111 protein-coding genes and 1 tRNA gene (1 of these 112 only partly in view) are annotated in these 115,343 nt (G+C 60.9%); 45 read left to right on the top strand and 67 right to left on the bottom strand.

The genetic code is table 11. The features are described from left to right. Positions 1-292: 292 nt before the first annotated feature. Complete coding sequence (gene rluB, locus THIVI_RS20765; protein WP_014780489.1) at positions 293-1,192, bottom strand: 23S rRNA pseudouridine(2605) synthase RluB; 900 nt, start codon at positions 1,190-1,192, stop codon at positions 293-295. Between the two features lie 196 nt (positions 1,193-1,388). Between rluB and THIVI_RS26120 the strand changes: the two genes are divergently transcribed. Beyond that, complete coding sequence (locus tag THIVI_RS26120) at positions 1,389-1,514, top strand: hypothetical protein (protein ID WP_281054902.1); 126 nt, start codon at positions 1,389-1,391, stop codon at positions 1,512-1,514. Positions 1,515-1,579: 65 nt separating this feature from the next. Here THIVI_RS26120 and clpX read toward each other — a convergent pair whose 3' ends face one another. The 11 genes from clpX to THIVI_RS20710 all read right to left on the bottom strand — a co-directional run bounded on the left by clpX (position 1,580) and on the right by THIVI_RS20710 (position 10,255). Further along, entirely contained in the window at positions 1,580-2,866 is a 1,287-nt protein-coding gene (gene clpX / locus THIVI_RS20760; protein ID WP_014780488.1) for an ATP-dependent Clp protease ATP-binding subunit ClpX, read from the bottom strand. A gap of 263 nt (positions 2,867-3,129) precedes the next feature. Then, positions 3,130-3,996 carry a nitrogen fixation protein NifM gene (gene nifM / locus THIVI_RS20755; RefSeq protein ID WP_014780487.1) on the bottom strand — a complete coding sequence of 289 codons (867 nt, stop codon included), beginning with the start codon at positions 3,994-3,996 and terminating at the stop codon, positions 3,130-3,132. Further along, complete coding sequence (locus THIVI_RS20750; RefSeq protein WP_014780486.1) at positions 3,993-4,490, bottom strand: nitrogen fixation protein NifZ; 498 nt, start codon at positions 4,488-4,490, stop codon at positions 3,993-3,995. Before THIVI_RS20750 ends, nifM begins: the two co-directional genes overlap by 4 nt. After that, complete coding sequence (gene nifW, locus THIVI_RS20745) at positions 4,474-4,818, bottom strand: nitrogenase-stabilizing/protective protein NifW (protein ID WP_014780485.1); 345 nt, start codon at positions 4,816-4,818, stop codon at positions 4,474-4,476. Before nifW ends, THIVI_RS20750 begins: the two co-directional genes overlap by 17 nt. Positions 4,819-5,042: 224 nt before the next feature. Then, positions 5,043-5,255, bottom strand: coding sequence for a hypothetical protein (locus THIVI_RS20740; protein WP_014780484.1), 213 nt, complete (start codon positions 5,253-5,255; stop codon positions 5,043-5,045). A 12-nt stretch (positions 5,256-5,267) separates the two neighbouring features. Next, positions 5,268-5,618, bottom strand: coding sequence for a lysozyme inhibitor LprI family protein (locus THIVI_RS20735; RefSeq protein WP_014780483.1), 351 nt, complete (start codon positions 5,616-5,618; stop codon positions 5,268-5,270). A gap of 121 nt (positions 5,619-5,739) precedes the next feature. Beyond that, positions 5,740-6,111, bottom strand: coding sequence for an SH3 domain-containing protein (locus THIVI_RS20730; RefSeq protein ID WP_014780482.1), 372 nt, complete (start codon positions 6,109-6,111; stop codon positions 5,740-5,742). Positions 6,112-6,363: 252 nt separating this feature from the next. Further along, positions 6,364-6,906 (bottom strand): hypothetical protein, encoded by a 543-nt coding sequence (locus tag THIVI_RS20725; protein ID WP_014780481.1) that lies wholly within the window; start codon positions 6,904-6,906, stop codon positions 6,364-6,366. An 11-nt stretch (positions 6,907-6,917) separates the two neighbouring features. Next, positions 6,918-8,072, bottom strand: coding sequence for a homocitrate synthase (nifV, locus tag THIVI_RS20720; protein WP_014780480.1), 1,155 nt, complete (start codon positions 8,070-8,072; stop codon positions 6,918-6,920). 196 nt (positions 8,073-8,268) lie between these two features. Further along, complete coding sequence (locus THIVI_RS20715) at positions 8,269-8,853, bottom strand: DUF3501 family protein (protein ID WP_014780479.1); 585 nt, start codon at positions 8,851-8,853, stop codon at positions 8,269-8,271. Between the two features lie 61 nt (positions 8,854-8,914). Further along, positions 8,915-10,255, bottom strand: a complete 1,341-nt coding sequence (locus tag THIVI_RS20710; RefSeq protein WP_014780478.1) for a heterodisulfide reductase-related iron-sulfur binding cluster — start codon at positions 10,253-10,255, stop codon at positions 8,915-8,917. A gap of 415 nt (positions 10,256-10,670) precedes the next feature. Here THIVI_RS20710 and wecB point away from each other — a divergent pair, with 415 nt between their 5' ends. From wecB to THIVI_RS20680, 7 genes are all read left to right on the top strand, one after another. After that, positions 10,671-11,876, top strand: coding sequence for a non-hydrolyzing UDP-N-acetylglucosamine 2-epimerase (gene wecB, locus THIVI_RS20705; protein ID WP_052315141.1), 1,206 nt, complete (start codon positions 10,671-10,673; stop codon positions 11,874-11,876). A gap of 122 nt (positions 11,877-11,998) precedes the next feature. After that, positions 11,999-13,267 (top strand): UDP-N-acetyl-D-mannosamine dehydrogenase, encoded by a 1,269-nt coding sequence (gene wecC, locus THIVI_RS20700; protein WP_014780476.1) that lies wholly within the window; start codon positions 11,999-12,001, stop codon positions 13,265-13,267. A gap of 881 nt (positions 13,268-14,148) precedes the next feature. Next, on the top strand, positions 14,149-14,460 hold the full coding sequence (locus THIVI_RS26375) for an HPr-rel-A system PqqD family peptide chaperone (protein ID WP_083845797.1): 312 nt from the start codon (positions 14,149-14,151) through the stop codon (positions 14,458-14,460). Next, positions 14,457-15,377, top strand: coding sequence for an HprK-related kinase A (locus THIVI_RS20695; protein ID WP_014780475.1), 921 nt, complete (start codon positions 14,457-14,459; stop codon positions 15,375-15,377). The genes THIVI_RS26375 and THIVI_RS20695 overlap by 4 nt, the downstream gene beginning before the upstream one ends. Next, entirely contained in the window at positions 15,370-16,506 is a 1,137-nt protein-coding gene (locus tag THIVI_RS20690) for a nucleotidyltransferase domain-containing protein (protein ID WP_014780474.1), read from the top strand. Before THIVI_RS20695 ends, THIVI_RS20690 begins: the two co-directional genes overlap by 8 nt. A gap of 190 nt (positions 16,507-16,696) precedes the next feature. Next, positions 16,697-16,888 (top strand): hypothetical protein, encoded by a 192-nt coding sequence (locus THIVI_RS20685; RefSeq protein ID WP_014780473.1) that lies wholly within the window; start codon positions 16,697-16,699, stop codon positions 16,886-16,888. Between the two features lie 250 nt (positions 16,889-17,138). Then, complete coding sequence (locus THIVI_RS20680) at positions 17,139-18,527, top strand: TIGR03013 family XrtA/PEP-CTERM system glycosyltransferase (RefSeq protein WP_014780472.1); 1,389 nt, start codon at positions 17,139-17,141, stop codon at positions 18,525-18,527. Positions 18,528-18,892: 365 nt separating this feature from the next. Here the strand turns inward: THIVI_RS20680 and THIVI_RS20675 are convergent, their stop codons facing one another. The 3 genes from THIVI_RS20675 to THIVI_RS20665 all read right to left on the bottom strand — a co-directional run bounded on the left by THIVI_RS20675 (position 18,893) and on the right by THIVI_RS20665 (position 22,290). Beyond that, positions 18,893-19,831 (bottom strand): HDOD domain-containing protein, encoded by a 939-nt coding sequence (locus tag THIVI_RS20675; RefSeq protein ID WP_014780471.1) that lies wholly within the window; start codon positions 19,829-19,831, stop codon positions 18,893-18,895. Next, positions 19,815-21,149: a sigma-54 interaction domain-containing protein gene (locus THIVI_RS20670; RefSeq protein WP_041447124.1), complete on the bottom strand. Its 1,335-nt coding sequence runs from the start codon at positions 21,147-21,149 to the stop codon at positions 19,815-19,817. The genes THIVI_RS20675 and THIVI_RS20670 overlap by 17 nt, the downstream gene beginning before the upstream one ends. A 244-nt stretch (positions 21,150-21,393) precedes the next feature. After that, positions 21,394-22,290, bottom strand: coding sequence for a S1 family peptidase (locus THIVI_RS20665; RefSeq protein ID WP_014780469.1), 897 nt, complete (start codon positions 22,288-22,290; stop codon positions 21,394-21,396). 671 nt (positions 22,291-22,961) lie between these two features. Here THIVI_RS20665 and THIVI_RS24935 point away from each other — a divergent pair. The 4 genes from THIVI_RS24935 (at position 22,962) to THIVI_RS20645 (ending at position 26,196) form a co-directional block, all read left to right on the top strand. Continuing rightward, positions 22,962-23,663 (top strand): N-acyl amino acid synthase FeeM domain-containing protein, encoded by a 702-nt coding sequence (locus tag THIVI_RS24935; protein WP_014780468.1) that lies wholly within the window; start codon positions 22,962-22,964, stop codon positions 23,661-23,663. Positions 23,664-23,782: 119 nt separating this feature from the next. Further along, on the top strand, positions 23,783-24,526 hold the full coding sequence (locus tag THIVI_RS20655; RefSeq protein ID WP_014780467.1) for a PEP-CTERM/exosortase system-associated acyltransferase: 744 nt from the start codon (positions 23,783-23,785) through the stop codon (positions 24,524-24,526). Positions 24,527-24,731: 205 nt separating this feature from the next. Beyond that, complete coding sequence (locus tag THIVI_RS20650; protein ID WP_014780466.1) at positions 24,732-25,625, top strand: ThiF family adenylyltransferase; 894 nt, start codon at positions 24,732-24,734, stop codon at positions 25,623-25,625. Positions 25,626-25,863: 238 nt separating this feature from the next. Next, on the top strand, positions 25,864-26,196 hold the full coding sequence (locus THIVI_RS20645) for a hypothetical protein (protein WP_014780465.1): 333 nt from the start codon (positions 25,864-25,866) through the stop codon (positions 26,194-26,196). Here the strand turns inward: THIVI_RS20645 and THIVI_RS20640 are convergent. Then, positions 26,183-27,367: an ISAs1 family transposase gene (locus tag THIVI_RS20640; RefSeq protein WP_014776993.1), complete on the bottom strand. Its 1,185-nt coding sequence runs from the start codon at positions 27,365-27,367 to the stop codon at positions 26,183-26,185. The two genes, THIVI_RS20645 and THIVI_RS20640, sit on opposite strands and share 14 nt — an antisense overlap. A gap of 98 nt (positions 27,368-27,465) precedes the next feature. On the opposite strand from THIVI_RS20640, the gene THIVI_RS24115 reads away from it, so the two are divergent. The 4 genes from THIVI_RS24115 (at position 27,466) to THIVI_RS20620 (ending at position 32,853) form a co-directional block, all read left to right on the top strand. Then, positions 27,466-28,194, top strand: a complete 729-nt coding sequence (locus THIVI_RS24115; RefSeq protein ID WP_157174521.1) for a PEP-CTERM sorting domain-containing protein — start codon at positions 27,466-27,468, stop codon at positions 28,192-28,194. A gap of 91 nt (positions 28,195-28,285) precedes the next feature. Continuing rightward, the gene (locus tag THIVI_RS20630; protein ID WP_014780463.1) at positions 28,286-29,104 is read left to right on the top strand and encodes an outer membrane lipoprotein-sorting protein; all 819 of its coding nucleotides are present in this window, start codon (positions 28,286-28,288) and stop codon (positions 29,102-29,104) included. After that, positions 29,101-30,534 carry a DUF1302 family protein gene (locus THIVI_RS20625; protein ID WP_014780462.1) on the top strand — a complete coding sequence of 478 codons (1,434 nt, stop codon included), beginning with the start codon at positions 29,101-29,103 and terminating at the stop codon, positions 30,532-30,534. The genes THIVI_RS20630 and THIVI_RS20625 overlap by 4 nt, the downstream gene beginning before the upstream one ends. 21 nt (positions 30,535-30,555) lie before the next feature. Beyond that, positions 30,556-32,853 (top strand): efflux RND transporter permease subunit, encoded by a 2,298-nt coding sequence (locus THIVI_RS20620; protein WP_014780461.1) that lies wholly within the window; start codon positions 30,556-30,558, stop codon positions 32,851-32,853. Between the two features lie 72 nt (positions 32,854-32,925). On the opposite strand, the gene THIVI_RS20615 is transcribed toward THIVI_RS20620, so the two are convergent. Next, positions 32,926-34,035, bottom strand: a complete 1,110-nt coding sequence (locus THIVI_RS20615) for an IS5 family transposase (RefSeq protein WP_041447215.1) — start codon at positions 34,033-34,035, stop codon at positions 32,926-32,928. 84 nt (positions 34,036-34,119) lie between these two features. On the opposite strand from THIVI_RS20615, the gene THIVI_RS20610 reads away from it, so the two are divergent. Both THIVI_RS20610 and prsT read left to right on the top strand, forming a co-directional pair. Then, complete coding sequence (locus THIVI_RS20610; protein WP_014780460.1) at positions 34,120-34,866, top strand: GAF domain-containing protein; 747 nt, start codon at positions 34,120-34,122, stop codon at positions 34,864-34,866. 273 nt (positions 34,867-35,139) lie between these two features. Further along, on the top strand, positions 35,140-38,838 hold the full coding sequence (prsT, locus tag THIVI_RS20605) for an XrtA/PEP-CTERM system TPR-repeat protein PrsT (protein WP_041447120.1): 3,699 nt from the start codon (positions 35,140-35,142) through the stop codon (positions 38,836-38,838). Positions 38,839-39,151: 313 nt separating this feature from the next. Here prsT and THIVI_RS20600 read toward each other — a convergent pair whose 3' ends face one another. Beyond that, positions 39,152-39,343 carry a hypothetical protein gene (locus tag THIVI_RS20600; protein ID WP_014780458.1) on the bottom strand — a complete coding sequence of 64 codons (192 nt, stop codon included), beginning with the start codon at positions 39,341-39,343 and terminating at the stop codon, positions 39,152-39,154. A gap of 588 nt (positions 39,344-39,931) precedes the next feature. Here THIVI_RS20600 and THIVI_RS23080 point away from each other — a divergent pair. From THIVI_RS23080 to THIVI_RS20540, 12 genes are all read left to right on the top strand, one after another. Beyond that, positions 39,932-42,268, top strand: a complete 2,337-nt coding sequence (locus THIVI_RS23080; RefSeq protein WP_014780456.1) for an AAA family ATPase — start codon at positions 39,932-39,934, stop codon at positions 42,266-42,268. Between the two features lie 99 nt (positions 42,269-42,367). Continuing rightward, positions 42,368-44,443: an XrtA/PEP-CTERM system histidine kinase PrsK gene (gene prsK / locus THIVI_RS20590; protein WP_014780455.1), complete on the top strand. Its 2,076-nt coding sequence runs from the start codon at positions 42,368-42,370 to the stop codon at positions 44,441-44,443. A 14-nt stretch (positions 44,444-44,457) separates the two neighbouring features. Then, complete coding sequence (gene prsR, locus THIVI_RS20585) at positions 44,458-45,819, top strand: PEP-CTERM-box response regulator transcription factor (protein WP_014780454.1); 1,362 nt, start codon at positions 44,458-44,460, stop codon at positions 45,817-45,819. Between the two features lie 233 nt (positions 45,820-46,052). Further along, the gene (locus tag THIVI_RS20580) at positions 46,053-46,691 is read left to right on the top strand and encodes an XrtA/PEP-CTERM system exopolysaccharide export protein (RefSeq protein ID WP_014780453.1); all 639 of its coding nucleotides are present in this window, start codon (positions 46,053-46,055) and stop codon (positions 46,689-46,691) included. Positions 46,692-46,747: 56 nt separating this feature from the next. Beyond that, positions 46,748-48,289, top strand: a complete 1,542-nt coding sequence (locus THIVI_RS20575; protein WP_014780452.1) for an XrtA system polysaccharide chain length determinant — start codon at positions 46,748-46,750, stop codon at positions 48,287-48,289. A gap of 35 nt (positions 48,290-48,324) precedes the next feature. Beyond that, the gene (locus THIVI_RS20570) at positions 48,325-49,314 is read left to right on the top strand and encodes an XrtA-associated tyrosine autokinase (RefSeq protein WP_014780451.1); all 990 of its coding nucleotides are present in this window, start codon (positions 48,325-48,327) and stop codon (positions 49,312-49,314) included. A gap of 19 nt (positions 49,315-49,333) precedes the next feature. Then, positions 49,334-50,788 (top strand): TIGR03016 family PEP-CTERM system-associated outer membrane protein, encoded by a 1,455-nt coding sequence (locus THIVI_RS20565; RefSeq protein WP_014780450.1) that lies wholly within the window; start codon positions 49,334-49,336, stop codon positions 50,786-50,788. Positions 50,789-50,845: 57 nt separating this feature from the next. Further along, positions 50,846-51,814: an XrtA system polysaccharide deacetylase gene (locus tag THIVI_RS20560; RefSeq protein WP_014780449.1), complete on the top strand. Its 969-nt coding sequence runs from the start codon at positions 50,846-50,848 to the stop codon at positions 51,812-51,814. Then, a complete protein-coding gene (locus tag THIVI_RS20555; RefSeq protein WP_014780448.1) occupies positions 51,811-52,854 on the top strand; it encodes a FemAB family XrtA/PEP-CTERM system-associated protein in 1,044 nt (347 codons plus the stop codon). The genes THIVI_RS20560 and THIVI_RS20555 overlap by 4 nt, the downstream gene beginning before the upstream one ends. Before the next feature lie 14 nt (positions 52,855-52,868). Beyond that, positions 52,869-54,071 carry a TIGR03087 family PEP-CTERM/XrtA system glycosyltransferase gene (locus THIVI_RS20550; protein ID WP_014780447.1) on the top strand — a complete coding sequence of 401 codons (1,203 nt, stop codon included), beginning with the start codon at positions 52,869-52,871 and terminating at the stop codon, positions 54,069-54,071. 26 nt (positions 54,072-54,097) lie between these two features. Then, entirely contained in the window at positions 54,098-55,597 is a 1,500-nt protein-coding gene (gene xrtA, locus THIVI_RS20545; RefSeq protein WP_245537457.1) for an exosortase A, read from the top strand. Between the two features lie 32 nt (positions 55,598-55,629). Further along, positions 55,630-57,573 carry an XrtA/PEP-CTERM system amidotransferase gene (locus THIVI_RS20540; RefSeq protein WP_014780445.1) on the top strand — a complete coding sequence of 648 codons (1,944 nt, stop codon included), beginning with the start codon at positions 55,630-55,632 and terminating at the stop codon, positions 57,571-57,573. Here THIVI_RS20540 and narL read toward each other — a convergent pair. Both narL and THIVI_RS20530 read right to left on the bottom strand, forming a co-directional pair. Next, positions 57,564-58,217 carry a two-component system response regulator NarL gene (gene narL / locus THIVI_RS20535; RefSeq protein WP_014780444.1) on the bottom strand — a complete coding sequence of 218 codons (654 nt, stop codon included), beginning with the start codon at positions 58,215-58,217 and terminating at the stop codon, positions 57,564-57,566. The two genes, THIVI_RS20540 and narL, sit on opposite strands and share 10 nt — an antisense overlap. Beyond that, positions 58,201-60,180 (bottom strand): type IV pili methyl-accepting chemotaxis transducer N-terminal domain-containing protein, encoded by a 1,980-nt coding sequence (locus tag THIVI_RS20530; RefSeq protein WP_014780443.1) that lies wholly within the window; start codon positions 60,178-60,180, stop codon positions 58,201-58,203. The genes narL and THIVI_RS20530 overlap by 17 nt, the downstream gene beginning before the upstream one ends. 265 nt (positions 60,181-60,445) lie before the next feature. On the opposite strand from THIVI_RS20530, the gene THIVI_RS20525 reads away from it, so the two are divergent. The 8 genes from THIVI_RS20525 to rpiA all read left to right on the top strand — a co-directional run bounded on the left by THIVI_RS20525 (position 60,446) and on the right by rpiA (position 68,271). Then, positions 60,446-61,216: a Crp/Fnr family transcriptional regulator gene (locus THIVI_RS20525; RefSeq protein ID WP_014780442.1), complete on the top strand. Its 771-nt coding sequence runs from the start codon at positions 60,446-60,448 to the stop codon at positions 61,214-61,216. Then, positions 61,206-61,511: a chaperone NapD gene (locus THIVI_RS20520; protein WP_014780441.1), complete on the top strand. Its 306-nt coding sequence runs from the start codon at positions 61,206-61,208 to the stop codon at positions 61,509-61,511. Before THIVI_RS20525 ends, THIVI_RS20520 begins: the two co-directional genes overlap by 11 nt. A gap of 49 nt (positions 61,512-61,560) precedes the next feature. Continuing rightward, entirely contained in the window at positions 61,561-64,131 is a 2,571-nt protein-coding gene (gene napA / locus THIVI_RS20515; protein ID WP_169315603.1) for a nitrate reductase catalytic subunit NapA, read from the top strand. A 248-nt stretch (positions 64,132-64,379) separates the two neighbouring features. Further along, the gene (napG, locus tag THIVI_RS20510) at positions 64,380-65,264 is read left to right on the top strand and encodes a ferredoxin-type protein NapG (protein ID WP_014780439.1); all 885 of its coding nucleotides are present in this window, start codon (positions 64,380-64,382) and stop codon (positions 65,262-65,264) included. A 1-nt stretch (position 65,265) separates the two neighbouring features. After that, positions 65,266-66,240: a quinol dehydrogenase ferredoxin subunit NapH gene (gene napH / locus THIVI_RS20505; protein ID WP_014780438.1), complete on the top strand. Its 975-nt coding sequence runs from the start codon at positions 65,266-65,268 to the stop codon at positions 66,238-66,240. Next, positions 66,237-66,662 carry a nitrate reductase cytochrome c-type subunit gene (locus THIVI_RS20500; RefSeq protein ID WP_014780437.1) on the top strand — a complete coding sequence of 142 codons (426 nt, stop codon included), beginning with the start codon at positions 66,237-66,239 and terminating at the stop codon, positions 66,660-66,662. The genes napH and THIVI_RS20500 overlap by 4 nt, the downstream gene beginning before the upstream one ends. A 51-nt stretch (positions 66,663-66,713) precedes the next feature. Next, positions 66,714-67,382: a NapC/NirT family cytochrome c gene (locus THIVI_RS20495; protein ID WP_014780436.1), complete on the top strand. Its 669-nt coding sequence runs from the start codon at positions 66,714-66,716 to the stop codon at positions 67,380-67,382. 217 nt (positions 67,383-67,599) lie between these two features. Further along, entirely contained in the window at positions 67,600-68,271 is a 672-nt protein-coding gene (gene rpiA, locus THIVI_RS20490; RefSeq protein WP_014780435.1) for a ribose-5-phosphate isomerase RpiA, read from the top strand. Positions 68,272-68,353: 82 nt separating this feature from the next. Here the strand turns inward: rpiA and THIVI_RS20485 are convergent, their stop codons facing one another. Beyond that, positions 68,354-69,721, bottom strand: coding sequence for a porin (locus tag THIVI_RS20485; RefSeq protein ID WP_014780434.1), 1,368 nt, complete (start codon positions 69,719-69,721; stop codon positions 68,354-68,356). 625 nt (positions 69,722-70,346) lie between these two features. Between THIVI_RS20485 and THIVI_RS20480 the strand changes: the two genes are divergently transcribed. The 6 genes from THIVI_RS20480 to THIVI_RS20455 all read left to right on the top strand — a co-directional run bounded on the left by THIVI_RS20480 (position 70,347) and on the right by THIVI_RS20455 (position 79,746). Continuing rightward, entirely contained in the window at positions 70,347-71,741 is a 1,395-nt protein-coding gene (locus THIVI_RS20480) for a ribulose-bisphosphate carboxylase (RefSeq protein ID WP_014780433.1), read from the top strand. Between the two features lie 212 nt (positions 71,742-71,953). Further along, positions 71,954-72,766 (top strand): CbbQ/NirQ/NorQ/GpvN family protein, encoded by an 813-nt coding sequence (locus THIVI_RS20475; protein WP_014780432.1) that lies wholly within the window; start codon positions 71,954-71,956, stop codon positions 72,764-72,766. Between the two features lie 15 nt (positions 72,767-72,781). Then, positions 72,782-73,066, top strand: a complete 285-nt coding sequence (locus THIVI_RS24110; RefSeq protein ID WP_014780431.1) for a DUF2442 domain-containing protein — start codon at positions 72,782-72,784, stop codon at positions 73,064-73,066. A 117-nt stretch (positions 73,067-73,183) separates the two neighbouring features. After that, positions 73,184-75,445 (top strand): nitric oxide reductase activation protein NorD, encoded by a 2,262-nt coding sequence (locus tag THIVI_RS20465; RefSeq protein WP_014780430.1) that lies wholly within the window; start codon positions 73,184-73,186, stop codon positions 75,443-75,445. A 30-nt stretch (positions 75,446-75,475) separates the two neighbouring features. After that, positions 75,476-76,078, top strand: a complete 603-nt coding sequence (locus THIVI_RS20460; RefSeq protein WP_014780429.1) for a TetR/AcrR family transcriptional regulator — start codon at positions 75,476-75,478, stop codon at positions 76,076-76,078. Positions 76,079-76,377: 299 nt separating this feature from the next. Continuing rightward, positions 76,378-79,746 (top strand): EAL domain-containing protein, encoded by a 3,369-nt coding sequence (locus THIVI_RS20455; RefSeq protein ID WP_014780428.1) that lies wholly within the window; start codon positions 76,378-76,380, stop codon positions 79,744-79,746. Positions 79,747-79,781: 35 nt separating this feature from the next. Here THIVI_RS20455 and THIVI_RS20450 read toward each other — a convergent pair whose 3' ends face one another. Further along, a complete protein-coding gene (locus THIVI_RS20450) occupies positions 79,782-81,050 on the bottom strand; it encodes a multifunctional CCA addition/repair protein (protein ID WP_014780427.1) in 1,269 nt (422 codons plus the stop codon). A 197-nt stretch (positions 81,051-81,247) separates the two neighbouring features. On the opposite strand from THIVI_RS20450, the gene THIVI_RS20445 reads away from it, so the two are divergent. Beyond that, a complete protein-coding gene (locus tag THIVI_RS20445; RefSeq protein WP_014780426.1) occupies positions 81,248-81,730 on the top strand; it encodes a DUF2939 domain-containing protein in 483 nt (160 codons plus the stop codon). 15 nt (positions 81,731-81,745) lie between these two features. Here THIVI_RS20445 and THIVI_RS20440 read toward each other — a convergent pair whose 3' ends face one another. The 45 genes from THIVI_RS20440 to tuf (THIVI_RS20225) form a co-directional block, all read right to left on the bottom strand. After that, entirely contained in the window at positions 81,746-82,429 is a 684-nt protein-coding gene (locus THIVI_RS20440; RefSeq protein ID WP_014780425.1) for an ERCC4 domain-containing protein, read from the bottom strand. Between the two features lie 106 nt (positions 82,430-82,535). Beyond that, positions 82,536-83,306 (bottom strand): tellurite resistance TerB family protein, encoded by a 771-nt coding sequence (locus tag THIVI_RS20435; protein ID WP_014780424.1) that lies wholly within the window; start codon positions 83,304-83,306, stop codon positions 82,536-82,538. A gap of 149 nt (positions 83,307-83,455) precedes the next feature. Beyond that, positions 83,456-84,223, bottom strand: coding sequence for an SAM hydrolase/SAM-dependent halogenase family protein (locus THIVI_RS20430; RefSeq protein WP_014780423.1), 768 nt, complete (start codon positions 84,221-84,223; stop codon positions 83,456-83,458). Between the two features lie 146 nt (positions 84,224-84,369). Further along, entirely contained in the window at positions 84,370-84,762 is a 393-nt protein-coding gene (rplQ, locus tag THIVI_RS20425; protein ID WP_014780422.1) for a 50S ribosomal protein L17, read from the bottom strand. Positions 84,763-84,838: 76 nt separating this feature from the next. Then, positions 84,839-85,849, bottom strand: coding sequence for a DNA-directed RNA polymerase subunit alpha (locus THIVI_RS20420; RefSeq protein ID WP_014780421.1), 1,011 nt, complete (start codon positions 85,847-85,849; stop codon positions 84,839-84,841). A gap of 22 nt (positions 85,850-85,871) precedes the next feature. Next, the gene (gene rpsD, locus THIVI_RS20415) at positions 85,872-86,492 is read right to left on the bottom strand and encodes a 30S ribosomal protein S4 (protein ID WP_014780420.1); all 621 of its coding nucleotides are present in this window, start codon (positions 86,490-86,492) and stop codon (positions 85,872-85,874) included. Positions 86,493-86,518: 26 nt separating this feature from the next. Beyond that, positions 86,519-86,908, bottom strand: a complete 390-nt coding sequence (gene rpsK, locus THIVI_RS20410) for a 30S ribosomal protein S11 (RefSeq protein ID WP_014780419.1) — start codon at positions 86,906-86,908, stop codon at positions 86,519-86,521. Positions 86,909-86,946: 38 nt separating this feature from the next. After that, positions 86,947-87,303, bottom strand: a complete 357-nt coding sequence (gene rpsM, locus THIVI_RS20405; protein WP_014780418.1) for a 30S ribosomal protein S13 — start codon at positions 87,301-87,303, stop codon at positions 86,947-86,949. 84 nt (positions 87,304-87,387) lie between these two features. After that, positions 87,388-87,501, bottom strand: a complete 114-nt coding sequence (rpmJ, locus tag THIVI_RS24105) for a 50S ribosomal protein L36 (RefSeq protein WP_014780417.1) — start codon at positions 87,499-87,501, stop codon at positions 87,388-87,390. A 27-nt stretch (positions 87,502-87,528) separates the two neighbouring features. Then, a complete protein-coding gene (gene secY / locus THIVI_RS20400) occupies positions 87,529-88,881 on the bottom strand; it encodes a preprotein translocase subunit SecY (protein ID WP_014780416.1) in 1,353 nt (450 codons plus the stop codon). 19 nt (positions 88,882-88,900) lie between these two features. Then, the gene (rplO, locus tag THIVI_RS20395; RefSeq protein ID WP_014780415.1) at positions 88,901-89,335 is read right to left on the bottom strand and encodes a 50S ribosomal protein L15; all 435 of its coding nucleotides are present in this window, start codon (positions 89,333-89,335) and stop codon (positions 88,901-88,903) included. Continuing rightward, positions 89,322-89,528, bottom strand: coding sequence for a 50S ribosomal protein L30 (rpmD, locus tag THIVI_RS20390; protein ID WP_014780414.1), 207 nt, complete (start codon positions 89,526-89,528; stop codon positions 89,322-89,324). The genes rplO and rpmD overlap by 14 nt, the downstream gene beginning before the upstream one ends. Positions 89,529-89,531: 3 nt before the next feature. Beyond that, on the bottom strand, positions 89,532-90,038 hold the full coding sequence (gene rpsE / locus THIVI_RS20385; protein ID WP_014780413.1) for a 30S ribosomal protein S5: 507 nt from the start codon (positions 90,036-90,038) through the stop codon (positions 89,532-89,534). 10 nt (positions 90,039-90,048) lie between these two features. Next, a complete protein-coding gene (gene rplR / locus THIVI_RS20380; RefSeq protein WP_014780412.1) occupies positions 90,049-90,405 on the bottom strand; it encodes a 50S ribosomal protein L18 in 357 nt (118 codons plus the stop codon). Positions 90,406-90,418: 13 nt separating this feature from the next. Next, complete coding sequence (gene rplF / locus THIVI_RS20375; protein ID WP_014780411.1) at positions 90,419-90,952, bottom strand: 50S ribosomal protein L6; 534 nt, start codon at positions 90,950-90,952, stop codon at positions 90,419-90,421. A 12-nt stretch (positions 90,953-90,964) separates the two neighbouring features. Then, complete coding sequence (rpsH, locus tag THIVI_RS20370; protein ID WP_014780410.1) at positions 90,965-91,360, bottom strand: 30S ribosomal protein S8; 396 nt, start codon at positions 91,358-91,360, stop codon at positions 90,965-90,967. A gap of 99 nt (positions 91,361-91,459) precedes the next feature. Then, positions 91,460-91,765: a 30S ribosomal protein S14 gene (gene rpsN, locus THIVI_RS20365; protein ID WP_014780409.1), complete on the bottom strand. Its 306-nt coding sequence runs from the start codon at positions 91,763-91,765 to the stop codon at positions 91,460-91,462. Positions 91,766-91,774: 9 nt separating this feature from the next. After that, positions 91,775-92,314 carry a 50S ribosomal protein L5 gene (gene rplE, locus THIVI_RS20360; RefSeq protein WP_014780408.1) on the bottom strand — a complete coding sequence of 180 codons (540 nt, stop codon included), beginning with the start codon at positions 92,312-92,314 and terminating at the stop codon, positions 91,775-91,777. Positions 92,315-92,328: 14 nt separating this feature from the next. Beyond that, positions 92,329-92,646: a 50S ribosomal protein L24 gene (gene rplX, locus THIVI_RS20355; protein WP_014780407.1), complete on the bottom strand. Its 318-nt coding sequence runs from the start codon at positions 92,644-92,646 to the stop codon at positions 92,329-92,331. A 12-nt stretch (positions 92,647-92,658) separates the two neighbouring features. Then, the gene (gene rplN, locus THIVI_RS20350) at positions 92,659-93,027 is read right to left on the bottom strand and encodes a 50S ribosomal protein L14 (protein WP_014780406.1); all 369 of its coding nucleotides are present in this window, start codon (positions 93,025-93,027) and stop codon (positions 92,659-92,661) included. Positions 93,028-93,141: 114 nt separating this feature from the next. Further along, positions 93,142-93,408 (bottom strand): 30S ribosomal protein S17, encoded by a 267-nt coding sequence (gene rpsQ / locus THIVI_RS20345; protein WP_014780405.1) that lies wholly within the window; start codon positions 93,406-93,408, stop codon positions 93,142-93,144. Beyond that, positions 93,405-93,605 carry a 50S ribosomal protein L29 gene (gene rpmC / locus THIVI_RS20340; protein WP_014780404.1) on the bottom strand — a complete coding sequence of 67 codons (201 nt, stop codon included), beginning with the start codon at positions 93,603-93,605 and terminating at the stop codon, positions 93,405-93,407. Before rpmC ends, rpsQ begins: the two co-directional genes overlap by 4 nt. Beyond that, positions 93,605-94,018: a 50S ribosomal protein L16 gene (gene rplP / locus THIVI_RS20335; RefSeq protein ID WP_014780403.1), complete on the bottom strand. Its 414-nt coding sequence runs from the start codon at positions 94,016-94,018 to the stop codon at positions 93,605-93,607. The genes rpmC and rplP overlap by 1 nt, the downstream gene beginning before the upstream one ends. A gap of 3 nt (positions 94,019-94,021) precedes the next feature. Beyond that, a complete protein-coding gene (rpsC, locus tag THIVI_RS20330) occupies positions 94,022-94,699 on the bottom strand; it encodes a 30S ribosomal protein S3 (protein ID WP_014780402.1) in 678 nt (225 codons plus the stop codon). A gap of 18 nt (positions 94,700-94,717) precedes the next feature. Next, positions 94,718-95,050: a 50S ribosomal protein L22 gene (gene rplV / locus THIVI_RS20325; protein WP_014780401.1), complete on the bottom strand. Its 333-nt coding sequence runs from the start codon at positions 95,048-95,050 to the stop codon at positions 94,718-94,720. Between the two features lie 14 nt (positions 95,051-95,064). Next, positions 95,065-95,343 carry a 30S ribosomal protein S19 gene (rpsS, locus tag THIVI_RS20320; RefSeq protein ID WP_014780400.1) on the bottom strand — a complete coding sequence of 93 codons (279 nt, stop codon included), beginning with the start codon at positions 95,341-95,343 and terminating at the stop codon, positions 95,065-95,067. Between the two features lie 19 nt (positions 95,344-95,362). After that, positions 95,363-96,190, bottom strand: coding sequence for a 50S ribosomal protein L2 (rplB, locus tag THIVI_RS20315; RefSeq protein WP_014780399.1), 828 nt, complete (start codon positions 96,188-96,190; stop codon positions 95,363-95,365). 32 nt (positions 96,191-96,222) lie between these two features. Continuing rightward, a complete protein-coding gene (gene rplW / locus THIVI_RS20310) occupies positions 96,223-96,519 on the bottom strand; it encodes a 50S ribosomal protein L23 (RefSeq protein ID WP_014780398.1) in 297 nt (98 codons plus the stop codon). Beyond that, positions 96,516-97,127, bottom strand: a complete 612-nt coding sequence (gene rplD, locus THIVI_RS20305; protein WP_014780397.1) for a 50S ribosomal protein L4 — start codon at positions 97,125-97,127, stop codon at positions 96,516-96,518. The genes rplW and rplD overlap by 4 nt, the downstream gene beginning before the upstream one ends. Before the next feature lie 6 nt (positions 97,128-97,133). Then, the gene (rplC, locus tag THIVI_RS20300) at positions 97,134-97,784 is read right to left on the bottom strand and encodes a 50S ribosomal protein L3 (RefSeq protein WP_014780396.1); all 651 of its coding nucleotides are present in this window, start codon (positions 97,782-97,784) and stop codon (positions 97,134-97,136) included. Positions 97,785-97,794: 10 nt separating this feature from the next. Beyond that, on the bottom strand, positions 97,795-98,106 hold the full coding sequence (gene rpsJ, locus THIVI_RS20295) for a 30S ribosomal protein S10 (protein WP_014780395.1): 312 nt from the start codon (positions 98,104-98,106) through the stop codon (positions 97,795-97,797). A gap of 4 nt (positions 98,107-98,110) precedes the next feature. After that, positions 98,111-99,301: an elongation factor Tu gene (tuf, locus tag THIVI_RS20290; protein WP_014780383.1), complete on the bottom strand. Its 1,191-nt coding sequence runs from the start codon at positions 99,299-99,301 to the stop codon at positions 98,111-98,113. A 19-nt stretch (positions 99,302-99,320) separates the two neighbouring features. Continuing rightward, a complete protein-coding gene (gene fusA / locus THIVI_RS20285; protein ID WP_014780394.1) occupies positions 99,321-101,417 on the bottom strand; it encodes an elongation factor G in 2,097 nt (698 codons plus the stop codon). A gap of 45 nt (positions 101,418-101,462) precedes the next feature. Next, positions 101,463-101,933 carry a 30S ribosomal protein S7 gene (gene rpsG, locus THIVI_RS20280; protein WP_014780393.1) on the bottom strand — a complete coding sequence of 157 codons (471 nt, stop codon included), beginning with the start codon at positions 101,931-101,933 and terminating at the stop codon, positions 101,463-101,465. Between the two features lie 73 nt (positions 101,934-102,006). Beyond that, positions 102,007-102,381, bottom strand: coding sequence for a 30S ribosomal protein S12 (gene rpsL / locus THIVI_RS20275; protein ID WP_014780392.1), 375 nt, complete (start codon positions 102,379-102,381; stop codon positions 102,007-102,009). A gap of 269 nt (positions 102,382-102,650) precedes the next feature. Further along, positions 102,651-107,183: a DNA-directed RNA polymerase subunit beta' gene (gene rpoC / locus THIVI_RS20270; protein WP_014780391.1), complete on the bottom strand. Its 4,533-nt coding sequence runs from the start codon at positions 107,181-107,183 to the stop codon at positions 102,651-102,653. A gap of 118 nt (positions 107,184-107,301) precedes the next feature. Further along, positions 107,302-111,474, bottom strand: coding sequence for a DNA-directed RNA polymerase subunit beta (rpoB, locus tag THIVI_RS20265; protein ID WP_014780390.1), 4,173 nt, complete (start codon positions 111,472-111,474; stop codon positions 107,302-107,304). Between the two features lie 232 nt (positions 111,475-111,706). Next, on the bottom strand, positions 111,707-112,084 hold the full coding sequence (rplL, locus tag THIVI_RS20260; RefSeq protein WP_014780389.1) for a 50S ribosomal protein L7/L12: 378 nt from the start codon (positions 112,082-112,084) through the stop codon (positions 111,707-111,709). 60 nt (positions 112,085-112,144) lie between these two features. Then, positions 112,145-112,672 carry a 50S ribosomal protein L10 gene (gene rplJ / locus THIVI_RS20255; RefSeq protein ID WP_014780388.1) on the bottom strand — a complete coding sequence of 176 codons (528 nt, stop codon included), beginning with the start codon at positions 112,670-112,672 and terminating at the stop codon, positions 112,145-112,147. 274 nt (positions 112,673-112,946) lie between these two features. Continuing rightward, the gene (rplA, locus tag THIVI_RS20250; RefSeq protein ID WP_014780387.1) at positions 112,947-113,639 is read right to left on the bottom strand and encodes a 50S ribosomal protein L1; all 693 of its coding nucleotides are present in this window, start codon (positions 113,637-113,639) and stop codon (positions 112,947-112,949) included. Then, entirely contained in the window at positions 113,639-114,073 is a 435-nt protein-coding gene (gene rplK / locus THIVI_RS20245) for a 50S ribosomal protein L11 (RefSeq protein ID WP_014780386.1), read from the bottom strand. The genes rplA and rplK overlap by 1 nt, the downstream gene beginning before the upstream one ends. A gap of 168 nt (positions 114,074-114,241) precedes the next feature. After that, positions 114,242-114,775 carry a transcription termination/antitermination protein NusG gene (gene nusG, locus THIVI_RS20240; protein WP_014780385.1) on the bottom strand — a complete coding sequence of 178 codons (534 nt, stop codon included), beginning with the start codon at positions 114,773-114,775 and terminating at the stop codon, positions 114,242-114,244. Between the two features lie 2 nt (positions 114,776-114,777). After that, entirely contained in the window at positions 114,778-115,155 is a 378-nt protein-coding gene (gene secE / locus THIVI_RS20235; protein WP_014780384.1) for a preprotein translocase subunit SecE, read from the bottom strand. A gap of 32 nt (positions 115,156-115,187) precedes the next feature. Then, positions 115,188-115,263 (bottom strand) — tRNA-Trp (locus THIVI_RS20230). Positions 115,264-115,327: 64 nt separating this feature from the next. Then, positions 115,328-115,343 carry the 3' end of an elongation factor Tu gene (tuf, locus tag THIVI_RS20225; RefSeq protein WP_014780383.1) on the bottom strand. It continues 1,175 nt past the right edge of the window, so the window shows 16 of its 1,191 coding nt (coding positions 1,176-1,191); its start codon lies beyond the right edge, outside the window — the gene reads right to left on this strand; its stop codon occupies positions 115,328-115,330.

The following is a 115,343-nucleotide window of genomic DNA, read 5'->3' as shown; positions in this document are numbered from 1 at the left end:
TCACCACGCATGGTTTCATCGCGAACGGTTTTCCGCTCAGAGTCTCCGGAACTTCCCGGAAATTACCTGGGGCGCGTCATCAATTCTACTTGTGCGGAATTCCCGCTGGCCTGTAGAGGCGAATTCATTCGCCGCGTTGGTAGCGCGGAGACAGGGGATGTCGAGGATGTCGGGGCGAATGAATTCGCCCCGACAAGAATGCCGTGAAACATTCGCGTCGAGCGCATCGATCCCGGCCTTGGAACATTGGGGGGCGGCGATCATTCCACGCGAACACAATTGATGACACGCCCTAATCCCGCTCCCCTCGCCGCGGTCCTCCTTGACGCCTTGGCGCGATCGAAGCGGTTGACTCGGATGGCGGCGAACGCCGAATTCCAGGTCCGAACTTGCGCGGTCGCGGCCGTTCCGGCACGCTCAGTCCAGCCAGCGCCAGCAAGGCGGTTTGCTCTTCCTCGGTCAGAGGACGCCAGTTCCCGGTAAAGAGACGCCGCCCCAACTCGATATTGCCGTAACGGATGCGGATCAGCCGGCTGACGGTACAGCCGGCGGCCTCCCACAACCGGCGTACCTCGCGGTTGCGGCCCTCGCGCAGTACCACGTTGAACCAGTGGTTCGCGCCCGTGCCGCCCTGATCGGTGACGGCGTCGAACCGGGCTGGACCGTCCTCCAACTCGATGCCCGTGGTCAGGCGCTCCAGGGTGCCGTCAGGAATCTCGCCGAGGATGCGCGCCGCGTATTCGCGCTCGATCTCGCGCGACGGGTGCATCAGACGGTTGGCAAGTTCGCCATCGTTGGTGAACAGAATCAGGCCGGAGGTATTGATGTCCAGTCGGCCCACGGCGATCCAGCGCCCCTCCTTCGGGCGAGGCAGACGCCGAAAGACGGTCGGCCGCTCCTCCGGGTCGCGACGGGTCACCAGTTCGCCCTCGGGTTTGTGATAGGCAATGATCTGAGGAATGGTCTCGCGCTGACGCTTGAGTTTCACGTCGCGGCTATCGATACGGATCCGGTCCGCGCTGGTCGCGCGGTCGCCAAGCTTGGCGAGGGTGCCGTTCACCCGGACTCGACCCTCCGTGATCCAGCCCTCGATCTCGCGGCGCGAGCCCAGGCCAGCCTCGGCCAGTAGCTTCTGGAGTCGCACCGCCTCCTCGGAGGAGGGATACCGCGACGGACGTCGGTCGTTTTTCATAAAAAATCACGCTCGCGCAGCGCCTCATCCGGCTCAGGGGCCGGTGAGACACCGCGTCCTCATTGAAGAAATCGGGAGAACACCCCGGCGCGCGGCAATCGCGCCCGCTCGTTCGTCCAGGAAATGAATCGCCGTCGCTGGGAACCGATCCCCAGACGAACCTTCGGCGAATCAAGACGGTGGCGGCTATCCTACCATGCCGAAAACCGCGAGGGACGCGGAGCCTTACTTCGCTTCGGCCATCGACCTTGTCGGCAGCGCGGCTGAGGGCGTCATTGAGCACGGGCAAGGTTCAGAACGCATCAAGCATGCGATGGAATGAAACACGCTGTCGGCTTGTCTGGTCTGGCGGTTCGCCTGAAATCGTTCGCGGTCTCCCGAAGCGTCCTAACCGCCCGCTTCCGCCTGCACGTCCGCGCTGTCCGCTCCCCGATAACGCCACTGAATCGCGCCCTGACCGGTCACCGCCTCGGCATCGACCAGACATTCCACGACATTCGACATGGAGGGCAGCTCGAACATGGCGCGCTGAAGCAGACCCTCCATCACGCTGCGCAGCCCGCGTGCGCCGGTGCCGCGTTCGATGGCCAGGCGCGCGATGGCGGTCACGGCCTCGGGCGTGAAATCCAGCCTGACTCCCTCGAAGACAAACATCTGCTGATACTGACGGACCAGCGCGTTACGGGGCTCGGTGAGGATGCGCACCAACGCCGCCTCGTCGAGTTCCTGAAGTCCGACCAGCACCGGGAAGCGTCCGATAAACTCCGGAATCAGGCCGAATTGGCGTAGATCGTCGGGATGGGTTGACTGGTACAGGCGCGGATCGCGGTCCTCGGATGCCGCAAACGCGCCGACCTCTGCATGAAAGCCGATGCTCGACGGCCCCGGACGGAGTCGGCGCATCAGCACCTTCGCCAGCCCGGCGAAGGCGCCGCCCACCACGAAGAGGATATTGCGGGTGTCGATCAGCACGCTTTCGCCCGCGTCCTTGCGGCCCTTCGGGTTGACCTTGACCTGCGTCCCTTCGACCAGTTTGAGCAGTGCCTGCTGTACGCCCTCGCCGGAGACATCGCGGGTGCCGTGCGCCGTCTCGCCCTGGCGCGCCAGCTTGTCGATTTCGTCGATATAGACCATGCCCCATTCGGCGACCTCGCGGCTGCCGTTGGAGGCGTCGAGCAGGCGCGCCAGAATGCTTTCGACATCCTCGCCGACATAGCCCGCCTGGGTCAGGGTGGTGGCGTCCGCGATCACGAAGGGAACTCCGACGATGCGCGCGAGGGTGCTGGCCAGCAAAGTTTTACCGGTGCCGGAGGGGCCGAGCAGGAGGATGTTGGATTTGTCGATTTCGACGCGGTCGTCGTCCTCCAGGGTGCGGCGCGGGTTCTTGGATTCGCTCGCCAGCCGTTTGTAATGGTTGTAGACGGCGACCGCGAGCGTCTCCTTGGCGGCCTCCTGGCCGATCACATAACGATCCAGATGCTCCTTGATCTCCAGCGGCTTGGGCGGCGATTTGAGTGGGGCGGCGAGCGCGCGACCGCGTCCCCAACTGCTGACCACCTGATGGGCCAGCCCGACGCAGGCCTCGCAGATATGGCCATCGATACCCGCGATCAGTGGCCGGTCAGGCTCTTGCGGGGCGCCGCAGAAGGAGCAGGCATGGACCTTGTCGTTCATTCGTCGGGATCTCTTGGAGCGGTGGCAAGGGTTGAACCTAGATTGCTTGAGGTGGCCAAATCCTACCCGTAGGAGCCCGCTTGCGGGCGACGGATGCGCGCATGGAAGGCGTCTTGGCGGATCATGTCGCCCGCAAGCGGGCTCCTACGAAGTTTGACGCTTGGTAAAGTCATTTCCGGAAATCACCTCAAGCGATGAGCATGACTCGTCGGTCTGGGGCCTAACGAGTCATAGAGCAATCGAACAGTGAAGAACGCGAAAAATTACGTTGCCTGGCGAAGCTCGGCGAGCCAGGATTTCTGCCGGTCCAGCCGCCGTCGCGCCGCGATGACCGAGTGGATTTTGGCCCTGGCCTGCTCGAATCCAATCTCGACGCCCGGTTCGATGCGTTCGCAGAGCAGAAGATGAAAACCGAGTTCGGACTTTAGCACGCCGCTGACTTCGCCTTCCGCCAACGCGAACAGTGCCGCGTCCAGCTCGGGATAGAGCTGGCCGCGCGGCACGGCGCCAAGACGCCCATCTTCGGTTGCGGTGGGGCATTCGGAACACTGGCGGGCAAGTGCGCCGAAGCGCTGGGCCTGACCCTTCAGTTGGGCGGCGACTGCATCGATTCGGGCGAGCGCGACCTCGCGCCGGTTTTCGGCGAAGTCGTCGTTGACGGTGATGAGGATGTGACGCGCGGTGCGCCGCTCCGGGGTGATGAAACGCTCTCGGTGCAGTTCGTGGAAAAGTTGTTCGTCCAACTCGCTGACCGGCTCCGCGCGGGCGCCAACTTGTTGCATGACGGCATCGAAGACGAGTTCGCGCCGGAGCGACTGACGCAGGGTGTCCGCGTCGAGACCGTTGGCCGTCAGGTCGGCGAGAAAGCTGTCCTCGTCCGGGTAGCGCTGGCGGATCGCCAGGACGGCTTCATCGAGACGCGGCTCAGGGGCGAGGGTGTCGCGCGCCTCGGGCGAGGAGAGCACCAGACTTTCCAGCTCGAAGGTCTGTTGGGCCTGGCGCTCGGCCTGGGACAGCCGTTCTGCGTCCAGCGCGCCGGGCGTGGTCTGGAAACGCTCGCTAGCCGCGCGCAGCAGATGATAGCGGTACTCTGCGCTCGGCGAGGTTGACGGGGGAGGACGGACGTTCATGGCGTCGGGCTTGGCGCGGGTCGATGAGGCGATTCCTCCGCCGTGTCGATCACGGCCTCCACCTCGGTCAGCGCAGACTCGGGCACCACCAGCGTGTTGCGGTCGGGGAAATGGACGTGATAGGCAACCTCGCCTGGATGGTCGCGCACGACGCGGATCACCTCGCCGATCTCGCCCTGCCGGACCAGCACCCGGCCCTGAATTCCGAGCGGCCGAGAGGTCGCGACCTTGTCGCGGAACTCGAAGCGGCTGGGCGTCCAGGGCGCGTCCGCCGGTTGCAGTTCCTCCTCGCGACAGCCGACCACCCGGTCGCTATCGAGGAAATGCACCGTATAGATCATCTGATCCTGGAGAAAGGTGCCGACATCGCGCACGAAACCGGTGCTGCCGCGCCGGATCAGGAGCGCGCCGGTCGACTCGCCCGGATAGGTGCCGTCGTTGCGCACATTGCGCACGACACGCACCGCGTCGCCGAATTCATACTGGGGGCGCATGCGGTACCTGCTTCGTCAGATCGCTGAGCGGTACCGCGACGGAGCGGGGTTCGTTCATTCTGAATACCCGAAAGACCTTCTCGGTCGCGGCGTTCGAGGCTAAAAAATCCTGATAGGCCGCCTTGAGCAGGTCGGCGTGCAGTGCCCAGCGGGCCTGGGTCGAATCGGGCATCTCGTCGACCTGTTCGAGGTAGTCATGGAAACGTTGCAGGATGTGCAGACGATTGACCTGCACCACGGCGGGTTCGTAAGCAATCGCGAAATAATCCAGAAAATCCTCCGCGCTGGAGAGTTCGCTCAGGTCGAGGTCGAATTCGTCGTCGGTCATGGTTGCCTCCGGGCGTTGTTCCAGCTCAGTCGGCGCATGATGCGAGCGCTGAACTTGTCCTCCATCAAAATGCAAACAACATACCAATCATTATATTTTGATTTATAAAGGCCTTTTGAAAGGACGAGCATTTTTTGACAGGTTTCCGACAAAGAGAGTCGAAGCGGCTTGTCGCGGAAATGACCGCCTCGGCGCATCGCCCGACTCATCCTGGAGGCTTCGGGTCAGATCCGCTCCACCATAAAACGGTAGGAAAGCCGCTCGTTGCGCCGGGTCGAGGCGCGCGGTTGGAAGGGGCGGATGATCAACCGCTGCGCGGCGGCCGTGTCGACGGCGGGAAGCCTAGGGGTCTCGCTGGGACGGGTGGTCCCCGAGTCGACGCAGGCGTTCAGCAGGGTCGCGGTCAGAGCCACGACGGCAAGCGCGGTGAGGCGCATCGGGAATCCTCCTTATCGGTCTTTCAACTCCTTGATCCGCGACCGGTACTCGGCCTTGATGCAACCGCGTTGGTCGTCGGACTTCCAACAGTCGTTGCGGCCCTTCACCCAGCCGCGCTGCTCCGTCTTGAGCGCGCCTTGCTGGCTGGCTGGGGTGTGCTTCATCAGGGTGGCGTAGAGTTCCGCGAGGCGTTGGTCCAGCTCGGCGAGTTCGGCGTCCTTGCAGATGAGTTGCTCGGCCTCGTGGGTGGCCTTGGCGCAGTCGAAGCTGGGATGGGCCGCGTTGGCCAGCGGCGAGATCAACGCGGCGGCCAGGCCGCTGGTGGCGAGCAGCGCCAGGGTGGTTTTGGTCATGAAATTCATGGTCGATGTCCTCGGTTACAGGTTAGTTAGGCGAATTCCGGGCACGACGTTGGGTCTCTTGGTCAGTCGTCGACACTGACGGTCTTGGTTGGGAAATCCAGGAGTTGTCGCCTCAGGGCGATCAGCGGCAGCCGCCCTCTGCCAGATAACGGGCGGCGACCCAGCCCTCGATCCCCTGATACTCGATTTTGCACCAGCGCGGGTAGTGGCGCAGCCGCTCGGCCTGCTCGGTTTTGCTCAGGGTGCTGTATTCCTCGAAGCTGAGACCGCCACGGCAGCCCAGATTGCGCACGCAGTCCGCTCCTGGCGGAATCTTACCGACCTGGGCTGCGCCCGGATCAGGCGTGGCACGGATGCGGAGAACATCCGTGGGCGCGACGCCGGTCACGCGATAATAATCCGGACCATCCGCCTCGGCGGCGACCGGCGCGGGATTCAACAGCAGGCCAAGGATCGTTGCCGTGGCCAGCCTTCCCAACAGGGTGGAGGTCATCAGGATGGCGCTCCGAGCGGGACTGTCGCCGCGAGATTGAAGCTTGCGGGTCACCGCCATTAAGTTAAGCCGTTCGTGGTGAGCCCTGAGCGGAGCCGAAGGGTCGAACCATGAACGGCTTCACGCGCCGAGCCCATGAAAATCGGAAAGTCTTTCCCGGAAATCGTCTTAAACCGCGCCCCACCGAGCGTTCGTGGCGCTGCAAAACGAGTTGCAGAGCCACGAAACGACGTGTCTCGCGATGGGCGCGGTTTAACGGCTCAGAAAGCGCACATTGCCGCCCGCGCGCTCGGCGGCGGCCTCGGCGACGGAGGCACGGGCCATCGTCAATAGCTCGGTAATGCCAAGCCGGTCGCTGGTGTCGATCTCGGCGATTTTCTCGAAGCGCGCGAGGGCATCCCGATGCTCGCCCAGACGCATCAGCAGATAACCGGATCCCTTGAGCGCCAATAGCAGAAAGCGCGTCAAGGTCATGGAGACTTGCACCGAGCGCCCGAGATCCGCCTCCGAAAGATCCTGCCAGCGCACGGTCAGACCGAGTCTGGACGAGACGATGCCGATCGCCCGGTCGGCGACGATCAGCGATTCTCGATACTGCTGGCGATAATAAAAATACCGGTACAGGGCGACCAGCACCGTCAGATGCTCCGGTTCGAGGAAATACGCCTGGAGCAGACTCGCCTCGGCGCTGCCCTCGCCATAACGCTGGGCCGCGTCGAGCAGCAGCGCTTCGACCTCCGGGCTGACCGGTTCGTCGAAATACATGTCCTCGGCGGCGAAATCCAGAAGATCCATGGTGGCGTTGCCTATTGGAGCAGGGCGGCTTGAGGATGACCGATTTCAGCCAGAAAGCGGCGCAGATCCAGCGGCTCGGGCGAGCGTTTGGTCTCGGTGACGAAACGGCGCACCAGCGGCAGCACCCGCTCGGCCTGGTCCGTGTCGATCTCGAAACGCAGCTGGTCGGCATACACCTGTCGCACCGCGCGCGTCCCCGAATGCTTGCCAAGGACCATGCAATGCCGACGGCCCACATCGGCCGGGTCGACGCCCTGATAGTTCAGCGGATCCTTCAGCAGCCCATCGACATGGATGCCCGCCTCATGGGTGAAAGCGCCCGCGCCGACCAGGCTCTTGTGCCAGGCCACGGGCTTGCCGGATGCCTTGGCCACCAGTCGGGAGAGACCGTCGAAGTCTTTCAGATCCACGCCGCAATCGATCCGGTGGATGTGTCTCAGACCCATGATCACTTCTTCCAGCGCCGCGTTGCCGGCACGCTCGCCGAGTCCGTGGACCGTGGTGTTGACATGGGTCGCGCCGCCGCGCACCGCCGCCAGGCTGTTGGCGGTGGCCAGGCCCAGATCGTCGTGTGCGTGCATCTCGATCTCCAGATCGACGATGGCGCGCAGGTCGCGGATGCGCTCGAAGACGGCGAAGGGATCCATCAGGCCGACCGTGTCGGCGAAGCGGAAGCGCCGCGCGCCGGCCTCCTGCGCCGCCTCGGCGGCCCGCCAGAGGAATTCGGGGTCGGCGCGCGAGGCATCCTCTGCGCCGACGCAGACCTCCAGCCCCAGATCCTGCGCGGCATTCACCTGGCGGCGGATCTGACCGAGCACCCAGGCGCGGTCGCGTCGGAGCTTGCGGGCGATCTGCTGATCGGAGACCGGGATCGAAAGGTCGACGAGATCGACGCCGAGGTCGCGGCACTGGGCGATGTCGTCCGGGAGCATCCGGGTCCAGACCATCAAGCGGGCCGAGAGACCGAGTGCGGCGACGGCGCGGATCGACGCGCGCTCGTCCTCGCCCATGGCCGGGATGCCGATCTCCAGTTCGGGGACGCCGAGCGTGTCGAGTCCGCGGGCGATGGCGAGCTTTTCGTCCAACGAAAAGGCGACGCCAGCGGATTGCTCGCCGTCGCGCAGGGTGGTGTCGTTGATCGTGACCTTGAGGCGGTGGTCTATCATGGCTGGCTCCCAGCTGCCGATGAAGAGATTTGAAACAAACCTCAAGCAAAGCAAGTGCCAGCGGATTTAAAATATATTTATCAAAAATTTACAGATTCAGTCGATGCCGATTGGGAGATTTGCGACAAAGCGGACAGAGGCCGTTCTGTCGTGGAGATGACCGAAAACAGCGCCAGGGATACGCATCCCTTGCGGTTCAACGGCGTTGCAAATCGCCCATCAGAGACGTGCACACCGGCGGCGCGATCTCGGTCCGATGCGCATATTCGGGATGATCGATACCAATGGACAGCGCAGCGCCCTCGCGGAGCGCGGCAATCATGGGCGCCGAGAGTTCGAAGCGTAGAAAATGCACCGCCGAGGTTCTGGTCGCGTCCTCTCGATCCAGATCTTCGTCGGCGATCGCATGGACCCGATCAAAGCCGGCGATCTGGACCCAGACCCGATCCTCGATCCCGCGCAGACGCGCCAGCGCGTCGCGGCGTTCGTCGGCATCCTCGTACTCGATCATGAAGGTCGCCTTCCAGTTGGCGCCGTCCGGGATCATGGGATTGTAGGCGTCCAGTTCGTCCTGAATCCCCTGGGACTCGAAGATGCGCTCGACCCGCAGCATCTCCTGGATCTGATACTGCATGGTCAGGCGATCTTCGAAATAGAGGGTAGCGTGGGTGCCGATGGCGACCTGGCGGTATTGCTTGTGCGCCATGACTCGGGCGCGGAAGTCGCCGCGAATCCGCGCATACTGCTCCAGGCTGTATAAATCGTCTCGCGTCAGATGCATGTTCGTCTCCGCTTGATCCGGTCGCGCCCGACCGCGGGCGCCAAGTGTCAGAAAATCTTTTTCAGATGCCGTAGGCCAGGCGCAGCAGACTCAGCGGATGGCGCTGCTGGCCGTCGCAACCCAGCGCATGGGCGATATGCGCCCCCGCCATCGGGCAATCGCTACCGAAATAATCGGGCGCCGCCTTGTCGACACGCCCCGCCACCGGGCGCACGATCTTCATGGCGGCTGCGTAGGATTCTTTTTTCACGGCATAGGTTCCGTCGTGACCCGAGCAGCGCTCGACGATCTCGACCGTCGTGCCCGGCACCAGGGCCAGGATCTCGCGGGTCTTCTGTCCAATGTTCTGGACCCGTTGATGACAGGAGGTCTGATAGACCACGCTGCCCAGCGGCTGCTTGAAGTCCAGGTTCAGCTTGCCGTGCCTGTGGCGCAGCATCAGGTACTCGAAGGGATCGAAGATGCGCGACTTGACCAACTGCACAGCGGGATCCTCGGGGAACATCAGCGGCAGTTCCTGCTTGAACATCAGCACGCAGGATGGGATCGGCGCGACGATGTCCCAGCCGTCCTCGACCAGCCGCCTGAGCACTGGGAGATTCGCTTCCTTGGCGGCCCTCACCGACTCCAGATCGCCCAGTTCCAGCTTGGGCATGCCGCAGCAGCGTTCCTTCTCCGCCAAGGCCACCGGGATACCGGAATGCTCGAAGACGGCGATCAGATCCTGACTGACGCCGGGCTCGTTGAAGTTGCCATAGCAGGTCGCAAAGAGCGCCACCTTGCCCGTGGTGGTTCCGGCCGGCTCGCCCGTCGCGGTCCGACCGATCCGCGCCTTCTCTTGCTTGCGCAGGGTCCGATTTCGGTATTCGGGGACGCGGGCATCCCGATGGACATCAAGGACCGCCTCCAGCACGCGGCGTCCGAGCGGGTTTGCGTTGACCGCGTTCACGAGACCATTGATGACGGGAAAGCCGGCCAGCGCGCCGACCCGATCCGTGCTCGTCAGCACCCGATCGCGGAATTTGACCTTGCCCTGCCGGTATTTGACCGCCTTGGCCCGCAGCATCAGATGCGGAAAGTCGAGATTCCATTCATGCGGTGGCACATAGGGACACTTGGTCATGTAGCAGAGGTCGCACAGATAGCAGTGATCGACGACCTTCCAATAGTCATCCTTGGCGACGCCGTCCACCTCCAGGCTTTCGGACTCGTCGACCAGATCGAACAGGGTCGGAAAGGATTGACAGAGACTCACGCAACGGCGGCAGCCGTGACAGATATCGAAGACGCGCTCCAACTCATGGAAGAGCGCGCCTTCGTCGTAAAACGCGGGGTTTTGCCAGTCGAGCGGATGGCGGGTGGGCGCTTCGAGGCTTCCCTCCCGAAGAGTGGGCGTCGCCATGGGTCTCGCTCCTTTTGGTCAGCGGTCAGCGGTCAGCGGTCAGCGGTCAGCGGTCAGCGGTCAGCGGTCAGACTCAGGATAGATATCGACGAGGCGCTGTTCCAATCGCCACTTCAAATCGACATCATTGCCCTACCCTTTTAAACCGCACCCAGCGCGGTAGGCAATGTGTTTGGATTGGAACAATCCTCGGCAGCCTCTGTGACTGTCGGAGCGGGCGCGGTTTAAGGTGATTTCCGGAAAAGCACATACCATTGCCCCGCCTGAAGCCGTTCGTGGTGAGGCACTCGAACCACGAACGGCTTCAGGCGGGGCGTTCACACCGAGAATTTCCGAATCTGAATGCCCTACCCCATCCATGATCAAAACGCATAAACTGGCGGCGTTTCCGGTCCAATCCGAGGTAAGACGCGCAATGTCTCCTTCAGCCAACACCGCGCAGGCTCCGCCGCGAATTCTCACGGTTTTCGGGACACGCCCGGAGGCGATCAAGATGGCGCCCGTGGTGCGGGCGCTGGCGGCCGATCCGGCCTTCGACAGCCGGGTCTGCGTCACGGCGCAGCATCGGCAGATGCTCGATCAGGTCTTGCAGCTCTTCGAGATCCAGCCGGATTTCGATCTGGATTTGATGCAGCCGGGACAGGATCTGACCGATATCACCGCCAATGTCCTGATCGGCCTGCGCTCCGTGTTGAGCAATTTCCAGCCCGATCTGGTTCTGGTCCATGGCGATACCACGACCACCTGCGCCGCCGCCCTCGCGTCCTATTATCAACGGATTCCCGTCGGCCATGTCGAGGCCGGTCTGCGCACGGGCAATATTTATTCCCCCTGGCCCGAGGAGATGAATCGCCGGCTCACCGGAAATCTGACCGAACTGCATTTCGCGCCGACCGAACGGGCGCGCGACAACCTGCTGCGCGAAGGGGTGAATGCCGAGCGGATCACGGTCACCGGCAATACCGTCATCGATGCCCTGCTGGACGTGGTGCAACGTCTGCGCGCCGATGACGGTCTGCGTCAGGGCCTTCTGAGCCAGTTCGACTTTCTCGATCCCGCGCGCCGACTCATTCTGGTGACAGGGCATCGGCGCGAGAATTTCGGCGAGGGATTCGAGCGAATCTGCGCGAGTCTGGCCACCTTGGCCCGGCGGCCCGATGTTCAGATCGTCTACCCGGTTCATCTGAACCCGAACGTGCAGGAGCCGGTTCGTCGCCTGCTGGGAGCATCGGACAAGATCCATCTCATCGCGCCTCTGGACTACCTGCCCTTCGTGGCGCTGATGGATCGCGCCGACCTTCTGATCACCGACTCGGGCGGCGTGCAGGAGGAAGCGCCCTCCATCGGCAAGCCGGTGCTGGTGATGCGCGACACGACCGAACGACCCGAAGCGGTCGAGGCCGGCACCGTGCGTCTGGTCGGCACCGATACCGTCGCCATCGTGCGCGAGGCGACCCGTCTGCTCGACGATCCGGACGCCTATCGCGCCATGTCGCGGGCGCATAATCCCTATGGCGACGGTCAAGCGGCGGCGCGGATCCTGGCAACTCTGCGCGCATCCCTGGGAGCGCCAACCTGGGAGCGCCGGTCTCTGACCGGCCCAGGGGCGGGCGGTCTCTGACCGCCCGTCACTTGGCGTCACGGATGCACCAGAGAGCCGCTGCACGCCGGCGCTCCCTGGGCCTTGCGAGGCGGAGAAATACGCATCTCCGACGCTTTATCTCACACAGGAAAACAGGATTCATGAGCCACATCGACCCGCAATTCCGCAAACTCTGTGTCATGGGCCTGGGCTACATTGGTCTGCCCACCGCCAGTCTGCTCGCCAGCAAGGGCTTCGAGGTCCATGGCGTGGATGTCAGCCCCCGAGTGGTCGAGACGATCAACGCCGGGCGCATTCATATCCGCGAGCCGGAGTTGGATATTCTGGTCAAATCCGCCGTGCAGAGCGGACGGCTCAAGGCCGACACCCAACCGGCCCCGGCGGATGTCTTCATCCTGGCGGTGCCGACGCCCTTCATGGACGGTTATCAACCCGATCTGACCTATGTCGAGGCGGCCACGCGGGCCATCGCCCCCGCGCTGGTATCGGGCAATCTGGTGATCCTGGAATCGACCAGCCCGGTCGGCACCACCGAACTGGTCGCGCAATGGCTGGCGGAGGAGCGCCCCGACCTCCGTCTGCCCGGACGCGGTAACGACAACGTCGACGCCGCCGGAACGGTCCGCGTGGCGCACTGCCCGGAGCGCGTGCTGCCGGGTCAGATCATCCGCGAGTTGGTGGACAACGACCGCATCGTCGGCGGCGTCGACGACGCCTCCACGGCCACGGCGGCGGAATTCTATCTGCAATTCGTGGCGGGCAAGGTGCTGACGACCGACAGCCGTACCGCCGAACTGGCCAAGCTCACCGAAAACACCTTTCGGGATGTCAACATCGCCCTCGCCAACGAACTGTCGCAGATCTGCGATCACCTGGGCGTGGATGTCTGGGAGTTGATCCAACTCGCCAACCATCACCCAAGGGTCAACATCCTGCGCCCCGGCCCTGGGGTGGGCGGGCACTGTATCGCCGTCGATCCCTGGTTCATCGTCCATTCCGCGCCCGAGCAGAGCCGACTCATCCGCGCGGCGCGCGAGGTCAATACCGGCAAGCCCGATCTGGTGGTCGCCAAGACGCGCGCCAAGGCCGCGCGCATCCAGAATCCCACCATCGCTTGTTTTGGCCTAGCCTATAAGCCTGACATCGACGATCTGCGCGAAAGCCCCGCCGTCGAGATCGCGCAACATCTGGCCGAGCAGCGGATCGGGCGCGTGCTGGCCGTCGAACCGCATATCGATACGCTGCCGAAAGCGCTGGCGGAGGCCGGCGTGGAACTGCGCGGCGCGGACGAGGCGCTGGTGGAGGCGGATATCGTGCTGGGATTGGTCGCGCACCGTCGCTTCCAGAAGCTCTCCCGGCAAATTTTGCAGGAAAAGATCGTGATCGATACCTGCGGGCTGTGGCGGTAAACCGCGTCCGATCCGGGGCGCCGACTTGTCGTCGGCACATGAGGGCAGTCGACATGTTGTCGACTCCTCGCCCAGACGGCCGACAGCCTGTCGGCGATCCCAGAGATACCTCCTTCGTCCCGCAGATCGCTCAACAGGCTCGTTTGAGTATGATTACTTATTTGGATCGTCACCTTGATCGGCTATCATTCGACTCAAATTCTTAAGGCTACCTGTTTCGACGAGCGTAATGCCTCTCTGGGAGCAGCGATGAACGAAGGTCGCTCATCAATGGCCCGGGTTTTGCCTGTGCTATTTTAACCGACCCCGAACTCGCAGACAGCGTCCCAGTTGTTCGCTGGCTCCGCTCGCTGTTCTTCTGACGCAATAAGTCATCAACCTTCCGACGCCAGAGGCGCTTACATGAACAGAGACCAATTGATCGGCAAAGACCCTGAACAATCGGGGGGTTCCGCAGGCACTCAGCCCGGAATCAGCGCGGGGACGACGCGGCGGCGGTTGCTCAGACAGGCTGCGACTGTTGCGCCGGTAATTATGACGCTGCGAAGTGGTTCTGCGTTGGCAGTGGGAAGCGCTTGTATTGATAGACTCGCCGTAAAAACCATACAACCCTCGCAACCTCCATATTTAGATGATTACGTATGTATTGGGGGTACATTTACAGAGGTCACCCCCGCTACAAGTCCTCCTACGTATACGTGCGCGGGTACCATCGTAACCGCCTCATCCGAATCATCTAGTAATTTGGAGGATAAATATTGCGATGAATAAATATTTGGCGATTTGAACTAAACGACTTTCGTTCATTTGGCATCACTTGGTTTTGATCTGATTCAAAATCTTAAACGGATGCCAATTCGAGTACGTATACACTCTGCAATATGATGAACCCCGAGACTAGGAAATGGCATATTTTACCCTCTTCATTGCTTAAATCAGACTGGGACGGAGAGCGCATCATCTATCACGCAACCTCGGGCGAAACCCACTTCCTGAACTCAATGGGGGCGCGACTGATTGATCGATTGCTAGAATCTCCTGCTGGCCTTGACGACCTTCTACCTTATGCTTACGAACTAAGATTGGATGGTCTCCCAGCACGAGAAGAACTTCGATCCCAGATCATCGCCATCCTCCGTCGTTTCGACGAACTTGGTCTTGTCGTCTCCGTTATCCCTACATCCGGCCCATGAACATCGCGGATCTCGGTTACGACAGGTTTCATCGGGAAATCGGCGCATCGACTGGTCTTGACCTCCAAATCGGCCCCTTCGTCATCCACTTAAACACCGATGTCGCTTTGTTGGTTCCGCTCATGTACGAGATGTGGCGCGACTATAAACTCGTTCCGGACGCGGCGATTGTCGATTTTCACATTAGACTGATTCGGGGCGATTGGCGTCGCCGCTGGTGGCGCCCGCAGGTTCAATGCTCGGTCGATGGGCGCACGCCTTTCCAGCCTCTTCATGCAAATCATCACTTACCCATGCTGGAATGGGGGATCAACTGGTGCATCGCGAGACGCAGTCATCATTTGCTGATGCTGCATTCCGCCGTCGTGGAACGCAACGGCCGGGCGATCATTCTTCCCGCGTGGCCAGGTCACGGCAAGTCAACGCTCTGTACCGCGCTGATCCATTCCGGCTGGCGCCTGTTGAGCGATGAATTTGGATTGGTCAGACCCGAGGACGGCGCCCTGCTCCCGCTGCCGCGTCTGATTCCGCTCAAGAACCAGTCCATTGAGGTGATTCGATCCTTCGCGCCCGCCGCGCACATTGGCCCATCCTTTTATGGGACACGCAAAGGGACGATCGCCCATGTCCGCCCCCCGACCGAGAGTGTCGAGCGGATGGACGAAACCGCGCGGCCTGGTTGGTTCGTCTTTCCGCGTTGGGTCGCAGACGCACCGCTGCGGCTGGAGCCCATGCTGAAGAGCGAAGCATTTTTGATGGTCGCGACCAACGCCTTCAATTATGAAGTGCTCGGTCAGACAGCGTTTGAACTGGTGGCGCGGATGGTGGACGACTGCGATTGCTATTCCCTGATCTACTCGGATCTCCCCGAGGCGATTGCTGCGCTGGATGAGTTGACGCGGGCATCCAATGTCTGATGCGACGAAGCGGACCAGTTCGCTCCTGCTCACGGCGTTGCGAGCGCCCGAGACATTGACCGCCTTGCCGGCACGGAACTGGGATCTGCTCGTGAGAGTGGCGCGCCGCACGCGACTCCTTGCACGCCTGGAGGCGGACCTGGCGCAATTGGGTTTGCTGGATACCATCCCTCCCAGGGTCGCCAATCATCTACGCTCCGCCAGAAATCTGGTGCAACATCGTCAGACCCTGCTGAACTGGGAGGTGAATCGCATCCTCTGGGCACTGGACGGCCTGGATGCCCCCATCGTCGCGCTCAAGGGGATGGCATACAGTCTGGCCCAACTTCCCCCGGCGCGGGGCCGTTTTTTTGCCGATGTTGACTTGCTGGTACCGCACACCGACATCGAGGCCGTCGAGCAGCGATTGCTCGCGCGGGGCTGGACCAGAATGCGTATCGACCCTTACGACGACAACTACTATCGGGTCTGGATGCATGAGATTCCGCCACTGCGTCACCGCGAGCGCGAGATCGAGATCGACATTCACCACCGAATTCTCCCACGCACCAGCCGACTCCAACCTGACCCGGTCCGGCTGTTCGAGCAGGCACGCACGCTCCCCGGCTCAAGGATCCGGGTACTGGCGCCAAACGACATGGTCCTTCACGCGCTGGTCCACCTCTTTCTCGAAGGCGACCCGCAGGAAGGGCTGCGGCTGCGCGACCTCATCGATGTGGCCGACCTGTTGAATCATTTCGGCGCTGAAACCGGGTTTTGGGATGGGCTGGTGCCACGAGCAAATCAGTTGGGTCTTGGGCGCCCGCTGTATTATGGTCTACGTTTTGCGCGCCGTTTACTGGATACCGAGATTCCTGGTTCCGTGCTGGACGCGGCGGCGCAAGGGGCGCCCCCGCTGCCGGTTCGGGTTCTGATGGATTGGCTGGTACCCTTGGCCATCCTCCCCGAGCATCCCGATCATCCAAGACGGCGCGCGGCGATCGCGCGCTGGCTGCTGTATGCACGGGCACACTGGCTACGCATGCCACCGTTTCTGCTGGCGCGCCACCTTGGCTATAAAGCGTGGCTGCGGGCATGGGGCGTGCGCAAGGGTATCGCGGTCATTCCACAAAACCTGCCACAACGATGAAGGAGCCTAAAACTGTGCATGCATCCCCATAGGATGCCTTGCGCGGCGGTCGCTTTCCTGGCGCCCTGTCGCGCGTCTTGAGCGACGACTTGATAAAACCATTTTTATCTTGCTGTAAAATGGGTCAGACAGGTGGCGGTCGGCCATCGGTTCTGCGCACTGAAATGACGACATTCGTAAAGGATCCGAGATGAAAAACATCCTAGCTGCATTTGGTTCTCTCGTCGGTTGGTCAGGGGTCGCGCTCTGTCTTGTCGCCGGCATGTTTAAACTGGTCGGTTCTTATTACGTTTTTAGCTATGAGGCAATGACCCTCTTTACCGCGGGCATTGCAATGATCGCCGCAGGTTGCCTGGCAAAACTTGAGGCACGGGGGATGTAAAGCGAATTTCCGGGATGCGGTTCTCCGGAAACAGTCTGGGGTTTTTTTATCGTCAACCGTCGTTTTGGTCGACATGTTTCAATCCGCGCCCGGCCTAGCCGGGCGACACCGCACGGAAGAGGTTACTCTTCATTCCATGCGCATGATCCCCCGTAAGGGGAAAGCTTCTACCGAAGGATTGCGATGAGGTAATCGCTGTCATTCGCTCCGTCGTCTTGTTACGGATTGATCCCAATCAAGAGTCCAGCGTATGCATTCTATTCGTATCTTCCGTCATTACATGCGGTTATCGCTCATTGTCATCGCGGGAATAGAAAGCATCATTTTCGCGACGTCTTTCTATCTCAGCGTTCATCTTCGCTGGTGGTTCATTGGCACCGATGTCGATTCCGAGCCGACCGGCCTGCTGACGTACTCGCTGTTTGTCGCGCTCGTGTTCGTGATGACCATGGGTGCCATGGGCCTCTATGAGGCCAACCTCCGTGAAGGGATGACGGGCTCGCTGATCCGGATTCTCATGTCCTTAATGCTGGGTTCTTTAATCCTGGCCGCCGCCTCGTACTTTTTCCCGCCATTAGGACTCTGGAGAAGCATTCTCTCGCTGACGGTCGGACTTTCATTGGTGTTCGTCGTCTCGTTACGATTACTTTTTTACTATACCAATCCAGGTATATTCAAACGCCGAATTCTCGTGTTCGGCGACTCGCCACTTGCCGACAAGCTGATGATCGCGAATCAGAAGAGACTGGATATCGTCGGATACATTCCAACGACGCCGGAGCAATCGATCAACAATGGAATGAAGGTCATTCCGCACGACAAGCCACTGATGCAGATCGCGGTCGAAACGCAGGCCGATGAAATCGTTCTTGCGATCCATGACCGCCGCGGCAAACTGCCGATCGAAGAACTGCTCGAATGTCGCATGAGCGGGATTCAAATCCTTGAACAGCAAGATTTTTTTGAACGTGAATTAGGTGTGATCAAGCTGGAGTTGCTAAAACCTAGCTGGCTGGTTCACTCGGATGGCTTCCAGCATGGCGTGATGACGACGCTGATCAAGCGCCTCTTCGATGTCCTGATCTCCCTGATTTTTATCGCATTGCTTTGGCCTGTCATGCTGCTGACGGCGCTGGCCATTTTCGTCGAGAGCGGTTTTCGTCACTCGGTTCTGTATCGTCAAATGCGGATCGGCGAGAACGGCGTCCCCTTCGAGGTGGTGAAATTTCGGAGCATGCGAGTCGATGCGGAAGCCGACGGCAAGGCCCGTTGGGCCACGACAAACGATTCACGCATCACCCGTGTCGGCCGCTTTATCCGCAAGGCGCGCATTGACGAGTTGCCGCAGATCTTCAATGTCCTGAAAGGCGAGATGAGTTTTGTAGGACCGCGGCCGGAACGCCCGGAATTCGTCGCCGACTTCGCGAGAAAGTATGAATATTACGCCGCGCGTCATCGCCTGAAGCCTGGCTTGACTGGCTGGGCTCAACTTAGCTACCCCTACGGCAATACCGAAGAGGATGCCCTACGGAAGCTTGAATATGACCTGTATTACATTAAGAACCAGAGTACCTTTCTGGATCTTCTGATTCTGGTCGAAACCGTGGAGGTCGTGTTATTCGGAAAGGGTGCCGTTTAGGGGATTTTTGGAAAAGCGCATACCACTCGCTCCGCGCCCAAGGATTTCCCGTTCGTCCTTCGATAAACTCAGGACGAACGGGAAATCCTAAGCATATGTATAGCCTTCGCACCGGATATGCAGGCATGCTTTGACGTAGAGGCGGGTTTCAAACCCGCCCCTACGTCCGGTTATCACGTTCGCTGGCTATATTAAGCCGTTCGTGGTGAGGTACTCGAACTACGAACGGCTTCAAGCGCGGAGTCCGAGGATTTGCCGCCCATCCTTCGGGTCCGCTCAGGGTTTGGTATGAGCGGAAAATCGGTCATATCTTTCCCGGAAATCACTCTGTCGGGCAACATCGGGAACTTGCAATTAGGCCGTTTCTAAACCACCGCATCCTTATCCGTCAGCACGCTGCCGAGCGCCTCTCCACACGCATCGGGGCCGATCCCAAGACGATCCAGCAACCATTGATTGTCCATTGCGCTCGGCTTTGCGCCAAGCCTCCAGGGCGAGTCGGCCAGCAGACTGTCGGCAAGACAGGTGAGGCAGACCAGGTTCTCATGCTCGCCTCGATAGGATGGGTTGTGATGCTGGCGAACGACGGCGCGCAATGCTGGCGGCATCTCCCACGCCTCGAACAGCCAGAGACCGAGTTGCGTGTGATCGACGCCAAGCGCCAAACGGTCGATCTCGGGGAGCGCCAGGGTTGGATTTGCCCGGATCAGACGACTCACGAACCGAAATTGTTCGGGCAGAAGATGACCGAGCAGGAGATAGCCGATGTTTTGCGTGATGCCAACCAGGTGGATCAGACCGGGCGGCGAACGCATCTCGGCAGGGAGTTTTTTGGCGAGCGCCTGCATCAACTCACCGCATTTGACGCCATGACGCCAGACCGCGTCACGCGCGATCGGCCCCTCGTTCGGGGTCTGCAGCGGACTCAACGCGGCAAGCGCCAAGGCCAGATTGAGCGCCAGATCATAGCCCAGTGTCCGCACGATGGCATCGCGCACGGAGGAGACCGGTTCGCGCAGGCCATAATAGGCCGAGTTTGCCCAGCGCAGAATCTGGGTCGTCAGCAAGGGGTCAAGTTCGACGATTTCAGCCAACATCGGCGCGCCGGCATTGGGATCGTTCCGCAGCCGGAGCAGCCGGCGGCTGATTTCCGGCAATGGGGGAAGATCGTCGCTGGAGCGAATCAGGTTGCGGATATCGCCCGGCGGACGCTGGTCGGCCGCCAGCCCGGAGGCCGTCTCCAGATTCCAGCGCATCAGCCCGACCTTGACGTCGAGCGTCGCGAGATCAGTGGTCACTGCCATTCCGCTCATACGGTAGGTTGAGTCGGTATCGCTTGAGCTTCCGATATAACGTCCGCTCGCTGATCGACATGCTGGCCGCGACTTCCGTCCGACTGCCGCGATGCCGCTGTAGAAGATCCATGATGTATCCAGCCTCGGCGGCTTCGATCGGGGAGAGTTGCTCCAGCCCCGGATGGCGGATCTCTTGAGCCGGTTTCCGCGCTGGCGACGGCTCATTGCCGGTGTCGGACAAGCGGATCAAATCCTGCGTGATGACGCCGTTTGGGGAGAGTGCCGCGGCAAGATGCAGCAGGTTACGCATCTCCCGGACGTTTCCAGGAAACTCGTAGAGCAATAATTTTCGCATGGCATCCTGCTCCACCCGATAGCCTCGGTTGTTATTGGCTCCGATATTCAGCAATAAATGATCCACCAGCGCGGGAATGTCTTCCCGACGTGCTCGCAGGGGCGGGATCGCGATCGGGAGCACCGCCAGCCGATAGTACAAATCCTGCCGAAACTCGCCGCGCTGCATCATGGCCTGCACATCCTGGTGCGTGGCGCTCACGACGCGCACATCCGCGCGGCGGGTTTTGGTCGCGCCCACGGGTCTGAAGACACCGGTTTCGAGCGCGCGTAGCAGTTTGGGTTGTTGCGACAGCGGAAGTTCGCCAATCTCGTCGAAAAACAGCGTGCCCGCGTCGGCCAATTCAAACAGCCCAACCTTGTGACCGATGGCCCCCGTAAAGGCCCCTTTGACATGGCCGAAGAGTTCGCTCTCGAACAGATCCTCGCTCAAAACCGTGCAGTCGACGACGACGAACGGCCCTTGCGCGCGCCGCGAATGGCGATGGATGAACTCGGCCGCCAGTTCCTTACCCGAGCCGGTTTCGCCACCCAGAAAGACCGAGACATCGGTCGCGGCGGCCTGAGTCAATTCCTGTTTCAGGCCACGCAAGGCAGCGGAATTTCCGACCATCCCGGGCGTGTCCGAGTGACTTTTTGGGAAATGCAACGCTTCGCCCAAATAGACTTGAGCGTCTTCGTCGATCACCGGGAATCCCTGGATCTGGGCAAAGCGGATGTCGCCCCCGGCGGTCATCAGTGCGTGGGTCTCGACATAGGGTTCCAAATCGCGGAAAAACCGCCGATGCCGACAGTCCTCCATGGCCACGGCATCCAGCCGGCAACAGGAGCAGCCAGCCAGGCGCACCTGATCGAGCCCGAAAGCCTCTTCGAGCGCCCCATTGACATCGCGAATCCGGCCTTCCGCGTCGATGACGAGAAAGGGTTTTCGCTGCGCCAGCAGCAAACTCGAAAGCGTTGGTGTTCGCGACACGGGAAGAGCGTGCACCTGTATCCGATGGCGGTCCTTGTCAGACAAGTTTGTCATTCGATTGTCAACCGTTGGCGTGGTTGCATGCAACATCGCGTGAGCACTCCAGAGGTTTGACGCATGCGTCCATCGTCGCTCCACTGCCATTAAGTGAAGCTGTTCGTGGTTCGACCCTTCGACGGACTCAGGACTCACCACAAACGGCTTCACTTAAGCTCACGGACCTGATCCGACAAGTCGCGCGGTCTCAGCGCCAGCATTCGACACGGGCGACGAACTGGTTTGCCTCCTTGAGAAGATTATCACGCTTTGCCGTGACGCCAGTCGTCGTTGGGGAGACCCCGCTACGTTCCAGAAAGCTCAGGGACAGACGGTTCGGGATGGCCACGCCAACATCCCGTACCACGCGTCCCGTGTTTTTATAGACCGCGGGCGTATCGACCGCGGCGAATACGACGCCAACGACACGCCCCGCCCCATCGAGCGCCGGTCCGCCGCTGTTTCCTGGCCGAACATTCGCGTGAATCGAGATCGGACGGGAAGCGGCGGTCTGGAGATTGGGCGCCGAGATCCCCCCAGCCGTCAGGAGTGGACGGAGGGGGGCCAACCCCTGATTCGGATAACCAATGATCGAGACCCGCGTTGGGAGCAGCGCATCCGGCGGCGCAAAAACCGCGCCCCGTTGCGGGCGAAAATCCGTTTTAATCAGCGCCAGATCGATCCCCGGTTCGGCGGCGATCAAGCGGGCGGGCCGCATCTCACCCCCAGGACGCGACACGACCAAAGCCCCGCAATCCTTGACGACGTGGGCATTGGTCAGCAGGGCACCCTCGGTATCGACAAAAAACCCCGCACCGATGCTCGCCAATCGCTTGCCGGGGACGGTCGGATTCAGGTTCGCGTCAAACGACTCCTTGACATAGGAGCGGCGACGATCCCGGATCGCCGCCGCCTCCGCATCGGTAACCTGGCGGCCCTGGCAATTGTCCGCGCGAATCCGCGAGACCATCCCGCGCGCCTCGTCATGGCAGTTGACGAGCGCGGAGGCGCTCGCCGGCTGAACCTGAACATCCACGATCACCAGCAGGAAGACGGGGATAAGCGACCCCAACAGATTGCGAAAGGGGGAATCGAGGCGTGACATATCGCTTTTTCTCCGGATCCACGCGCGTCGCGGTTGACAAGAGGATCGATGTGATACGCGAATTGAGTAGGCTTTCAACAGGCTATCGGACTTAGCCTCTTGGTGCACGCCCCTAAGCGAAAATCGAGGCGTTCGGGGGAATCGAATCCTCTAAATTCAAGCGTCGAACGACAATCATGGCGCAACTCTGCGCGGATTTTCTTTTCCAAGTGCGTTTTACTCGCCCTGCGGATCACCGCCAGGTGTCGGGCTTTTTTACAGTGCTGAAGATGCAATGAAGCCATTGCAAGATTGAGTTACGATAGTAAATATTTGCTCCGCATGTTGACCAACGTTTGCATCGGGTGGCCGTCACGGCTGGCGAAACTGCGGCTGGCCATTTTCCCGCGAATGAGCATCAGGCCCAATATACACAACAATTTAGGACCATCCATCCTCCTGTTTGCTGCATGGATTTCGTTCCCAGACCTGCTATAAAGTAGTCAACGTGAAACCACGATGAAGATAGCGATGTCGGTTATCATGCAAACAGATGGATTAAACAGGAGAAAAATGTCCTGGACAAGGGGGTCGCTTGAGTTGGCGAAAGCCGGGCTTAAAAACGAGTCGAACTCCAAAATCTACGAGACTAACGCTAATTTTTCAATAACTTAAAAATTCAACCAACTCTCATGGCAATCCAATTAAAAGTGGCCTGCAGCCCACAAGAAATCGACGACGCGCTCTGGCTCAGACATCACGTCTACGTGACGGAGGAAGGCCTCTATGAGGGGAAGAACTGGCCTGACCAACGAATTGTCGATCGGTTCGACGTAATCCCGAAAGTGGCTCACATCCTTGCCTATGACAGAAACACTCCCGTGGGAGGCATCCGGCTGAATTGCGAAACAAGGTTAGGACTCCCGCCAGAACGTTACTTCGATTTCCGATTTCATCTCCGTTCCCTTGCGCATACATCGATCCATCACACTACACCACCGATCATCGCTTCTGGAGGGATGCTGGCGGTCCGCAAAGGCTGGCGGCAACGTCGGGATGTCATCCTCGCGATCTACCGGGTTGCGGCAGGCGTCTTCTTTTCATGGGACGTTACACGGATCATCGCAACCGTCAGCCATAAATCGGCATCCATGTACCATCGAATGGGATTTGTCTCCGTCGCGGACCAAATCTGGAACCCGGAAATCGGAGACCATATCGTCCCGATCATGGCGGATGCGAAAAACTACTACCGATGGGCGTTCGGCGAGTCGCAGATTCCCATCAATCCCATTTGGCAAGAACGCCGAAGGTCTAGCTGCGACGATTGCCATCGCCTGATCATCGAAGATCCACCCATGACCGCGGCACCCGCCAAATTCAGCTTCAATTAGCATCGGGAAGCTTAAAACATTCATGTAGGATCGGAAATCGTCTTGCCCTCGCGAGAAATGGCAAAGGGCAAAATAGCGGAAGGAATCGCACGGCCGTCCGCACCATGAGGAACCCGGCATTGGACAACCATTTTGATCGCTACTTCGACATCCTCTTTGCCAACACCCCAGACCTGCTGGAGCAGGTCAACCGCGTTCGGTATGACGTCTACTGTCGGGAGTTTCACTACGAACAGGAAGAGGATTGCCCTGGTGGCATGGAGCGGGACGAATATGACGACGACGCACTGCAAATCCTCGCCGTCCAGAAGACCACGTCGGCTCCGGCGGGCTGTGTCCGGATGATTTCGCCGCCACTCGACCAACCGGATTTTCTGCTACCGATGGAACGCCACTGCGGTCACACCCTGAATCACCCCGAACGCCATCCTCGACTGTTGCCACGAGAGGGCTTGGCCGAAATCTCCCGACTGGCCGTTCATACCTCCTTTCGCCGGCGGTTGGGCGAGACGGATTCCCCGATCGGCGTTTTAAATCCGACCGCAATGAGCGAGCAGGAGCAGCGCACCTTTCCGCTCATCAGCCTGGCCCTGTTCGCGGGCGCCACCGCGCTGCTGGCCCTGACACGGCGCCCACACATGTTCGTGATGATGGAGCCGCGGCTCGCGCGTCGCCTACGCAGTCTGGGTTTTCCCTTCGTGCAGGTCGGAGAGATCCTGGAGTATCACGGGAAGCGCGCGGCATATCATGTGACGGTCGATGAGTGCATGGCGGCATGGGATCCCGTCATGCTGAAAATGTACCAATTCATTCATACGGCGTTGCAGGAACGTGCTGATCGACAGGGGCTGTCGTTCGCTTAGTCGAACCTTGGGAACAAACCGGCGCACTCTCCAACATCGGAAGTGTCGGAAAATTTTACAGTTGCCATTATAGGCTTTTTCCGCACCAACCCGGGCTGCTACAGCCGTTTCGGCCAGGGTCTCGCCTCGCTTCCGGTAAAAACAGATAATTATCTTATTTTATGATGACTTAGATTTCAATCAAAGCCGGTTACGGAGCACATTCATGACGGCCAACTTCAACTACACCGAAGCGTTCAGCCGTAACATCGGTTGGATTACCGACGCCGAGCAGCAGATTCTGCGCGGCAAACGGGTGGCCATTGCCGGTATGGGCGGCGTTGGCGGAGCACATCTCCTGACCCTGACACGGCTAGGTGTCGGAAAATTTTACATCGCCGATTTGGATACCTTCGAACTCGCTAATTTTAACCGACAGGTCGGAGCGACCACTGCGACGCTTGGCCAGCAAAAGGTAGAAGTTCTTTTTCGTCAGGCGCTTGAGATCAACCCGGAACTCGATCTGCGGATGTTTCCGACAGGCTTAAATACCGATAACCTTGATGATTTTCTTCGAGACGTGGATTTATTTGTCGATGGGCTGGATTTTTTCGCGCCGGACATCCGCTCTCTGGCGTTCGGTCGCTGTCATGCGCTTGGCATTCCGGCAATTACCGCCGGACCGATCGGCATGGGTGCGCCCTATCTGATTTTTCTGCCGGGCGGGATGAGTTTCGAGCAATATTTCCGCCTGGACGGCCAGCCTGTCGAGCGACAGTATGTCAATTTTTTACTCGGTTTGACTCCGACCGCACTCCATCGCGGATATCTGGTCGAACCGGGTCGGCTCAATCTGGCCGGTCGATCTGGACCCTCGACGGGGATGGCCTGCCAGCTCTGCGCCGGGATTGTCGGAATCGAGGCGTTGAAGATCCTGCTCGGCCGCTCGCCGGTCCATGCAGCGCCCTGGTACCAGATCTTCGATGCCTATCGCGGCCGCTACATCCGCGGCAGACTGCGCTGGGGAAACCGCGGCCCCCTACAGACCATCAAAAGGTGGATTGCCTATCGCGCGGTGCGTCAGCGACTAGCGCAAGAACGATCCGCCGCATTGATTTGAGCCAAGGAGACGAACATGGACAATTATCGCGGCTTTCAGGGATGAGCAAACCCGACTCCACGCCGATTCGCCCCGTCGTAGTGTCGGAAATTTTTACACTTAACTTCCTAACGGATTCGCCTGAAAAAAAAATCTCTTAAAAAACAAAAAGATAAGATAATGGCGTGTTATTTGCTTTCTATTTGAAGAGAAAATGATCCCTAACCACTAACAACCACAGGCGATATAGACAACGATCATGAACACGAAAATCAAGTATGCGCTTGCCGTGTCTCTGTTGGCGGGCCCGGTCGTCTTTAGCACCGCCCAAGCAGGGGAGCTGATTTACCTCGATGTTGGGCAAGATATCGATGGTCCATTAAACCTACTTTTGCCGGCTGTTTTTTTCGGCGACCCCAACAACATCACCGATTCATTCAGGCGGCTTAATCTGAATTTTACCGCGACCTCGGTCTATACCGAACGCGCTGGCGGTATCGACAACATCATTAACAACGGCGAAATCCTGGATTTTACAGATACAGGCTCGGTCAGGATGGGAAACCAGGGCAATCGCATCAAGCGCTGCTAACATTAGCGGGTACCGATGTATCAGCGTCGCCCTTCCTCTGAGGCGACTCGAAGAGCAATTTCGACAGGTAGGACTCGTCCCAACCGGCTTTCAAGCGTTTGTTCTGGATGCCGAGCTTGGTGCCGTCATTCTTGAGGCGCGAGAGGGCGAGGTGACGCAGGACGGCAAGATTCTCGCGCGCCACCGGATCGCGGACACGGCACTCATCCTCACGAAAGGCGATATCGAGATTCCAATGCAACCCGTTTTCGATGCCCCAGTGACCGCGTACTGCGTGGGCAAAGCGCGCGGCGCTGGTGCCGATGCTGCCAATGAAATAGCGGGTCTCGACCGAGACCTTGCCGGCGACCTCACGGCGCGATTCAACCATGCCGATCATGTTCATTGCCTCCCACGAGGCGCTGTGCGGCACGCCGGAAAGATCGCCCAAGGTTTGGTAGCGACGGGTTTCGAGACGACCATGCCCTCGCTCGACGGTTTCGAGGAATGCCGAATCGACACCGGCGTAGCCTCTGGCGTCGGCGTCGATGAACGCCTCCTCGACCTCGGCGGCCAGCGTTTCCTGGTTGCCTTTGAGCGCGAGCACATAGTCCCCTCCCTGGTGGATGATCTGCGCGGCAATCTTGGTCTGGCAGCCCATGGCGTCGATGGTGACGATGCAGCCCTCCAGCTTCAGCCACTCCAGCAGACGTGGAATGGCCGTGATCTCATTGGATTTGGCGTCGGTGGCGACCTGTCCGAGCACCACCCGATTGGCCGTCGCCCAGGCACTGACCAGGTGCAACGCCGCCAAGCCCTTGCCGCGGCTGTGGGAGCGGCGCAGGGTCTTGCCATCGACGGCAATGATCTCTTCGGGGATCAGTTCGGCCACCGACGCGCTCCATTGGCGAAAGCAGGCGGCAAACTGTGCGGGATCGATGAGCGCAAACACCCGCCCGAAGGTGTCGTGCGACGGAATGCCCGCGGGCAGTTTCAGAAACGTGCGCAGCCACGCCTCCTTGGCCTGTCCGAACGTCTCGACACCCACCCAACCGTCGGCGCCACTGAAGGACGCCGCGATGGTGATCACGATCATCTCACTTAAGAGGTGCCGTCGTTGGATCGCGCTGCGCGGCTCGTCCAGCGGGGCAAAATGGTGCGCAATCGATCGCTCCACACTCAAGTCGCACATCGGCGAGATCTCCCCAAGATTCTAAAGACTCAAATCATTGGGGCCGCAGTACGGATTGTCTAACAGTATGCGCTAATGCGTTGATGCGATTGCCCTGGATGGGAAACCTGGATGTCGGCGGCTCGCAGTTACAACAAAGCTCGGACAGCCTTGAGGGCTACGGGGCGAATTGGTTTTTCCGATTCGATTATCAAATCAATGGCTATTCTACTGCTTCTGTTTCCAGTCCAATCGACATGACGACCGTGACTTTAGGGCAGGAATTTCTGGCCAATGAGGGCTTAATCCCGACCTTTACAGACGGCATTCTTAAAATCTTCATCGATGCACCCAGTGCTGCGTCTCCTCTGAATTCAAGAAATAATCAGCAAGTTCTTGAAATGAAGCTGACAAATGGAGGGGCCGAGATTGCTAACCTGGATCTGCTCGGTTATGTCGATTACACGTGGTATGAACTTCTACCTGTCGATTCGTTTATCGAGGATCTTTTTAACTTCCAGGTTCCAAAGAATGGCCTGACGTCCTTTTACGATATCTGGAAGCATGCGCAAGTCAACAATCTGGCTGATGCAGCGATCAACTGGGATCTCAATACCAATCTCACGCCGAATTTGATTCCCATGGTTGGCGGGAACGGTAATTATCCGGTCGCATTGGTTAATAATGCTCCCCCCTGCGCAGCAGGAACAGCCTGCCGCTCGACCGCGTTAAATACGGATATCGGTTTTTATGTCCCCGAGCCTGGTTCGCTGGCACTGCTGGGGGCCGGTCTGTTCGGTTTTGGCGGTATGAAACGGGCTGCCAGTCGTCGCCGCCAGCAACCTTGATCGGCAAGCTTAGTCCATGCAAACATCTTGAGCGCCCTCGGGAAACCGAGGGCGCTTTTTTGTGTAACCCCGAACCGAGAGGACGCCTTCCATGCTCGTTCGCGCAATGGCCCGATGGCTCGGTGTCGCCTTTGTCCTAAGTCTCGTTGCGGCCATCTCCCACGCCGATGAGTCGCTTGACGCCGGCACCGCGCTGGCCCGCCAAGTTTACGCCCGCCCCGATGGTCGCGATCTGAGTCTGCGTCTGCGCATGACCCTGACCGAGCGGGGACACGCCCCCCGCAACCGGCTGTTTTACAGCTACCGTCAGGATCTGGGTGGCGGCAATGTTCGCTCGCTGGCGCGGTTTCAGGAGCCCGCCGATGTCGCGGGCACCGGCCTGCTCACCCTCGACACACCCGCCGCGGAATCCGCGCAGTGGCTCTATCTGCCCGCGATCAAGAAGGAACGGCGTATCTCCGGCTCCCGCAAGGGCGGCCGGTTTGTCGGCTCCGATCTGTATTTCGAGGATCTGCGCGATCGCCCGGTCGAGCGCGACCGTCATCGCCTGATCGGCACGGACAGTTTTCAGGGGACCAGTTGCCAGGTGCTGGAGAGCATTCCCAGCGACCCCGATAACTCGGTCTACAGCAAGCGTCTCAGTTGTATTCATCCCGAGACCTTCCTCCCGCTCAGAATCGAGTTTTTCGCGGGTGGCAAGACCGTTCCCGCCAAACGCTTTACCGTCAGTCGGATCAAACGGATTCAGGGCTACTGGACCGTTCTCGACAGCACTATGACCGATCTGTCCAGCGGTCACGAAACCCGGATCGAAGCCGAGGCGGTGAAGTACGATCAGGGTCTTCCCGCCAGTCTATTTTCCGTGCAAACGCTGACCGATCCTGCTCAGGACAAGCGCTTCCGTCCATGAACTGGCGGAGCGGGCACCTCGTCAACGGGCTCATGCTCGCGGTTCTGGGGGCGGGAACCGGCCCCTGGACGCCCGTCGGCGCGTTAGAGCCGCTCGTGATCGAAGGTGGGGATGCGCCAGGAACCCCGATTGCCGGCGCGCGGCGGACGGTCGATCCACCCCGCGACGGCGTCGGATGGGGGCTTGCCCCTTCCCAATTTCGCCTCGAACTCGGGCTTCCCGATACCGATGCCGCCGTGACCGGCAGCCACTACCTTCATGCAAGCACCGGCCTGGAATGGCGCGCTGGCGATCGCTGGGAGTTGCGCCTCGCCGGTCGGCTCGATGGCGCGCGGCAAGCCGGAACCGCGTCGCTCCGTTCGCTCGAACTCGATTACGCGGAAAGTTTTCTGCGTTATCGCAGCAAACATGTGCGCGTCACGCTCGGCCCTCAGATCATTCTTTGGGGCCGGCTCGACGAGCAGGCTCCGACCGACCGCATGAGCGTGGTCGATCTTGATCGCTTTATCCTCGATGATCTGGAAGACCGCCGCCGGGCGGTCACGGCGCTGCGCATCGAAGGTTTTCTGGACGATGACGATCGGGCAGATTTGGTCTGGATTCCCCGCTTCCGCCCTGCGGAACTCCCCGACGCCGACAGTCTCTGGTATCCGATCGACCGCCAGCGGGGTCGGGTGCTCGGCATCCCTTCCGACCCACTGCTCGCCGCATTGGTCAAGAACGGAAGCTTCGACGAGAGCGCCGACGAGCAGGATGGACAGATCGGACTGCGCCTGAGCCGCTCCGGCCGACGTCTGGATTACGCGCTGACCGTCCAGCATACCCGGCAGTCCACGCCCTATTTCCGACTCGACCCGGCGGTCCGCGAGCGTATCTTGAGCGGCATGGATCCCCAAAGCGCCATCGCGGCGGTCGCGCCGCCCACCTTTGCCGCCCAGTATCCGCAAGGCTGGCTGTTCGGCGGCGATCTCGGATTCGCCGCGGCTGGCGCCACCTGGCGCTTCGAGGCCGCGTATCTGAGCGATCTGCCGGCCACGACCACCGATCTGCGTTATCTCACCCGCCAGGGTTTCGACTGGGGGGTGGGCGGCGAATTTTTCCCCGGCGACGGCGATACTCGGGTGACGCTGCAACTCCTGGGTCATCATCTGCTGGACGCGGGCGAGGTAGTGGACTGGCAGCGCACCTATGCGCTGACCGGCGAAATCGAGTCCAGTTTCGCGCACGCCCGCTGGCGCGCCAATCTGCGCTTCTGGACCGGTTTGAATCAGTCCACGCTCTATCTCAATCCTTCCCTGAGTTTTCTCGGCTGGGATCCGCATGAGTTTTATCTGGCGCTGCACGCCTTCAGCGGCGAAGACGGCACGGCCGGCGGCTTTTATCAAGACAATGGGTTAATCACGCTAGGCTGGCGGGCGCAATTTCGTTGAGCAATTCAGGAGTCGCGGGCCATGTCCATTTTCCGTCAACCTCGTTGGCATGCCTATGCGGCGGTGTTCCTGCTCGCCTGTATGCTCGTGGCGTCCAATCTGCTACTGTTGAAACTCACAATCAACAATGCCCCCCAGGTCTATCTGCCCGCCGATGCACCCTCGGTGATTCTGGATCGCGCATTGCGCCAGGAATTCCCCAACGATCAGATCCTCGTCGCACTGTTCGAAGGCACGGACATCTATTCGGACCGCGTCCTGCTCGCGCTGGACCGTCTGGCGGAGCGGCTGGAGCAATGGCCGCTGATGGAGCGGGTACTCGGCGTCACGCGCGCCGATCACATCAGCGCCACCGCGGATGGATTCAGCGTCGAACGTCTGCTGGATCTGAAGGAGCTTCAGACACTCACTCTCGAACAACGACGCGAACGGGTTCTAGCCGACCGCTTTGCGCCAGGCGCGCTGGCTTCGGCGGACGGTCAGGGCCTGAGTCTGATCGTGCGGCCCGTGCCTCTGGGCGAAAGTCTCAAGCGGATGGAACTGGAAGAATTCTTCCGCGCCGCCGTGACCGAGGTCGGTCTTGCCGGACATTTGACCGCGCTGGCCGGCATGGTGCCACTGGATGCCGCGGAATTGCGTTCGATGCTACGCGACAACCTGATCTTCGTGCCGCTCACCAGCCTGGTGGGTCTGGTTCTGCTGTGGTGGATGGTGCGCCACCTGCGCGCCGCGCTGTTCGGTCTGCTGGCGGTCAGCGCAACGGTTTCCGCGACGCTTGCCGGTTATGTTCTGAGCGGTCAACCCTACAATCTAGTGTCGAGCATGACGCCACCTCTGATTTCCGCACTGACGATCGCGCTGCTGCTGCATCTTTATAATTCAATGGCGCTGGCGGCCCGCTTGGGGGTGCGCGGCTCCGAACAAGTCCACTGGGCGGTACGCGAGATTCGTAAACCCGCCCTGTTCACCGCACTGACCACCGCCGCGGGTCTTGCCTCGCTGAGCCTCAGCCCGATCCCCCCCATTCGCTCGCTGGGTTTGACCGGCGCCGCTGGCGCCATCCTGATTTACTTCGTCGTGATTGGCCTCCTGCCGCCCATCCTGGCTCACTGGCCTGGCAAGGCATGGCCAACCGACCGTGGCGGATTGCGGTGGATGCGCTGGCTGACGGGCTTCCTTTCCGCTTGGGGGATTCGACGCCCCGTCTGGACCCTGGCGGCTTTCGCTCTGCTGCTGGGGGCGGGCATCCCCTTCATCTGGCAGGTGAAGACCGAGACCAATTTATTGAAATTTTTCGCTCAGGATCACCCGATCACGCAGTCAACGGCACGCATCGATCAGCAATTATCGGGGGTGACGCCTTTGCAAATCGTGTTCGATGGCCCGTCGCGCGATTCGCTCAAGGAGCCCGATAAACTGGCCGTTATCCAGGCCGTCCAGGATTGGGTGTTGACCCTGCCCGAAGTCGACCAGGCCTTTTCGCTGGTCGATTTTATCGAGGAAATGCATTGGGCCTTCCACGGACAGGAACCCCGCTTCCGCTCTTTGCCAGAGGATGCGGCGCTGATCAGCCAATATCTTTTCGTCTATGACGGACGGGATCTATACGATTTTGTCAATCATGAGTTCCAACGCACGGTCATGTTGCTAAATCTAAACGTGCACGGCGCACGGGAAATCGGACAGGTCATCGCGCGGATCCGAGCGCATTTACAGGATCTTGCGGAGCCGGATCTACATTGGGAGATTGGCGGCGAGGGCAGGCTTTTTTCCGACCAGGAAACCTTGCTGATCCAGGGACAAATCCGCAGCCTCTGGGGCGCGCTGATGATCATTTTCATCCTGCTCGTCTTGGCCTGGCGCTCTCCTGGCGCCGGATTGCTCTGCATGCTGCCCAACATCGCCCCTATTTTATTTATTTTCATGGTGATGGGTGCCGTCGGCATCAACCTGAACATGGCCACGGCCTTGATTGCCAGCGTTGCGGTCGGTATCGCGGTGGACGATACCATCCATTTTTACGATGGCTACCAGCGACGGAGACACCAAGGGCTGTCGGTCATCTGGTCGTTGGCCAGAACATACCGTCAAACAGGGCAGGCGTGCGTCGCAACCACCATCATTCTCTCAGCGCAATTCGCGGTCCTGATGTTCTCGGATTTTCAACCGATCGCGCAATTTGGCTTATTGACCAGCGTCGGTCTCTTGGCCGCGCTGCTCTTCGACCTGCTCCTCCTGCCGGCAATTCTGATCGTGCTCCATGCGTCGAATTTGCGCCAAGCCAAGCGTCGCTCGCAAGGCGAAAAGCCGTTACTCTGATTCCAGAGCGATCCCGCCCCAGGTTCTCCGACATGCGTTTGACCATCGCTTTCTTAGAGGGTGTAGACAAAATCAAACCGTTGTGGTCAACCGCCGCAGCAGGATGCGCGCCTCCGCCAGCCAAACCCAGGTTTCGGAGACCGCTGGCAGACGGTCATGATGCATGATCAATCGACGGGCACGCTCATTCCACGCATGGGTGCGCTCGACAACCCAGCGCTTCGGCAGCGGAACGAAGCCGTCGGCGTTGGCGATCACCACTCGGTCAGGCGCCCCGTCCACGTGCCAGGAGCCAACGCTTTTGTTGGCTGGATGGCGCACGACTTCCACGCGGATCGCGTGGGTCTGCTCGGTGGTTTGGGCAAATTGACCGGCGTAGGCGCTATCGACAAACAGCGTGTTGATCTGGGGGTACTTGGCGGCCGCGTCAGCGACGGCGCCCGAGGCGGCATCGCGGTCCTGAAGATTGGCCGCGACCACGCTCACCGCCAACACGAACCCCAAGGTATCGACCACCAGGCTGCGCTTGCGCCCCTTGACCTGCTTGCCCGCATCAAAGCCGCTCGGTCCACCCTGCGGCGAGCCGCGGGTCGATTGCGCATCCAGCACCGCCGCCGTCGGCGCGATCTCACGCCCCTCGCGTTCGCGCCATTGCCCCCGCAGTCGATCATGCATCTGCTCAAACTTCCCAGCCGCACTCCAACGGCGAAACGTCTTGTAGACATTCTGCCAAGGCGCGAAATCGTGCGGCAGCATCCGCCACGCGCACCCCGTGCGCACCACGTAGCAACACGCCTCCAGGATGCTCCGGCGCGACACGCGGGGCGGTTGACCCCGCCCGCCCGGCATCTCAAAGAGAGCGGCGACCAAGTCCCACTCCGCATCGGTCAGACAACTTGGGTAGCTTTGGTCGGGGTCGTGGCGACGATGCGCATCCGTATACCCATACCGACGCGGCGTTGCGCGCGCTTGCGCCTCGAGACCACTCTCGCCCCGGAGGCGCGTGACGCCCGCCTCCCGCAAGGACTTGCGAATCGTTGCTTCATGAGCCTCGATTCCCGTCCGTGCCGCGAGTTCCCGGGCAATCTCTGACAGCGTGGAGGTCGGGCGATCCGTGACAATTTGACGCAATACCGCTTGCTCCGCCTCGTGAATCTTGGGGGGACGACCAGCTTTCGACATCAGCGCACACCAGCTCAGTTGTAGACTGGTATACAAATAGCAGCTCAATTATTTTTGTCTACACCCTCTTACAGTCCGCCAATCATGGACAGCATCGTCGACACCAATTTTCTTAGCCAGCTCATTAGTTCCTCGCAGCTCATCGAGCAGCACGCCAACCTGGAGGAAGGGCTGACCGAATTGGCCCGGATGACCGCCGAGCTGATTCGCACGGATCGCTGTTCGATCATGCTCCTGAGCGAACCCTTGAATGGCGAGCGGGAGGCACATCTGCGGATCTTCGCGTATTTCGGCCCGCTGCCGCCCGAGGCGCTGCGTCAAACGGTCAGCATGAGCAAGGGGATCGCGGGCCATGTGCTGACGACGCGCACCCCCTTGCTGGTGCCCGATATCGCGACATCGCCATTCGCGTCGGTGGCCCGGTTCAAGGATTCGGGCAATCCAAGCTTGATCTCGGTGCCGATCGAGGTCGCCTCCCAGCCGGTCGGGGTTCTCAATGTCAAGGGACCGAGCGATGGCCCCCTGCTGACGCGCAAGGATCTCGAACTCATTACCATTTTTGCGATGTTCATCGGGAAGTCGATTCAGACCTTTCAGCTCCAGAAACTGGCCGAATCGCGCATCCTGCAGATGGCGATCCTGCGCGAGCGTCAGCAGGAAGCGCCCGGCACCACCCCGCGGCCAATCGCTCCGGAGCCGGCACGGATTGCCAAGCTCGTGGCCAAAAGCCTGTATCGGGAGTTGACCGAAGCGGGCTTTGGCCCGAATGCGATCATTGCCGTGACCTCCGAGGTGCTGAGCCTTCTCAATCACAATCTGCACCATGACTGAAATGGGCCGAGTGTCACTCGGCGATCCCTGGGAGATCCCTTGGATCCGATGCGCCAAATCATGGTCCGCCACAGCCGCGCCGGCCGGACAATCCAGACCGCCGCTTCATTGTGTTCCAGATCGCGCTGCGGCATCATTCCGGCCCAGCACTGACGTCAGTGACTTGACTGAATGTCCGCAATGCCAGCCATCACGCTTGGATTATCGAATACACCCTTCATGCGACCAGGAGAGGCTACTACTATGATACGTGTACCAAGTAGACGATATGGATTGATCGCCGTCGTTCTGACGGTTCTGACCGGCACCTGCGGTGCGGCTGCTCCTGAAAACGATCTGGCCCGCGGGGAGGCTGCGCTGAAACAGGGCGAACTGAAAACGGCGGTCATCGAACTGAAGAATGCACTGCAGGCGGATGCGCAGAACCCGCGGGCGCGCGCGCTTCTGGGACAGGCCTATCTGCGGATGGGCGATCAGGCCGCGGCCACGCGGGAACTGGAGCGTGCGCAAAAACTGGGGGCCGAGTCAACCGACGTTCAACCTTGGCTGGCGCTGGCATGGCTGCGACAGGGCAATATCCAACGTCTTCAGGAGCTAGCGATCCCGGATACCGCGACGAGCGGACTGCGTGCTGAACTCCTGGCGATCCAGGCCGAATCCTTGCTCGGCCAAGGCGATCCGGCCGGGGCGGAAGCCAAGGCGTCCGAGGCGCTGAAGGCGGATGGCGAATCGGCCCCCGCACGGCTTGCCATGGCTCGCATTCAGGCCAGCAATCGCAAGCTCGACGAGGCGCGCACCCTGGTCAACCAGGTACTCGAACATGATCTCACTAACGCCACTGCGTTGAATCTGCTCGGCGAAATCGAGCGCGCGGCGGGCGACCCCGCAACCGCGGAGGCGGCCTTCACCAAGGCCATGGCGGATCCCGTCATCGGCGTCCAGAGCCAGTTGAGCCGTGCCTATGTGCGCATTCAGGCCAATCGGCTCGACGAGGCGCAGGCAGACATCGAACAGCTCCGCAAACGTCTCAAGAACAATCCTCAGATCGACTATGCCGAGGGTCTTCTGCTCTACACCCGGAAGGACTATGCCAAGGCGATCGATCGCCTGACGGTTGCGCTTGGCGCCAACCCGGATTTCGCGGCCGCCCAGGCGCTTGCAGGCGCGGCCCGCATGGCGCGGGGCGAGCCTGAGCTAGCGAAGATCCATCTGGAACGCGCGGTCAGCGCGCGACCGGACGATCTGGCGACGCGGCGGATGCTGGCCATGGCGCTTCTGCAATTGGGCGAGGCGCAAGAAACCGAACGGCTCGCGCGCGCGATCCTGCAGGAAGCGCCTGGCGACGTGGCAACCATGGATCTGCTTGCCAGCGCGCTCATGACTCAGGGCAAACGCGAGGAGAGCGTGACCTATCTGCGTCAGGTCAAGGCGGTGCTCCCTGACTCAGCCGCCGCCAGCGCCCGCTTGGGCGCGGCCCTGCTGGGTCAGGGCGACTCGCAGGAGGGGCTGGCTGCTTTACAGGAAGCCCTGAAGATGGATCCGACCTTCCAGGGCGCCGCCGAACAATTGGTGCTGGGAGCCGTACGCGGCGGCGAACTGGACCGCGCGTTGGAGGCTGCGCTCGATTATCGCAAGCGCGAACCTGGCTCGGCGCGCGCGCAGACGCTGCTCGGCGTGGTCTATCTCCAGCGCAAGGAGACTGCTGCGGCATCCGAGGCGTTTCGCAAGGCACTGGATCTGGACCCGACCGATCTTGCCGCGAGCAGCGCCCTGGCGGCAATGGCGCTGCAGGACAAGGATCTTGAGAAGGCGAAGGGCTATTTTACCGCGAGTCTCAAGCATCATCCGGAGAATGCCCAGGTACTCATCATGCTCGCCAAGCTAGCGCTGGCGCAGAATGATCAGGCTGGCGCCAAGTCCTATCTGGACGATGCCGTCGCGCGCAATCCGAAGGCGCTCGAACCCCGTCTCTATCTCGCGGCCTACCATTTACAGCGTGGCGAGCCGGCACAGTCGCTGGAGATTGTCTCCGGCATGCAAGCGGACTTTCCGAAGAACACGGCGCTACTGGGCGTGATGGTGGATGCGCAGATTGCCCTGAAGCAATATGGCGCGGCCAAGTCGACGCTCCAGGAATTGAGCGGCCTGGTTCCGGACGATCCCAAGATCCGGGTCGCACGGGCACTCGCCGACGCGGGTCTGGGAGATTCCGAGCAGGCAAAGCGCGAGTTGGAGCAGGCGCTCGTGCTTGACGAGACATTCGTGCCCGCCATCAATCTGCTGGCTCGGCTGGCGATCGCGGAGAAGGATCTCGCCGGGGCGGAACGCCGTCTTCAGGAACTGAAGAACCGCCTGGGCAGCACGCATCCGGATGTGTATCTGATTGAGGGACAGGTGGCCCAACTCAAGGGCGACTCCTCGGCGGCCAACGAGGCTTTCCAGGACTTGCTGACCGCGGAAGGCGCGGGGGCGGACTTCGACACGGACTCCAAACTCTGGGGCGCGGCCGAGCAACTGGTGCTGGGCTATCTGCGCAACGACGATCAGAGTGGGGCACTGCAGGCGGCGCTCGATTTGCGCAAGCGCCAACCGGAGTCGGTACGCGCGCATACCCTGTTGGGGATTCTGTATCTGCGCGATCAAAAAACCGATGACGCGGCGCAATCCTTCCGCAAGGCGCTTGAGCTGGAGCCAGGAAACGTCGCCGCCAGCAGCGGACTGGCGTCCATCGCCATCCAGGCCAAGGATTATGTCGGAGCCAAGACTTACTATGAGGAAAGCCTGAAGCGAAATCCGAGTAACGTTGGCATCCTCGCCAGTCTCGCAAGACTGGCGCTGATCCAGGAAGACCAGGCCGCCGCGCAGCGTTATCTTGATGAGGCAGTAAAACTGAATCCGCGACAGCTCCAACCGCGGCTGTATCTCGGTGCCTATCATCTCAAGCAGGACAATCCAGAGGAGGCCATTCGCGTGCTCTCGGAGGTGCGTTCCGATTTTCCACAAGATGTCAGTCTGTTGGGACTGCTGGCGGAGTCGGAGTTGGCGTTCAAGCGTTTCGAGGAGGCGCGGAAGACCCTTGAGCAGCTTGCCCGTCTGACCCCGAACGACCCCAAGGTCTCGATCGCCATCGCGCGAGCCGAGGTCGGCCTTGACCATCCGGACAAGGCGGAGCAAGCCCTGGAGCAGGCGTTGCAGATCGACCCCAAGTCGATTGCCGCGTTGAGCGGGTTGACGCGACTTGCCATCGCGAAGAAATCAGTCCCAGACGCGAAGTCCAGGATCGTCGAACTGAAGAAAATCGTCGGTGCGGAACATCCGGATGCTCTGCTGCTCGAAGGGAACCTTGCCGAAAGCCAGGGCGAATGGGGCGCCGCGCTCTCCTCGTATCAAGCGCTGTTCGACCAGACGCCCTCGACGGCCAACCTGGTTTGGCTGGCGCGCGCCCGCATGCAATCTGGGGATACCGACGGGGCTGAGCGCTTGATGGCGAAGTGGGTCGAACAGCACCCCGAGGACGGCCTGATTCAGTTTCAGCTCGCGCAGCTTTATATGAACCTTAAGCGCACGGACGACGCCATCGTTCACTTTGAACGGGCACTGGGGTCAAACCCGAAGAATGTGATCGCGATGAATAATCTGGCGTGGCTGATTCAGGATCGCGACCCCTCAAAGGCGCTCGATTATGCCCGGCAGGCTTATGCGGCCGCTCCGAAATCCGCCGATATCGCGGACACGCTGGCAATGGTTCTGCTCCGCAATGGAGATGCACGAGAAGCCCGGCGCGTCATCGACAAGGCACTGGAGATCGACGCCGACAATGGCAGCATCCTGTTCCATAAGGCACAGATTCTGCGCGAAGGCGACGATACCAGAGAGGCAACGCAGGTTCTGGAATCAGCCTTGAAGGGGGATCGTCAATTCCCGGAACGCTCGGAGGCAGAGGCACTGCTTAAGTCCCTCCGGGGTCGCTGATCCGAGACCGCCTCGATCATCGTTAGGAACTGCAGCGGACATCCGGCTAGTCAGATCGGGGGCGGGTATGAAAACCCGCCCCGGCGTCGGCTGCAACTGCCGTGACTTGCGTCACGATCAAACGGTCAACACCTCGGCCTAATCTCGCCTGAGCCGATCAACCTCAGGACTGAGGCGACTTAGGCGAATTCCCGAAATGACTTTGCCAAGCGTCAAACCCCGTAGGAGCTCGCTTGCGGGCGAAAGGTGAGCGCACGGAAGACACCTTTAGCATGTCACGTCGCCCGCAAGCGGGTTCCTACGGGAAATCGCCTTAACCAGCAAGACTGGCCTTGGAGTCGCTCTGACGAACGCAACCTTGAAGCAGGCAGCGGTACACATTGACCAGAACTTTCTCACGAAAAGTGGCTGGCTGGTTCAATAGACTCAGTTCCTGCTCATAGTATTTGATGCGCTCATTGACCGCGAGATTTTGGATGCTGGCATAACTGGCCGTTTCAGTCATTGGATGCTCCGCATGGTCGTCGTGCGTATAGGCTTTTCCCCACCAAGGGGAACTCGCCGGACACGGGTTAAGCCACATCTGCAAGGCGCGGGGTCGAACCTTTGCCGCAGCGACGTTCGCTATCGTTTAGGATGTCGAGACCGGAAACCTCATGTTCGGTAGCGAGTCTCCGTCAACCGACATGCATCGAGCGTACCAATTACCTGGCCCTGACCGAACGCGCGTCGACCTGCCTCTTCCTGGAGCGATCTCGCATGCATGTCCGGCTTCAGCCGCAGCCAGACGAAAACCGCCATTTCGACTCACGCCTGCCCCCTATCGCCCGTAAGACGGGGGCGGGAGACGCACTCTGGACACCCCCGATGTGTCGGGACTTGACAGGTCCGCTGTCAAATTTGACAGTCATCGATCACACCGCGCGGTGCCTCCGCGAAACCTTGCGTATGGTTGACGGGAGATAAACAATGCTCAGGCGGATTTCCGTCTCTCTCCGAATCGAGGCCAAAGCATGGCGAATCACGATCCAACGTCAATACCTGGCGCGCCGACGACTGCCCGCCTTGCCAGGATCGTCAAGGAACTTTGAGTATGTATGAGCGTTTTTATGGCCTGACCGCGGATCCTTTCCGCCTGAGCCCGGATCACCGTTTCTGCTTCAATCACGAGAATTTCGCGAGAGCCAAGGCCTACATCGACTACGCGCTCCATCGCGCCGAAGGCTTTGTGATGATCACCGGCAAGCCGGGCACGGGCAAGACGACGCTGGTCTACGATCTGCTCGATCGTCTTGCGGGCAGGGATATCAAGGTGGCGATGCTGACGAGTACGCGGCTGGGCGCCGAAGATCTCCTGCGCATGACGGCTTACGCATTCGGGCTGGGTTCCAAAGCGTCGAACAAGGCAATGGTGCTGCAAAGCCTGATGGAGTTTCTGCGTCAGCAATATCAGCACGGCAAGCGCGCGCTGCTCATCATCGATGAGTCGCAGGATCTGTCGGCGTCGGCGTTGGAGGAATTACGCCTGCTGACCAACCTTCAGCATTCCGGACAGCCACTGCTGCAGATCGTGCTGATCGGTCAGGAATCACTGCGGGATCTGGTGCGCAGTCGGGAGATGGAGCAACTCCATCAGCGCTTGCTGGCGGCCTGGCATCTGGAGCCGCTTGGCCCCCTGGAGACGGTCGGTTACATTCAGCATCGGTTGGCGAAGGCCGACTGGCGCGGCGATCCCGCGTTCAAGCCCGGCGTCATGCAAACGATTCATGGCTTCAGCGGCGGCCTGCCCCGCATGATCAACCTGTTCTGCAGCCGGCTGATGCTGCATGGTTTCATCGAGGAGTTGCATGTCATCAGCCTCGCGGACGCAGAATTCGTGCTGGGCGAACTGCGGCAGGAGGAATTGGCGCCGCGAACGTTTTCGTCCGTCGGCGACCTTCCGGAAAAGTTCGAAGGGATGTCGACTCTGGATGCCGTCGAACAGGGACAGGCCGACGTTGTGCCTGCCACCGGGAGCAATTCTGACGTCGACTGGTCTCGGATCGATACCGGTCTGTCGATGCCCCCCGCGCAAAGCCGGGAGACCGTCGCAAGACATGCCGGCAACGCGACGGATGCGCACCGGCATTCGCCCCCAGCTCCGGTTCGGACGCCAGCGTCCGGCGAGCCATCGGGTCAGGAGTCGCCTCCGTCCAGCGTCCTGGCCGAGACAAGGCAGGAGCCGCTTCGGACCTTGCCTCTGGACGACGCGATATCCGAGCCAGCGGCTCGGGCTGAACCGAGGCCGAACGAAATCCCTCAGTTGGGCCAGATTCTGGAGCGCGAGGATGATACCGGTTGGACGGCGGATGTCATGGAGACAATCGCGAGCGCGCCGTCCGCAGTTCCGTCCGGGTTCGGTTCATCGCGCGCCCGGCCCTGGTTTCTTGGCCTGGGGTTCGTGTTCGGGCTCGGACTGATGGGATCGGTGGCGGCATTCTATCTACTGGAACCCGTCGCCTGGAAGCCACTGACGGACAAGGTCGAGCAATGGATCGGCGCCGCCACCATGGAGGTCAGAACCCGCTGGAGCAGATCGCCGGATCAGTCCGGGGAGTTGCCACCCCCGAGCGTGCCCGCCGCCTTGGACAGTCTCGATCAAGCGCGTCCATCCTCCGTTGCGCCGCGGCCGACGACAGGCATGGCCGTTACCAGTAGTCCGGCAGCGCTAGGGGTGGACGGTGGGTCATCCTCTCCGCTTGAGCCGATCGCATTGGTTGAGTCACAATCGGATACGGAACCGACAGCAGACACCGCGTCCACCGAGATCCCCGTTCAGGAATCGCGGACGAGCGCGACGAACCCCTCCCCATCGCTGTCAGAGGAGGTAACTTCGTCTCCCGCTGCCGTCGCCGCCGATACCGCCGGGAAACCTCGGAGCGGCTTGACGCAGCCGGATTTGACACCCCGCGCGTGGGATGCAGCCGGGAAAGAAAGACGGGTTGCGGCCGACGAACGCACTGCCGATCCAACCGAACCAACTGACGACGATGCCATCGCGACCCTTGAACCCGAGCTTGAGCCGTCCGATGCGCAACCGCCAGAACCCATGACCTCGTATGTTCTGTTCGGCTGGAACAGTACGGCTGTCGACGCGCGTTTCGAACCGATGCTCGCCGAGGCGATCGCCGCGCTGAATCGGTCCAGTGAGGCCATCGCCTGGGTTGTCGGCTACTCGGATCGTTACGGAGATGCCGCGTACAATCTTAATCTTTCGCGCCGGCGGGCGAACGCTGTCGCCGATTATCTGGTCGAGCATGGCGCGCCTCGGGAGCGTCTGCGCGTCGAGGGCCGTGGTCCACGCGACCTGGAGACCATGGGGAATCGCCACGAGACCTCCCAGTCGGAGGGCAGAATGGTGGAATTGTCGGTTTCCCACGGCGAGAATTAACGCCGCACTCCAAACTGCGCCGCGTTGCCGTAAACCCCATCGCCGGCGGACAGCCGGCTCCGCCTTTTATCGGTTGCCACAGGATTGCATCGCTGAGACATGACGGTCGGACTCTTTAGCTATCTCGCGGCCCTGCTCGCTTATCTGCTGCTGACCGTGCTGCTCATTACCTCCTGGCGCGGTCGTCTGATGGGACTCTTCGCTGTGCTGGCGGCGGTCGCAACCGCTGCCTGGGCGATGGTGAACGCCATCCTGCTCAGCGATCTCCGCTTGCCGGCACAATTGCCCGCGATCGTCGAATTAGCGCGGAATGGCGCCTGGCTCATCTTTCTCGCACACATTCTCGTCGCCGACCACGAACAGCAAGCCAGCCGACTCTGGATCCGGGCCGCATGGGGGATGATCGGGCTCGGCGGCCTACTGACCGTTGTGCTGCCAGCCATCGTTGCGAGTCTGGATCGGGCATCTTCGATGGCCACCAATGCAACCCTGCTTGGCTGGACCCTGCAAGCCATCGTCGGGTTACTGCTGGTCGAGCAGGTATTCCGCAACCGGCGCCTGGAGAAACGCGGAGAGATCAAACACCTTTGTCTCGGGCTGGGAGCGGTCTTTGCCTACGACCTTTTTTTCTACTCGGATGCTCTGTTGATGCACCGGATCGATCCCGGCCTATGGGAGGCGCGTGGGATCGTCAACGCACTGATTGTCCCGCTGATTGCCGTCTCGGCGGCCCGCAACCCCAGTTGGTCGCTGGAAGTGCATGTTTCGCGCCATGTGGTTTTTCATTCCGCAACCCTGTCCGGCGCCGGCATCTATCTCATGGCGATGGCGGCAGCGGGATATTACATCCGTTATTTCGGCGGCACCTGGGGCGCCCTGCTGCAGATCGCCTTTCTGTTTTCGGCCGGTATATTCCTGCTACTGCTGCTGTTCTCTGGACAGTGGCGAGCGCAGATGCGCGTCCTGCTTAGCAGGCATTTCTTCAGCTTCAAGTACGACTATCGCGAGGAGTGGCTGCGCTTCACCGAGGCCTTGTCGCGCCGGGGCGCCAGCCTTCCCGAAGCCATCGTGACCGCGCTGGGGGGGATCGTCGACAGTCCTGGCGGGATGCTCTGGGTCATGAACGAATACGGTGTCTACGAGTTGATGGAGCGGGTCAATCTGCCGGAGCCCGGGATCCTGGTTCAGCCGGCGGAGCATCCGATGGTCCATTTTATGATGCGTCTCGGCTGGGTTGTCGATCTCGATGAGTACCGCTTACGGCCAGAACTCTATGAGGACTTCGATCTGCCAGAATGGTTGGAAGAATTGCCCGCTGCCTGGCTGATCATTCCGCTGCTTTTCCGCGACCAGATGTGCGGCTTTGTCGTGCTTGCCCGCTCTCGTATCAAGCGTTCGTTCAATTGGGAGGATCGCTCTCTGCTCAGGACCGCCGGGCATCAGGCGGCGAGTTATGTCGCCCAGCATCTTGCGGACCAGGCTCTGATCCGCGCGCGTCAATTCGAGGCGTTCAGTCAGCTGTCGGCCTACGTGGCCCACGATCTGAAAAATCTTTTAGCCCAGCAATCGCTGATTGTCTCGAATGCCGAGAAACACAAGCATAACCCAGCGTTTATTGAGGATGTGATCACGACGATCAAGAGTTCCGTCGAACGCATGAACCGTTTGATGAATCAATTGCGCGACGGGGTCCGTGGCGAACCGCAAACCTGCGTGCGATTGGATGATGTGATTCGCGAGGCGATCGCGGCGCATGCCGATCGCAATCCGAAGCCCCAGACCGAATCGTTGCGCGAAGGGCTGCGGATGAAGGTCGACAAAGAACGCTTGCGAACCATCTTCGGACATCTGATCCAAAACGCCCAAGAAGCCACCCGACCGGACGGTTCCGTCCGTATCCGGCTGGATCGAGAAGGACGAAACGCCGTGATCGACATCGAGGACGATGGGATTGGGATGTCGCCCGAGTTCATTCGCGACCGGCTGTTTCGTCCCTTCGACTCCACCAAGGGACTGACGGGCATGGGCATCGGGGCATTCGAGAGCCGTGAGTTCGTTCGTCTTCTCGGCGGCGATCTGATGGTGCGTAGTCACCCCGGCCGGGGTACACTGTTTCGAGTTTTTTTACCCTGTGACGAACCGGCGAGCGGCCCGGCCGAGACCCGCGACGATTGACGAGAGGCAAGGTTTTGAAGGAACCGATCAAGCGTCTGCTGGTGGTCGAAGACGATCCAGGGCTGCAAAGTCAGTTGCGATGGTGTTTCGATGGCTTCCAGGTGCTCCAGGCAGTGGATCGGCAGGAGGCGCTCGCGCAAATGCACCGCCACCGTCCCAGTGTCGTCACCCTCGATCTCGGTTTGCCGCCAGACCCGGGTGGCGTGAGCGAAGGGCTGGCAACCCTGGAAGAGATTCTCGCATTCATTCCGGAAACCAAGGTCATCATGGTCACGGGCAATGATGATCGGCGGCATGCGGTCAAGGCGATCAGCCTCGGAGCCTACGATTTTTATCTCAAGCCGATCGACTCGGAGACCCTGAATCTGGTGATCGAGCGGGCGCATCGGCTGTTTGAATTGGAGTCGGAGAACCGCAAGCTCCAGCGTTCCGAGTTCAACTCGCCGCTGCGGGGGGTGATCGCAACCAGTCCGGAAATGCAGAATGCCTGCCGCACCGTCGAGAAGATCGCGGCAACCGATGCAACCGTGCTCATCCTGGGCGAAAGCGGCACCGGGAAAGAGTTGTTCGCGCGCGCGCTCCACGAGATGAGTTCCCGTTCGCAGGGTAAACTGATTGCGATCAATTGCGCGGCGATTCCGGAGAATCTGCTTGAGAGCGAACTGTTCGGATACGAAAAAGGCGCCTTCACGGGAGCCGCGAAGCAGACGCGCGGCAAGATCGAATATGCCGATGGCGGAACCCTGTTTCTGGATGAAATCGGCGATCTTCCCCAGGCACTACAAGCCAAACTGCTTCGGTTCCTGCAGGAACGCGTGATCGAGCGGGTCGGCGGACGTCAGGAAATCCCGGTCGACCTGCGCGTGGTCTGCGCCACGCATCAGGATCTGAAGTCGCGCATCGCGGAGGGCGTTTTCCGAGAAGACCTCTTTTATCGGATCGGCGAAGTCACCATTCATCTTCCTCCACTGCGGGAGCGGGAAGGCGATGCACTGTTACTCGCCAGGGTCTTTCTCGATAAGTATAACCGGCAGATGGGAAAATCCATTCGTGGTTTCACGAAAGAGGCACTGGCGGCGATCGAGCATCATGCCTGGCCCGGCAACGTGCGCGAAATCGAGAGCCTTATCAAACGGGCAGTGATTATGGCGGAAGGGCGGCAGCTCTCGCTGGAAGACCTGGATCTCGCGCCAGTCGATGCTGAAGCCCGCCTTCCGGTGACTCTGCAAGAAGCGCGCGCGCGCGCGGAGTCCCAGGCGATCCGGCGGACGCTCGCGAGGGTCAACGGAAATATCACCCTGGCGGCTCAGGAGTTAGGCGTTACGCGGCCGACGTTATACGGTTTACTTGAAAAATATGAGATCAAGAATTCATAACGAACAACGATAATCTAAAATTCACCCGAGCAATGAGACGAGTGCGCCACACCGTCATCGTCTCGTGGTTTTCGCCTTTCCGCTCCTGCCCGCACGCGGCATGCAGCGGAAATTCAGGGTCTGTTCTATCTTCACGTAAGCGCTTGGCCACTCCCGCGGGAGTCGGAGCTGGGAGGTTTGCGACGGATCAACTGACGTTCAGGACAAAGGCTTTCCGGGAGAATGTTTTGAATATGTATTCTTCATCGATCAAAGGCTTCGTCATCTTGGCGAGTCTGTGCATACTACTCGCGTCGGGATGCGCGATAAAAAACAAGAAGCTCCCTCCGGTTCCGCCCGAACAGAGGGACTTGACGGTCCAGGAAGGCTATTTTTATGAGGTCGCGCCCGGGGACTCGGTCAACATCTTCGTCTGGGGTCTTCCCGAATTATCGGGCAGCGTCCCCGTACGCCCAGACGGCATGTTGACGACCCCCTTGATCGAGGACATTCCAGCGAGCGGCAAGACGCCCTCCCAGCTTGCGCGGGATCTCGAAAAACTGTTCGCCGTTTATGTCCGTTCGCCCATCGTGACGGTGATCGTCAACGGCTTCGTTGGCTTGCCGACGCAGCAGGTGCGCATCATTGGGGAGGCCATGCAGCCGGCGGCCATCCCATTTCGCAAACACATGACCCTGCTTGATCTCATGATCCAGGTCGGCGGTCTCACCGATTTCGCATCGGGAAACAAATCCGTCCTCATTCGCTATGATGGCGGACAGCAGCGTCAGTATTCCGTGCGTCTCGACGATCTCATTCGCGATGGCGACATCTCGCAGAATGTCAGTCTGTTGCCCGGCGATATCCTGATTATCCCCGAGGCATGGTTCTAGCGCAGCCCGATGCTGGATCCGCTTGAAACCTGTACATCATCCGTAAGTGAACCGTCATGCATGAAATTCTGGCTCAGATCTCCGGTTACGCACGAGGAATGTGGCGCTATCGCTGGCTTGCCGTCGCGCTCGCCTGGGCGGTCGCGATTTCCGGTTGGATCTACGTTGCCCGGATGCCCGACGAATACACGGCTTCGGCAAGAGTCTTCGTCGATACCAGCAGTGTGCTTCGTCCGCTGCTGCAAGGACTGACGGTCCAGCCAGATCTGGTTCAGCGGGTCTCATTGATGAGCAGGATGCTGCTGAGCCGTCCCAATCTGGAAAAGATCATGAGCATGAGCGATCTGGATCTGGACATCCGCACCGAGCAGCAGAAAGAACAACTGCTTTCCAGCCTGGGCAATCGCATCAGTATCGCGGGGGACCGCTCGAATCCATCGCTGTATTCCGTGCGCTTCCAGCATCGCAACCCCGAAAGCGCCAAGAAAGTCGTACAGTCGCTGGTGTCGGTCTTCATCGAAGAGGCACTGACCGGAAACCAGCAGGCATCCACGACCGCGCGGGATTTCCTGGACCAGGAGATCGACGAATACGAATCCCGCCTCAAGGAATCGGAGCACCAACTCGCCGATTTCAAGCGCAAATATGCCGGCTTGATGTCAGGCGATCAGGGTGGGTTTTACAGCAATCTGGAAGCGGCGAAGGCAGGACTCAAGGATTCGGAACTCGCGCTGCAAGAGGCGATCCAGCAGCGTGAAGAACTCAGCGTACAGATCACGTCGCAGGATCAGGCGTTTATTTCCGGTATCGACGATCTGCCCGCGGAACAGTTGGAAGACCCGCGCATCGCTGCATTAGAGGGAAAACTTGAGGATCTGCTCTTGCGTTACACCGAGAAGCATCCGGATGTTCTGGAACTGCGCAGACTGATCGATGCCAGCCGCGCCCGCAACAAACAGCAAACGCTGACCAATCGTAGCGAGTCGGCGATCGGAAGCGTGCAGGCCGACACCTTTTATGGCAGCCTGCAACTTGCGTTAAGCGAGGCGGATACTCAAATCGCGGCCATGAGGGCGCGCGTCGAAGACTATACCAGACGCGTGAAGCAGCTTGAGGAGCAGATCGACAGCATCCCTCGAATCGAGGCCGAATTGAAGCAATTGACAAGAAATTACACGACGGTTGCCGGACAGCATCAATCGCTGCTGCAACGGCGCGAGACGGCCAGACTCTCCACGCAAGTCGAAAAGACGACGGAGGGAGTCAAGTTTCGAGTCATCGACCCGCCTTTCGTGCCACAAAAACCGTCCGCGCCAAATCGGATTGCGCTTTCCGGGGTTGTGCTGCTGCTGGCAACCGGGGTGGGCCTGGCGGCGGCCCTGGCCATGGATCTGCTGCGTCCCGTCTTCGACGATCGTCGCCAACTCTATCGCGTGACCGGGCTACCCGTGCTTGGCACGGTCGCGCTCGTTCAATCGCATGCGGATCGACGCCGGGAACGCATGATGTTGATCCCGTTTTTTGCGGTGAGCACTGGACTGATCCTGGCATTCATCCTGGTCGTGACTGGCATACCGGTGTTACGGGGCCTGATTTAGCTCGGCCTTACCTTGCAACATGGCGGAGACATTTCGTGAGCACCATCCAAAAAGCGCTATCGAAGCTTGAACGAAACGTTGACGAAGAAATCCGCTCCACGGGCTCGGGCGACTCGATCAATGCTCTGGCCGACGTCAATCCCGCGAATGGCGACGGGCATCGGGGAGTCAAGGTTGACCATCGGGTCGTCGGCGGCGGGCCCGAGACACCGCCGATGGATCAGGAACAGGGTAAAGTACACCGTCTTGCGCTCGACAAATTGCGTCAACTCGGTATTCTCACGCCGGACGCCAAGCGATCCCAACTCGCCGAGGAATATCGGCTCATCAAGCGCCCTCTACTGCTCAATGTCGATAAAAAGGGCGCGGATATTGTCGACAATGCAAATCTCATCATGGTGACGAGTGCCTTGCCTGGCGAAGGCAAAACCTTTACCGCCATCAATCTTGCCATGAGCATTGCCATGGAGCGGGATCGCACTGTTCTGTTGGTGGACGGCGATGTCGCAAAGCCCACGGCGGCCAAGCGACTGGGGATCGAGGGGGGTCAAGGATTGATCGATCTTCTGGCGGGGTCGCATCTATCGATCGCCGACGTGCTGGTCAGAACGGATATTCCGAACATGCGCGTCATGCCGGCGGGCAGTAAGCACGAGCGGGCAACGGAGCTCCTGGCAAGCGAGCGCATGTCGGAGATGATGGAAGAGCTTTCCTCCCGCTACAGGGATCGGATCGTCATCTTCGATTCGCCACCCCTCCTGCTCGCGAGCGAAAGCGCCGCCTTGGCCGAAATGATGGGACAGATCATCCTGGTGGTCGCCGCCGAAGAGACGGTGCAGCATGCGACCGCCGATGCCCTGACCCGGCTCGGGGAGAATAAGATTAAGGGTCTGATATTGAACAAATACCGGCCGAGCATCGGAAACCGTTATGGAACCGGATATGGTTATGGATACGGGTACGGGTACGGATATGGGCAGCATTCGCCGAGCGCCGCCGAGGCGGACGCTCTGCCTGCGGGATAAGCGTTCGGGATCTCCCTGGATGTCGACGCGAGGACAACCCTGGAACGAGCGATTTTTGCAATCGCTTCCCCTGTGCCTGTCGGCGCTGCTGGTGTCGTCTCCGGCCTGGCCAGCGGACTGGTCCGTCTCCAGGCAGTTGACGACGCGAGGCACCTATACCGATAACCTCAATCTTGATGCGACCGACGACCGGGGAAGCGGTTTTTTTGTCGACCTCGCGCCCGGCTTCGTTGTCACGGGAGCCGGACGCAGGCTCAATCTGAACCTAGCCTACTCGCCGCAATTGATTCACTATCTTTCCGCCAGTGACAGCGATGAGCTGAATCATCGTTTACAGGCCAATGCTCGGTCCGAACTCTATCGGGATCATCTGTTCCTTGACCTCAGCGCGACCGCGCGTCAGGAATTGATCGATTCGCTGGGACCGTCGGGCGGGGATGCGACGAATCCCACCGGCAATCTGCAAACGACCTATACCTATTCGATTTCACCCAGTTACAAGAATCGTTTTGGCCGCCAGGCGGTACTGAATGTCAGTTTTGCGCACGATGGTGTCCTGTATTCCGAGCAGGGAAACGACAGCCCCGGCTTCAGCAGTCAAATCGAACTGTCCAGCGGGCCCGCCTTCGGCGCTTTGAGCTGGGGAATCAGCGCCCAAAATGACCGCTTCGAATTCGAGGAAGGACCGGCGAACTCTTTCGGCAACGTGGACGGTTCGCTGGGGTACCGATTCAACGGACGCTGGCGGGTCGATACGAGCGCGGGTTACGAGAATAATGACTATTCCTCATTGAACGAAACCAGTGGCACCAACCTTCAGGCATCAGGTACCTGGACGCCGACGACACGCACCTCTGTCAGGCTGGGGATTGGCCAGCGTTATTTTGGCTGGACGCCCGTCCTGGATTTCAGCCACCGCAGTAAGCGCTCGGTATGGACCGCCAGTTACACAAGAGATGTTTCCAGCGCCAGGAACGATCGCAGGAAATCCGAAGTATTTGCGTTCGAGGACGCATTTGGCAAGCCGATCGTTCCAGCGACGGGGGACACGGTGGCTGTTCGCCCCGGAGAGGCGACGCCAACATCGGCGACCTATGTCAGCAATAATTTCCAGGCCGGCTATACGCTTCAGACGCGCCGAAGCACACTCGGCACGTCCCTTCGCTATGTGCTACGCGAATACGAAGGTCTGACTCAGGATGAAGAAACGGCCAGCGCCAGTCTCTTCTGGTCGCGACGCCTGACGACCCTGACCAGCAGCAACATGGCGCTTAGCTGGGACCGTGGCGAACGCAGAAACACCACGGATGCGGATCTTGATGCGGAGGAGAGCAATTACTTCAACTTCGATGCGGGTCTGAGTAGACAATTATCGGCACGCACCAACCTCGATCTACAATACCGTTTCGTTGACGGCGAAGACTACACTGAAAACCGTATCACGCTCGGATTGCGGATGAGTTGGTCGGATTAAACCGCGCCCGGCTTGAAACGCTTCCCTGGTCAATTCGATCCCTGCATTGGCGCCCTTATGACACCTGTAACCAAAGACGCGAATTTGACCACAAGCCCCAGACGCAATGCCTTCACCATTGATGTAGAGGACTATTTCCAGGTCTCCGCCTTTGAAGCTCATATCGAGCGTCGCGACTGGTCCTCGCTGCCGTGCCGCATCGAACGCAACATGGATCGCATCCTGGCGATCCTCAACCGACATGGCGTGCAGGCAACCTTCTTTACGCTTGGCTGGATCGCGGAACGTTTCCCGCGCATCATTCGGGAACTGGTTGATGGCGGGCACGAACTGGCCAGTCACGGCTATGAGCATATCCGCGTGACGCAGCAGAATCGCGCTGACTTCGGCCAAGATATCCGTCGTACCAAAACGCTGCTCGAAGACATCGGAGGCGTGGAAGTTCTTGGCTATCGCGCCGCCAGTTACTCGATCGATCGTTCCTGTCTCTGGGCGCATGACGAACTGCGGGAAGCGGGCTATCGTTACAGTTCGAGCATCTACCCCATCCACCACGATCTTTACGGGATCCCCGACGCGCCGCGTTTTGCCTACTTCCCGCGAGCGGACGACGATACCTTCGTCGAGATTCCGATCACCACGACCGACATTTTGGGCTATCGCCTGCCGTGCGGCGGCGGAGGTTATTTTCGTCTCTTTCCGTATGCGCTGTCGCGGTGGGCAATTGAACGCGTCAATCGTCAGGACCGGGAGTCGGCGATCTTTTATTTCCATCCGTGGGAAATCGACCCCGAGCAACCGCAACAAGTTGGTTTGAAATTCAAGACCCGGTTCCGTCACTACCTGAATCTGCACCGCACCGAGGCCCGACTCAACCGACTGCTCACTGACTTTCAATGGGATCGCATGGATCGTCTCTTTCTCGCCGTCGACAAAAGCACCGCTGGAGCGTCTGAGTCAGGAGCGGCCCCATTGACCCGACCGCACGCGCCGCCTGATCTCCAGGAATCATGGAGTCCGCAATGACCATTCCGGTCAAGTCTCTTTGCATACGGCAACTGACCGCCCAGGATGCGCTCCGTTGGGACGCCTTTGTGGAGCGCATGCCAGAGGCAACCTTTTTCCATCGCGCCGGTTGGAAGGACGTGCTCGAACGTGCATTTGGTCATTCCGCGCATTATCTGTTCGCCGAGTCGGCTGGAGAGATTCTCGGCATCCTTCCGCTGGGCCATGTGCGCAGTCGATTATTCGGCAACGGCCTCGTCTCCACGCCCTTTTGCGTCTACGGCGGCAGCGTTGGCGTCTCAGCCGAGGTCTGCGACCGACTGGACGCGGAAGCCTGCCGCCTGGCCGAAGAACTGCGGGTCGATCATCTGGAACTGCGCTATCGCGCATCGCACCACGCGAACTGGCCACGCAAGGAACTCTATGTCACCTTCCGCAAGCCGATCGCGCCGGATCCCGAGCAGAACCTGCTTGCGATTCCGCGCAAGCAACGGGCCATGGTGCGTAAGGGCATGCAGGCTGGGCTCGTCAGCCGACTCGATGGCGGAATCGACGCGGTGCACCAGGTCTATTCGGAGAGCGTCCGAAATCTCGGCACGCCGGTCTTCTCCAGGCGCTATTTCCGCACCTTGAAAGACGTCTTCGGCGACGCTTGCGAGGTATTAACCGTTCATCAGGGCAACGCGGTGGTTGCTGGCGTGCTGAATTTTTACTTTCGCGACGAGGTACTGCCCTACTATGGCGGCGGCAACGCGCAGGCACGCGCCTTGAAGGCCAACGATTTCATGTATTGGGAGGTGATGCGGCGGGCCAGCGAGCGGGGTTGCCGCCTGTTCGATTTCGGACGCAGCAAACTCGGCACGGGCTCCTTCGATTTCAAGCGAAACTGGGGGTTCGAGCCACAACCCATGAGTTATGAATTTTACCTGGTGCGTGCCAAAAACCTGCCCGATGTCAACCCCTTGAACCCCAAATACCGGCTCTTTATCGAGGCATGGAAACGGCTTCCACTGCCCGTCAGCCGGATGCTCGGGCCGATCCTGGCCCGCAATCTCGGTTAAGGATCGTCTCCGGCATGGAAGATCTGCTCTTTCTGGTGCATCGGATCCCCTATCCGCCAAATAAAGGGGACAAGATCCGCTCCTTTCATATCCTGGAGTATCTAAGCCGCGCATATCGGATCCATCTCGGCACCTTTATCGATCAGCCCTCGGACCGCCGCTATTGCGCGAAGGTGAGCCAGTATTGTACCAGCACCTGGTTCGGCACTCTGTCGCCCCGCCGAGCCAAGGCAAGGAGCCTGGTGGGCTTTCTCACCGGCGAGGCATTGACCCTGCCTTATTATCGCCAGCCTGGACTCACACAGTGGATCCGAACCCTGCGCAAACACAATCGCATCCGGCGCGTCCTGGTGTATTCGTCGGCCATGGCACAGTATGTCCTCGGTCACGACTTCGACGACACCCGCCGGGTCATCGACTTCGTGGATGTCGACTCGGACAAGTGGCGTCAATACAGTGCCGCGAAACGCTTTCCGATGGATTTGATCTACCGGCGCGAGGCCGCTCGCTTGAGCGACTTCGAGCGACGGGTCGCGGACATCTTCGATGCCAGTGTCTTCGTGTCCGAGCAGGAGGCGGCGCTCTTCCGTCAGAATCCGAGCCAGGGTGCGTCTTACGTCTTTGGCATCAATAATGGCGTGGACGCCGATTATTTCGCGCCGGACCCGCACCGTCCCACGCCCTTTCGCGGCGACGGTCAGCGGATCGTCTTTACCGGGGCAATGGACTACTGGGCCAACGAGGATGGCGCGGACTGGTTTGCCCGCCAGATCCTGCCCGCGTTGCGACAGCGGTTCCCGGCATGCGAGTTTTTTATCGTCGGCATGAATCCGACCGACCGCGTGCGTCAACTGGAGCGCTTGCCGGGCGTGACGGTCACTGGAAGTGTGCCCGATGTCAGACCCTATCTGCAGCACGCAAGTGCCGTGGCGGTTCCCTTGCGCATCGCCAGGGGTATTCAGAACAAGGTGCTGGAAGCGATGGCCATGGGCCGACCGGTCGTGACGACGCCTCAGGCGCTCGAAGGCATCAACGCGCGGGCGGGCCGAGAGATTCATGTTGCCGAAGACGCCGGCGATTTTGTCGAGCAGGTGGCGCGGCTCCTGGCCGAGGGCGGCGAGACCATGGGCGCTGATGCGCGTCGCTTTGTCGTCTCGCACTTTTCCTGGGAATCCAGTCTGCCGAAGCTGCTGGAACTATTGGAGGATGAGACATGAAAGGGAATGAGGCATCCGTGAGCCAAATGCGTTTGTGGCCAAGGCTCCTCTGGTTGTGCCTGCTGATTGCCGCCCTGCTGGCCCTGTTCTGGTCCACCTACGCCAGCATCGTCAGCATCTGGTGGCGCTCCGAGACCTTCGCGCACGGTTTTCTTGTCCTGCCGATCGTCGCCTTTCTGGTGTGGCGCAAACGCCTCGCGCTTCAACAAGCCACGTTTAGGACCGATCCACGGGCGTTACCTCTGCTCGGCGTGACCGGACTGATCTGGTTCCTGGCGCATCTGGCCGATGTCGCCGTGATCGAGCAACTTGCCGGCGTCCTCTTGATCCCACTCCTGATCTGGATGACGCTCGGCTGGACGACGGTCAGGATTCTGGCCTTTCCGCTCGGATTTCTGCTCTTTGCCGTCCCGATGGGCGAAGGCCTGATCGAACCGCTGATGCAGTTTACGGCCACCTTTACCGTCAGCATGCTGCGCCTGACCGGAATCCCCGTGTTTTGGGAAGGTACCTTCTTCAGCCTCCCGAGCGGAGACTGGTCGGTGGTGGAGGCATGCAGCGGTCTCCGCTATCTCATCGCGTCGCTGTTCCTGGGCGTGCTCTATGCCTATCTCAACTATCGCTCGCTCTGGCGCCGGGTCGCCTTCATCGTCCTGTCCGCGATCGTCCCGATTCTTGCCAATGGTCTGCGCGCTTACATGATCGTCATGCTCGGACATCTGAGCGGGATGAAGCTGGCGGTCGGGATCGATCATTTGATCTATGGCTGGGTCTTTTTCGGCATCGTCATGTTCCTGCTCTTTGCGATCGGTAATCTCTGGTCCGAGGCTCCGTTGCCGGAGGCTGCGGATCCTCGGACGCCACCTTCGGCATCCGTCCCGGAGTCGGCCGCCAGGGGACACGCGATTCTGATCCTGGGTTTACTGCTATTGGCGCTCTGGCCCATGCTTGGCGCCTCTCTCGATCGCTCCAGAACGCAGATGGACACGGTTCACTTCGAGATGCCCCAAGGTCAGGCCGGCTGGCGGACGCTGACCAGCGCACAGACCGACTGGACACCGCGGTATCTCGATGCGGCGCTGGAGATGCGGCAGGATTTCCAGCACGAGTCCGACTCGGTCGGGCTCTATCTGGCCTTCTATGGCAACGCCGACGGCGAACTCATCAATTCGCAAAACGTCATGGCGGTTCAGAAGGACGAGGTTTGGCGCATGCCGTATCGGCGCTCGACTCAGGCGCGCATCGCGGGAGAAGACGTGACCTTGAGCGAGTCGCAAATCCAGTCGTCCGGACAGAAACTGCTGGTCTGGAACTGGTATTGGATCGATGGACATCACGTCGCCAATGACTATGTCGCCAAACTCTTTGAAACGTTGGCCGTCATCCTGGGCCGGGATCACCGGCAGGCTGGCATCGTCCTCTACACCCCCATGGGCGCGAAGGCGGAACCTGCCCGAGAGCGCCTTCGGCGTTTTACCGAAGAGATGCTGCCGGCCATCGACGATCGCTTGGATGCCATGCCTTAACGTCGGCCCTGACTGAACTAGGATCAAATCGAATGTGCGGAATTGCTGGAATCTTCGATACCCAAGCGCGCGGCCCCATCAACGAAGAGTTGCTATCGCGCATGAACCAGGCCCAATTTCATCGTGGCCCGGACGATGGCGGTCTGCATCTGGAACCGGGCGTCGGACTGGCGCACCGACGCCTGTCGATCATCGACCTCTCTGGCGGCCATCAGCCGCTGTTCAACGAAGATCATTCCGTCGTCGTCGTCTATAACGGGGAGATCTATAACTTTCAGGGACTCGCAAAGGAACTCGCCGAAGCGGGACATGTATTCCGCACGCACTGCGACACCGAGGTCATCGTACATGCCTGGGAGGAATGGGGCGAAAGCTGTGTGGAACGGTTTCGGGGCATGTTTGCCTTCGCCCTGTGGGACCGCAACCGCGAGACACTCTTTCTGGCGCGCGACCGACTGGGGGTCAAACCGCTCCATTATTCCTTGCTGCCCGATGGCCGACTTCTGTTCGGCTCCGAAATCAAGGCGCTCCTGACCGATCCCTCGCTGCCGCGCGAGTTTGACCCGCGCGCGGTGGAGGAATACTTCGCCTACGGCTACATCCCCGATCCGCGCAGCATCTTCAAGGCGGTGCGGAAACTGCCGCCCGGCCATACCCTGACCCTGAAACGTGGAGACGGAAGACTCCCCGAACCCCGCGAATACTGGGACGTATCATTCCGGCCAAACGGCGTTCACGATCTGAACGAGGCCACTGACCAGGTCATCGAGCGTCTCCGTGAAGCGGTGCGGATCCGGCTCGTCGCCGAGGTGCCGCTCGGCGCCTTTCTGTCGGGCGGCGTCGACTCCAGCGCCGTGGTCGCCATGATGGCGGGACTCTCGGATCGCCCGGTCAATACCTGTTCGATTTCATTCGGCGATCCGCGCTTCAACGAGAGCGCCTTCGCCGAGCAGGTGGCCCGGCGTTACGGCACCAGCCACTATGTCGAGTCCGTCGATCCCAATGATTTCGACCTCGTCGACCGTCTGGCGGGGCTCTACGACGAGCCCTATGCCGACAGTTCGGCCATACCGACCTATCGGGTGTGCGAACTGGCCCGCAAGCGGGTCACGGTCTGCCTCTCCGGGGATGGCGGGGACGAGAGCTTCGCCGGTTATCGGCGACATCGCTGGCACCTGCATGAAGAACAGGTGAGAAGCCGAATTCCCCAGTGGTTTCGCGGTCCCGTCTTCGGGTTGCTCGGCGCGGCCTATCCGAAAGCGGATTGGGCGCCACAGGTGTTGCGCGCCAAATCGACCTTGCAGGCATTGGCGCGGGACTCGGTCGAAGGCTATTTCGATAGCGTCTCGATCCTGGACAATGCGACGCGGAAATCGCTGTTCTCGTCGCAATTCAAACGCGATCTACAGGGCTATCGCGCGGTCGAGGTGCTCAAACGCTATGCTTCGCGCGCCCCGGAGCATCCGCTGTCGCGTGTCCAGTATCTGGACATGAAGACCTATCTCCCCGGCGATATACTGACCAAGGTCGACCGCGCCAGCATGGCGCATGGCCTGGAAGTGCGCGTTCCCATCCTCGATCACGAGTTCCTGGATTGGGTCTCCGGCCTGTCGCCGGATCTAAAACTCGCTGGACGCCAAGGCAAATACGTGTTGAAGAAGGCGCTGGAACCCTACCTGGAGACCGACAACCTCTACCGCCCGAAGATGGGGTTTGCCGTTCCCCTGTCCGATTGGTTCCGCGGGCCATTGCGGGAGAAAGTCCGTGAAACCCTGCTGGGCGAGCAACTGAGCGACACGGGCTTGTTCGATCGCAAACGCTTGCACTGGATCGTGGAGCAGCATCAGTCCGGCGCGCGGGATTTCAGTCCGGCCATCTGGAGCCTGCTCATGTTTGGCGCCTTTTCCAGCCAGTTGCGCCCGCTTTGCGTCTCGCCCTTGGCTTCATCCCGAATCGCCCATCGACATCACCCCTGACGCGCATTCACCGCCCAGACCGCCGCTTCCACGCGGCTCTTCAGTCCCAGCTTCTTGAGAAGATGTTTGACGTGGACCTTGACGGTTCCGACCGCCAGGTCCAATTCGCGGGCGATGAGTTTGTTGCTCCAGCCCTGGGCGATCAGGTCGAGGATCTCGCGCTCCCGGGGGGTCAGGCCGGCCGCGTCCGGATCCCGGGGGAGCGGGCTGTCGCGTAGCGCGCGGGCCAGCAGTTCGGTGAGCTGCGTGCTGATGGCGAGCCGCCCGTGCATGGCGCTGCGGAGCATCTCCAGAATGGCCTTGGGCTCCATGTCCTTGAGGAGATAGCCATCGGCGCCGGCACGCAGCGCGGCCAGGACATCGCTCTCGGTGTCGGAGACCGTGAGCATGACGACGCGGGCGTCGAGCCCGTCGTCGGCGCGCAGATGCCGGAGGGTTTCGATGCCGTCCATGACCTTCATGTTGAGGTCGAGCAGAATGAGATCCGGGCGCAGCGCGTGCGCGAGATCCAGGCCCGTCCGGCCATCCGATGCCTCGCCGACCAGCCGCAACGATGGCTCCATCGCGATCAGGTCCGCGACGCCTTTGCGGAACAGCGGATGGTCGTCGATGACCAGGACCAAGGACTCAAGTGTCTTGCTCATCAGTGATTCCTGTCTCGGTAGTGGACGCTCCAGGCGGGGTTTCGCCGGGTCGATCACGGTCCGTGGCCGCGCCCTCGGGAACGAGTCCGCGCGGGCGAAAATGCAGCCTGATCCGGGTGCCCCGGCCATTGTCGAGCGGGCTCTCGATCTGGAGGTCGCCCCCCAAGCTTAGCGCCCGTTCGCGCATGATGCGCAGCCCGAAATGGTCGCGCCCGACCGGCTCGTCCGCGAGTCCCCGACCGTCGTCCGTGATCAGGACATCGATCCCGCCGTTGCGCCTCTCCAGATGGATCGACCCATGGCGCGTGCCGGCATGCCGGACGATGTTCGAGAGCGCCTCGCGGATGATCCGCATGACGTGCACCTCCTCGTTGGGCGTGAGCAATCCGGCGGGCAGGCGGTCGACGAGGTCGATGTCGAGATTGGCGCGATCCTGAAATTCCCGCACCGTGCCCGACAAGGCTGTGGCCAGACCCCGCTCGTCGATTCGGAGCCGGAAGGTTGTCAGCAGTTCGCGCAGTTGACGGTAGGCGCCATCGATGCCGTCGCGGATTTCGGACAGGATCGCGGACGCCGGGGGCAACGCCGGCTCGCGCGCGTCCCTGGGCGCGTCCTGGGGCACGCTCAGCGCGACTTCCATCCGCAGCACCTGGATCTTCAGGTAGGAGAGCGACTGGGCGAGCGAATCGTGGAGTTCGCGGGCCAGGATGCCGCGTTCCTCATGGAGCGCGAGCCGGCGGTCTTCGTCGATCCGCGCCTTGAGGTTCAGCGACCGCGCCAGATGCCCGGCGAGCGATTCGAGCAGCGGTTGCCGCCAGGACTCAAGTTGTCCGCCCGGCGGGAGGGTGGCACACAGGGTTCCGAAGCGATGGCCCAGTTCGCCCACCGGGAAGCCGATGACGCTGGGGCCGGATGTGGCGGTCGCGTCTCGCGCACGGGGTTCGGAGTTGTCCGGGGTTTCCGCCGGGATCTCATCCGGCGAATCCCCCGAGCCGGACGCGGGCGCGTCGGCGGGCGGGACATCCCGCAGACAGAGACGCAGATCGACGAGTCCGAGTTGCTCGCGGAAATCTTCCAGCACACCGCGCAGGACCGAGTCCGAGAGCGACGCCTTCTCCAGCGCGCGGCTGGTGTGATAGAGCAGGGCCAGCGAGCGGTTGGTTCGCGCCAGATCCCGGGTCTTGTCAGCGACGCGCTGTTCCAGCTCGCGGTAGATGTCCGAGAGCCCTTCGGTCATGAGGTTCATGGCCGCGCCGACCCGGCCCAGTTCGTCATGTCCGATCCAGGTGGCGCGGGTGGAGAAATCGCCCCGCCGGATACGATCCGCGCAGTCGAGCAGTTCGCCGAGCGGTCGCAGGATGCGTCGCTGGACGAGGATCAGGGTCACCAGCACCACGGTCACGGTCAGCGCCAGGGCAATGGCCTGAATCCAGCGCAGCAGCCGGATGCGGCGCTCGGCGCGTTCCTCCAGGAGCCGCACCAGGGCATGAATCTCGGCGACGAAGTCATCGACCCGATCCAGATACTTGGCCGTCTCGGCCAGGCTCGCGGCCGCCTCCTCGCCCGCGTCGATGAAGCCCAGCACAGCCTGCCGCATCTCCTTCACCCAGCGCACCCGCACCCCTTCGTAGGCCAGCCGGACCGGATCCGTCGCCTGATCCGGCAGCACGGCGGTCAGGCGTTCGCTGATCAGCCAGCGATCATATTCCGCGGCCAGCAGACGGGCCCGCTCGCGCCGCGTCTCCAGCGGCACCCGGTCGTCGGTCAGCGCGACCCCCACCCGGTAGGCCTGCATCCTGAGCGTTCCGGATTGATTCACCGCCGTCGCCATGCCTTGGTTGATCTGGGCGATGACGATGGAGGTCAGCATGCCCGTGACGCCGAGGATGACGACCGAGGTCATCAGCAGACCGATGACCAGCAGGATGCTGTGTCGCGGGGGCAAGGCGCCTCGGTTGTTCATCGTGTCGTTCTCCCTCACGGGTAAAGGGGTTACCACCAAAGCGATACAACACCGGCACGGACGCTGCCGAGGCTTGATCAGAACAAGAGATCCGCTGAAATTACAAGCGCTTATCGTGAAATCCAGCATACCCCCAAGGAGGTATTTCGGATTGTTTTGCTTGGACTTTCAGTCGCTTGCGCCAAACGGATCGGCGGGTAATCTTGAGGTTGATCAAGATTGAGTGCGCGTCACTCGAATTCGTCAAGCCCCCGGAGTCTCCTTGATGAATAGCCTGGACAACGCGAAAGCCACGCTGCCATTGCTGGAGCAGGCGACGCTGTTCGACGCCCTGCCGAGGGAGGCGCTGCGCCTGATCGCCAGCGGCTGCCGGGTGCGCCAGGCGGACCGCGATCAGGTACTGTACGAAAAGGGTCAGCTCCTCAATGGCTTCTACCTGCTGATCAACGGGCGCGTCAAGCTGGCGGTGTTGTCCAGCGAGGGCGCTGAACGGGTGCTGGAAATCGTGCTGCCGGGGCAGACCTTCGCCGAGTCGGCGGCCTTTCTCGGTCGCCCCTGTCCCCTGCATGCGCAGACGCTGGCGGACTCATGCCTTGTGTTCGTGGACCTGAACCGCGTGCGGCTCGCGATCGAACGCTGGCCGGAGGTGGCCTTCCGGATGCTGACGCTGGTGGCCGAACGCGCCCAGCGGCTGACCGCCGACCTGGAAGCCTGTTGTCTGCATTCGGCGGTCCAGCGGGTGGCGGGCTTTCTGCTGCGCGAGGCGGTCTCGGATCCGGCGTCGCCGGATCATGCCGAACTCGTGCTGCCGGCGGCCAAGACCGTGGTGGCCTCCAGCCTGAATCTGTCTCCGGAGACCTTCTCGCGCGAACTGCATGGACTGGCGCGGCGGGGCTTGATCGAGGTCGAGCGCAGACGGATCCGGATTCCCTCAGTGAGCCATCTGCGCGCGCTGGCCGCGCTCGATGTCGAGCGCTCGGACACGCCGCCACCGTTCCCCATTCTCTCTCAGGAGTCAGCTCATCATGCCCATTAACGCGGATCGTCAGGAATTCCGAGAGACCCAGAGCGACCTCCTGAGCTGTGTCGTCCAGACCCGCCCGAACGCGGGCAGGGAGGTCGCCGAACGGCTGGCGAACCTCGTCGGCGTCGAGATCCACGGGGGCGCCGAGGTCGACAAACTCATCCTTACGATCGAGGACGCGCCCGACTTCGCCGCCGCCGACCGGCTGGCATCGCTCAATGACATCGAGGGCGTGATCAACAGCATCCTCGTGTATCACTGCACCGGCAGCGCCATCGATCCAAGCCCGGAGGCCGCGCGCGGCTGATGGTGCTGTCTTCAGTATTCGACTCTTATCGGAGGAACCGTCCGTGACCATGACCCGGCGTGAATTCATCAAGACCCAGGCGATCGGCGCCGCCGCGGCGGTCGCGGGCGTTGCCCTACCGGCCGATCTGCTCGCGCAGACCCAGAATCAGACGGTCGATCCGGGCATCCGCTGGGACAAGGCGCCCTGCCGTTTCTGCGGCACTGGCTGCTCGGTCCTGGTCGGTGTCAAGGACGGTCAGGTCATTGCCAGCCAGGGCGATCCGGATGCGCCGGTCAATCGCGGTCTGAACTGTATCAAGGGCTATTTCCTGCCCAAGATCCTTTACGGCAAGGATCGCCTGACCCAGCCGCTGCTGCGCAAGCGCGACGGCCATTTCGACAAGGATGGCGAGTTCGAGGCGGTCACCTGGGACGAGGCGTTCGACGTCATGGCTGAGCAGTGGAAGAAATCCATCCGCCGCTCCATGGAAGAAAATACTGGCAAGCCGGTCGACGAGATGACCTCGCGGGTCGGGATGTTCGGCTCGGGTCAGTGGACGGTGTGGGAGGGCTACGCGGCCTCCAAGCTGCTCAAGGCCGGGCTGCGCTCCAACAACCTGGACCCGAACGCCCGGCATTGCATGGCGACCGCCGTGGTCGCCTTCATGCGCGCCTTCGGGATCGACGAGCCGATGGGCTGTTACGACGATCTGGAGCACGCCGATGTCTTCGTGCTCTGGGGCGCGAACATGGCCGAGATGCATCCCATCCTCTGGTCGCGGCTCACGGATACGCGTCTGTCGCGTCCCGGCTGCGAGGTGCATGTGCTCTCGACCTTCGAGCACCGCTGCTTCGAACTGGCCGACAATCCCATCGTCTTCACGCCCCAGACCGATCTGGCGATTCTCAACTACATCGCCAATTACATCATCGAGACCAAGTCCTACAACCAGGACTTCATCGATAAACACGTCCAGTTCGAGACCGCGACCACCGATATCGGCTATGGCCTGCGGCCCGAGCATGCGCTGGAGAAGAAGGCCGCCAACGCGGGCGTCGACAAGAAGCTGCCGTCGAGCTTCGAGGAGTTCGCCAAACAGGTCGCGCCCTATACCCTGGAGTACACCTCAAAGCTCTCCGGCGTGCCCGAGGCCAATCTGCTGCGTCTGGCCAAAGCCTACGCGGACCCGAACAAACGGGTCAGTTCCTTTTGGACCATGGGCTTCAACCAACACACGCGCGGCGTCTGGGCCAACAACGGCTGCTACAACATCCACTTGCTGATGGGCAAGATCTCCGAGCCCGGCAACAGTCCCTTCTCGCTCACCGGCCAGCCCTCGGCTTGTGGCACGGCGCGCGAGGTCGGCACCTTCGCCCACCGGCTGCCGGCGGACATGGTCGTCACCAAGCCCGAGCACCGCGCCTTCGCCGAGAAGGTCTGGAAGCTGCCCGAGGGGACCGTTCCCGGCAAGGTCGGTTATCACGCCGTGCTCATGCACCGCATGATGAAGGACGGCAAGCTCAACTGTTACTGGCAGATGTGCAACAACAACATGCAGGCGGCGGCCAACCTCAACGAGGAATCCTATCCCGGCTGGCGCAACCCGGAGGTCTTCGTCACCGTCTCCGACCCCTACCCGACCGTCTCCGCCCAGGCGGCCGATCTGGTGCTGCCGACCGCCATGTGGGTCGAGAAGGAAGGCGCTTACGGCAACGCCGAGCGGCGCACCCAGTTCTGGCGCGAGCAGGTCGCCGCGCCGGGACAGTCCAAGTCGGATGTCTGGCAGATGATGGAATTCGCCAAGCGCTTCAAGGTGGAAGAGGTCTGGCCGCCCGAACTGGTCGAAAAGATGCCGGAATACGCGGGCAAGACACTTTACGAGGTGCTCTATACCAACGGCCAGGTCGATGCCTTCCCCTACGAGGGCCAGATCCTCGACGACCGGGGCAACGCCTACCAGAACCACGAGAGCAAGGACTTCGGTTACTACGTCCAGAAGGGGCTGTTTGAAGAGTACCGGCGCTTCAACTCCGCCCCGGACATCATCAAGAAGGGCCATGAGATGGCCGAGTTCCAGCGCTATCACGAGACGCGCGGACTGCGCTGGCCGGTCATCGACGGCAAGGAAACGCTCTGGCGCTTCCGCGAGGGCTATGACCCCCATGTGCGCGCCTTCAATCCCGAGGTCGCCAAGGGCGATGTCTATTTCTACGGCAACCCCAATGGGCGCGCGAACATCATCTTCGCGCCCTACGAGCCGGCGGCCGAGAGCCCGGACGCGGAATACAACCTCTGGCTCTGCACCGGCCGGGTGCTGGAGCATTGGCACTCCGGCTCCATGACCCGGCGCGTGCCCGAGCTGTATCGGGCGGTGCCCGACGCGGTCGTCTACATGAGCAAGGAGGATGCGAAAAGGCGCCGTCTGCGCGACGGCCAGATGGCGATCATTTCGAGCCGGCGCGGCGAGATCAAGGCGCGGGTCGAGACGCGCGGGCGCAATCGTCCACCCGATGGGCTGGTCTTCGTCCCCTGGTTCGATGCCAACCGGCTGGTCAACAAACTGACCCTGGATGCGACCGATCCGCTCTCCAAGGAGACCGACTATAAGAAATGCGCGTGCAAGGTGGTGCGGGCTTGATCGACGTCGCTCCACTTCTGGTCACGAAGCTCCAGCTTCGTGACCCGAGCGATGAAGCTCTGCTTCACGTCCGCGCGGGCTAAGTGAAGCAGAGCTTCGTCTCGCGGGTGACGCCGCTGGAGCGGCGTCACCAGAGGCGTGGTTCGCCAGGCGTAACAGGATGGGCACGCTGCGCTTTGCCCATCCTACGATTCTGACAACTGACAACTGACAACTGACAACTGACAACTGACAACTGTAAACGCCCCATGAGCACCGAACGCCAAAAGACCGGCAAGACCCTCAACCGCCGCCAATTCATCATCGGCGTGATGAAGACGGCCTGCGGCGTGGGACTCGCCGGTCTCGGGCTGGGACTCTACAGCCAACGGGCGTCGAGCCTGCCGGCCTGGGCCATTCGTCCGCCGGGCGCCTTACCGGAGGACGACTTCAACGGCGCCTGTATCCGCTGCGGTCTGTGCGTGCGCGACTGTCCCTACGACATGCTGCATCTGGCCCGGCTGGGCGAGGAGATCCCGACCGGGACGCCCTATTTCATCGCCCGCGAGGCCGGTTGCGAGATGTGCGAGGACATCCCCTGTGTCGCCGCCTGTCCGACCAATGCGCTCGATCATGCCCTGACCGACATCCGCGACGCCGAAATGGGGCTGGCGGTGCTGATCGATCAGGAGAACTGCATCGCCTTCCAGGGGCTGCGCTGCGAGGTCTGCTTCAATGCCTGCCCGCTGCGCAACGAGGCAATCACGCTCGACATGCAGCATAACGAGCGCTCCGGCAAGCATGCGCGCTTCATCCCGGTGGTCCACTCCGAGCACTGCACCGGCTGCGGCAAGTGCGAAGAGGTCTGCATCCTCGATCAGGCCGCGATCAAGGTGCTGCCGCTGCATCTGGCCAAGGGCGAATTAGGGGCGCACTACCGGCTGGGCTGGGAGCAGAAACGCGAGGCCGGCGGCGCGCTGGTCACGCCCGATGCCGAGCACCAGTACAACCTCCCCGAGGGGATGCGCTACGAACATGGCGGAGCAGGCTTGATCCAGGAGGCCGTTCCGGAGCCGCTGGGCGTGCCCCTCCCGGCCGATCCGCCATTCCCGGACAATCCCATGGACTCACTCAACCGCAAGGGGCCACTGTGAGATGAACGCAGGCATGGACTACCCCGGCCAGATCGCCATCGCTGAACAAGGCTGGCTCAAGGCGCACCAATGGCTGCTGCTGCGACGTCTCAGTCAGCTCGGCATTCTCGCCCTCTTTCTGGCCGGCCCGGTCGCCGGGGTCTGGATCGTGACGGGCAATCTGTCGGCGAGCATGACACTCGATGTCCTGCCGCTGACCGACCCGCTGCTGCTTACGCAATCCAGCCTCTCGGGAACCCTGCCAACCCTGAGCGGACTGATCGGCGCGCTGATCGTGCTCGCTTTCTATGCCCTGGTCGGCGGGCGGGTCTTCTGCGCCTGGGTCTGCCCGGTGAATCTGGTGACCGATCTGGCCGCCTGGACCGGTCGGTGCTTCGACATCCGCCCGAGCGGCAAGCTCTCGCGCAGCCTGCGCTACTGGCTGCTGGGCCTGATCCTGCTCTTCCCGCTGCTGACCGGCGTCATGGTCTGGGAGTTCGTCAATCCGGTTTCCATGACTCATCGCGGCCTTATCTTTGGCGGACTCTGGGGCCTGGGCTGGGCCTGGATGCTGCTGCTCTGCATTTTTCTCTATGACCTTTTGATGGTCCGGCGCGGCTGGTGCGGACACCTCTGTCCGGTGGGCGCCTTCTATGGACTGCTCGGAAGCCGGGCACTGGTGCGGGTCGCGGCGGACGGACGCGAGCGCTGCGACGACTGTATGGACTGCTTCGCCGTCTGCCCGGAACCGCAGGTCATCAAGCCCGCGCTGAAAGGCGCAGCCAAGGGTCTCGGACCGCTGATCGGCGACATCCACTGCACCAACTGCGGTCGCTGTATCGATGTGTGCAGCAAGGACGTGTTTCGCTTCACGCTCGGGAGAGGAAGGCCGCCGCCGGACCGGGAGGGAACGCCACCGCTCATGCGCCTGAATCCAAGGATCCCGTTATTCGATCCATCACCACCAGCCAACCGACCCGGCGGGAGAGAAGAATGAACAGACGAGTTGCAATCCTGCTATGCGGATTCGCCGCCGCCGGTCTGGCGCCCGCGGCGCTGGCCGAGGAGATCGAGTCGCTGCGCGGTCACGCGGTGACGGATCCCTCCGACGCCTCGCCGAACAAGCCGACACTGGCGGTGCCCGGCGGATTCGTTGTGGGTTGGGAAGCGCAGCCGCCGTTGATCCCGCATCCGATCGACAAATACAGTATCGATCTGCGTCAGAACGGCTGTCTCAAGTGCCACAGCCCGGATACCTTCGAGACCGCCAAGGCGCCCAAGATCGCCGACAGCCATTTTTACGACCGTGACGGCAACAAGCTCGACGGCCTCGCGCCACGCCGCTATTTCTGTACGCAATGCCATGCCCCCCAGGCGGGCGCCATGCCGCTGGTCGAGAATGTCTTTGGAGACCGTTAAACCGTCTCGCGAGACCTTCTGACCGACCCTCGAACGACCCAGGAGGACACCATGCCGGACCATCGTCAGACTTCAGCACCCAAGACCCGCGCCCGCCGAGCGACCTGGCTCATCCTGCTGGTTGGCATTGGGATCGGCATCCTCTTCTGGGGCGGTTTCAATACCGCGATGGAAGCGACCAATACCGAGCCGTTCTGCATCTCTTGCCATGAGATGAAAGTCAATGTCTACCAGGAATACACCGACACCATCCACTACGCCAACCGCACCGGGGTACGCGCCACCTGTCCGGACTGTCATGTCCCGAAGGATTGGGTGCATAAGATCGCGCGCAAGATCCAGGCGAGCAACGAGCTGTATCACCATTTTCTGGGGGCGCTGGACACGCCCGAGAAGTTCGAGGCCAAACGCTTCGAGCTGGCCCAAAATGTCTGGCGCACGATGAAACGAACCGATTCGCGCGAGTGCCGCAACTGCCACGATTTCGAGTCCATGGACTATACGAAACAGGAATCGCGCAGTTCCCAGGCACACCAGGACGCGGAGGACGCCGGACTAACCTGCATCGACTGTCACAAAGGCATCGCGCATAGTTTGCCGATGGAATACGACCCCGAAAAAGACGCGCCAGGCAAGAGCATTTTCTACTCCGAAGCCGTTCGTGGTGATGCACTCGCCGCCTCGCCCGAAGCCGTTCGTGGTGAGGCACTCGAACCATGAACGGCTTCAGACGCCTTCGACAAGGCTCTCCTGAGCGAAACCGAAGGGCTCAGGACGAATGGGAAAATCCTTCGCTGTCCGCCTGATTCGTCTGGGTTTTTCGCTGCATCAAGCCATACTGAGAATTGCTCCCTGCCATTCCAATGGCCGGAGACAGGCCCGAAGGCTCTGCTATCATGCCCTGCTTTGAATCACCCACTCTGGAGGACAAACCGGAATGAATCAGGATGCGATGAAAAAGCAGGCCGCCGAGGCCGCGCTGGCGTATGTCGAAGGCGGCGTGGTCGGTGTCGGCACCGGCTCCACCGTGAATCACTTTATCGATGCGCTCGCGACCATCAAGGGACGCATCGAAGGGGCGGTTTCCAGCTCCGAAGCGTCCACCGAGCGTCTCAAGGGACATGGAATTCCGGTCCTCGACCTGAACAGCGCGGGCGAACTGTCGATCTATGTCGACGGCGCGGACGAGTCCAATGAACGACTGCAACTCATCAAGGGCGGCGGCGGCGCGCTGACGCGGGAGAAGATCGTGGCTGCGGCGAGCCGGCAATTCGTCTGCATTGCCGACGAAAGCAAGCTGGTGAAGGTGCTCGGCCGTTTCCCGCTGCCGGTGGAGGTCATCCCAATGGCGCGCAGTTATGTGGCGCGCGAGTTGGTTCGGCTGGGCGGAACACCGATCTGGCGCGAGGGTTTCGTGACCGATAACGGCAATCTGATCCTGGATGTACAGCACCTGGAGATCGCCGATCCGTTGCAATTTGAACAGCGGATCAACAATCTGGCGGGCGTGGTCACGGTCGGTATCTTTGCGCTGAGGCCCGCCGATGTGCTGATCCTGGGAACGCCGAACGGCGCGAAAACCATCAAGGCCGCTGATTTCAGCGGTTAACGCAGACAAAAAAACGGGGCCAGAAGGCCCCGTTTTCATCGCATCCAGGCGATTCTCTGACCAAGAATGGTTCAGGACAGCATTAGAAGCTGTGCATCATCCCCAGGGAGAAACCGCTCCAGTTGGAACCTGCGCTGATGTTTTCCAGGTCGCTGTCGACATCGGTATACAAAGCATAAGCCGTGGTGCGCTTGCTGAACTTGTAGTCGTAGCCGACCGACCAGGTAGCGACGTCATAATCCAGCGACTTGGTGCGGTTTTCCAGGAACACTGGGCCACCGTTGATCGAGACATAATCGGCACCCATCACGACGTCGTCGGCCGAGTAATCAGCCTGTCCGTACATGGCCTTGACCATGCTGTTCCCGAATGCGTAGCCAGCCTGGATCTGCCAGAGATCGGCATCGTTGGCAGCGCCTGGAATGCTCCAGTTCGTCGCCGGATTGGTGGGATCCGTGTAAGCGGCGAAGCGGTCGTTGTTGAATTGATCCTGGTTTTCGTAGATCGCGGTCAGGCTGAAGCCGTTCCAATCGAGGAGACCCAGGCCAATACGCCAGGATTGCGCATCGCCATCCTGGAAGTTACAGGTCGAGGTGTAGGCACCGGTCACCGGGTTCACCACGGTGTTCACCGGGCAATTGTTGCCGGCAAGAGCGGTCGCCTGGTTGTTGAAGTGCTCGCTGTTCAGATTTTCGAAGGCCGCGGAGGCGTAGAAGGGGCCGTTGCTGTAGATGGCCGCGATCGAGTAAGTGTCGGCAATGCTGTCTTCTTCGAGGTTCAGACCATTGCCGCCACCGGTGGCGCCGCCGGACGGAACGAATGCAGCCGCCAACTGGAAGCCGCTCCAGCTTGGGCTGATATAGGCAACCACGTTATCGGCGCGCAGATCGCGGAAGCCAACGGTGCCATTGTAGTCAGCCATGGTATCGGAGAAGAGATCCAGCTTGCCGGTGGAGATCTTCATCGGGGTGTCATGACGACCCATCAGGAAGGTACCCCAGTCGCCGGCCAAGCCCGCGAAGGTGTTGCGATAGGTAATAGAGTCGCTGTTACTGAGAACGTTGTTGTTGGTGTCGTTCAGATTGACGCCGAACTCGATCTGATAAATGGCCTTAAGACCGTTACCAAGATCTTCCGAGCCCTTGAAGCCCAAACGGCTGGCGCGGCCTTCACCTGGGATGTAACCGTTGCTGGACATGCCCCAACCCTTGAAATCTTCGCCATCGGCGGTTTTCACGAGCGTGGGGTTGCCGTTGACGTCGAGGATCACCGCGTTATTTGCGTCACGCGCGAAGCCGTAAGTAGGCAGTACAACGTTTGATACATCCGCATAGTCGAGAGAGACGTGAACCTTGCCATAGACAATGGCTTCGGCCGATGCGGTGGTAGGAGCGATGGCGGGCGCGGCCAGTGCGGCGGCGACTGCCAGGGTAAGAAGATTCTTGTTCATGCTGTTCTCCGCTGTTGTGAATTTGTCAGACTAGACTGCTAAAGTCGTGGGCAATCATGCTTTGCGGGTTGAACTATAGTGGAGCGCATCGCGATTTGCAACAGTTTCGGCGGAAAAAAGACACACCCTTAACTTATGTCGCATTTTCACACCAATCGGATAATCAAAAGGCTATGCAAAATTCCCGCGCATTAGAGCAACGCTGCCGAAAACCCCTTCAGACAAATCGACCCGAATACGGGCTCCGAAATCGCTTTGGCAATAAGTATACAGGGACACCGAAACATCAGCAGGAACTGAATGCCTGATTTACCCACTTAGATGGTGAGGATTTCAACCACATTGAAAGGTCAGTTTTCGCTTCACTCTGGATCGCCAGGCCAGCATGCGGTAAGGATTGGCGCCATGTCTCGCATGGCATACAGCACGAGATATTTGCAAACGCAATACATATCGAAAAGATTATCTTAATGATAAGAAATTCATAATATATTTATGCTAAATTTACCTGTAATCTGCCTGGAAATTCATCGCGAGGGCAGTCCCGCCGAGTAAACCTGGTTTATCCCGGCTCCGCCCTCGCCACGGGCATCGACGCCCATCACAACCCAGAAGAGACCTGCCAATGGCACTTGACCAGTCCGCGCGTTACTCCGACCTGAGCCTCACCGAAGCCGACCTGATCGCGGGCGGCAAGCACATCCTCGTGGCCTATAAGATGAAGCCCAAGGGCGGCATCGGCTATCTGGAGGCCGCCGCTCACTTCGCGGCCGAGTCCTCCACCGGCACCAATGTCGAGGTCTCCACCACCGACGACTTCACCAAGGGCGTCGACGCGCTGGTCTATTACATCGACGAGGCGAACGAGGACATGCGGATCGCCTATCCGCTCGACCTCTTCGACCGCAACATGACCGACGGTCGCATGATGATCGTATCCTTCCTGACCCTGGTCATCGGCAACAATCAGGGCATGGGCGACATCGAATACGGTCAGATGATCGACTTCCATATGCCGGATCGCGCCATCCAGTTGTTCGACGGGCCGTCCAAGGACATCTCCGACCTGTGGCGCATCCTCGGTCGTCCGATCAAGGACGGCGGCTACATCGCCGGCACCATCATCAAGCCCAAACTCGGCCTGCGTCCCGAACCCTTCGCGCACGCCGCGTATCAGTTCTGGCTCGGCGGCGACTTCATCAAGAACGACGAGCCCCAAGGCAATCAGACCTTCTGCCCTTCCAAGAAGGTCATCCCGCTGGTCTATGACTCGCTCAAGCGCGCGCAGGACGAAACCGGCCAGGCCAAGCTGTTCTCGGCCAACATCACCGCCGACGACCACTACGAGATGTGCGCCCGCGCGGACTTCATCCTGGAGACCTTCGGACCCGACGCGGACAAGGTGGCCTTCCTGGTCGACGGCTTCGTCGGCGGTCCCGGCATGATCACCACCGCCCGTCGTCAGTATCCGAACCAGTATCTGCACTATCACCGCGCCGGCCACGGCATGATCACCTCGCCGTCCGCCAACCGCGGCTATACCGCCTTCGTGCTGGCCAAGATCTCCCGTCTTCAGGGCGCCTCCGGTATCCATGTCGGCACCATGGGCTACGGCAAGATGGAAGGCGGCGCGGACGACAAGATCATCGCCTACATGATCGAGCGCGACGAGTGTCAGGGTCCGGTCTACTACCAGAAGTGGCACGGCATGAAGCCCACCACCCCGATCATCTCCGGCGGCATGAACGCACTACGCCTGCCCGGTTTCTTCGCGAACCTGGGCCACGGCAACGTGATCAACACCGCTGGCGGCGGCTCCTACGGCCACATCGACTCCCCGGCGGCCGGCGCGATCTCGCTACGTCAGTCCTACGAGTGCTGGAAGGCCGGTGCCGATCCGATCGAGTTCGCCAAGGAGCACAAGGAATTCGCGCGCGCCTTCGCGTCCTTCCCGCTCGACGCCGACAAGCTCTTCCCCGGTTGGCGCGACAAGCTCGGCGCGGCGGCCGAGCACAAGTAAGCCGTCTGGTTCTCCGAGCCTGATCCGGTGAATAAGCGCCCCCGCCCAGCGGGGGCTTTTTGCGCTAGGATTCAGGTCCGCACAGCGGACCCTACGCAACCCCAATACCTCGTCCGTAGGGTCCGCTGCGCGGACCGCACTCCAGTATGATCCGCGCATGCGCGCTGTGAAACGTCAGGCAACCCATTCCCCCGCATCCCCCGCGAGCGACTATGAACATCGACACCGAGCAGTACCAGGTCAAACAGGAGCCCTTTTACCAGCCCCAGGGCAACGAGATCGCACTCTACGAGGCCGCCTACCAGCGCCGCCTGCCAGTGATGGTCAAGGGGCCGACCGGTTGTGGGAAATCCCGTTTCATCGAATACATGGCCTGGCGTCTGGGCAAGCCGCTGATCACCGTCGCCTGCAACGAAGACATGACCGCCTCGGATCTGGTCGGGCGCTATCTGCTGGACGCCACCGGCACGCGCTGGCTGGACGGCCCGCTCACCGTGGCCGCCCGCATCGGCGCCATCTGCTATCTGGACGAGGTCGTCGAGGCCCGTCAGGACACCACCGTGGTCATCCACCCGCTGACCGACCATCGGCGCAGCCTGCCGCTCGACAAGAAGGGCGAGGTCGTCACCGCGCACCCGGATTTCCAGCTCGTGATCTCCTACAATCCGGGTTACCAATCCCTGATGAAGGACTTGAAGCAGTCCACCAAGCAGCGCTTCTCCGCCCTCGTCTTCGACTATCCGCCGGCCGACCTGGAAACCCGGATCGTCGCCACCGAAACCGGCATCGACCCGGAATTGGCCGCCGCGCTGGTCAAGATCGCCGCCGCCGCCCGTAACCTCAAGGGCCACGGACTCGACGAGGGCATCTCCACCCGGCTGTTGGTCTATGCCGCCAACCTGATGGACGAGGGCATCGCGCCGCGCGAGGCCAGCCGCATGGCGCTCGTCGACCCGATCACCGACGACGAGGATATTCGCTCCACGCTGCACCATGCGATCGATGCGGTGTTTCCGTCGCACTGAAATAGGTGCCTGGTCATGAACCCGCGTGTGACAGACGTTCAACCCAACAACGACTATTCTCTTAATCTACGCTTTGCGAACGGCGAAATTCGCGTGTTCGACGTGTTGCCATATCTTGAGAAAGGATTGTTCCAGCAACTCAAGGATCGTGGCGTATTCAATTCGGTAAGACCGTTCCTTGGGAGTATTCAATGGAGCAACGGACTCGATCTTTGTCCGGATACTTTGTATTTGGACAGCGTCCCCTTGACGTCCGTCGCATCCGGCAAACCGCAAACGGGTCTTGGTGAGGCCGCTTAGCGAGGTGATTTTCATACCCGAGTTCGCGAAATAAGCGTCAGGGTTCGATTGATAAGCAGCAGCCGGCCAAGTACCTCGCGGTCTTGCCCGACCAACCATAGCCCCGCCGGAGCCGCCATGCCCGTCCCAGCACCGCTTTCGCCCGACATCCTGGCCCCGCTGCGCCAACAACTGCGCTGCAACTTCCCTCAACTCGACCAGGTCTTCCCCGACTGCATGACCGAGGCCCGGATCCTGTTGAGCGAGACCGGGATCCATGACTATCTGGAAGGCGCCTCGCTGATCTGCCGCATCGGGCGCGGTTTCGAGCCGGTGCTGGTCTATCTGGAAGAGATGCCCCGAGTCGCCGCCGATCTGGGGGAAGAGACCCTGGCGCTAGTCTCCCAGACGGTCTGGAAGCTCTCGCGCAGTCCCAACGGCAAGGCCATTCTGCCCTTTCTGCAGAGCATCGCCGAGGCGTCGCGTCGCCTCGCCAGCGCCGAGCTGCTGACCCGCTATACCGCGATGATTCTGGACTTCATGGAGCGCACCACCGGCTCCATCCATGGCTTCCACACCACCATCCCGAGCCCGAGCCTCCCGGACCTGCTGGAACGGATCCCCTACCTCCTGAGCCAGCTCACCTGCCATGGCCTGCGCAACTGGCTCGACTATGGCCTGCGTCACTATGCCGATCATCCCGACCGCCAACGCGACTATTTCAGTCTGCAATCGGCGGATAGCCGGGCGGTCCTTCAGCGCGAGCGTCACGGTGTTCTGTTCGTCGATCACGAGCGCCAGCTCGATCTGTATCTGCGTGCCCTGTGGCGGGAGCGCCAGACCTTCGTCCCCTATTCCGACGCCTTCGACGAACCGCGCAAGCCCCTGCCCTACTTCGACGCCCTCGGGGTGCGGATTCCGGACTGCTACGACGACCGCGACGGGGTCGCCGGGATCGATCGCTACCGCGCCCTGCTGGCCCATGTCGCCGCCCATCTGCGCTGGAGCGGCTCGCTCGTCGCGGATAATCTCAGCCCCTTCCAGCGCCTCGCGGTCGAGACCTTCGAGGATTGCCGGGTCGACTCCCTGGCGCTGCGCGAATACCCCGGACTGCGCCGGATCCTCCTGGCTCTGCACCCCACGCCGGCGGAGGACGCCTGCGACCCGGAGCGCGAATCCTGCATCCGCCATCGTCTCGCGATGTTCTCCCGCGCCGTCCTTGACCCGGACCACGGCTACCGCGACCCGAACCTGCTCGATTTCGTCGCCCGTTTTCACGCCGAACTGGCCGAGGGTCCGTCCAGCACCCAGGCCATCGCGGACCTTGCCATCGCCTACATCGCCCGCACCCGCCGCCAGCAGGATCTATCCTCCAACGTCTACTTCACGGATACCGAGGTCGACTACCGCGACGATAACCGCCACCTTTGGCGCTACATCGAACAGGGCGACGAGGAGGAAGCCTTCGAGGAACGCAAGCCGCGTCAGGCCGACGAGGTCGAAACCCTGCCGCCCCGCCACTACCCGGAGTGGGACTACCAGAGCAAGACCTATCGCCCGGACTGGGTCAGCCTCTACGAGGGCCTGCATCCCAGCGGCGACCCCGCCCACATCGACGCCCTGCTCGACAAGCACCGGATGCTGGCCAAGCGCCTGAAGCAGATTCTCGACCTGCTCAAGCCTCAGCAGTACGTGCGTCTGCGTTATCAGGAAGAAGGCTGCGAGCTGGATCTGGATGTCGCCATCCGTTCGCTCATCGACTTTCGCGGCGGGGCCACCCCGGACCCGCGCATCAACATGAGTCACCGACACGACGGGCGCGACATCGCCGTCATGCTCCTGCTCGATCTCTCGCAGTCGCTCAATCAAATCCCGGACGGATGCAGCCAAAGCATCCTGGAACTCAGTCAGGAGGCCGTCGCCCTGCTCGGCTGGGCCATCGATCATCTGGGCGACGAGTTCGCCATCGCCGGCTTCTCGTCGAACACCCGTCACGAAGTTCGCTATCAACATATCAAGGGGTATGGCGAGGGCTGGGACGATCAGGTCAAGGGTCGTCTCGCCGCGATGGAAGCCGGTTATTCCACCCGCATGGGCGCCGCCCTGCGTCACGCGGCCCATTATCTGGAAGCTCGCCAGGCAGAGAAAAAGCTGCTGCTGATTCTCACCGACGGCCAGCCTCACGACATCGATGTGGACGACGAGCGGCTGCTGATCGAGGACACCCACAAGGCGGTTCAGGAACTCGACCAGCAGGGGATCTATACCTACTGCATCAACCTCGACAGTCACGCCGACGAATATGTCCGCGACTGCTTCGGCAACCGCTTCACCGTCATCGATCGGGTCGAGCGGCTCCCGGAAAAGCTCCCCCAGCTTTTCATGGCCCTGACCAAATAATGACGCGGCAACAGCGCTTGGCGGGATGACATGGGCCGTCGCGGCGAACACAGCAAAGAGGAACTCGCGGCTCTTGCCCTGGAGGCGGCCGTGGCCATGCTGGAGGAAGAAGGGCCAACGACCCTGACGACCCGCGCCGTCGCGGGTCGGATCGGTTACACGGTCGGCAGCCTATATTTTCTCTTCCGCAACCGCGACGATCTAATCCTGCGGATCAACGAACGCACGCTCGATGAGTTACGCGCCGGGATCGAGATGGCCGTGGCGGACTGTCGCGAACCGCGCAAGGCCATTCTTGGCATGGGACGCGCTTATCTCACCTTCGCGACCGCGCATCCGGTCCGCTGGCGGCTGATCTTCGAGCATGTCCTGCCCGCGGACGCGGAGGTTCCGGCTGGCCTGCTCGCGAAGATCGAGGATTTTTTCACGCGGGTGGCCGGCTATCTTTCCGCCCTGGCGCCCGAACGCGATCCGCTTGCCGTGCGCCGGTCCGCTCAGGCGCTCTGGAGCGGCGTGCATGGCATTACCGTGCTGGCGATCACCGACAAGCTCGTCCTGGGCGGCGACACCGCCGCCGAGGCGCTGACCGAGGATCTGATCGGACGCTATCTGGACGGGCTGGGCGCCCGTTGAAGCTAGGGAGAGGCTAAACCGCGTCCAGTGCGGTATGCGATGTTTTTGGATTGGATTAACCTTGGCCGCATCGACGATCGTCGGAGCAGACGCGGTTTAAGATATTAAAAATATAAAATTTTAAACCGCGTCTCTCGTGAGGCTGGTGAAATCCCCAGAGTCAAACACAAACTGAAAATTACGCATGTCGCGCTGGACGCGGTTTAACAGGATGCTTTTTTCGGCTTTCCGCAAAAAATACGCGATCCTTGGGGGATAATAACCGGTTTTCCGCGGCGCGCTGGAGCCGAAGCCAACCCATGATGTTCAATGACGCCATCGACATCCACGACCCCCGGCAACTGGACAACCTGTCCGAGGAGCAACTGGACCGTCTGCCCTGCGGGGCGATCCGCGTCGATGCCGAGGGCGTCATCCTATTTTACAGCCGCTCCCAGGCGGCGATCACGAATCGCACGCCCGAGGCGGTGATCGGGCGCAACTTCTTCTCCGACGTGGCGCCCTGCACTGTCGTACCCGAGTTCTATGGACGTTTCCGCCGGGGCGTCCTGACCGGCCAATTGAACACCGCCTTCGAATTTGTCTTCGATTTTCAGATGCATCCGATTCAGGTCCGCATTTCAATGCGCGCCTCGCACCGCCCCGGCGAATTCTGGATCCTCATCGAACCGCTGCGCCAGCTGCCGCCGCGCAACGAACAGGTCGCCCATGACCTGATCTCCGGCAAATTCTGCGAAACGCTGGCGGCGTTGTCGGCGGCCTCCTTCGACTTTTCCCAATGCGACGCGGAACCGATCGCCACCTGCGGCGCCATCCAACCCTTCGGCTGTCTGCTGACGATCGATCCCGCGACGCTGCGCATCGATGCCTGTAGCGCCAATACGGCCATGTATCTGGGGCTGGAGCCCGAGACCCTGCTTGGCGAGCCGCTAACCCTGGCCTTGCCGGACAGCGATGCCGAGCGACTCGCCTGCCTGGGCGCGGGCGAGGATTCCGCCCTCTTTTGTCCCTCTTTTTTTCGCGCGAAGGCGCCGGTCGGCGAGCTGCCGCTCGATGTCCGCGTGCACCGCTGGCGTGGCCGTCTGCTGCTGGAGATCGAGCCCCATGGCGAGATGGCGATGGATGCGCGGCTGCGCGGCTTCGATCTCGCCGCCTTCCAGCGGCGGCTGCGCGGCTGCGACAGCGCCACCAGGATTTGCCAGGAGGCCGTCGAGATTTTCCGCTATCTGACCGGGTTCGAGCGCGTGGTCGCCTACCGCTTCGAACCCGAGGACGACGGGATCGTGATCGCCGAGAGCCTGCTGCCGGGCGCCTGGCCTTCGATCCTGGGTCTGCGCTATCCGGCAACCGATATTCCGCGTCAGGCGCGCGCGCTCTATCGGGAGACGCCGCTGCGCTACGCGCCCAGCCGCGATCACTCCGACGTGCCGCTCTTGAGCAAAACCCTGGCCCCCGGCGCCATCGATATCGGTGTCGCCCATCTGCGCGCGCAGTCGCCGATTCACCGCAACTATCTGAAACGCTTCGACGTGAACGGCTCCATGTCGCTGTCGATCCTGCATGATGAGCGGCTCTGGGGACTGATCATCTTTCATCATCGCGCCCCGCATCCAGTGACATCCACAACGCGGCGCGGACTGATCGAACTGAGCGGCTGTCTGTCCGCGCGGCTGGGTCTGGTCGAGGAGCGCGAGCGCAATCGCGCCAGCGAACTGGGAATGGCGGAGGTCAACGGCATCGTCGGCGAGATCGACATCGAGCAGCCCTTTCCGGAGAGTTTCATCGGCAAGGAACAACTGTTGTGCGAGTTGGTCGGCGCGGACATGGTCCAGATCTACCATCACGGTCAACCGCTCTTTCTGGGTCAGGATTGCAACATCCCGAACGGCCACATCCAGAATCTGCTCGATTTTCTGCGGACACGTCCCGGACCGCTCTGGAGCACCGACTGTCTCTCCGGCGAATTCGAGCCGGCGGCGGCCTATCCGGATCGGCTCGCCGGCGTCATGGCGATCTTCGTCGACGACCGGCACGACGACATCCTGCTGTTCGGACGCCGACGGGTCAAATACACCGTCAACTGGGGCGCCGATCCGGCCTCGCTGCCATTCGCCGCCAGCGATGGCGAGCGTCCCTTCGGCTGGTCGAACCGAACCTTTCAGGTCTGGAAGGAAGAACGCACCCATCATGCGCGCCCCTGGTCGCGGGTCGCGCTGGCCGCCGGACTGGCGCTGAAGAATCTGATCCAGCAGGTGATCGTCGCCAATGCCGCGCATTTCGAGCGCCTCGCCCAGTCGCTGGCGCGTCAGCGCGATCAATTGCGCCAGTCGCGCGAGGAGATGCGTCATCGCGCCCTGCATGACTCGCTGACCGGACTGCCGAATCGGGCGCGCTTCCGCGAGGCGTTGGCCGAGTCGATCGAGACCAGCCAGCGCGATGGCCACTATTTTTCGGTCGCGCTCCTGGATATCGATCATTTCAAGACCATCAACGACACCCTCGGTCACGACAAGGGCGATCTCCTGCTACGCGCTCTGGCCGAGCGCATCCGCGAATCGCTGCCCGGCGACGGATTGGCCGCGCGACTCGGCGGCGACGAATTCGTGCTGATGCTGCCGCAACCGGCGGGCGAGGATCCGCTCGCGCGCATGGAGCGGATGATCGAATCGCTGCGCCAGACCATTCTGATCGAGGGGGACAGTTTCTCCATCACCTGTTCGCTGGGACTGGCCATCGGCGGCGCCGACTCCGAGCCCGGCGAACTGCTCAAGCAGGCCGATCTGGCGCTCTATCGCGCCAAGGCGGATGGCCGCAACTGCGCCCGCCCCTTCGATCGCAAGCTGGAAACGCAGGCGCTCAAACGCCTGGAAATCGACCGCGCGGTACTGGGCCGCTCGCCCATGGACGCCATCGAAATCCTGCTTCAGCCACAGATCGCCATCGGCGCCAGCGACCGGCAGCGGCGCTTCGAGGTCTTGGCGCGCTGGCGTGACGAGGATGGCGCGATCATCATGCCGAGCGATTTCATCCCGGCGGCCGAACGCAACGGTTTGATTGGCTCCGTGACCGCCGCGGTTTTGCGCCAGTCCATCCGACTCCTGCGCGAGCAGCTCGAACGCGACGACGAGGGCGTGCGGCTCGGCATCAATGTCTCCGCCGCCGACCTGGAGGCGCGCGGCTTCGCGCGCCGGCTGCTCGAAGACCTGCACGCCGCCGATGTGCCGCCGGATCTGATCGAGATCGAGATCACCGAATCCCTGTTGCTGCGCATGACGCCGAGCGTGAAGACCTCGCTGAACATCCTGGACCGTGGCGGCGTCACGCTCTCGCTGGACGATTTCGGCACCGGCTTCAGTTCCATGGTCTATCTGCGCGAGCTGCCGATCTCGAATCTCAAGATCGACCGCGGATTCATTCGCGGCATCGAGGCCCCCCGCGACCGCAATCTGGTCGCCGGCATGATCGCCATGGCCCATTCCATCGGCAAGGAGGTCATCGCCGAGGGCATCGAAACCCCGCGGCAACTCGAACTGCTCAAGGAACTCGGGTGCGATTGGGGGCAGGGTTATCTCTGGTCGCGCCCAGTGCCCCCGGAGGAGGCTTTACAGCAGAAAGGCGGATGGACAGACGGTAGTGGGCAGGCGATTTCCGGAGCAGGACAAATGTAGTTTCGCGACCGGAAAACTCGGCGAGCCCGGAAGGCTCACAAGCCTGTCGGAGGCGGCCCTTCATCCGACTCCCGCCGCTCGGCCTTGATCGCGCCGATCCGCGCGGCTCGAATCCGTTCCGGAATCAGCCGCGGCTCGCGCGTCGCCAGCGCGATGGCGCCGACATCCACCCCGGCGACGACCTCAAGCAGCCGGCGCAGCCGCTCGCCTTGCGGATACGGGCGTTCCTCGTAGCCAGTTCGGCCCCGATAATCGGCCTCGCAGGCGATCAACATTTGATGGAAACGCGCCGGTCGGCGGAGGGCGTCAGCGCCTTCGAGCAGATCCAGAATCGTCCCCGCGCGCAGTTCGTCGACCTTATGGACCAGACCATGATCGCGGGCGGTGATGCGCGCCAGCTCGCGACAGCGGTTGGGGATCTTGAAACGGTCGCACAGGACGTCCACTAGCGCCGCACCGCGCGCCTCATGCCCCCGGTGACTGGGCAGGATGTCCGGCGGCGTCGTGCCCTTGCCCAGATCATGACAGAGCGCGGCGAAGCGGATTTCCAGATCCGGCGACAGACGCGCGGCCATGTCGAGCACCAGCATGACATGCACGCCGGTATCGATCTCGGGATGCCATTGGATGGGCTGGGGCACGCCCCACAGACGATCCAGCTCCGGCAGCAGCCGCGCCAGCGCCCCGCAGTCGCGCAGCACCTCGAAGAAGCGCGACGGACGTGCCTCCCCCAGCGCGCGCGACAGTTCCTGCCACACCCGCTCGGGCACCAGCGCATCCACCTCGCCAGCGTCCACCATCGCCCGCATCAGTTCGCGGGTCTCGTCCGCGACCCGAAAGCCGAGACCGGCAAAGCGCGCGGCGAAACGGGCGACCCGCAGGATGCGCACCGGATCCTCGACGAAGGCCGGCGAGACGTGCCGCAACCGCCGCGCGTTGAGATCGGCCAGTCCACCATAGGGATCGACGATTTCACCCGATGCGTGTTGCGCTAGGGCATTGATCGTCAAGTCGCGGCGCAGCAGATCCTGTTCCAGCGTGACGCTCGGGTCGGCATGCACGGCGAACCCATGGTAGCCCGGCGCCGTCTTGCGCTCGGTACGCGCCAAGGCGTATTCGTCCTTGGTTTCGGGATGCAGGAAGACTGGAAAATCCTTCCCAACCTGCTGAAAGCCCCGCTGGAGCAGATCGCCCACAGTCGCTCCGACGACGACGAAATCGCGTTCCGTCACGGTGAGTCCCAGCAGGCGATCACGCACGGCGCCGCCAACCAGATAAGTGTTCAAGCCCTGCGTGGCAATCATGAGGCGTTTCCAGCCGTCACCAGAGGCGGCGGACCCACAGTGCCGCCAGTCGGACGGTCGGTCGCCAGATTGGCGGTGATTTCAATCGACTCGTCCACGCTCGTCTCCGCTTTCCAATGGTCCGGGGATTATATCCAATGCCGGGTTGCGGTTAGAATGAACGCATGACTTGACTCATTCATCAAGGGACAAAACAGATGCGGTTTTTCGGCTACCTGATTCTCTTCGCGCTGATCGGCTACGCTCTCTGGCCCTATTACACGGTGTATCGGCTCGACGCCGCCATCAACCAACAGGATGCCAGTCAGCTTGCCGAACTAGTGGATTTGCAGGCCATTCGCGCCAACTACAAAAAGCGGGTGGCCTCTGGCGCCGATGCGATCTTTCCCTCTGGCGACCCCGACAGCGTCATGAACTGGATCCGCCAGAATCTTGAGCGTCTGGGCGATGCGGCCCTGGATCAAGCGGTCACGCTCCCCTGGGTGCATAAAACCCTGCGCGACGCGGTCACCCGTGCGACGGGACAGAGTCCGCCCTATCTGCTGGCCGGAATCGGCTTCGCCTTCTTCGAGTCCTATCACCGCTTTTTGATCCGCATCGGCGACCTGGGCCAGGGTCCGACCCATTTGCGGCTCTCGCTGGTGGACGGCCATTGGAAGATCACGGATATCGTGCCTTAAATCGGCAACCAGTCGTCATCGTCGAGCACAAAACAACCGGCCGATTCCTCGACCGCCCAACGAATGGCAGCGGCGGTGACCTGACCGATTCCTTACGATTTGCGCGAGTTCGCCGGGAGCGGCGGTCACGACCGCCTCGATACTGCCAAAGCGCTCCAACAAACGCTTGGCGCGACTGGGACCGATGCCGGGAAGCCCCTGCAGGATATGATGCTGCAATCTCGTCTTGCCATGAACGCGGCGGCCTTTGCGCGGATAGGCGCCGGTCGCGAATCGGCGCCCCTGGCGGACCGCGTACAACATGAGTCGGGCGGTCTCCGACGAATCCATGGCGCGCAAGAGCGGAATCCCAAGAAACAGGGTCAAACTGACCAATGCGCCCTGGATCGCTTCGCGCCGCATCCGACTGCCAGCCAGACCCTTCGAGGTGCCTTCCAGAATCAAGGCGGTCTGTAGAGGTGATCCGGCGAGCTTCAATCCTTGCGAAAAAAGCCGCCCATCCTGGATGGAGAGCGTGAGATCGATCAACGTTTTACGCTCGAACAGAAAGCGGTCGTCGATGAGATAGTCGCCAACCGGCAGGCGCCGAACCTGTACATCCACGCCAGTCTGCATCTTCAGCACGTCCAGGACAGCGCTTCGGGACTCCCGGTCGTCGACCTGAACGCTGATCGTCGATTGCTTGTCCACTTGCTCCATCCTGGCTCCATCCTCGTCGTTTACCTTCCCGATTCCTTTCAGAACGAGGAAGGCAGACAGTGGACGCATCCGGGCACGGTTGACACGAAACCGCGCTCGTTGGGGTTTACATTGCAACGCCCAGGGATTGGTGAATCTGCCGCACCACGACTGGGGCAAGCCCGGTCTTTTCGGCGAACTGACGAAGATAGTCCCGCTCCTGCGGGGTGTCGACCTCGACGGCTAGCAAAGAGGCAGCATACACCTCCGCCGCGACCGCCGGATCTGGGATTTCAGCGGCGAAGGCATCCAGATTCAGCGGTTGAAGCAATTCGGCCATCAACCACTCCTGCCCCTGAGCACCGATGCCCGCGTCCGCAGCCTTGCCAACGATTCGCTGAATCTCCTCTGGACTGACCTGACCGTCCGACTTGGCGATATTCATCATGCCTTTCAGGATCAATTGCGCCTTTGTTTCCAGCAGTGTCTGCTCCGCCGGAGTCGCGGGAGGCTTTAGCCCCACGGGCGGTTCACCGCCTTGAGAGACAGCCAGACCAGTCTGCCCGGTATTGCTCATGGCCTTGAACGCCACGCCCGCCAGCATGGCCAGCACGCCGCCCGACAAGGCACCCTTGACGGAATCGCCACCGCCGCCCAATAGCGACCCCAGAACCGCTCCGATACCGCCGGCCTGCAGCGGGTTATCGGCGGCGGTTCCGAGACGGGTTTTTGCCTGTTCGAGAATGCCGGCAAGCAGGTCGCCGGTACCGCCCTGACCGCCGGATGCCTGTCCCAGATTGGCTTGCAGATCCTGCAGGGCATTACCGATCCGACTCTGCGCCGACTGCCCTACGTTACTTTGCAGGAGCGCCCCGAGTAAATCGCCAAAGTTGGTCATGTCGCTGTCTCCAATGGGTTATTTGAACACATCAATTTCGCGAGCAACCTGCCGATCCCTGGCGTCCAAGACAATTTTCATTCAAATCGAAGCGCATCACGTATACACGTTGGTTGTGTCAAGCGCATGACTGATGATCGCCTGATCGACTAGACGGCGTCCGGCAGGGCGATAAAGGGACCGATCGGGTCGCCGGCGGCAAGCCCCAGCAGATCATCGGCCCGACCCCGATTCACGGCGATCTCGACCAGACCGAAGGCGTTTTTATACCAAAAGGATTCGCCCGGCACGACCTGGCAAAAGGTGCGGGCGTTTCGCAAGGTTTGTTCACCGACCTGAAGCCGATGCCGTCGATCGCGCCCGCGGGCATGCAACCCGGAGATCAGATTGCCGAAGCGATCGACATAGAGAATGACGCCCCGTTCTTGCGGCCAGTCGGAGCCCACCATGGCCGATGTCTCCAGGCAGGACATCCGAAGCTCCTGACCAAGACAGAGACGCGCGGCGGCTGGCGCAATCCAGTCGCGACCATGGAAACTGGAAGACATCCGTTCCGGCCGCCAACCGATACGCCAGACCGAGACGGCGCCATCGGCCTGCTGGATCAGCGGCGCCAACAAACCGTTGTCGGGTCCGATCAACCAGTCGCCAGCGGATTCCACGGCCAGCAGCGCACGGTCACCGCCGACGCCGGGGTCGACGACACAGAGATACAAGGTGTTGCCTGGCATGTCGCGCACCAGGGCCGGAAGCAAATAGGCCGCCAGATCGGGCCGGAAGGGCGGTAAGTCATGCACGAGATCGATCAGCGGCAGTTCTGGCAGCAAAGCCCCCAATCGAGCCCGCATTTGACCCACATAGAGACCGTCGCCGAAGTCGGTGACAAGCGCGATCCGTCGAATTGCCGCTGGATTCAAGTTTCACTCCTAAGCGACCCGAGCTGCAACGCCCCCTTTAGCAAGACCGACATCACACGAAACAATCCCAAAAATTCGGATTCGGCGAACCTGAACAAGGCATAAAAAAACCGGGCGATTGCCCGGTTTTCTGATCGAGGGAATTCTCAATCGTCGTCGACATCGACCGCCGCTGATGTCATCGGACGGTCGACCAGTTCGACATAGGCCATGGGAGCCGCATCGCTGGCACGATAACCGCATTTGAGAATCCGCAGGTAACCGCCCGGACGATCCTGATACCGTGGCCCCAGTTCGACGAACAGCTTGCCGATAATTTCTTTATCGCGGAGCCGGGCGAAGGCCAGGCGGCGGGTATGAACCGAATCGGTCTTTGCCAGGGTAATCAAGGGTTCGGCGATACGCCGCAACTCCTTCGCCTTGGGCAGAGTGGTTTTGATCAGCTCATAACGAAACAGCGAAGCCGACATGTTGCGAAACATCGCCTCGCGGTGCGAGCTGGTACGGTTAAGATGCCTTCCGGCTTTGCGGTGACGCATGATCCTGATCCCGAAATGTTCTTTGTAATCGATTTTATATGCAACGAGAAACGCGACGTTGGCCGCGCCATGCTCGTTACCGAATGCTCAACTCGGCAATGTTCTCGGGCGGCCAATTCTCAAGACGCATGCCCAACGACAGGCCGCGCGTCGCGAGGACATCCTTGATCTCCGTCAGCGATTTCTTACCGAGATTCGGAGTCTTTAGAAGCTCGACCTCGGTCCGCTGAATCAAGTCGCCGATCAGATAGATGTTTTCAGCCTTCAGACAATTCGCGGAGCGCACCGTGAGCTCAAGGTCATCGACCGGACGCAGCAGAATTGGATCATAGGGCGATTCGTCACGGGCCTCGGTAACCTGAACCTCCGAGGGTCCAGTCCCCTCCAACGCGACGAAACTGGATAGCTGATCACGCAGGATCGCCGCCGAACGCTGAATCGCTTCGCGCGGGTCGATGGTCCCGTTGGTCTCCAGATCGATCACCAGACGATCCAGGTCGGTGCGCTGCTCGACGCGCGCGGACTGTATCTCGATCGCCACGCGACGGACCGGACTAAAGGAGGCATCGATCGGCAGCTTGCCGATCGGACGATCCTCGCTGACATCCAGTTCGCGCTGAGTCGTCGGCTCGTAACCAAGCCCGCGCCGCACCGTCAACGTCATACTCAGTTCGCCCGCCGACAGGTTGGCGATCACCAGACCTGGATTCGCGATTTCAGCGGTGTGATCAATGGCGATATCCGCTGCGGTCACCGGGCCGGGACCGCTCTTGCTCAACGTGAAAGTCGCCTCGTCTTTGCCTTTGAGTGAAATCGCCAACTGCTTGAGATTCAGAAGGATCTCAAGGACATCCTCCTGCACGCCAGCAATGGTCGTGTACTCATGCAGCACACCCTGAATCTCGACTTCCGTCACGGCGCATCCATCCATGGAGGACAGCAAGATGCGTCGAAGCGCGTTTCCAAGCGTGTGCCCGAAACCGCGTTCGAGCGGTTCCAGAGAGATTTTCGCATGGTTCAGGTTTCCATGAACCAACTCGACTTTTACAATGCGCGGTTTTAGAAATTCGCCAATAGCGTCATTCATTCAGTGCCTCTCAGGAAACTCCTTACTTGGAGTACAGCTCGACGATCAGCGACTCGTTGATGTCAGCCGGCAGATCCGAACGGTCTGGAACACGCTTGAAGACGCCTTTCAGGCCTTTAGTGTCAACCTCGACCCAGTCAGGAAAGCCGTACTGCTCGGCCAGCGACAACGCATTCTGGACGCGCAGTTGCTTCTTGGAAGGCTCGCGCACCTCGACCTGATCTTCCGCGCTCACCTGATAAGAAGCGACATTCACGATGCGCCCGTTGACCAGAATGCTTTTGTGACTCACCAGTTGGCGAGCCTCAGCACGGGTTGAGCCAAAGCCCATCCGAAACACCACATTGTCGAGTCGACGCTCCAAGAGTTGCAGCAGGTTTTCGCCTGTCGCACCCTTGGCTTGAGCCGCCTTCTTGTAATAATTACGAAACTGCTTTTCCAGCAAGCCATAGATTCGGCGCACTTTCTGCTTTTCGCGCAACTGCACACCATAATCGGAAAGCCGGCGCCGACGGTCGGTGGTCTGACCTGGCTGTTTTTCCAGATTGCACTTGGTATCCAAAGCGCGTGCGCGGCTCTTCAGCGATAGATCCGTACCTTCGCGCCGCGCCAGTTTGCAGGTTGGGCCTGTGTAACGTGCCATGTTTCTTCCTGTTGAACTGTCAGACGTCAGACGCGCCGCTTTTTGGGCGGACGGCAGCCGTTATGAGGGATCGGCGTCACGTCGGTGATACTCGTGATCTTGAAGCCGGCGTTATTCAGCGCTCGCACGGCGGACTCGCGTCCCGGCCCTGGTCCCTTGACATTGACATCAAGGTTGCGGAGCCCGTATTCCTTCGCCGCCTGACCTGCCTTATCCGCCGCGATCTGCGCGGCAAAAGGGGTGCTTTTGCGAGAGCCACGAAAACCGGAGCCACCGGACGTTGCCCAAGAAAGGGTATTGCCCTGGCGGTCGGTGATCGTAATAATCGTGTTATTGAAAGAGGCGTGAACGTGGGCGACCCCGTCCGCGACCTGCTTCTTGATCTTCTTTTTCGTGTTGCGAATCGGTTTAGCCATTCGTCATTATCCAGTCTTTCTGCGGCGATCAAGCGCGATTAGCGTTTGATCGGACGGCGCGGTCCCTTGCGGGTCCGAGCATTGGTACGGGTACGCTGACCACGCAGCGGCAAACCACGGCGATGACGGATACCGCGATAGCAGCCCAAATCCATCAGCCGCTTAATGCTCATGGAGACTTCGCGGCGCAGGTCGCCCTCAACCGTGAACTTGGCGACCTCATTACGCAGCCGATCAACTTCTTCTTCAGTCAGCTTCTGCATCTTGGTTTCACGCGGGATGCCTGCCGCGTCGCATATTTTGCCCGCACTCGTGCGGCCAATGCCATAAATCGCGGTCAACGCGATCACGGCATGCTTTTTGTCTGGGATGTTGACGCCGGCGATACGGGCCATATGGACGAACCCCTTATTCCTAATAGCTCAGCGGGTAAACCGCGCAGTATATCAAACGTTTCTGTAAGGTCAACCGATCAATGGCTAACCCTGTCGTTGTTTGTGGCGAGGGTCCGCGCAAATCACGCGCACAACACCGTTCCGACGGATAATTTTGCAGTTTCTGCACAACTTTTTGACCGATGCACGCACTTTCATTGTTAACTCCTAAATCTTGAGCGCCTGTTAGCGCAACATGCCTGCGCCAGGCGACTTCAGGTTGGCCTTTTTCATCAGGCCTTCATATTGATGCGACATCAAATGCGCCTGAACCTGCGCCATGAAATCCATGACCACGACAACCACGATGAGCAACGATGTGCCACCAAAATAGAAAGGTACGTTGTAGCCCACGATCAAAAACTCCGGCAGCAGACAGACCGTCGTGATGTAAATGGCACCCGCCGCAGTCAGTCGGGTCATGACGCTATCAATATAACGCGCTGTCTGCTCCCCTGGACGAATACCGGGGATAAAGGCGCCAGAGCGTTTGAGGTTATCCGCCGTCTCCTTCGGGTTGAACACCAGCGCGGTGTAGAAAAAGCAGAAGAAGACAATGGCGACCGTATAGAACACAACGTAAAGCGGCTCGCCCGGCGCCAACTTAGACGTGATATTCGCGATCCAGCGAAGATTCTCGTTAGCCCCGAAAAACTGCCCGAGAGTCCCTGGAAACAGGAGAATGCTCGATGCGAAAATCGGCGGAATGACACCGGCCATATTGAGCTTCAGCGGCAGATGCGTACTCTGCGCCTGCATCATTTTCCGGCCCTGCTGCCGGCGCGCATAATTCACGGTGATCCGCCGCTGTCCACGCTCGACAAAGACCACGAACGCGGTCACGGCCAGCGCCATCGCGAACAGCGCCAGCACGGCCAGCGAATTCATTTCGCCGGTGCGCGCCAATTCCAGGGTTCCTCCCAGGGCGGCTGGCAGGCCAGCGACAATCCCCGCGAAAATGATCATGGAGATGCCGTTACCGATTCCGCGCTCGGTGATCTGTTCGCCGAGCCACATCAGAAACATGGTCCCGGTGACCAGCGAAACGGCAGCGGTAAAGACGAAACCGATACCCCCATGCACCACCAGCGCCGAACCGCCCGCGGTCTGTCCCTGCAACGCCATCGAGATACCGATCGCCTGGAAGGTCGCCAGAAAAACCGTTCCATAGCGCGTGTACTGGGTGATTTTGCGCCGCCCTGACTCGCCTTCTTTCTTCAGCTGTTCGAGTTGCGGTACCACCGAGGTCATCAACTGGATGATGATCGACGCCGAGATGTAAGGCATGACGCCAAGCGCGAACAAACTCGCACGCTCCAGGGCGCCACCCGAGAACATGTTGAACATGTCCAGGATCGAGCCCTGATTCTGGTCGAACAGGATGGCGAGTGCCTCGGGATTGACTCCCGGAACCGGTACGAAAGTACCGATACGGTAGACGAGCAAAGCTCCTAACAGGAACAGCAGACGGCGCTTCAACTCCGTCAACTGCCCCATTCCGCCAAGCGATTTACCCATTGATCCGACGTTCTTAGCCATCCGAATTCGCGCCTGTTGGTTAGTCTTCGACCTTGCCGCCGGCCGCTTCGATGGCGACGCGCGCCCCCTTGGTCACACCGATGCCACGGATCGTAAAGGCGCGGGAGACCTCTCCGGAGGCGATGATCTTAGCCGTCTTGATGGAGCGATTCACAACTCCCGCCGCCATCAGGGAAGCCAGATCGACCACATCGCCTTCGATACGATGAAGTTCGGTCAGGCGCACTTCCGCGCTGACCAGCGATGCGCGCGAGCGAAAACCGACCTTCGGCAAACGCCGCTGAAGCGGCATCTGACCGCCCTCGAAGCCAACCTTATGATAGCCGCCCTTACGGGATTTCTGCCCTTTGTGGCCACGTCCGCAGGTCTTGCCCAGCCCGCTGCCGATACCGCGTCCGACGCGCTTGGCGGAAGGCCGGCTGCCCTCGTCGGGCTTGAGATCATTGAGCCGCATGGTGAGACTCCTCCACGACCTTGACCATGTAATACACGGCGTTGACCATCCCGCGGGTGCAGGGCGTGTCCTCGACCTCGACGACCTGATGCATCCGCCGCAGGCCCAGACCGCGCACGCAGGCCTTATGTTTTTCAAGGCGTCCGCTGGTGCTGCGCACCAGTTTCACCTTCATCATTTTTTTGTCAGACATCGCTTACCCCAGGATCTGTTCGACGGTCTTACCGCGCTTGGCAGCGATGGTTTCCGCGTCATTCATGGTACGCAGCCCCTGAACCGTCGCACGCACGACGTTGATCGGATTGTTGGTACCGATGCACTTGGCGAGGACATTCTGCACGCCGAGCACCTCGAACACCGCGCGCATCGCGCCGCCGGCAATGATCCCGGTACCGTCGGAAGCCGGCTGCATGAAGACCTTCGCGGCGCCATGCTCGCCCTGCAGCGGATACTGAAGGGTGGTGCCATTCAGCTTGACTTCGATCATGTTCTTGCGGGCACTTTCCATCGCCTTCTGGATCGCGATCGGCACTTCGCGCGCCTTGCCGCGACCGAAGCCGACCCGGCCCTTGCCATCGCCCACGACCGTTAAGGCCGCGAAACCGAATTGCCGTCCGCCCTTGACGACCTTGGCGACGCGGTTGACCGCCACCAGTTTTTCCAGAAGGTCATCGCCTTCCGGCTTGGGATTGAAGTTCGCCATGTTCGAGTCCTCAGAATTTCAGTCCGTGCTCACGCGCCGCGTCGGCAAGCGCCTTGAGACGGCCGTGATAACGGAAGCCGGAACGGTCGAACGCGACCCTTTCCACGCCGGCGGACAAGGCACGTTCAGCAATCGCCTTACCGATGACGGTTGCCGCCACAATGTTTGCCTTGTTGCCCTCGATCGACTGGCGGATGTCTTTATCCAGCGTGGATGCGCTGGCGACCACCTTGTCGCCCGTCGGGGCAATGATTTGGGCGTAGGTATGCCGGGGCGTGCGATAGACGCACAACCGAAATTCGCCCATTTCCCGAATCTTGGCGCGTGCCCGCGTCGCACGGCGCAGACGAGCCTGTTTTTTATCCATGACGTGAGACCCCTTATTTCTTCTTGGCTTCCTTACGCAGGACATTCTCGTCCGCGTAACGAACACCCTTGCCCTTGTAAGGCTCCGGCGGACGGAACCCCCGGATTTCCGAGGCGACCTGACCGACGCGTTGTTTATCGGCACCCATGACAACGACTTCGGTCTGACTCGGGGTCTCGATGGTGATGCCTGCAGGCACCGGATAATCGATCGGATGCGAAAAACCAAGGGCCAGATTCAGCACATCGCCCTTGGCCGCGGCGCGATAGCCGACACCCACCAGCGTGAGCTTGCGCGTGAAACCGGCGCTACAGCCCACCACCATGTTGTTGATCAGCGCGCGGGTGGTTCCGGCCATGGCCCAGGCGTTTGCCTGACCCTCGGCTGGAGCCACCTTGAGTTCATTCGCGTCCTGACTGACGACAACGGTCGGATGGACGCTCCACTCAAGGCTGCCCTTGGCACCCTTGACCTTGACATCCTGACCGACGATCTCGACGGTGACACCTTTGGGCACCGTAATCGGCGCCTTTGCGACTCGTGACATCTCCGTATCCTCTTAAGCGACGTAGGCGATGACTTCGCCGCCGTGACCCGCCTGGCGGGCCGCGCGGTCGGTCATCAAACCTTGCGAGGTGGAGATGATCGCAATCCCGAGTCCGGCCCAAACCTTGGGCAACTCGTTTTTATTGCGATAAATGCGTAGTCCCGGCCGCGAGATGCGCTTGATGACCTCGATCACGGGCTTGCCGCGGAAATACTTGAGCTTGATGACCAGTTCGGGCTTGCCGCCATTGGGTTCGACCGATGCCTCGGCGATATAGCCTTCTTCCTTCAGCAGGTTCGCGATCGCAACCTTCTGCTTGGAGGACGGCATCACAATGGTGATTTTGCCACGCTGCTGGCCGTTGCGGATGCGTGTCAGCATATCCGCAATCGGATCCGACATACTCATGGGATGCTCCTTGGGTCAAACCGCCTTGACGGCGCGATACCCTTCAGGTGTTTTTGATCGGCGCGATCCAGTTCACGGACAGCGCCGAAGGAGGCAAGCTTACCAACTCGCCTTGACGACGCCGGGGACATCCCCGCGCATCACGGCTTCGCGCAACTTCATGCGCGCAAGCCCGAATTTCCGATAGACGGCATGCGGACGACCGCTGACCCGACAGCGCCGTTGTTGGCGCGACGGACTGGCATCGCGCGGAAGCTGATGGAACTTCCGCATTGCCTCGTCGATCTGTTCCGCGCTCGCGCCACGATCATTGATCACTGCTTTCAGTGCCGCGCGCTTCGCGCCAAACTTGGCCGCGATCTGGGTGCGCTTGACGTCGCGCGCAATCATGCTCTTCTTCGCCATAGTGCTATCTCAGGTACGGAATGGGAACTTGAACGCCTCAAGCAGCGCGCGTCCTTCCTCGTCCGTCCGCGCCGAGGTCGTAATCGTGATGTCGAGTCCGCGAATTGCGTCGATCTTGTCGTAATCGATTTCGGGGAACATGATCTGTTCGCGCACGCCCATCGAATAGTTCCCGCGTCCGTCGAACGCCTTCGGACTCAGACCCCGAAAGTCGCGGATACGCGGAATCGCGACACTGACCAGGCGATCGAGAAATTCGTACATCCGTTCGCGACGCAGCGTCACCTTGCAACCGATCGGCCAACCCTCGCGAATCTTGAAGCCGGCAACCGACTTGCGCGCGAAGGTGACGATGGGCTGCTGCCCGGCGATGGCACGCAGATCGGCAACGGCATGATCCATTACTTTCTTATCCGCAACCGCCTCGCCAACACCCATGTTGAGCGTAATTTTCTCGATCCGCGGCACCTGCATCACGCTTTTGAAGCCGAGACGTTCCTTCAATTGGCCGACGATCTGCTCGCGATATTCTGTCTGTAATCTGCTCATTTTGCTTCCCTCGGTCAGACGTCTACGACTTCGCCGTTCGACTTGAAAACGCGAACCTTGCGACCGTCTTCCAGGATCTTGAAGCCGACCCGATCCGCGCCGCCCTTTTGAGGGTTGTACAACGCGACGTTGGACACCTGAATCGGCATGGCCTTGTCGATAATACCGCCAGGTTCGCCCGCCTGTGGATTCGGCTTCTGGTGCTTGCGGGCAATATTGATATTTTCGACGATGACTCGGTCCTCGTCGACGACACGCAACACCGTGCCACGCTTGCCTTTGTCTTTGCCGGTGATCACGATGACGTCATCACCTTTTTTGATTTTTTGCATGCCGTCGTCTCCTTACAGCACTTCGGGTGCTAGCGAGATGATCTTCATGAAGCGGTCACCCCGAAGTTCGCGCGTCACGGGCCCGAAAATACGCGTCCCGATCGGTTGAAGCTGATTGTTCAGCAGCACGGCGGCGTTGCCGTCGAAACGGATCAGCGATCCATCCGGACGACGCACGCCCTTACGGGTCCGGACCACGACGGCGTTATAGACATCGCCTTTCTTGACCTTGCCGCGCGGAATGGCATCCTTGACGGAAACCTTAATGACATCGCCGATGCCCGCGTAGCGCCGATGCGATCCGCCGAGCACTTTGATGCATTGCACCCTCTTTGCGCCGCTATTGTCGGCGACGCCTAGATTGGACTGCATCTGAATCATTGTTGTTTACCTAAACTGATTGCTGATCCCGGAGTGGATCCGGCTGCTCTGCGAATGACCGCGTCGAACGCGGCGACGAACGAACGCCAGAGTGGCGTATCGTTGCGCGTAACCTCAGCGTGCCTTCTCGATAATGTCGAGCAAGCGCCATGATTTGGTTTTGGAGAGCGGGCGACATTGCTCAACACGCACGAGATCGCCTTCGCCACAGCTATTGGTTTCATCGTGCGCATGGATCTTGGTCGAGCGGCGCATGAATTTGCCGTATAGCGGGTGCTTGACGCGACGCTCGATGAGAACCGTCACCGTCTTGTCCATGGCACTGCTGGTGACACGGCCTTCCAGGGTGCGATTGGTCTTTTTTTCGGTGTCGTCGCTCATGATTTACCGCCCGCCGTCATTTCAGTCATGACCGTCTTGATCCGGGCGATATCCCGGCGTCCCGCCTTCATCTGCGAAGGCTTGGACAACTGGCCGGTGCCCCGCTGCATGCGCAGATTGAATTGCTCGCGAAGCAGTTCCATCAACTGCTTTTGCAACTCTTCGAGGCTGCTTTTTCTAAGTTCGTTCGCCTTCATCACAGAATCGTCCGTTTTTCAAAAGTGGTCTGCACGGGCAGTTTCGCCGACGCAAGCGCGAATGCCTCACGGGCCAACTCCTCCGTGACACCTTCGATTTCATAGAGCACAAAGCCAGGCTGAACCAGGGCGACCCAATATTCGACGTTGCCTTTGCCCTTACCCATGCGCACTTCGAGAGGCTTTTTGGAAATCGGCTTATCCGGGAAAACACGGATCCAGAGTTTGCCGCCGCGCTTGACGCTGCGTTGAATCGCACGGCGCGCGGCTTCGATCTGACGCGCCGTCAAACGCCCGCGTTCGGTCGCCTTCAGGCCGAACTCACCGAAGCTGACGCGGTTCCCGCTCTGGGCAAGACCACGGTTGCGCCCTTTATGTTGCTTGCGGAACTTGGTACGTTTCGGTTGCAGCATGACTTAACCCTTCTTTCCGGCCGCTTTCGGCGCCGGTTCTTCGGGAAGCTGGTCGCCGAATACCTCGCCCTTGAAGATCCACACCTTGACGCCCAGGATGCCATAGGTCGTCTTGGCCTCGGCAAACCCGTAGTCGATATCGGCACGCAGGGTATGAAGCGGTACGCGACCTTCGCGGGCCCACTCGCTACGTGCGATTTCAGCGCCATTCAGACGGCCCGCGACATTGATCCGGACGCCCTCGGCACCGAGTCGCATCGTGTTCTGGATCGACCGCTTCATCGCGCGACGGAACATGATGCGACGCTCAAGCTGCTGCGCGATGCCTTCGGCAACCAGTTGCGCGTCGAGTTCCGGCTTACGGATCTCTTCGATGCTGATGTGCACCGGGATGCCCATCATCGCGGAGACCTTTCCGCGCAACTTGTCGATATCCTCGCCTTTCTTGCCGATCACCACGCCCGGGCGCGCCGTATGGATGGTGATATGCGCATTTTTCGCGGGCCGATCGATCTGAATGCGACTGACGGACGCCTTGGAGAGCTCTTTCCGCAGAAAGGCGCGCACCGCAAGGTCCGTGTTCAGGAAATTCGCGTAATCTTTCGTACTCGCGTACCACTTGGATGTCCAGTCCTTGACGATGCCAAGCCGGATACCGTTCGGATGAACTTTTTGTCCCATGCTGGTCCCCTGGATTCCCTAGCCTTCAGCCACGATCAGACTGATGTGGCTGGTGCGTTTCTTGATTCGGTTGGCGCGCCCCTTGGCGCGCGCGCGGATCCGCTTCATGGTTGGGCCTTCGTTGATCTGAATGGCCGCAACCTTGAGCTCGTCGATATCCGCGCCCTCGTTATGCTCGGCATTCGCGATGGCGGACTCCAGAACCCCCTTGATCAAACCAGCACCTTTCTGGGTGCTGAACGTCAGGGTGTTCAGGGCCTCCTCGACATGACGACCACGAATCAGATCCGCGACCAGTCGAGCCTTCTGGGCCGAGATCCGGGCATATTTCAGTGTTGCTTCGGCTTGCATCCGCGGATCTCCGACTAGCGCTTCTTCGCCTTGCGATCGGCCGCATGACCGCGATAGGTGCGGGTCATGGAAAACTCACCGAGTTTATGGCCAATCATGTTTTCGTTGACGAGCACGGGCACGTGCTGACGTCCGTTGTGGACCGCAATGGTCAGGCCCACCATTTCGGGCAGCACCATGGAGCGGCGCGACCAGGTTTTGATCGGACGCTTACTGTTTTGGGCGACCGCTTCTTCCACCTTTTTGATCAGATGGTGGTCCACAAAGGGTCCCTTTCGAATCGAACGTGGCACTTGCTCAACCTCGCCTTAATTATTTGCGACCGCGACGACGGACAATCATGCCGTCGGTGCGCTTGTTGTGGCGGGTCTTGTGACCCTTGGTCGGCACACCCCAGGGCGTGACCGGGTGACGACCGCCGGAGGTGCGCCCCTCGCCACCACCATGCGGGTGATCCACCGGGTTCATGACAACGCCGCGGACGGTCGGACGCACGCCACGCCAGCGGGTCGCGCCGGCTTTGCCAAGCTTTTGCAGGCTGTGCTCGGTATTGCCAACCTCGCCGATGACAGCGCGGCAGTCGGCATGCACCTTGCGCATCTCGCCCGAGCGCAGCCGCAGAGTTGCCGCCGAGGCATCGCGCGCAACCAGCTGCGCGGAAGATCCGGCCGCGCGCGCCATCTGCGCGCCCTTGCCGGGTCGCATCTCGATGCAATGCACCTGGGTACCGACCGGAATGTTGCGCAGCGGCATGCAGTTGCCCACGGCGATCGGAGCGGCTTCGCCGGCCTGCACGCTGTCGCCGGCACCGAGACCTTTCGGCGCGATGATATAGGCGCGTTCGCCATCGGCATACTTCAGCAGGGCCAGGTGCGCGGAGCGGTTCGGGTCATACTCAAGCCGTTCGACCGTCGCTGGAACACCTTCCTTGTTGCGCTTGAAGTCAACGATACGATAGCGCTGCTTGTGTCCGCCGCCTTGGTGGCGCACGGTGATGCGTCCGAGATTATTACGTCCGCCATGTTTCGATTTTTTTTCGATCAATGGCTTGTACGGAGCGCCTTTATGCAGCTCCGGCGTCGTGACCTTAACGACGAAACGACGTCCGGCGGACGTGGGCTTTGTCTTTACGATTGGCATCTTGGTCTATCCGTTTCTGTCCGCCGCCGCGCTCACGCGCCGCCGCCGAAGTCGATATCATGGCCGGGTTTCAGGCGCACATAGGCCTTCCGCCAATCCTGACGTTTGCCGAGACGTTGCTTGACCCGTTTCGCTTTTCCCTTGACGTTCAGTACATGAACGTGATCGACCTTGACCTCGAACAGAAGCTCGACCGCGCTGGCGATTTCCCGCTTCGTCGCATCCGTCATGACACGAAACGTAAATTGGCTCGACTGCTCGGCGATCCGGGTCGATTTTTCGGAGATGATCGGCGCCAGCAGCACCTTCATGAGACGTTCGTTGTTCATGCCAGACGCTCCTCAAGCTTCTTCACCGCGGCTTCGGTCGCCAGGAGGGTATCGAAGGCAACCAGGCTCACCGGATCGACTTCCTGAGCCGACATGACATTGACACCGTACAGATTACGGGCCGCCAGGTACAAGGCTTCATCCAGACCGTCGGTCAGAATCAGCACGTCCCGCAACTCGTAGGTCTTCAGGAGCGCGACCAGTTCCTTCGTCTTGGGTGCCGGCAGGGAAAGCTCTGGCACAATGATCAAACGCTCGGTCCGGACCAGCTCCGACAGAATCGAACGCACGGCACCGCGATACATCTTGCGATTGACTTTCTGGGTGTAATCGCGCGGCTTGGCCGCGAAGGTCACGCCACCGGAACGCCAGATGGGGCTGCGCGAACTACCGGCACGCGCCCGGCCAGTGCCTTTCTGGCGCCACGGCTTAGCACCGCCACCGGAGACTTCGGCGCGCGTTTTCTGTGCCTTCGTGCCCGAACGGGCGGCCGCCATATAAGCGGTCACCACCTGATGCACGAGGCCAGGCTTGTATTCGACACCGAAAACGGCGTCTGAAACCTGCACACTAGCGGCGCCAGTGTGGTTTCGAATGGCAAGTTCCATGACTGCTTAACCCTTGTTTTTCTGCTTCACGGACGGCAGCACGATCAGTCGCCCACCGGTCGGGCCAGGCACGCCGCCACGGACCAGCAACAGGTTCCGCTCGGCATCGACCCGCACCACCTCAAGGTTCTGCTGGCAGCGATTGTCGGCACCCAGGTGACCGGCCATCTTCTTGCCTTTCCAGACGCGACCAGGGGTCTGGTTTTGTCCGATGGAACCCGCCGAACGGTGCGAGCGCGAGTTACCGTGCGTCGCGTCCTGCATGGAAAAATGGTGACGACGAATGGCACCCGTAAATCCGCGCCCCTTGGTCACGCCCCGTACATCGACTTTTTGACCGGTCTCGAAGATGGACACCGTGATTTCATGCCCAACTTCCAGATCAGCGCCTTCGTCGCTCTCCAGCCGGAACTCGCGCAGCACTTCGCCTGCTTCCACGCCAGCCTTGGCATAATGCCCGGCCATTGGTTTGGTGACGCGCGAGGCGCGGCGCGTGCCGAAGGCGACCTGAACGGCGCGGTAGCCATCGGTCTCGGCGGACTTGACCTGGCTGACGCGGTTCGGCGTCACTTCGATCACGGTGACAGGGATACTTTCCCCGTCTTCTTGGAACAGGCGGGTCATGCCAGCCTTGCGCCCGATAACTCCGATCGTCATCGTCTCGTCCTCAGCTCAGCTTGATCTGGACGTCGACGCCCGCGGCCAGATCCAGTTTCATTAGCGCATCGACCGTCTTATCCGTGGGGTCGACAATATCCATCAGGCGTTTATGCGTCCGCAGTTCGTACTGGTCGCGCGCGTCTTTATTGACATGCGGCGAAATCAGGATCGTGAAGCGCTCCTTCTTGGACGGCAGCGGCACCGGACCCCGCACCTGAGCGCCCGTGCGCTTGGCGGTGTCGACGATTTCACGGGCGGACTGATCGATCAAGCGATGATCGAACGCCTTCAGGCGAATACGAATTCTTTGGCTGCTCATGTCCTTACTCGATAATCTTCGCGACGACGCCAGCACCGACCGTGCGTCCGCCTTCGCGCACGGCGAAGCGCAAGCCTTCTTCCATGGCGATCGGGGCGATCAGCTTGATGGTCATCTTGACGTTGTCGCCGGGCATGACCATTTCGATCCCCTCGGGCAGTTCGCAGGCACCGGTGACGTCGGTGGTGCGGAAGTAGAACTGCGGGCGGTAGCCGTTGAAGAAGGGGGTGTGACGCCCGCCTTCGTCCTTGCTGAGCACGTAGACTTCGGCCTCGAAGTGGGTGTGCGGGTGAATCGATTTGGGCTTGGCCAGCACCTGGCCACGCTCGACGTCCTCGCGCTTGGTGCCGCGCAGCAACACGCCGACGTTGTCGCCGGCCTGGCCCTGGTCGAGCAGCTTGCGGAACATCTCGACGCCGGTGCAGGTGGTCTTGACGGTGTCCTTGATGCCGACGATTTCGACTTCTTCGCCGACCTTGACGACGCCGCGCTCGATACGTCCGGTCACCACGGTGCCGCGCCCGGAGATGGAGAAGACGTCTTCGATGGGCATCAGGAAGGCGCCGTCGACGGCGCGCTCGGGCTCGGGAATGTAGCTGTCGATGGCGTCCATGAGCCGGTCGATCGACTGGGTGCCGATTTCGCTGTCGACGCCTTCGAGCGCGAGCTTGGCCGAGCCGGTGACGATGGGGGTGTCGTCGCCGGGGAAGTCATACTTGGCCAGCAGTTCGCGCACTTCCATCTCGACGAGTTCGAGCAGCTCGGGGTCGTCGAGCATGTCGGCTTTGTTGAGGTAGACGACGATGTAGGGCACGCCAACCTGACGCGAGAGCAGGATGTGCTCGCGGGTCTGGGGCATCGGGCCGTCGGCCGCCGAGACGACGAGGATGGCGCCGTCCATCTGCGCCGCGCCGGTGATCATGTTCTTGACGTAGTCGGCGTGGCCGGGGCAGTCGACGTGGGCGTAGTGACGCTTGTCCGTCTCGTATTCGACATGGGCGGTGGCGATGGTGATGCCGCGCGCACGCTCCTCGGGGGCGTTGTCGATCTGGTCGTAGGCGCGCGCCTCGCCGCCGAATTTCTTCGACTGGTGCGTGGTGATCGCCGCCGTCAGCGTGGTCTTGCCGTGGTCGACGTGGCCAATGGTGCCGACGTTGACGTGCGGCTTGCTACGTTGGAATTTTTCTTTGGACATCCCGCTCTACCCTTAATCGTTACTGTTTCTTGGAGACCGCTTCGGCAATGCTGGCGGGCACCTCGTTGTATTTGCTGAACTCCATGCTGTAGGTCGCACGACCCTGGGTCGCCGACCGGAGATCGGTCGAGTAACCGAACATCTCCGAGAGGGGAACCTCCGCACGGATGATCTTGCCGGATGGCGCATCTTCCATTCCATGGATCATGCCGCGCCGGCTGTTCAGGTCACCCATGACATCGCCCATGTTGATCTCGGGCGTCACGACCTCGACCTTCATGATGGGTTCCAGCAACACGGGCCGCGCCTTGGCCACGGCTTCCTTGATCGCCATGGAGCCTGCGATCTTGAACGCCATTTCGCTCGAATCGACCTCGTGATAAGAGCCGTCGTAGAGCGTTACCTTGATATCCACGATCGGAAATCCAGCCAGGATGCCGTTCGTCATGGCCTCCTTGATGCCTTTATCCACCGCCGGGATATATTCCTTCGGCACGGTACCGCCAACGATCGCGTTGACGAACTCGTAGCCGCCGCCCGCTTCCTGCGGTTCGACCTTGATGTAGACATGGCCGTACTGACCGCGACCGCCGGACTGACGGGCAAACTTGGTTTCCTGCTGGACCGTCGAGCGAATGGTCTCGCGATAGCTGACCTGAGGCGCGCCAACATTGGCCTCGACCTTGAACTCGCGACGCATGCGGTCGACGATGATCTCAAGATGCAGTTCGCCCATGCCGGAGATAATGGTTTGACCCGATTCCTCGTCGGTGCGCACCCGGAAGGAAGGATCTTCCTGGGCCAGCTTCGAGAGGGCGATACCCATTTTCTCCTGGTCACTTTTGGTTTTTGGCTCTACGGCTACCGAGATGACCGGCTCGGGGAATTCCATCCGCTCCAACGTAATAATGTTGTTCAGATCGCACAAGGTGTCACCGGTGGTGACATCCTTCAGGCCCACGGCGGCGGCGATGTCGCCCGCGTGAACCTCTTTGATTTCATGACGCTCGTTCGCATGCATCTGCAGGATGCGCCCGATGCGCTCCTTGCGGCCTTTGACCGGGTTGTAGAGCGTATCGCCGGACTTCAGCACACCAGAATAGGCGCGGAAGAAGGTCAGGGTGCCCACGAATGGATCGGTGGCAATCTTGAACGCCAGCGCGGCAAAGGGCGCATTATCGGACGCCGGGCGCTCGGCCTCTGTCTCGTCCCGATCATCCAGAATACCGCGAATCGCCGGAACGTCCAGCGGCGACGGCATGTAGTCGAGCGCGGCGTCAAGCATGGCCTGGACGCCTTTGTTCTTGAAGGCCGACCCGCACATCATGGGAACGATTTCGCTTCTGAGCGTGCGCGCGCGAAGTCCTGCCTGGATTTCCTCATTGGTCAGCGGTTGACCATTCAGGTACTTCTCCATCAGCTCTTCATTCGCTTCGGCCGCGGCCTCGATCATGGCGTCTCGCCACTCATTGCTGAGATCGACGAGATCCTCCGGAATGTCGCGCAGCTCGTATTCCATGCCGCGCGAGGCCTCGTCCCAGTAGACGGCCTTCATCTGGACCAGATCGACGACACCCTTGAAATCCTCTTCCGCACCAATTGGCACCTGAATCGGAACGGCATTGCCGCCGAGTCGGTCCTTGACCTGTTGCACGACGCGGAAGAAATTCGCACCCATGCGATCCATCTTATTGACGAATGCAATGCGCGGAACGCCGTATTTATCGGCCTGACGCCAGACGGTTTCGGACTGAGGCTCAACGCCGCCGACCGCACAGAACACCGCGCAGGCACCATCGAGCACGCGCAACGAACGCTCGACCTCGATCGTGAAATCGACGTGCCCAGGGGTATCGATGATATTGATCCGATACTCGGGGCGCTGGCGGCTCATGCCCTTCCAGAAACAGGTCGTAGCCGCGGACGTGATGGTGATTCCGCGCTCCTGCTCCTGCTCCATCCAGTCCATGGTGGCCGCGCCATCGTGCACTTCACCAATCTTATGGGAGACACCCGTGTAGAACAGGATGCGCTCCGTGGTAGTGGTCTTCCCGGCATCAATGTGCGCCATGATGCCCAGGTTGCGATACCGCTCGATAGGTGTGCTACGTGCCACGACTGAATCCGCCTTGATGAATCTTAAAGAACGCTGAACCAGAGGCTACCAGCGATAATGCGAGAAGGCCTTATTGGCTTCTGCCATACGGTGCGTATCTTCCTTCTTCTTGACGGCGGAACCGCGGGAATCCGCCGCGTCCATCAACTCGCCGGCCAACCGCTGCGCCATGGATTTTTCCGAGCGCTTGCGCGCCGCGTCGATCAGCCAGCGCATGGCGAGCGAATTGCGGCGGGCAGGGCGAACCTCGATCGGCACCTGATAGGTCGCGCCGCCTACGCGCCGGGACTTTACCTCGACGGCCGGACGCACGTTTTCCATAGCCTGCTCCAGCAGCTCAACGGGCTTACCGCCCTTTTTTTCGACAACCTGGTCGAGGGCATGATAAATAATCCGCTCAGCCACGGATTTCTTTCCATCTTCCATCATCATATTGATGAACTTGGTCAACAGCTCGCTTCCGTGCTTGGGATCTGGAAGGACTTGGCGACGGGCGGCTACGCGTCTTCTCGGCATGATCTCTAAGGCTCCGACCTTATTCGTTGAACTGGGCTTGATTCAGGGGGTCGCGAAGCGACCGATGACTCGATTACTTTTTCGGGCGCTTGGCGCCGTACTTGGAACGACCCTGACGCCGCTTTTCGACCCCGGAGGTATCCAGCGTGCCGCGCACCGTGTGATAACGCACGCCAGGCAAATCCTTGACGCGCCCCCCGCGGATCAGAACCACCGAGTGCTCTTGAAGGTTATGGCCTTCGCCGCCGATATAGGTCGCCACCTCGAAGCCATTGGTCAGGCGCACGCGAGCGACTTTTCGCAAGGCCGAATTCGGCTTCTTTGGGGTCGTGGTATACACGCGGGTACAAACGCCACGACGCTGAGGACAGGCCTCAAGAGCGGGCACATTGGTTTTCGTCACGTTCCGCTTGCGGGGCTTCCGGACGAGTTGGTTGATCGTTGCCATGCAATCAGTCTCCAGCGGCGCCCTCGCGCCATCATCACGAGAGTCAAACGACACCTGCACGGCAACTGACCGGCGGAATTGAACGCCAGCACTCGCGCACGAAATGCGATCGATCGACTCGGGGACCGGGCGGATTGCCCAGACCAAGGAACCGGACTAAAAATGAGACTAGCCGGCGCAAAGCCGGCTAGCTAAGACAGAGCAGTATAGGGAGCAAGCTAGAGCCTGTCAACGCTTTCAATCCGTTGACTAACAGGCACGAGCTTGGTTCAACTCGCCTCTGACGTGTTGAGCGCTTTCTTCAATGCTTCTTCCGGACCTTCAACCACATCGGCCTGACCGGATACCTGGCATTCCATCTGACGTCTGCGGCGACGATCCTGATGATGAGACAAACCCGTGCCAGCGGGAATCAGACGCCCGACGATGACGTTTTCCTTGAGCCCAGCGAGCCGGTCGGTTGATCCGCGCACGGATGCCTCAGTCAGCACCCGAGTCGTCTCCTGGAAAGAGGCAGCGGAGATGAAGGACTCGGTCGCCAGCGATGCCTTGGTGATGCCGAGCAGCAGCTGCTCATAGAGCGCGGGCTGCTTGCCTTCGGCCATGACACGCTTGTTCTCGTCCATGAGCACGGAATGCTCCACCTGCTCGCCGCGCAGCAGCCGGGTATCGCCAGGAGCCGTGATCTCGACCTTGCGCAGCATTTGCCGGACGATGACCTCGATGTGCTTGTCGTTGATCTTGACGCCCTGCAACCGATACACGTCCTGAATTTCCTTGACTAGGTATTCGGCCAGTGCCGTGACTCCCTTCAGTCGCAGGATGTCGTGCGAGGCGAGTTCGCCATCGGCGATGACCTCGCCACGCTCAACGCGCTCGCCGTCGAACACGTTTACATGACGCCACTTGGGGATCAGTTCCTCGACCGTTTCGCCATCGTCCTTGGTGATGATCAGACGCTGCTTGCCTTTGGTGTCCTTGCCGAAACCGATGGTTCCGCTCGCCTCCGCCAGCAGGGCCGCTTCCTTAGGCTTGCGCGCCTCGAACAGATCCGCCACTCGCGGCAGACCGCCGGTGATGTCGCGGGTCTTACTGGACTCCTGCGGAATCCGCGCCAGGATGTCGCCGACGCCGACATTGGCGCCATTGGCCACGCTGACGATCGCGCCCGAGGACAGCGCATAGCGCGCCGGCAGGTCGGTCCCCACGATATTGAGTTCGTTGCCGTCCTCGTCGAGCAGTTTCACCATCGGCCGCAGATCCTTACCCGCGGCCGGACGCTGCTTGGGATCGATCACGGCCAGCGAGGCCAGCCCTGTCACATCGTCGACCTGGCTCTGCACGGTCACGCCGTCGATAAAGTCATCGAACTCCAGCTTGCCCGCGACCTCGGTCACCACCGGATGGGTATGCGGATCCCAACTGGCGACCACATCGCCCGGCTTGACCGTATCGCCGTCGGCGACGCGCAGGGTCGCGCCATAGGGAACCTTGTAGCGCTCCTTCTCCATGCCGCGTTCATCGACCACGGTCAACTCGCCGGAGCGCGAAACCGCCACCAGGTTGTTGCCCGAGTGATGCTGCACCGTCTTGATGTTGTGCAGCCGCACCGAGCCGCTGTTTTTGATGTCGATGCTGTTGACAGCCGCGGCCCGAGAGGCGGCGCCACCGATGTGGAAGGTCCGCATGGTGAGCTGGGTGCCTGGCTCGCCGATCGACTGCGCGGCGATGACGCCGACCGCTTCGCCCATGTTGACGCGATGACCGCGCGCCAGATCGCGACCGTAACATTGCGCACAGACGCCAAGCCGCGCCTCGCAACGAATCGGCGAGCGCACGCGAAGCTGATCGATACCGATTTCATCGAAACGATCGACCCAGGTCTCGTCGAGCAGCGTCCCGGCCTTGCAGACCAGTTCGTCGGTTCCCGGCAGATAGACATCCACGGCGCAGACGCGCCCGAGGATCCGCTCGCGCAGGGGCTCGACCACGTCGCCACCCTCGATGATGGGCGTCATCAGCAGCCCCTGCTCGGTTCCGCAGTCCTCCTCCAGCACCACCATATCCTGCGCCACGTCGACCAGACGCCGGGTCAGATACCCCGAGTTGGCGGTCTTCAGCGCGGTATCGGCCAATCCCTTGCGCGCGCCGTGGGTCGAGATGAAGTACTGGATGACGTTCAGACCTTCGCGGAAGTTTGCCGTGATGGGGGTCTCGATGATGGAGCCGTCCGGTTTTGCCATCAGACCGCGCATCCCGGCGAGCTGACGAATCTGTTGCGCGGAACCGCGCGCGCCGGAGTTGGCCATCATATAGATCGAGTTGAAGGAATCCTGCTTGCGCCGCTCGGCCACCCGCTTGCGGGTCTCGCCGAAGCCGCCGATCACTCGCTCTTTCAGCCCATGTCCCTTGATCTGGTCAAGTCCGACGATCTTCGCCACCTCGGGACGGTTTTCCTCCAGCAGCGACACGGCCAGATCCTGAAAGGCCGCCACATTCATCTCGCCCCGCTCAAGCCGCTCGCCGGCCTCTTTTAGACGGGTCTGCCAGACATCGAACAGTTCGCGCGTCGCCGGCCGCGCCGACTCGTCGATCGCACTGTAGATCCCCTGGCGATATTCGGCCACCAGACGCTGCGCCTCGAACACGGGATTGGACTCGGCGGACTCGCTGCCAAGCTTACTCATCATGGCCTTGGCCACCTGATCGTTGGTGCGCGACCAGATGTCGACCACCTTGTTGTAGCGCTCGCCGTTGGTGACCAGACCCGAGGCATACTGCTGCTGGATCTCCCGCACTTCGGCCTCGGCCCCGGCCAACAGCGCGCCCTTGTCCATCTTGGCATCCTGCTCGTCGCGCGGCACCTCCATGTCTTCCAGGCCGATCGAGACCCCGGAACGCGTGGCCATGCGGAATCCGAGATACATGATCTGGTCGGCGAAGACCACGGTCTCCTTGAGACCGAGGCGGCGATAGCACATGTTGATCAGCAGCGAGATCTGCTTCTTGCCCATGGCGCGGTCGACCAGATCGAACGGCAGACCATCGGGCACGATGGCGAACACCAGCGCGCGTCCCAGCGTCGTGTCCTTGATACCGATCACCTCGCGCAGTTCGCCATCCTTGCCCTTGATGACCTCGCGGATACGGACCTTGCAGCGCGCGTGAAGCTCGGCATGTCCGGTCTCGTAGGCCCGGCGCGCCTCGTCGATATCGGCGAAGACAAAGCCCTCGCCCTTCGCGTTCACTCGTTCGCGGGTCATGTAATAGAGACCCAGCACCACGTCCTGCGAGGGCACGATGATGGGCTCACCGTTGGCCGGCGAGAGGATGTTGTTGGAGGCCATCATGAGCGCGCGCGCTTCGAGCTGCGCCTCCAGCGACAGCGGGACGTGAACGGCCATCTGGTCGCCGTCGAAGTCGGCGTTGAAGGCGGTACAGACCAGCGGATGCAACTGGATCGCCTTGCCCTCGATCAGCACCGGCTCGAACGCCTGGATACCGAGACGATGCAGGGTCGGGGCGCGGTTGAGCATCACCGGATGTTCGCGGATGACATCCTCCAGGATGTCCCAGACCTCCGGCGTACCGCGCTCGACCATCTTCTTGGCGGCCTTGATGGTGGTCGCCAGACCGCGCAGCTGCAGCTTGCTGAAGATGAAGGGCTTGAAGAGTTCGAGCGCCATCCGCTTGGGCAAACCGCACTGGTGCAGCATGAGCGTCGGACCGACCACGATGACCGAGCGGCCCGAGTAGTCGACGCGCTTGCCGAGCAGGTTCTGACGGAAGCGGCCCTGCTTGCCCTTGATCATGTCGGCGAGCGACTTCAGCGGGCGCTTGTTGGTGCCGGTGATGGCGCGTCCGCGCCGCCCGTTGTCGAGCAGGGCGTCGACCGATTCCTGGAGCATGCGCTTTTCGTTGCGCACGATGATGTCGGGCGCGACCAGATCCAACAGACGCTTGAGACGATTGTTGCGGTTGATCACGCGCCGATAGAGATCGTTGAGATCGGAGGTCGCGAAACGCCCGCCATCGAGCGGCACCAGCGGACGCAGTTCGGGCGGCAGCACCGGCAGCACGGTCAGGATCATCCATTCGGGACGATTGCCCGAGACGAGCAGCGACTCCATGAGCTTGAGCCGCTTGGCGAGCTTCTTGATCTTGGTCTCGGAGTTGGTGCTCTGGATTTCCTCGCGCATGCGCCGGATCTCGGCGGCCATGTCGATGGTGCGCAGCAGTTCGTAGACCGCCTCGGCGCCCATGCGGGCGTCGAACTCGTCACCATTGGCCTCCAGCGTCTCCAGATACTGCTCGTCATTGAGCAACTGGCCGCGCTCCAATTCCTGAACCAGGCCCGGATCGATGACGACGAAGGACTCGAAATAGAGGATGCGCTCGATGTCGCGCAGCGTCATGTCGAGCAACAGCCCGATGCGCGAGGGCAGCGACTTCAGGAACCAGATGTGCGCGACCGGGCTGGCCAGGTCGACATGGCCCATGCGTTCGCGGCGCACCTTGGCCAGAGTCACCTCGACGCCGCACTTCTCGCACACCACGCCGCGATGCTTGAGCCGCTTGTACTTGCCGCAGATGCACTCGTAGTCGGTGATGGGGCCGAAGATTTTGGCGCAGAAGAGCCCGTCGCGCTCCGGTTTGAAGGTGCGATAGTTGATGGTTTCGGGCTTCTTGACCTCGCCGAAGGACCAGGAACGGATCATCTCGGGGGAGGCGAGTCCGATCTTGATCGCGTCGAATTCGAGAGCCTGACCCTGTTGTTTGATGATTTTAAGCAGATCTTTCAAGACCTTAATCTCCTACCTGGAATAACTGGCGGCGGCGCGGGATGGGTGGAACCGGCCCCGGCCAAAACCGAAGGGCGTAGCGAACCCATCCTTGACCGCGACCGATGCAACCTCTTCGTCAATCCTGCTGAAGCTCGATGTTGATGGCGAGCGAACGAATCTCCTTGACGAGCACGTTGAAGGACTCCGGCATGCCGGCCTCCATCCGATGGTCCCCATCCACGATGTTCTTGTACATCTTGGTGCGACCGTTGACGTCGTCGGATTTCACCGTGAGCATCTCCTGCAGCGTGTAAGCCGCGCCATAGGCTTCCAGCGCCCAGACCTCCATCTCACCGAATCGCTGACCGCCGAACTGCGCCTTGCCGCCCAACGGTTGTTGGGTGACCAGACTGTAAGGGCCGGTGGAACGGGCGTGCATCTTGTCGTCGACCAGATGGTTGAGCTTGATGATGTACATATAGCCGACGGTCACCGGACGCTCGAACTGGTCCCCGGTGCGGCCATCGAAGAGGATGGTCTGACCGCTCGGGATCCCCAGCGCGGAATTGTCGCGATCGGCGAGTTGGAGCATCGCGTGGATCTCTTCCTCGGTCGCGCCATCGAAGACCGGCGTGGCCATGGGTACGCCGCGGGTCAGATTGCGCGCCAGCTCCAGAATCTCGTCATCCGAGAAACTCGCAAGATCCTCCGACTTACCGCTGCGGTTATAGACTTTTTCCAGGAAATCGCGTAGTTCGGCGACCGCAGTCTGCGCCTGCAGCATCCGCTCGATCTTGACCCCGAGCCCATTTGCCGCCCAACCCAGATGGGTCTCCAGCACCTGTCCCACGTTCATTCGGGAAGGGACGCCAAGCGGGTTGAGCACGATATCCACCGGGACGCCATCGGCCGAGAAGGGCATGTCCTCCACCGGCACCACCTTGGAAATGACGCCCTTATTGCCGTGACGGCCAGCCATCTTGTCGCCCGGCTGAATGCGCCGCTTCAGCGCCACATATACCTTGACCATCTTGAGCACGCCGGGTGCCAGATCGTCTCCGCTCGCCACCTTGCGTTTTTTGACCTCGTAACGCTCGCGGAATTCATCGCGCTGCTGCTTGACCTGGGCGGCAATCGCCTCGAGCTGGGTGGCGATCTCCTCCTCCTGCATGCGGATCTCGAACCACTGATCGCGCGAACCCTTCTCCAACAACCCCTGGAGATAGGCTTTGGTCACCTTGGAGCCCGGCTTGAGACTTCCCGGACCGCCGTCGGCGGCCTTGCCGACCAGCATCTTTTCCACGCGCTGGAAGGTATCGTTTTCCATAATGCGCTGCTGATCGGCGAAATCCTTGCGGACCCGATCCAGTTCCAGCTCCTCGATCTGGATCGCGCGCTTATCCTTCTCCACACCGTCGCGGGTAAAGACCTGCACGTCGACGACCGTGCCGTTCATGCCGGACGGCAGACGCAGCGAGGTATCCTTCACGTCCGACGCCTTTTCGCCAAAGATGGCACGCAGCAGCTTCTCTTCCGGCGTCAGCTGCGTCTCGCCCTTGGGCGTGACCTTGCCGACCAGGATGTCGCCGTCGCGCACCTCGGCGCCGACATAGACGATGCCGGATTCGTCGAGCTTGGATAGGGCCGACTCGCCCACGTTGGGAATATCGCCGGTGATCTCTTCCGGCCCCAGCTTGGTGTCGCGGGCCAGACAGGAAAGTTCCTCGATGTGGATGCTGGTGAAGCGGTCTTCCTGCACCACGCGCTCGGAGATGAGGATGGAGTCCTCGAAGTTGTAGCCGTTCCAGGGCATGAAGGCGATACGCAGGTTCTGTCCCAGCGCCAGCTCGCCCATGTCGGTCGACGGCCCGTCGGCCAGCACGTCGTCGCGCGCCACGATATTGCCCGGCTTGACCAACGGGTGCTGATTGATACAGGTATTCTGATTCGAGCGCGTGTACTTGGTCAGGTTGTAGATATCGACGCCCGGCACGCCAGGAACGGCCTCGTCATCATTGACGCGCACCACGATGCGCGCGGCGTCCACCGACTCGATGACGCCGCCCCGGCGCGCCACCACGCAGACGCCCGAGTCCTTCGCCACCACGCGTTCCATCCCGGTGCCGACCAGCGGCTTCTCGACCCGTAGCGTCGGAACCGCCTGACGTTGCATGTTCGAGCCCATCAGCGCCCGGTTGGCGTCGTCGTGCTCCAGGAAGGGAATCAGCGATGCCGCCACCGAAACGATCTGGCGCGGCGACACGTCCATGTACTGAACTTCCTCCGGCACCCGCATCGCAAACTCGTTGGCATGTCGGCAGGAGACCAGCGCGTCCATGAGACGCCCCTCCTCGTCTAACGTCGCATTGGCCTGGGCGATGACGAAATTGCCCTCCTCGATCGCGGACAGATAATTGATCTCCTTGGTGACCTGACCGGCTTCGACCTTGATGTAAGGGGTTTCGAGAAAGCCGTAGGAATTGGTCCGCGCATAGACGGCCAGCGAGTTGATCAAACCGATGTTCGGACCTTCCGGCGTCTCGATCGGACAGACACGGCCGTAATGCGTCGGGTGCACGTCGCGCACCTCGAAGCCGGCGCGCTCGCGCGCCAGACCGCCTGGGCCGAGCGCCGAAACACGGCGTTTGTGCGTGACTTCGGACAGCGGATTGTTCTGATCCATGAACTGCGACAACTGGCTGGAACCGAAGAACTCCTTGATCGCCGCCGACACCGGCTTGGCATTGATCAGTTCCTGGGGCATCAGGCCCTCGGATTCGGCCAGCGACAGACGCTCTTTCACGGCGCGTTCCACTCGCACCAGACCGACGCGGAACTGATTCTCGGCCATCTCGCCGACGCAGCGGATACGGCGGTTGCCCAAGTGGTCGATATCGTCCACCGTGCCGCGTCCGTTGCGCAGTTCGACCAGCACCTTCAGCGCCTCGATGATGTCCGAGGTCTCGCCATGCTCGGCGACGAGTTTCTTGGAAAACTCGTCGTTGCGGCCCATGAAATAACGACCGTCGTAGATCACGCCCGGCCCCGTTTCGGCGGGTCGCCCGAGCCGGCGGTTGAACTTCATCCGCCCGACGGCGGAGAGATCATAGCGATCCGGGGTAAAGAACAAATTATGAAAGAGATTCTGCGCGGCTTCCTTGGTGGGCGGCTCGCCGGGACGCATCATTCGATAGATTTCGACCTGCGCCTCCAGATCGCTGGTGGTGGGATCGATGCGCAGGGTTTCCGACAGATAAGGCCCCTGATCGAGATCGTTGACGAACAGGGTTTCGAGGGTCTCGGTGCCCTTCTGCAACAGGGTCTCCAGCAACTCCGGCGTCACCACGGAATTGGCCTCGGCCAGCACCTCGCCGGTCTCGGTATCGATCTGGGCGTGGGCCAGGATCCGCCCGACCATAAAATCCGCGGGCACCTCCAAACGCTCGACCCCGGACTTCTGAAGTTCGCGGATGTGGCGCGCCGTCACGCGACGCCCGGCTTCCACCAGAATCTCCTCGCCGATCTTGACATCGAAGCCAACCGTCTCGCCGCGCAGACGCTCGGGCACCAGATCCAGGGTCACGTCGCGGCCCTGAATGCGGAAGGTATCGGTCTCGAAGAAGCGCGACAGGATATCTTCGACGCCATAGCCGAGCGCGCGCAGCAGAACGGTCGCCGGCAGCTTGCGGCGACGGTCGATACGCACGAAAACATTGTCCTTGGGATCGAACTCGAAATCGAGCCAGGATCCGCGGTAGGGAATCACACGGGCCGAGAACAAAAGCTTGCCCGAGGAATGCGTCTTGCCCTTGTCGTGGTCGAAAAAGACACCCGGCGAACGGTGCAACTGCGAGACGATGACCCGCTCGGTGCCGTTGATGATGAAGGTGCCGGTCTCGGTCATGAGCGGCAGTTCGCCCATGTAGACTTCCTGTTCGCGGATGTCCTTGACCACCCTAGAGCCCGCCGGGGCTTCCTTATCGTAGATCACGAGACGCAGCAGGACACGCAGGGGCGCGGCAAAGGTCGCGCCGCGCAGGTGACACTCGCGCTCGTCGAAGACCGGGTCGCCGAGACGGTACTTCACATATTCAAGGACGGCATATCCAGAATAGCTCTCGATCGGAAAGACCGACTTGAACGCCGCATGCAGCCCCAAATCCCGACGGTCCTTCACCGAGGAATTGGCTTGCAGAAACTCGCGGTAGGAGTCGATCTGCGTGGCCAGGAGGAACGGCACGCCCAGAATGCTGGGACGCTTGCCGAAGTCTTTGCGGATGCGCTTTTTTTCGGTGAACGAATAGGCCATTATGCCTTCCCTCGAGGTGCTTGCTTGGGTCCCTGACGGGGCGTGGACATTGCTGCGGATTGTTGACGGCAAGGAACGAGCATCGAAACAATGGCGTGGTCACCGCCTAGCCCGGTATCGGAACCGAGCAATGAAAAGCCGCCGGGTCGGCTGGACCCAACGGGAAAAGGCCGGCGGTTCGTCGCCGCCAGCCTCATCGCTTTGCCGGAAAAGTGACGACGCAATTGCGCCGTTACTTGATGTCGACAGTGGCGCCAGCCTCTTCAAGCTGCTTCTTGGCGTCTTCGGCCTCGGCCTTGGAGACGGCTTCCTTGAGCGTCGCGGGGGCGCCTTCGACGGCGTCCTTCGCTTCCTTCAGGCCCAAGCCGGTCAGTGCGCGCACGACCTTGATGACGGCCACCTTGTTGGCGCCGAACGAAGAGAGGATGACATCGAACTCGGTCTGTTCCTCGACTTCAGCCGCCGGGCCGCCAGCACCAGGCGCGGCGGCGGCGACGGCGACGGCGGCGGTCACGCCAAACTTTTCTTCCATCGCGCTGATGAGGTCGACGACCTCAAGCACGGTCATGTTGCCAATCGCTTCGAGAATCTCGTCTTTCGAAACGGCCATGGGTTTCTCCTGGAAATCTGAATACGGTTAATCGGGTTGCGGGTCGAGCGAGGACGCGGCTTAGGCGGCCTCTTTGGCATCGCGAATCGCGGCGATGGTGCGGACCAGTTTGCCCGGCACCTCGTTGATGGTCGCGGCGAGCTTTTGCACGGGAGCCTTCATGACGGACATCAGCAGACTGATCGCCTGATCGTAGGTCGGCATCTTGGCAAGATTGCCAATCTCCGAGGGATCGAGCAGTTTGCCGCCAAGGGCGATGAGTCGCACCTTGAATTTGTCATGATCCTTTGCAAACGCCTCCAGGACACGCGCCGCCGAACCCGGATCGGCCTGCGAAAACGCGAGGATCAGCGGGCCCGTGAGCCCCTCTCGCATGCAGGCAAAATCCGTGTCTTCCAGCGCGCGCTGGGCCAGGGTATTCTTGACGACGCGAATATAAACGCCAGCCTTGCGTGCTTCCACGCGCAGCTTGGTCAGTTGTTCCACGGTCAAGCCCCGATATTCGGCTCCGATGGCCGAATAGGCACTCTTCGCGACTTGCGCGACTTCGGCGACGATTGCTTCTTTTTGCGCAAAATTCAGCGCCACTGTCGTCACCCCTTACGGTTGGTAGCCCGGCCGAGGCCGAGTGGCATTCAGGACAGCGCATCCAGCGCCGCACTAAACGCCAAAAACGTGCGCCGTCATCAGCAAAGACCGCCAATTCGGGAGCACCGTCTGCGCAGGCGTCGAAACCATTAAGCCCCACCGGCCGAATCCCTGATAGCCCTTGGCGCACCTGCGGTCTTTGACGGCCTCCAGCGATTGCCGAGACCTCAAAGAAACTCGACGCGTCCGGCGCGCAAGCGCCGGACGCGTCCCTTTAAATCAAACTGGAATGATCGACCGTCAGACCAGGCCCCATGGTGCTGGAGACGGTGACCTTGCGCATGTAAACGCCTTTGGAGCTGCTGGGCTTTGCCTTCATGAGATTGACCAGCAACGCCTCCAGATTCTCCCGGAGCTTGACAGGTTCAAACCCGATGCGACCCAGCGGGCAGTGGATGATGCCGGCCTTGTCGGTGCGGTAGCGCACCTGACCCGCCTTGGCATTGCGCACGGCCTCGGCCACGTCCGGCGTCACGGTCCCGACCTTCGGATTCGGCATCAGTCCGCGCGGCCCCAGGATCTTGCCAAGTTGGCCCACCAAACGCATCGCATCGGGCGAGGCAATGACCACATCGAAATCCATCTGGCCGGCCTTGATTTCCTCGGCGAGGTCATCGAAGCCAACCCGATCCGCCCCAGCTTCGGTCGCTGCGGTGGCTGCCGCACCCTGCGCGAAGACCGCGACCCGGACGGTTTTGCCGATACCGTGCGGCAGAACCGTGGAGCCACGCACGACCTGATCCGATTTACGCGGATCGACGCCAAGATTGACCGCCACGTCGATACTTTCGGCGAACTTGACCGAGGACAGTTCTTTCAGGAGGGTAAATGCCTCTTCCGCGGCGTAGAGCTTGCTGCGCTCGACGCGCTCATGAATCGCACGCACGCGCTTCGATAAACGAGCCATCAGTTCACCCCCTCAACATCGAGACCCATGGCACGGGCGCTTCCGGCGATGGTCCGAACCGCGGCGTCCATATCGGCCGCCGTCAGATCGGGCATCTTCAAGGTTGCAATCTGTTCCAGTTGCTCGCGCGTCACCGTGCCGATCTTATTGGTATTCGGATTTGGGCTTCCCTTGGGAAGACCAAGCGCTTTCTTCAGCAGAATAGACGCCGGAGGCGTCTTGGTGATGAAGGTAAAACTGCGGTCCGAATAGACGGTGATGACGACCGGAGTCGGCATCCCCTTTTCCATGTCCTGCGTGCGCGCGTTGAACGTCTTGCAGAACTCCATGATATTGACGCCGTGCTGACCAAGCGCGGGGCCGACGGGCGGACTCGGGGTCGCCTCCCCCGCCTTCACCTGCAACTTGATATAGGCATTGATTTTCTTTGCCATGTTTGCTCTCCAATGGGTGCGAACGCCAGGAATCGAAATCCTGGCTCCCCATGCAAGTCCCCTCATGGGGACGACGTAAGGAAACCGATCCGGAGAAGGAGTCGGCGAATGATTTGCTGACCGCGAAGTTACTCACCGCACATTGCGCAATGAAGGGAAATTTTTCGGTCAACCTTTTTCGACTTGGGCGAATTCGAGATCGACTGGAGTGGATCGACCGAAGATCAGGACAGAAACCTTGACCCGGCTTTTGTCGTAGTCGACATCTTCAACCACGCCATTGAAATCCGTGAACGGACCATCCGTGACCCGCACGACTTCGCCCGGCTCATACAGCACCTTTGGACGCGGCTTCTCTCCGCCTTCCTGGAGGCGCTGCAGAATGACCTCAGCCTGGGAGTCAGGCACAGGCGCTGGCCGATCACCGGTTCCGCCAATGAAACCCATGACTTTGGGCACACTTTTGACCAAGTGCCAGGTCTCGTCGGTCATTTCCATGTTGACCAGCACGTAACCGGGGAAAAACTTACGCTCGCTCTTTCGCTGCTGGCCACCGCGCATTTCGACAACTTCTTCCGTTGGCACTAGGATCATGCCAAAAAGATCCTCAAGCCCAGCCCTAGCGATGGCCGCTTCAAGCGAACGTTTAACTTGCCCTTCAAAGCCGGAATAGGCGTGGATGACGTACCAACGTTTGGACATCGTCAACCTACCTGGCCAGTCAGGAAGCGGAGAATCGCCATCAGCACCATGTCGAACAGCCAGAGCACGATGCCAACGACAAAGACCATGGCGATCACGACTAGAGTCGTTTGCAGCGTTTCCTGTCGCGAAGGCCAAACGACTTTGCGGACTTCCATCCGGGCGTCGCCGACAAACTGCCAGAGAAAACGCCCAGGCCCCGTCTGAAGCGCAATAGCCGCCGCGACTCCGCCAACGACCAGCAATCCGATGACCCGGAGCAGCGAGGACAAACCGGAAAAATAGTAGAAAGCAAAGATGCCGACGGCCAGCAAAAATGCAGCGACGGCCAGCTTGATCGTATCTAAGCTGGCGCCACGGGTCTCAGCGCGTGAGTTCATGGAATCGCCTGTCGCCTAAGCGATGGGTTGTATGGCAGGCCAGGAGGGAATCGAACCCCCAACCTGCGGTTTTGGAGACCGCCGCTCTGCCAATTGAGCTACTGGCCTAAATCGAAAAACGATGACGTGCAGACTCAGAATATCACGAGCCAGCACGCTTTAAGCACTTCATTTACTCGATAATCTTC

Source organism: Thiocystis violascens DSM 198 (genome assembly GCF_000227745.2).
Taxonomy (GTDB): Bacteria; Pseudomonadota; Gammaproteobacteria; order Chromatiales; family Chromatiaceae; genus Chromatium; species Chromatium violascens.
Note: the sequence above shows the minus strand (reverse complement) of the source record. Positions and strands in the feature narration are given on the sequence as shown.

Coding starts and splice junctions, on each gene's coding strand:
- rluB (WP_014780489.1), bottom strand. CDS start 1,192: ATGAAAAACGACCGACGTCCGTCGCGGTATCCCTCCTCCGAGGAGGCG.
- THIVI_RS26120 (WP_281054902.1), top strand. CDS start 1,389: ATGCCGAAAACCGCGAGGGACGCGGAGCCTTACTTCGCTTCGGCCATC.
- clpX (WP_014780488.1), bottom strand. CDS start 2,866: ATGAACGACAAGGTCCATGCCTGCTCCTTCTGCGGCGCCCCGCAAGAG.
- nifM (WP_014780487.1), bottom strand. CDS start 3,996: ATGAACGTCCGTCCTCCCCCGTCAACCTCGCCGAGCGCAGAGTACCGC.
- THIVI_RS20750 (WP_014780486.1), bottom strand. CDS start 4,490: ATGCGCCCCCAGTATGAATTCGGCGACGCGGTGCGTGTCGTGCGCAAT.
- nifW (WP_014780485.1), bottom strand. CDS start 4,818: ATGACCGACGACGAATTCGACCTCGACCTGAGCGAACTCTCCAGCGCG.
- THIVI_RS20740 (WP_014780484.1), bottom strand. CDS start 5,255: ATGCGCCTCACCGCGCTTGCCGTCGTGGCTCTGACCGCGACCCTGCTG.
- THIVI_RS20735 (WP_014780483.1), bottom strand. CDS start 5,618: ATGAATTTCATGACCAAAACCACCCTGGCGCTGCTCGCCACCAGCGGC.
- THIVI_RS20730 (WP_014780482.1), bottom strand. CDS start 6,111: ATGACCTCCACCCTGTTGGGAAGGCTGGCCACGGCAACGATCCTTGGC.
- THIVI_RS20725 (WP_014780481.1), bottom strand. CDS start 6,906: ATGGATCTTCTGGATTTCGCCGCCGAGGACATGTATTTCGACGAACCG.
- nifV (WP_014780480.1), bottom strand. CDS start 8,072: ATGATAGACCACCGCCTCAAGGTCACGATCAACGACACCACCCTGCGC.
- THIVI_RS20715 (WP_014780479.1), bottom strand. CDS start 8,853: ATGCATCTGACGCGAGACGATTTATACAGCCTGGAGCAGTATGCGCGG.
- THIVI_RS20710 (WP_014780478.1), bottom strand. CDS start 10,255: ATGGCGACGCCCACTCTTCGGGAGGGAAGCCTCGAAGCGCCCACCCGC.
- wecB (WP_052315141.1), top strand. CDS start 10,671: ATGTCTCCTTCAGCCAACACCGCGCAGGCTCCGCCGCGAATTCTCACG.
- wecC (WP_014780476.1), top strand. CDS start 11,999: ATGAGCCACATCGACCCGCAATTCCGCAAACTCTGTGTCATGGGCCTG.
- THIVI_RS26375 (WP_083845797.1), top strand. CDS start 14,149: ATGATGAACCCCGAGACTAGGAAATGGCATATTTTACCCTCTTCATTG.
- THIVI_RS20695 (WP_014780475.1), top strand. CDS start 14,457: ATGAACATCGCGGATCTCGGTTACGACAGGTTTCATCGGGAAATCGGC.
- THIVI_RS20690 (WP_014780474.1), top strand. CDS start 15,370: ATGTCTGATGCGACGAAGCGGACCAGTTCGCTCCTGCTCACGGCGTTG.
- THIVI_RS20685 (WP_014780473.1), top strand. CDS start 16,697: ATGAAAAACATCCTAGCTGCATTTGGTTCTCTCGTCGGTTGGTCAGGG.
- THIVI_RS20680 (WP_014780472.1), top strand. CDS start 17,139: ATGCATTCTATTCGTATCTTCCGTCATTACATGCGGTTATCGCTCATT.
- THIVI_RS20675 (WP_014780471.1), bottom strand. CDS start 19,831: ATGGCAGTGACCACTGATCTCGCGACGCTCGACGTCAAGGTCGGGCTG.
- THIVI_RS20665 (WP_014780469.1), bottom strand. CDS start 22,290: ATGTCACGCCTCGATTCCCCCTTTCGCAATCTGTTGGGGTCGCTTATC.
- THIVI_RS24935 (WP_014780468.1), top strand. CDS start 22,962: ATGGCAATCCAATTAAAAGTGGCCTGCAGCCCACAAGAAATCGACGAC.
- THIVI_RS20650 (WP_014780466.1), top strand. CDS start 24,732: ATGACGGCCAACTTCAACTACACCGAAGCGTTCAGCCGTAACATCGGT.
- THIVI_RS20645 (WP_014780465.1), top strand. CDS start 25,864: ATGAACACGAAAATCAAGTATGCGCTTGCCGTGTCTCTGTTGGCGGGC.
- THIVI_RS20640 (WP_014776993.1), bottom strand. CDS start 27,367: ATGTGCGACTTGAGTGTGGAGCGATCGATTGCGCACCATTTTGCCCCG.
- THIVI_RS24115 (WP_157174521.1), top strand. CDS start 27,466: ATGGGAAACCTGGATGTCGGCGGCTCGCAGTTACAACAAAGCTCGGAC.
- THIVI_RS20630 (WP_014780463.1), top strand. CDS start 28,286: ATGCTCGTTCGCGCAATGGCCCGATGGCTCGGTGTCGCCTTTGTCCTA.
- THIVI_RS20625 (WP_014780462.1), top strand. CDS start 29,101: ATGAACTGGCGGAGCGGGCACCTCGTCAACGGGCTCATGCTCGCGGTT.
- THIVI_RS20620 (WP_014780461.1), top strand. CDS start 30,556: ATGTCCATTTTCCGTCAACCTCGTTGGCATGCCTATGCGGCGGTGTTC.
- THIVI_RS20615 (WP_041447215.1), bottom strand. CDS start 34,035: ATGTCGAAAGCTGGTCGTCCCCCCAAGATTCACGAGGCGGAGCAAGCG.
- THIVI_RS20610 (WP_014780460.1), top strand. CDS start 34,120: ATGGACAGCATCGTCGACACCAATTTTCTTAGCCAGCTCATTAGTTCC.
- THIVI_RS20600 (WP_014780458.1), bottom strand. CDS start 39,343: ATGACTGAAACGGCCAGTTATGCCAGCATCCAAAATCTCGCGGTCAAT.
- THIVI_RS23080 (WP_014780456.1), top strand. CDS start 39,932: ATGTATGAGCGTTTTTATGGCCTGACCGCGGATCCTTTCCGCCTGAGC.
- prsK (WP_014780455.1), top strand. CDS start 42,368: ATGACGGTCGGACTCTTTAGCTATCTCGCGGCCCTGCTCGCTTATCTG.
- THIVI_RS20580 (WP_014780453.1), top strand. CDS start 46,053: ATGTATTCTTCATCGATCAAAGGCTTCGTCATCTTGGCGAGTCTGTGC.
- THIVI_RS20575 (WP_014780452.1), top strand. CDS start 46,748: ATGCATGAAATTCTGGCTCAGATCTCCGGTTACGCACGAGGAATGTGG.
- THIVI_RS20565 (WP_014780450.1), top strand. CDS start 49,334: ATGTCGACGCGAGGACAACCCTGGAACGAGCGATTTTTGCAATCGCTT.
- THIVI_RS20560 (WP_014780449.1), top strand. CDS start 50,846: ATGACACCTGTAACCAAAGACGCGAATTTGACCACAAGCCCCAGACGC.
- THIVI_RS20555 (WP_014780448.1), top strand. CDS start 51,811: ATGACCATTCCGGTCAAGTCTCTTTGCATACGGCAACTGACCGCCCAG.
- THIVI_RS20550 (WP_014780447.1), top strand. CDS start 52,869: ATGGAAGATCTGCTCTTTCTGGTGCATCGGATCCCCTATCCGCCAAAT.
- xrtA (WP_245537457.1), top strand. CDS start 54,098: ATGCGTTTGTGGCCAAGGCTCCTCTGGTTGTGCCTGCTGATTGCCGCC.
- THIVI_RS20540 (WP_014780445.1), top strand. CDS start 55,630: ATGTGCGGAATTGCTGGAATCTTCGATACCCAAGCGCGCGGCCCCATC.
- narL (WP_014780444.1), bottom strand. CDS start 58,217: ATGAGCAAGACACTTGAGTCCTTGGTCCTGGTCATCGACGACCATCCG.
- THIVI_RS20530 (WP_014780443.1), bottom strand. CDS start 60,180: ATGAACAACCGAGGCGCCTTGCCCCCGCGACACAGCATCCTGCTGGTC.
- THIVI_RS20525 (WP_014780442.1), top strand. CDS start 60,446: ATGAATAGCCTGGACAACGCGAAAGCCACGCTGCCATTGCTGGAGCAG.
- THIVI_RS20520 (WP_014780441.1), top strand. CDS start 61,206: ATGCCCATTAACGCGGATCGTCAGGAATTCCGAGAGACCCAGAGCGAC.
- napA (WP_169315603.1), top strand. CDS start 61,561: ATGACCCGGCGTGAATTCATCAAGACCCAGGCGATCGGCGCCGCCGCG.
- napG (WP_014780439.1), top strand. CDS start 64,380: ATGAGCACCGAACGCCAAAAGACCGGCAAGACCCTCAACCGCCGCCAA.
- napH (WP_014780438.1), top strand. CDS start 65,266: ATGAACGCAGGCATGGACTACCCCGGCCAGATCGCCATCGCTGAACAA.
- THIVI_RS20500 (WP_014780437.1), top strand. CDS start 66,237: ATGAACAGACGAGTTGCAATCCTGCTATGCGGATTCGCCGCCGCCGGT.
- THIVI_RS20495 (WP_014780436.1), top strand. CDS start 66,714: ATGCCGGACCATCGTCAGACTTCAGCACCCAAGACCCGCGCCCGCCGA.
- rpiA (WP_014780435.1), top strand. CDS start 67,600: ATGAATCAGGATGCGATGAAAAAGCAGGCCGCCGAGGCCGCGCTGGCG.
- THIVI_RS20485 (WP_014780434.1), bottom strand. CDS start 69,721: ATGAACAAGAATCTTCTTACCCTGGCAGTCGCCGCCGCACTGGCCGCG.
- THIVI_RS20480 (WP_014780433.1), top strand. CDS start 70,347: ATGGCACTTGACCAGTCCGCGCGTTACTCCGACCTGAGCCTCACCGAA.
- THIVI_RS20475 (WP_014780432.1), top strand. CDS start 71,954: ATGAACATCGACACCGAGCAGTACCAGGTCAAACAGGAGCCCTTTTAC.
- THIVI_RS24110 (WP_014780431.1), top strand. CDS start 72,782: ATGAACCCGCGTGTGACAGACGTTCAACCCAACAACGACTATTCTCTT.
- THIVI_RS20465 (WP_014780430.1), top strand. CDS start 73,184: ATGCCCGTCCCAGCACCGCTTTCGCCCGACATCCTGGCCCCGCTGCGC.
- THIVI_RS20460 (WP_014780429.1), top strand. CDS start 75,476: ATGGGCCGTCGCGGCGAACACAGCAAAGAGGAACTCGCGGCTCTTGCC.
- THIVI_RS20455 (WP_014780428.1), top strand. CDS start 76,378: ATGATGTTCAATGACGCCATCGACATCCACGACCCCCGGCAACTGGAC.
- THIVI_RS20450 (WP_014780427.1), bottom strand. CDS start 81,050: ATGATTGCCACGCAGGGCTTGAACACTTATCTGGTTGGCGGCGCCGTG.
- THIVI_RS20445 (WP_014780426.1), top strand. CDS start 81,248: ATGCGGTTTTTCGGCTACCTGATTCTCTTCGCGCTGATCGGCTACGCT.
- THIVI_RS20440 (WP_014780425.1), bottom strand. CDS start 82,429: ATGGAGCAAGTGGACAAGCAATCGACGATCAGCGTTCAGGTCGACGAC.
- THIVI_RS20435 (WP_014780424.1), bottom strand. CDS start 83,306: ATGACCAACTTTGGCGATTTACTCGGGGCGCTCCTGCAAAGTAACGTA.
- rplQ (WP_014780422.1), bottom strand. CDS start 84,762: ATGCGTCACCGCAAAGCCGGAAGGCATCTTAACCGTACCAGCTCGCAC.
- THIVI_RS20420 (WP_014780421.1), bottom strand. CDS start 85,849: ATGAATGACGCTATTGGCGAATTTCTAAAACCGCGCATTGTAAAAGTC.
- rpsD (WP_014780420.1), bottom strand. CDS start 86,492: ATGGCACGTTACACAGGCCCAACCTGCAAACTGGCGCGGCGCGAAGGT.
- rpsK (WP_014780419.1), bottom strand. CDS start 86,908: ATGGCTAAACCGATTCGCAACACGAAAAAGAAGATCAAGAAGCAGGTC.
- rpsM (WP_014780418.1), bottom strand. CDS start 87,303: ATGGCCCGTATCGCCGGCGTCAACATCCCAGACAAAAAGCATGCCGTG.
- rpmJ (WP_014780417.1), bottom strand. CDS start 87,501: ATGAAAGTGCGTGCATCGGTCAAAAAGTTGTGCAGAAACTGCAAAATT.
- secY (WP_014780416.1), bottom strand. CDS start 88,881: ATGGCTAAGAACGTCGGATCAATGGGTAAATCGCTTGGCGGAATGGGG.
- rplO (WP_014780415.1), bottom strand. CDS start 89,335: ATGCGGCTCAATGATCTCAAGCCCGACGAGGGCAGCCGGCCTTCCGCC.
- rpmD (WP_014780414.1), bottom strand. CDS start 89,528: ATGTCTGACAAAAAAATGATGAAGGTGAAACTGGTGCGCAGCACCAGC.
- rpsE (WP_014780413.1), bottom strand. CDS start 90,038: ATGGCGAACTTCAATCCCAAGCCGGAAGGCGATGACCTTCTGGAAAAA.
- rplR (WP_014780412.1), bottom strand. CDS start 90,405: ATGGATAAAAAACAGGCTCGTCTGCGCCGTGCGACGCGGGCACGCGCC.
- rplF (WP_014780411.1), bottom strand. CDS start 90,952: ATGTCACGAGTCGCAAAGGCGCCGATTACGGTGCCCAAAGGTGTCACC.
- rpsH (WP_014780410.1), bottom strand. CDS start 91,360: ATGAGTATGTCGGATCCGATTGCGGATATGCTGACACGCATCCGCAAC.
- rpsN (WP_014780409.1), bottom strand. CDS start 91,765: ATGGCGAAGAAGAGCATGATTGCGCGCGACGTCAAGCGCACCCAGATC.
- rplE (WP_014780408.1), bottom strand. CDS start 92,314: ATGAGCAGATTACAGACAGAATATCGCGAGCAGATCGTCGGCCAATTG.
- rplX (WP_014780407.1), bottom strand. CDS start 92,646: ATGCAAAAAATCAAAAAAGGTGATGACGTCATCGTGATCACCGGCAAA.
- rplN (WP_014780406.1), bottom strand. CDS start 93,027: ATGATTCAGATGCAGTCCAATCTAGGCGTCGCCGACAATAGCGGCGCA.
- rpsQ (WP_014780405.1), bottom strand. CDS start 93,408: ATGAGCGACGACACCGAAAAAAAGACCAATCGCACCCTGGAAGGCCGT.
- rpmC (WP_014780404.1), bottom strand. CDS start 93,605: ATGAAGGCGAACGAACTTAGAAAAAGCAGCCTCGAAGAGTTGCAAAAG.
- rplP (WP_014780403.1), bottom strand. CDS start 94,018: ATGCTGCAACCGAAACGTACCAAGTTCCGCAAGCAACATAAAGGGCGC.
- rpsC (WP_014780402.1), bottom strand. CDS start 94,699: ATGGGACAAAAAGTTCATCCGAACGGTATCCGGCTTGGCATCGTCAAG.
- rplV (WP_014780401.1), bottom strand. CDS start 95,050: ATGCAAGCCGAAGCAACACTGAAATATGCCCGGATCTCGGCCCAGAAG.
- rplB (WP_014780399.1), bottom strand. CDS start 96,190: ATGCCAATCGTAAAGACAAAGCCCACGTCCGCCGGACGTCGTTTCGTC.
- rplW (WP_014780398.1), bottom strand. CDS start 96,519: ATGAACAACGAACGTCTCATGAAGGTGCTGCTGGCGCCGATCATCTCC.
- rplD (WP_014780397.1), bottom strand. CDS start 97,127: ATGGAACTTGCCATTCGAAACCACACTGGCGCCGCTAGTGTGCAGGTT.
- rplC (WP_014780396.1), bottom strand. CDS start 97,784: ATGACGATCGGAGTTATCGGGCGCAAGGCTGGCATGACCCGCCTGTTC.
- rpsJ (WP_014780395.1), bottom strand. CDS start 98,106: ATGAGCAGCCAAAGAATTCGTATTCGCCTGAAGGCGTTCGATCATCGC.
- tuf (WP_014780383.1), bottom strand. CDS start 99,301: ATGTCCAAAGAAAAATTCCAACGTAGCAAGCCGCACGTCAACGTCGGC.
- rpsG (WP_014780393.1), bottom strand. CDS start 101,933: ATGCCGAGAAGACGCGTAGCCGCCCGTCGCCAAGTCCTTCCAGATCCC.
- rpsL (WP_014780392.1), bottom strand. CDS start 102,381: ATGGCAACGATCAACCAACTCGTCCGGAAGCCCCGCAAGCGGAACGTG.
- rpoB (WP_014780390.1), bottom strand. CDS start 111,474: ATGGCCTATTCGTTCACCGAAAAAAAGCGCATCCGCAAAGACTTCGGC.
- rplL (WP_014780389.1), bottom strand. CDS start 112,084: ATGGCCGTTTCGAAAGACGAGATTCTCGAAGCGATTGGCAACATGACC.
- rplA (WP_014780387.1), bottom strand. CDS start 113,639: ATGGCTCGTTTATCGAAGCGCGTGCGTGCGATTCATGAGCGCGTCGAG.
- rplK (WP_014780386.1), bottom strand. CDS start 114,073: ATGGCAAAGAAAATCAATGCCTATATCAAGTTGCAGGTGAAGGCGGGG.
- nusG (WP_014780385.1), bottom strand. CDS start 114,775: ATGTCCAAACGTTGGTACGTCATCCACGCCTATTCCGGCTTTGAAGGG.
- secE (WP_014780384.1), bottom strand. CDS start 115,155: ATGAACTCACGCGCTGAGACCCGTGGCGCCAGCTTAGATACGATCAAG.